This window comes from Phenylobacterium sp. (genome assembly GCF_013911965.1).
GTDB lineage: Bacteria > Pseudomonadota > Alphaproteobacteria > Caulobacterales > Caulobacteraceae > Phenylobacterium.
In genome coordinates this window covers 166426-279277 of the sequence record NZ_JACESE010000003.1, presented here as the reverse complement: position 1 = coordinate 279277, position 112852 = coordinate 166426, and the positions used below count along the sequence as shown (strand labels likewise).

Annotated in this window: 104 protein-coding genes and 2 tRNA genes (2 of these 106 running past the window's edge); 69 read left to right on the top strand and 37 right to left on the bottom strand. The window is 70.2% G+C overall.

Annotated elements, in window-relative coordinates; translation table 11 throughout:
- The 4 genes from H2041_RS04870 to H2041_RS04855 form a co-directional block, all read left to right on the top strand.
- On the top strand, positions 1 to 430 hold the 3' end of the coding sequence (locus H2041_RS04870; RefSeq protein WP_293410047.1) for an amidohydrolase family protein. It extends 1367 nt beyond the left edge of the window; 430 of the gene's 1797 nt are visible here — the last part of the coding sequence; its start codon lies off the left edge, out of view; its stop codon occupies positions 428 to 430.
- Positions 431 to 683: 253 nt separating this feature from the next.
- The gene (locus tag H2041_RS04865; RefSeq protein ID WP_293410045.1) at positions 684 to 3719 is read left to right on the top strand and encodes a TonB-dependent siderophore receptor; all 3036 of its coding nucleotides are present in this window, start codon (positions 684 to 686) and stop codon (positions 3717 to 3719) included.
- A 119-nt stretch (positions 3720 to 3838) separates the two neighbouring features.
- A complete protein-coding gene (locus H2041_RS04860; protein WP_293410043.1) occupies positions 3839 to 5308 on the top strand; it encodes an amidohydrolase in 1470 nt (489 codons plus the stop codon).
- A 115-nt stretch (positions 5309 to 5423) separates the two neighbouring features.
- Entirely contained in the window at positions 5424 to 5897 is a 474-nt protein-coding gene (locus H2041_RS04855) for a DUF421 domain-containing protein (RefSeq protein WP_293410041.1), read from the top strand.
- On the opposite strand, the gene H2041_RS04850 is transcribed toward H2041_RS04855, so the two are convergent.
- Positions 5894 to 6841 (bottom strand): iron-containing redox enzyme family protein, encoded by a 948-nt coding sequence (locus H2041_RS04850; RefSeq protein WP_293410039.1) that lies wholly within the window; start codon positions 6839 to 6841, stop codon positions 5894 to 5896. The two genes, H2041_RS04855 and H2041_RS04850, sit on opposite strands and share 4 nt — an antisense overlap.
- A 174-nt stretch (positions 6842 to 7015) precedes the next feature.
- On the opposite strand from H2041_RS04850, the gene H2041_RS04845 reads away from it, so the two are divergent.
- The gene (locus H2041_RS04845; protein WP_293410036.1) at positions 7016 to 8074 is read left to right on the top strand and encodes a hypothetical protein; all 1059 of its coding nucleotides are present in this window, start codon (positions 7016 to 7018) and stop codon (positions 8072 to 8074) included.
- Here H2041_RS04845 and H2041_RS04840 read toward each other — a convergent pair.
- The 4 genes from H2041_RS04840 to H2041_RS04825 are packed head-to-tail and all read right to left on the bottom strand — an operon-like array spanning position 8071 to position 12238.
- A complete protein-coding gene (locus tag H2041_RS04840) occupies positions 8071 to 8379 on the bottom strand; it encodes a hypothetical protein (RefSeq protein ID WP_293410034.1) in 309 nt (102 codons plus the stop codon). The two genes, H2041_RS04845 and H2041_RS04840, sit on opposite strands and share 4 nt — an antisense overlap.
- Positions 8380 to 8383: 4 nt before the next feature.
- Positions 8384 to 10927, bottom strand: coding sequence for a cbb3-type cytochrome c oxidase subunit I (locus H2041_RS04835; protein WP_293410032.1), 2544 nt, complete (start codon positions 10925 to 10927; stop codon positions 8384 to 8386).
- The gene (gene coxB, locus H2041_RS04830) at positions 10924 to 11904 is read right to left on the bottom strand and encodes a cytochrome c oxidase subunit II (RefSeq protein WP_293410030.1); all 981 of its coding nucleotides are present in this window, start codon (positions 11902 to 11904) and stop codon (positions 10924 to 10926) included. Before coxB ends, H2041_RS04835 begins: the two co-directional genes overlap by 4 nt.
- Positions 11867 to 12238 (bottom strand): c-type cytochrome, encoded by a 372-nt coding sequence (locus H2041_RS04825; RefSeq protein WP_293410028.1) that lies wholly within the window; start codon positions 12236 to 12238, stop codon positions 11867 to 11869. Before H2041_RS04825 ends, coxB begins: the two co-directional genes overlap by 38 nt.
- Positions 12239 to 12346: 108 nt before the next feature.
- Between H2041_RS04825 and H2041_RS04820 the strand changes: the two genes are divergently transcribed.
- The gene (locus tag H2041_RS04820) at positions 12347 to 13015 is read left to right on the top strand and encodes a c-type cytochrome (RefSeq protein WP_293410026.1); all 669 of its coding nucleotides are present in this window, start codon (positions 12347 to 12349) and stop codon (positions 13013 to 13015) included.
- Between the two features lie 48 nt (positions 13016 to 13063).
- Here the strand turns inward: H2041_RS04820 and H2041_RS04815 are convergent, their stop codons facing one another.
- A complete protein-coding gene (locus H2041_RS04815) occupies positions 13064 to 13732 on the bottom strand; it encodes a cytochrome b (RefSeq protein WP_293410024.1) in 669 nt (222 codons plus the stop codon).
- Positions 13729 to 14469 carry a cytochrome c oxidase assembly protein gene (locus tag H2041_RS04810; protein WP_293410022.1) on the bottom strand — a complete coding sequence of 247 codons (741 nt, stop codon included), beginning with the start codon at positions 14467 to 14469 and terminating at the stop codon, positions 13729 to 13731. Before H2041_RS04810 ends, H2041_RS04815 begins: the two co-directional genes overlap by 4 nt.
- A 113-nt stretch (positions 14470 to 14582) precedes the next feature.
- Between H2041_RS04810 and H2041_RS04805 the strand changes: the two genes are divergently transcribed.
- The 10 genes from H2041_RS04805 (at position 14583) to greA (ending at position 25563) form a co-directional block, all read left to right on the top strand.
- Positions 14583 to 15074, top strand: coding sequence for a flavodoxin family protein (locus H2041_RS04805; RefSeq protein WP_293410019.1), 492 nt, complete (start codon positions 14583 to 14585; stop codon positions 15072 to 15074).
- Between the two features lie 34 nt (positions 15075 to 15108).
- A complete protein-coding gene (locus H2041_RS04800) occupies positions 15109 to 15657 on the top strand; it encodes an NTP transferase domain-containing protein (RefSeq protein ID WP_293410017.1) in 549 nt (182 codons plus the stop codon).
- A gap of 107 nt (positions 15658 to 15764) precedes the next feature.
- Complete coding sequence (locus tag H2041_RS04795) at positions 15765 to 16346, top strand: ANTAR domain-containing response regulator (protein WP_293410015.1); 582 nt, start codon at positions 15765 to 15767, stop codon at positions 16344 to 16346.
- A gap of 2 nt (positions 16347 to 16348) precedes the next feature.
- Positions 16349 to 17317 (top strand): CmpA/NrtA family ABC transporter substrate-binding protein, encoded by a 969-nt coding sequence (locus tag H2041_RS04790; RefSeq protein ID WP_293410014.1) that lies wholly within the window; start codon positions 16349 to 16351, stop codon positions 17315 to 17317.
- A gap of 224 nt (positions 17318 to 17541) precedes the next feature.
- Positions 17542 to 18765, top strand: coding sequence for a NarK/NasA family nitrate transporter (locus H2041_RS04785; RefSeq protein ID WP_293410013.1), 1224 nt, complete (start codon positions 17542 to 17544; stop codon positions 18763 to 18765).
- Between the two features lie 26 nt (positions 18766 to 18791).
- Positions 18792 to 21251, top strand: coding sequence for a nitrite reductase large subunit NirB (nirB, locus tag H2041_RS04780; protein ID WP_293410012.1), 2460 nt, complete (start codon positions 18792 to 18794; stop codon positions 21249 to 21251).
- Positions 21248 to 21616, top strand: coding sequence for a nitrite reductase small subunit NirD (gene nirD / locus H2041_RS04775; protein ID WP_293410011.1), 369 nt, complete (start codon positions 21248 to 21250; stop codon positions 21614 to 21616). Before nirB ends, nirD begins: the two co-directional genes overlap by 4 nt.
- Complete coding sequence (locus H2041_RS04770) at positions 21616 to 24267, top strand: nitrate reductase (RefSeq protein WP_293410010.1); 2652 nt, start codon at positions 21616 to 21618, stop codon at positions 24265 to 24267. The genes nirD and H2041_RS04770 overlap by 1 nt, the downstream gene beginning before the upstream one ends.
- Complete coding sequence (gene cobA / locus H2041_RS04765; protein ID WP_293410008.1) at positions 24257 to 25018, top strand: uroporphyrinogen-III C-methyltransferase; 762 nt, start codon at positions 24257 to 24259, stop codon at positions 25016 to 25018. The genes H2041_RS04770 and cobA overlap by 11 nt, the downstream gene beginning before the upstream one ends.
- Positions 25019 to 25068: 50 nt before the next feature.
- Positions 25069 to 25563: a transcription elongation factor GreA gene (gene greA, locus H2041_RS04760; protein WP_293410006.1), complete on the top strand. Its 495-nt coding sequence runs from the start codon at positions 25069 to 25071 to the stop codon at positions 25561 to 25563.
- A 2-nt stretch (positions 25564 to 25565) separates the two neighbouring features.
- Here greA and H2041_RS04755 read toward each other — a convergent pair whose 3' ends face one another.
- Together H2041_RS04755 and H2041_RS04750 are read right to left on the bottom strand one after the other, a co-directional pair.
- On the bottom strand, positions 25566 to 25874 hold the full coding sequence (locus H2041_RS04755; protein WP_293410004.1) for a zinc ribbon domain-containing protein YjdM: 309 nt from the start codon (positions 25872 to 25874) through the stop codon (positions 25566 to 25568).
- A gap of 48 nt (positions 25875 to 25922) precedes the next feature.
- Positions 25923 to 25996 (bottom strand) — tRNA-Cys (locus tag H2041_RS04750).
- Positions 25997 to 26158: 162 nt separating this feature from the next.
- Here H2041_RS04750 and H2041_RS04745 point away from each other — a divergent pair.
- The 4 genes from H2041_RS04745 to H2041_RS04730 all read left to right on the top strand — a co-directional run bounded on the left by H2041_RS04745 (position 26159) and on the right by H2041_RS04730 (position 31908).
- Positions 26159 to 26728: a protein-L-isoaspartate O-methyltransferase gene (locus H2041_RS04745; RefSeq protein WP_293410002.1), complete on the top strand. Its 570-nt coding sequence runs from the start codon at positions 26159 to 26161 to the stop codon at positions 26726 to 26728.
- 178 nt (positions 26729 to 26906) lie between these two features.
- Positions 26907 to 28400, top strand: a complete 1494-nt coding sequence (locus H2041_RS04740) for a TolC family outer membrane protein (RefSeq protein WP_293410000.1) — start codon at positions 26907 to 26909, stop codon at positions 28398 to 28400.
- 123 nt (positions 28401 to 28523) lie between these two features.
- Complete coding sequence (locus tag H2041_RS04735; protein ID WP_293409998.1) at positions 28524 to 29102, top strand: PopZ family protein; 579 nt, start codon at positions 28524 to 28526, stop codon at positions 29100 to 29102.
- Between the two features lie 139 nt (positions 29103 to 29241).
- On the top strand, positions 29242 to 31908 hold the full coding sequence (locus tag H2041_RS04730) for a valine--tRNA ligase (protein ID WP_293409996.1): 2667 nt from the start codon (positions 29242 to 29244) through the stop codon (positions 31906 to 31908).
- 3 nt (positions 31909 to 31911) lie between these two features.
- Here H2041_RS04730 and H2041_RS04725 read toward each other — a convergent pair whose 3' ends face one another.
- Positions 31912 to 34365 (bottom strand): ATP-binding protein, encoded by a 2454-nt coding sequence (locus H2041_RS04725; RefSeq protein WP_293409994.1) that lies wholly within the window; start codon positions 34363 to 34365, stop codon positions 31912 to 31914.
- A gap of 176 nt (positions 34366 to 34541) precedes the next feature.
- Between H2041_RS04725 and H2041_RS04720 the strand changes: the two genes are divergently transcribed.
- Together H2041_RS04720 and H2041_RS04715 are read left to right on the top strand one after the other, a co-directional pair.
- Entirely contained in the window at positions 34542 to 36299 is a 1758-nt protein-coding gene (locus H2041_RS04720) for a class I adenylate-forming enzyme family protein (protein WP_293409992.1), read from the top strand.
- Positions 36300 to 36302: 3 nt separating this feature from the next.
- A complete protein-coding gene (locus tag H2041_RS04715; RefSeq protein ID WP_293409990.1) occupies positions 36303 to 37043 on the top strand; it encodes a TlyA family RNA methyltransferase in 741 nt (246 codons plus the stop codon).
- A gap of 36 nt (positions 37044 to 37079) precedes the next feature.
- Here H2041_RS04715 and H2041_RS04710 read toward each other — a convergent pair whose 3' ends face one another.
- Complete coding sequence (locus H2041_RS04710; protein WP_293409988.1) at positions 37080 to 37760, bottom strand: hypothetical protein; 681 nt, start codon at positions 37758 to 37760, stop codon at positions 37080 to 37082.
- A 259-nt stretch (positions 37761 to 38019) separates the two neighbouring features.
- On the opposite strand from H2041_RS04710, the gene H2041_RS04705 reads away from it, so the two are divergent.
- On the top strand, positions 38020 to 39231 hold the full coding sequence (locus tag H2041_RS04705; protein ID WP_293410086.1) for a class I SAM-dependent RNA methyltransferase: 1212 nt from the start codon (positions 38020 to 38022) through the stop codon (positions 39229 to 39231).
- Here H2041_RS04705 and H2041_RS04700 read toward each other — a convergent pair.
- The gene (locus H2041_RS04700; protein WP_293409986.1) at positions 39228 to 40304 is read right to left on the bottom strand and encodes a PA0069 family radical SAM protein; all 1077 of its coding nucleotides are present in this window, start codon (positions 40302 to 40304) and stop codon (positions 39228 to 39230) included. The genes H2041_RS04705 and H2041_RS04700 overlap by 4 nt on opposite strands.
- A gap of 111 nt (positions 40305 to 40415) precedes the next feature.
- Here H2041_RS04700 and H2041_RS04695 point away from each other — a divergent pair, with 111 nt between their 5' ends.
- From H2041_RS04695 to H2041_RS04685, 3 genes are read left to right on the top strand one after another with little or no spacing between them, the layout of a single operon-like run.
- Positions 40416 to 40862, top strand: a complete 447-nt coding sequence (locus H2041_RS04695; protein ID WP_293409984.1) for an SRPBCC family protein — start codon at positions 40416 to 40418, stop codon at positions 40860 to 40862.
- Complete coding sequence (locus H2041_RS04690) at positions 40849 to 41196, top strand: helix-turn-helix transcriptional regulator (protein WP_293409982.1); 348 nt, start codon at positions 40849 to 40851, stop codon at positions 41194 to 41196. Before H2041_RS04695 ends, H2041_RS04690 begins: the two co-directional genes overlap by 14 nt.
- Positions 41197 to 41226: 30 nt before the next feature.
- Positions 41227 to 41685 carry a cell wall biosynthesis glycosyltransferase gene (locus H2041_RS04685; protein WP_293409979.1) on the top strand — a complete coding sequence of 153 codons (459 nt, stop codon included), beginning with the start codon at positions 41227 to 41229 and terminating at the stop codon, positions 41683 to 41685.
- Here H2041_RS04685 and H2041_RS04680 read toward each other — a convergent pair.
- Both H2041_RS04680 and H2041_RS04675 read right to left on the bottom strand, forming a co-directional pair.
- Positions 41682 to 43301, bottom strand: coding sequence for a lytic transglycosylase domain-containing protein (locus tag H2041_RS04680; protein ID WP_293409976.1), 1620 nt, complete (start codon positions 43299 to 43301; stop codon positions 41682 to 41684). The genes H2041_RS04685 and H2041_RS04680 overlap by 4 nt on opposite strands.
- 66 nt (positions 43302 to 43367) lie before the next feature.
- On the bottom strand, positions 43368 to 44195 hold the full coding sequence (locus H2041_RS04675) for a uracil-DNA glycosylase (protein ID WP_293409974.1): 828 nt from the start codon (positions 44193 to 44195) through the stop codon (positions 43368 to 43370).
- 140 nt (positions 44196 to 44335) lie between these two features.
- On the opposite strand from H2041_RS04675, the gene H2041_RS04670 reads away from it, so the two are divergent.
- From H2041_RS04670 to H2041_RS04660, 3 genes are read left to right on the top strand one after another with little or no spacing between them, the layout of a single operon-like run.
- Positions 44336 to 46009: an electron transfer flavoprotein-ubiquinone oxidoreductase gene (locus tag H2041_RS04670; RefSeq protein ID WP_293409973.1), complete on the top strand. Its 1674-nt coding sequence runs from the start codon at positions 44336 to 44338 to the stop codon at positions 46007 to 46009.
- A gap of 46 nt (positions 46010 to 46055) precedes the next feature.
- The gene (locus H2041_RS04665; RefSeq protein WP_293409971.1) at positions 46056 to 47750 is read left to right on the top strand and encodes a tetratricopeptide repeat protein; all 1695 of its coding nucleotides are present in this window, start codon (positions 46056 to 46058) and stop codon (positions 47748 to 47750) included.
- Between the two features lie 13 nt (positions 47751 to 47763).
- The gene (locus tag H2041_RS04660; protein ID WP_293410084.1) at positions 47764 to 48666 is read left to right on the top strand and encodes a 4-(cytidine 5'-diphospho)-2-C-methyl-D-erythritol kinase; all 903 of its coding nucleotides are present in this window, start codon (positions 47764 to 47766) and stop codon (positions 48664 to 48666) included.
- 64 nt (positions 48667 to 48730) lie between these two features.
- Here H2041_RS04660 and H2041_RS04655 read toward each other — a convergent pair whose 3' ends face one another.
- Positions 48731 to 50194, bottom strand: a complete 1464-nt coding sequence (locus H2041_RS04655) for an ammonium transporter (protein ID WP_293409969.1) — start codon at positions 50192 to 50194, stop codon at positions 48731 to 48733.
- 30 nt (positions 50195 to 50224) lie between these two features.
- Complete coding sequence (locus H2041_RS04650) at positions 50225 to 50563, bottom strand: P-II family nitrogen regulator (protein ID WP_293409967.1); 339 nt, start codon at positions 50561 to 50563, stop codon at positions 50225 to 50227.
- Between the two features lie 412 nt (positions 50564 to 50975).
- Between H2041_RS04650 and H2041_RS04645 the strand changes: the two genes are divergently transcribed.
- The 6 genes from H2041_RS04645 (at position 50976) to H2041_RS04620 (ending at position 58373) form a co-directional block, all read left to right on the top strand.
- Positions 50976 to 51866 (top strand): fasciclin domain-containing protein, encoded by an 891-nt coding sequence (locus H2041_RS04645; protein WP_293409964.1) that lies wholly within the window; start codon positions 50976 to 50978, stop codon positions 51864 to 51866.
- A gap of 66 nt (positions 51867 to 51932) precedes the next feature.
- On the top strand, positions 51933 to 52451 hold the full coding sequence (locus H2041_RS04640) for a hypothetical protein (RefSeq protein WP_293409961.1): 519 nt from the start codon (positions 51933 to 51935) through the stop codon (positions 52449 to 52451).
- 85 nt (positions 52452 to 52536) lie between these two features.
- Positions 52537 to 53439 carry a glycine--tRNA ligase subunit alpha gene (locus H2041_RS04635; protein ID WP_293409959.1) on the top strand — a complete coding sequence of 301 codons (903 nt, stop codon included), beginning with the start codon at positions 52537 to 52539 and terminating at the stop codon, positions 53437 to 53439.
- 4 nt (positions 53440 to 53443) lie between these two features.
- Positions 53444 to 55444 carry a glycine--tRNA ligase subunit beta gene (gene glyS / locus H2041_RS04630; RefSeq protein ID WP_293409957.1) on the top strand — a complete coding sequence of 667 codons (2001 nt, stop codon included), beginning with the start codon at positions 53444 to 53446 and terminating at the stop codon, positions 55442 to 55444.
- Between the two features lie 8 nt (positions 55445 to 55452).
- Entirely contained in the window at positions 55453 to 58143 is a 2691-nt protein-coding gene (gene ppdK, locus H2041_RS04625) for a pyruvate, phosphate dikinase (protein WP_293409956.1), read from the top strand.
- Positions 58144 to 58145: 2 nt separating this feature from the next.
- Positions 58146 to 58373, top strand: coding sequence for a hypothetical protein (locus H2041_RS04620; RefSeq protein ID WP_293409955.1), 228 nt, complete (start codon positions 58146 to 58148; stop codon positions 58371 to 58373).
- A gap of 7 nt (positions 58374 to 58380) precedes the next feature.
- Here H2041_RS04620 and H2041_RS04615 read toward each other — a convergent pair whose 3' ends face one another.
- Positions 58381 to 59502 carry a beta-ketoacyl-ACP synthase III gene (locus tag H2041_RS04615; protein WP_293409954.1) on the bottom strand — a complete coding sequence of 374 codons (1122 nt, stop codon included), beginning with the start codon at positions 59500 to 59502 and terminating at the stop codon, positions 58381 to 58383.
- A 201-nt stretch (positions 59503 to 59703) separates the two neighbouring features.
- Here H2041_RS04615 and H2041_RS04610 point away from each other — a divergent pair, with 201 nt between their 5' ends.
- The 3 genes from H2041_RS04610 to H2041_RS04600 all read left to right on the top strand — a co-directional run bounded on the left by H2041_RS04610 (position 59704) and on the right by H2041_RS04600 (position 61710).
- Entirely contained in the window at positions 59704 to 60252 is a 549-nt protein-coding gene (locus H2041_RS04610) for a porin family protein (RefSeq protein WP_293409953.1), read from the top strand.
- Between the two features lie 121 nt (positions 60253 to 60373).
- Positions 60374 to 60763, top strand: a complete 390-nt coding sequence (locus H2041_RS04605; RefSeq protein ID WP_293409952.1) for a hypothetical protein — start codon at positions 60374 to 60376, stop codon at positions 60761 to 60763.
- Positions 60760 to 61710, top strand: a complete 951-nt coding sequence (locus tag H2041_RS04600; RefSeq protein WP_293409951.1) for a sterol desaturase family protein — start codon at positions 60760 to 60762, stop codon at positions 61708 to 61710. Before H2041_RS04605 ends, H2041_RS04600 begins: the two co-directional genes overlap by 4 nt.
- Here the strand turns inward: H2041_RS04600 and H2041_RS04595 are convergent.
- Genes H2041_RS04595 through H2041_RS04585 form a run of 3 tightly spaced genes read right to left on the bottom strand, consistent with a single transcriptional unit; the run spans position 61646 to position 63768 of the window.
- On the bottom strand, positions 61646 to 62641 hold the full coding sequence (locus tag H2041_RS04595) for an NAD regulator (protein WP_293409950.1): 996 nt from the start codon (positions 62639 to 62641) through the stop codon (positions 61646 to 61648). The two genes, H2041_RS04600 and H2041_RS04595, sit on opposite strands and share 65 nt — an antisense overlap.
- 18 nt (positions 62642 to 62659) lie before the next feature.
- On the bottom strand, positions 62660 to 63172 hold the full coding sequence (locus H2041_RS04590; RefSeq protein ID WP_293409949.1) for a hypothetical protein: 513 nt from the start codon (positions 63170 to 63172) through the stop codon (positions 62660 to 62662).
- A 2-nt stretch (positions 63173 to 63174) separates the two neighbouring features.
- Positions 63175 to 63768: an HD family hydrolase gene (locus H2041_RS04585; RefSeq protein ID WP_293410081.1), complete on the bottom strand. Its 594-nt coding sequence runs from the start codon at positions 63766 to 63768 to the stop codon at positions 63175 to 63177.
- A 168-nt stretch (positions 63769 to 63936) separates the two neighbouring features.
- Here H2041_RS04585 and H2041_RS04580 point away from each other — a divergent pair, with 168 nt between their 5' ends.
- Both H2041_RS04580 and H2041_RS04575 read left to right on the top strand, forming a co-directional pair.
- The gene (locus tag H2041_RS04580; RefSeq protein ID WP_293409948.1) at positions 63937 to 64749 is read left to right on the top strand and encodes a universal stress protein; all 813 of its coding nucleotides are present in this window, start codon (positions 63937 to 63939) and stop codon (positions 64747 to 64749) included.
- Positions 64750 to 64762: 13 nt separating this feature from the next.
- Positions 64763 to 65134: a hypothetical protein gene (locus H2041_RS04575; RefSeq protein WP_293409947.1), complete on the top strand. Its 372-nt coding sequence runs from the start codon at positions 64763 to 64765 to the stop codon at positions 65132 to 65134.
- Between the two features lie 14 nt (positions 65135 to 65148).
- On the opposite strand, the gene H2041_RS04570 is transcribed toward H2041_RS04575, so the two are convergent.
- The 3 genes from H2041_RS04570 to H2041_RS04560 all read right to left on the bottom strand — a co-directional run bounded on the left by H2041_RS04570 (position 65149) and on the right by H2041_RS04560 (position 68848).
- Positions 65149 to 65943 carry a hypothetical protein gene (locus H2041_RS04570; RefSeq protein WP_293409946.1) on the bottom strand — a complete coding sequence of 265 codons (795 nt, stop codon included), beginning with the start codon at positions 65941 to 65943 and terminating at the stop codon, positions 65149 to 65151.
- Between the two features lie 79 nt (positions 65944 to 66022).
- Positions 66023 to 66895: a MoxR family ATPase gene (locus tag H2041_RS04565; protein WP_293409944.1), complete on the bottom strand. Its 873-nt coding sequence runs from the start codon at positions 66893 to 66895 to the stop codon at positions 66023 to 66025.
- A gap of 144 nt (positions 66896 to 67039) precedes the next feature.
- A complete protein-coding gene (locus H2041_RS04560; protein WP_293409942.1) occupies positions 67040 to 68848 on the bottom strand; it encodes a tetratricopeptide repeat protein in 1809 nt (602 codons plus the stop codon).
- A gap of 192 nt (positions 68849 to 69040) precedes the next feature.
- Here H2041_RS04560 and flbT point away from each other — a divergent pair, with 192 nt between their 5' ends.
- The 11 genes from flbT to H2041_RS04505 all read left to right on the top strand — a co-directional run bounded on the left by flbT (position 69041) and on the right by H2041_RS04505 (position 79079).
- Complete coding sequence (gene flbT / locus H2041_RS04555) at positions 69041 to 69466, top strand: flagellar biosynthesis repressor FlbT (protein ID WP_293409939.1); 426 nt, start codon at positions 69041 to 69043, stop codon at positions 69464 to 69466.
- Positions 69426 to 69791, top strand: a complete 366-nt coding sequence (gene flaF, locus H2041_RS04550) for a flagellar biosynthesis regulator FlaF (protein WP_293409937.1) — start codon at positions 69426 to 69428, stop codon at positions 69789 to 69791. Before flbT ends, flaF begins: the two co-directional genes overlap by 41 nt.
- Before the next feature lie 308 nt (positions 69792 to 70099).
- A complete protein-coding gene (locus H2041_RS04545) occupies positions 70100 to 70930 on the top strand; it encodes a flagellin (RefSeq protein ID WP_293409935.1) in 831 nt (276 codons plus the stop codon).
- Between the two features lie 298 nt (positions 70931 to 71228).
- Positions 71229 to 72053, top strand: a complete 825-nt coding sequence (locus H2041_RS04540; protein ID WP_293409932.1) for a flagellin — start codon at positions 71229 to 71231, stop codon at positions 72051 to 72053.
- 145 nt (positions 72054 to 72198) lie between these two features.
- On the top strand, positions 72199 to 72468 hold the full coding sequence (locus H2041_RS04535) for a hypothetical protein (RefSeq protein ID WP_293409930.1): 270 nt from the start codon (positions 72199 to 72201) through the stop codon (positions 72466 to 72468).
- 189 nt (positions 72469 to 72657) lie between these two features.
- Positions 72658 to 73488, top strand: coding sequence for a flagellin (locus H2041_RS04530; RefSeq protein WP_293409928.1), 831 nt, complete (start codon positions 72658 to 72660; stop codon positions 73486 to 73488).
- Positions 73489 to 73641: 153 nt separating this feature from the next.
- Entirely contained in the window at positions 73642 to 76425 is a 2784-nt protein-coding gene (locus H2041_RS04525) for a hypothetical protein (protein ID WP_293409926.1), read from the top strand.
- 121 nt (positions 76426 to 76546) lie between these two features.
- A complete protein-coding gene (locus tag H2041_RS04520; RefSeq protein ID WP_293409924.1) occupies positions 76547 to 77251 on the top strand; it encodes a hypothetical protein in 705 nt (234 codons plus the stop codon).
- Positions 77252 to 77290: 39 nt separating this feature from the next.
- Complete coding sequence (locus H2041_RS04515; protein WP_293409922.1) at positions 77291 to 77668, top strand: hypothetical protein; 378 nt, start codon at positions 77291 to 77293, stop codon at positions 77666 to 77668.
- A gap of 107 nt (positions 77669 to 77775) precedes the next feature.
- The gene (gene ssb / locus H2041_RS04510) at positions 77776 to 78255 is read left to right on the top strand and encodes a single-stranded DNA-binding protein (RefSeq protein WP_293409920.1); all 480 of its coding nucleotides are present in this window, start codon (positions 77776 to 77778) and stop codon (positions 78253 to 78255) included.
- Positions 78256 to 78341: 86 nt separating this feature from the next.
- Positions 78342 to 79079, top strand: coding sequence for a DUF72 domain-containing protein (locus tag H2041_RS04505; RefSeq protein WP_293409918.1), 738 nt, complete (start codon positions 78342 to 78344; stop codon positions 79077 to 79079).
- Here the strand turns inward: H2041_RS04505 and H2041_RS04500 are convergent.
- From H2041_RS04500 to H2041_RS04490, 3 genes are all read right to left on the bottom strand, one after another.
- Complete coding sequence (locus H2041_RS04500) at positions 79076 to 80413, bottom strand: chloride channel protein (protein WP_293409916.1); 1338 nt, start codon at positions 80411 to 80413, stop codon at positions 79076 to 79078. The genes H2041_RS04505 and H2041_RS04500 overlap by 4 nt on opposite strands.
- A gap of 50 nt (positions 80414 to 80463) precedes the next feature.
- A complete protein-coding gene (locus H2041_RS04495; protein WP_293409914.1) occupies positions 80464 to 80907 on the bottom strand; it encodes a DUF3617 family protein in 444 nt (147 codons plus the stop codon).
- A gap of 96 nt (positions 80908 to 81003) precedes the next feature.
- Positions 81004 to 81531: a superoxide dismutase family protein gene (locus tag H2041_RS04490; RefSeq protein WP_367132822.1), complete on the bottom strand. Its 528-nt coding sequence runs from the start codon at positions 81529 to 81531 to the stop codon at positions 81004 to 81006.
- 111 nt (positions 81532 to 81642) lie between these two features.
- On the opposite strand from H2041_RS04490, the gene gyrA reads away from it, so the two are divergent.
- From gyrA to H2041_RS04465, 5 genes are all read left to right on the top strand, one after another.
- Positions 81643 to 84417, top strand: a complete 2775-nt coding sequence (gene gyrA / locus H2041_RS04485) for a DNA gyrase subunit A (protein ID WP_293409912.1) — start codon at positions 81643 to 81645, stop codon at positions 84415 to 84417.
- A 77-nt stretch (positions 84418 to 84494) separates the two neighbouring features.
- The gene (gene coaD / locus H2041_RS04480) at positions 84495 to 84989 is read left to right on the top strand and encodes a pantetheine-phosphate adenylyltransferase (protein ID WP_293409910.1); all 495 of its coding nucleotides are present in this window, start codon (positions 84495 to 84497) and stop codon (positions 84987 to 84989) included.
- Positions 84986 to 85339, top strand: a complete 354-nt coding sequence (locus tag H2041_RS04475) for a nuclear transport factor 2 family protein (RefSeq protein WP_293409908.1) — start codon at positions 84986 to 84988, stop codon at positions 85337 to 85339. The genes coaD and H2041_RS04475 overlap by 4 nt, the downstream gene beginning before the upstream one ends.
- 4 nt (positions 85340 to 85343) lie before the next feature.
- Positions 85344 to 86210: a peptidylprolyl isomerase gene (locus H2041_RS04470; RefSeq protein ID WP_293409905.1), complete on the top strand. Its 867-nt coding sequence runs from the start codon at positions 85344 to 85346 to the stop codon at positions 86208 to 86210.
- Positions 86210 to 86671, top strand: a complete 462-nt coding sequence (locus H2041_RS04465) for a peptidylprolyl isomerase (protein ID WP_293409903.1) — start codon at positions 86210 to 86212, stop codon at positions 86669 to 86671. The genes H2041_RS04470 and H2041_RS04465 overlap by 1 nt, the downstream gene beginning before the upstream one ends.
- Before the next feature lie 21 nt (positions 86672 to 86692).
- On the opposite strand, the gene H2041_RS04460 is transcribed toward H2041_RS04465, so the two are convergent.
- Positions 86693 to 87682: an endonuclease/exonuclease/phosphatase family protein gene (locus tag H2041_RS04460; RefSeq protein ID WP_293409900.1), complete on the bottom strand. Its 990-nt coding sequence runs from the start codon at positions 87680 to 87682 to the stop codon at positions 86693 to 86695.
- Positions 87683 to 87747: 65 nt separating this feature from the next.
- Here H2041_RS04460 and queA point away from each other — a divergent pair, with 65 nt between their 5' ends.
- Entirely contained in the window at positions 87748 to 88824 is a 1077-nt protein-coding gene (gene queA / locus H2041_RS04455; protein ID WP_293409898.1) for a tRNA preQ1(34) S-adenosylmethionine ribosyltransferase-isomerase QueA, read from the top strand.
- A complete protein-coding gene (tgt, locus tag H2041_RS04450) occupies positions 88824 to 89939 on the top strand; it encodes a tRNA guanosine(34) transglycosylase Tgt (RefSeq protein ID WP_293409896.1) in 1116 nt (371 codons plus the stop codon). Before queA ends, tgt begins: the two co-directional genes overlap by 1 nt.
- Here tgt and H2041_RS04445 read toward each other — a convergent pair.
- Positions 89924 to 90517 (bottom strand): hypothetical protein, encoded by a 594-nt coding sequence (locus tag H2041_RS04445; RefSeq protein ID WP_293409894.1) that lies wholly within the window; start codon positions 90515 to 90517, stop codon positions 89924 to 89926. The genes tgt and H2041_RS04445 overlap by 16 nt on opposite strands.
- A gap of 118 nt (positions 90518 to 90635) precedes the next feature.
- On the opposite strand from H2041_RS04445, the gene H2041_RS04440 reads away from it, so the two are divergent.
- Both H2041_RS04440 and H2041_RS04435 read left to right on the top strand, forming a co-directional pair.
- A tRNA-Lys gene (locus H2041_RS04440) sits at positions 90636 to 90710 on the top strand.
- Between the two features lie 58 nt (positions 90711 to 90768).
- Positions 90769 to 91734 (top strand): magnesium and cobalt transport protein CorA, encoded by a 966-nt coding sequence (locus H2041_RS04435; protein WP_293409892.1) that lies wholly within the window; start codon positions 90769 to 90771, stop codon positions 91732 to 91734.
- A gap of 7 nt (positions 91735 to 91741) precedes the next feature.
- On the opposite strand, the gene H2041_RS04430 is transcribed toward H2041_RS04435, so the two are convergent.
- From H2041_RS04430 to H2041_RS04415, 4 genes are all read right to left on the bottom strand, one after another.
- Complete coding sequence (locus tag H2041_RS04430; RefSeq protein ID WP_293409890.1) at positions 91742 to 92185, bottom strand: copper chaperone PCu(A)C; 444 nt, start codon at positions 92183 to 92185, stop codon at positions 91742 to 91744.
- Positions 92182 to 93546, bottom strand: a complete 1365-nt coding sequence (locus H2041_RS04425) for a PepSY domain-containing protein (protein WP_293409889.1) — start codon at positions 93544 to 93546, stop codon at positions 92182 to 92184. The genes H2041_RS04430 and H2041_RS04425 overlap by 4 nt, the downstream gene beginning before the upstream one ends.
- Positions 93547 to 93592: 46 nt before the next feature.
- Complete coding sequence (locus H2041_RS04420; RefSeq protein ID WP_293409886.1) at positions 93593 to 95626, bottom strand: TonB-dependent receptor; 2034 nt, start codon at positions 95624 to 95626, stop codon at positions 93593 to 93595.
- A 128-nt stretch (positions 95627 to 95754) separates the two neighbouring features.
- Positions 95755 to 96183: a DUF2946 family protein gene (locus H2041_RS04415; protein WP_293409883.1), complete on the bottom strand. Its 429-nt coding sequence runs from the start codon at positions 96181 to 96183 to the stop codon at positions 95755 to 95757.
- A gap of 127 nt (positions 96184 to 96310) precedes the next feature.
- Here H2041_RS04415 and H2041_RS04410 point away from each other — a divergent pair, with 127 nt between their 5' ends.
- Positions 96311 to 96730, top strand: a complete 420-nt coding sequence (locus H2041_RS04410; RefSeq protein WP_293409881.1) for a hypothetical protein — start codon at positions 96311 to 96313, stop codon at positions 96728 to 96730.
- A gap of 6 nt (positions 96731 to 96736) precedes the next feature.
- Here H2041_RS04410 and H2041_RS04405 read toward each other — a convergent pair whose 3' ends face one another.
- From H2041_RS04405 to H2041_RS04395, 3 genes are read right to left on the bottom strand one after another with little or no spacing between them, the layout of a single operon-like run.
- Positions 96737 to 97723: a transglutaminase family protein gene (locus H2041_RS04405; RefSeq protein WP_293409879.1), complete on the bottom strand. Its 987-nt coding sequence runs from the start codon at positions 97721 to 97723 to the stop codon at positions 96737 to 96739.
- Between the two features lie 14 nt (positions 97724 to 97737).
- Positions 97738 to 98673, bottom strand: a complete 936-nt coding sequence (locus tag H2041_RS04400) for an alpha-E domain-containing protein (protein ID WP_293409877.1) — start codon at positions 98671 to 98673, stop codon at positions 97738 to 97740.
- The gene (locus H2041_RS04395) at positions 98670 to 100076 is read right to left on the bottom strand and encodes a circularly permuted type 2 ATP-grasp protein (RefSeq protein ID WP_293410079.1); all 1407 of its coding nucleotides are present in this window, start codon (positions 100074 to 100076) and stop codon (positions 98670 to 98672) included. The genes H2041_RS04400 and H2041_RS04395 overlap by 4 nt, the downstream gene beginning before the upstream one ends.
- A gap of 297 nt (positions 100077 to 100373) precedes the next feature.
- Between H2041_RS04395 and H2041_RS04390 the strand changes: the two genes are divergently transcribed.
- Both H2041_RS04390 and H2041_RS04385 read left to right on the top strand, forming a co-directional pair.
- A complete protein-coding gene (locus tag H2041_RS04390; protein ID WP_293409875.1) occupies positions 100374 to 102152 on the top strand; it encodes an autotransporter assembly complex family protein in 1779 nt (592 codons plus the stop codon).
- A gap of 65 nt (positions 102153 to 102217) precedes the next feature.
- Positions 102218 to 106327 carry a translocation/assembly module TamB domain-containing protein gene (locus H2041_RS04385; RefSeq protein WP_293409872.1) on the top strand — a complete coding sequence of 1370 codons (4110 nt, stop codon included), beginning with the start codon at positions 102218 to 102220 and terminating at the stop codon, positions 106325 to 106327.
- A 64-nt stretch (positions 106328 to 106391) separates the two neighbouring features.
- Here the strand turns inward: H2041_RS04385 and hspQ are convergent, their stop codons facing one another.
- A complete protein-coding gene (gene hspQ / locus H2041_RS04380) occupies positions 106392 to 106721 on the bottom strand; it encodes a heat shock protein HspQ (RefSeq protein WP_293410077.1) in 330 nt (109 codons plus the stop codon).
- 163 nt (positions 106722 to 106884) lie between these two features.
- Here hspQ and H2041_RS04375 point away from each other — a divergent pair, with 163 nt between their 5' ends.
- Both H2041_RS04375 and H2041_RS04370 read left to right on the top strand, forming a co-directional pair.
- Positions 106885 to 107985 (top strand): Ppx/GppA phosphatase family protein, encoded by a 1101-nt coding sequence (locus H2041_RS04375; RefSeq protein ID WP_293409870.1) that lies wholly within the window; start codon positions 106885 to 106887, stop codon positions 107983 to 107985.
- Positions 107982 to 108710: an RlmE family RNA methyltransferase gene (locus tag H2041_RS04370; protein ID WP_293409868.1), complete on the top strand. Its 729-nt coding sequence runs from the start codon at positions 107982 to 107984 to the stop codon at positions 108708 to 108710. Before H2041_RS04375 ends, H2041_RS04370 begins: the two co-directional genes overlap by 4 nt.
- Here the strand turns inward: H2041_RS04370 and H2041_RS04365 are convergent.
- On the bottom strand, positions 108676 to 109218 hold the full coding sequence (locus H2041_RS04365; RefSeq protein WP_293409866.1) for a DUF1697 domain-containing protein: 543 nt from the start codon (positions 109216 to 109218) through the stop codon (positions 108676 to 108678). The two genes, H2041_RS04370 and H2041_RS04365, sit on opposite strands and share 35 nt — an antisense overlap.
- A gap of 123 nt (positions 109219 to 109341) precedes the next feature.
- Here H2041_RS04365 and guaB point away from each other — a divergent pair, with 123 nt between their 5' ends.
- The 4 genes in view from guaB to guaA are tightly spaced (at most 31 nt apart) and all read left to right on the top strand, a layout consistent with a single transcriptional unit that may run on beyond the window.
- A complete protein-coding gene (gene guaB / locus H2041_RS04360) occupies positions 109342 to 110805 on the top strand; it encodes an IMP dehydrogenase (protein ID WP_293409864.1) in 1464 nt (487 codons plus the stop codon).
- 12 nt (positions 110806 to 110817) lie between these two features.
- Positions 110818 to 111207 carry an MAPEG family protein gene (locus tag H2041_RS04355; protein ID WP_363244989.1) on the top strand — a complete coding sequence of 130 codons (390 nt, stop codon included), beginning with the start codon at positions 110818 to 110820 and terminating at the stop codon, positions 111205 to 111207.
- A 9-nt stretch (positions 111208 to 111216) separates the two neighbouring features.
- A complete protein-coding gene (locus tag H2041_RS04350) occupies positions 111217 to 112497 on the top strand; it encodes an RsmB/NOP family class I SAM-dependent RNA methyltransferase (RefSeq protein WP_293409860.1) in 1281 nt (426 codons plus the stop codon).
- Between the two features lie 31 nt (positions 112498 to 112528).
- Positions 112529 to 112852, top strand: the start of a protein-coding gene (gene guaA / locus H2041_RS04345; protein WP_293409857.1) for a glutamine-hydrolyzing GMP synthase. 1245 nt of this gene lie beyond the right edge of the window; only the first 324 of its 1569 coding nucleotides appear in the window; it begins with the start codon at positions 112529 to 112531; its stop codon lies beyond the right edge, outside the window.

Sequence of the window (112852 nt, the reverse complement as noted above, 5' to 3'; positions counted from 1 at the left end):
CGGAATGGATCGCAGCGTGCTGGTGGGACAGGTCCGTACCCAGCCGGACGGAGACAAGGTCCTGAGCCTGGCCGCGAAGATGTCGGTCAAGGATGACCCCCAGGTCGGCGTGATCCTGCCGCTCAGCCGCGGTTCGGTGACGCCCGCCGACGCGAGCCGCTATCAGGGTCTCAAGTTCGACCTTCGTGGCGACGGCGGCGCGTACGAGCTGAGGGTGCGGACCGTCTCCGGATGGTGGCGGGCCCCGGTGACCGCCAGCCCGCAGTGGGCTCAGGTCGCCGTCCCCTTCACGTCCCTCAAGCCTGTCGAGGGGCGCGGGGGCGCCGAGGGGCCCTGGACGGGGACCGATCTCCTGGAGGTGGAGCTGGCCGGCAGCCGCCCGGCGGGCGAGACCCTGTGGCTCGAGGCGGACGACGTCGTCTTCTATTGAGGCGGAGGCGGAGGCGGAGGCGGCGTGCGGCGGCCTCGCCGCCGCACGTTGGTTGATGAACGGCGTTCGGATCAGCCGGGTCGAATATTGTGTTCTCTATTCGACCGAATTGCGCCGAATATTGCGGCGCCGTGCTGATTCCGGGTGTCGGTCGGATGTATACCCAGGGTATCCGGCCGGTTTCCCGTAATCGGCGTTGGCGCGCCGGCGGGAGCCAGAAAACTCGCCCCTCGGCGCCAATGCCGGATTGGGGATGACTATGAACACCAAGATGCTGAGCCGGGCCGGGCTGCTGGCCACCACCATGCTGTGCGCCTTCGGCGCCGGCGCCGCCTCCGCCCAGGAGACCGTGCTCGAAGAGCTGGTCGTCGTGGGATCGCAGATTCAGGGCGCCGACATCACCGAAGCGGTCCCCGTGACCGTCGTGGGCCAGGAGGAGATCCAGGCGGTGGCCGCCGCCTCGGGCGACGAACTCTTCCGCGCCATCCCGCAGATGGGCGATGTCAGCTTCAATTCCGCCTACCTGCCGAACTCCAGCAACAGCGCCCGCGGCGACGTGGGGTCGGTCAACCTGCGCAATCTCGGCGTCGGCAACACGCTCGTCCTGCTCAACGGCCGTCGCGTGGTGACCCACCCGACCAGCCGGGCCGACGAGAACCTGGTGCCGGTGCTCACCTACAACACCAACGCCATCCCCGTGAACGGCCTGCAGCGGCTGGAGGTGCTGCGCGACGGCGCGGCGGCGCTCTACGGCTCCGACGCCGTGGCCGGCGTGGTCAATACGGTCCTGCGCACCGACTATGAAGGCGTCACCCTGGAGGCCCAGTACGGCGGCGCCGAGGGGACCGGTCTGCGTCAGACGGACCTGTCGGGCCTGTTCGGCCGCAATTTCGACCGCGGCAACCTGACCCTCTTCGCCAGCTACGCCGACCGGAGCGCCCTCGACGCCTCCGACCAGAGCTATACGGCCTCGGCCGACAAGCGGCCGCTGTTCGTCGGCACGCGCTTCCAAGACGCCACCTCGCTCGACGGCCGCAGCACCGTGACGCCCTGGGGCTATTTCCAGGCTTCGGGTCCGGTGCGCCGCAACGGGACCCTGGTCACCTCTTCGGCCGGCTACTTCCACTTCCAGCCGTCGACCAACAGCGGGTGTGCGAGCAATATCGGCGGCGGCTACTGCATCGACGACGGCTCCATCGCCACCAGCGGCGACGACCGCAACCTCCGCTTCGACGCCCCGGCCGCCTACGACACCACGGTGATCCCCGAGGTCGAGCGGCTCAACCTGTTCCTGACCGGGAACTATGACGTGACCGACGGGCTCACCGCCTTCGGCGAGCTCGGCTACTACACGGCCACCACCCACGCCTCGCAGTCGTCGACCGGCACCCTGTCGTCGATGCCGATCACCATCCCCGCGGCGAGCTACTACAACCCCTTCGGTCCGATCACCTTCGCCGACGGATCGGCCAACCCGAACCGGCTTTCGGGCATCGACGCCCCGGCGGGCGGGCGCAACGTCACCCTGCGCACCTACAACTTCTCCGACACCGGCCCGAACCTCGTGGATGTGGAGAACAGCCAGTGGCGCGCCCTTATGGGGCTGCGCGGCGAACGCTTCGGCTTCGACTGGGAGGGCGCGCTGCTCTACTCCAAGGCGGAGGTGGAGGATGTCTCCGACGGCATCAGCGCCACCCTGCTGCAGCGGCAGCTCTCGCTCTCGACGCCGGACGCCTACAACCCCTTCAACGGGGCCAATCTCGCCAATACGAGCCTCGCCGACACCAACCCCAGCTCGCAGGCGGCCATCGACGCCATCAAGATCAAGACGGTCCGCCGCAACACCAGTTCGCTGGCCCTGGCCGACTTCAAGGTCTCGCGTCCCGACCTGTTCGCCCTGCCGGGCGGCGATGTCGGCATGGCCGCAGGCGTGGAGTTCCGCCGCGAGACGCAGAAGGACGATCGCGACGCGCGGGTCGACGGCACGATCAACTTCACCGACGCCGTGACCGGCGCGACCTATACCGGGGACCTGATCGGCACCAGCCCGTCGCCGGACACCAAGGGCTCGCGCACCGTGACCTCGGCCTTCGTCGAGTTCGCCGTGCCGATCGTCTCGCCGGAGATGAACATCCCCTTCGTCCGCAGCCTGGAGACGCAGATCGCCGGCCGCTACGAAGACTTCAGCGACGCCGGCTCCGTGGCCAAGCCGAAGTTCGCCTTCGCCTGGGACGTGGTCGACGGCCTCCGCTTCCGCGGCTCCTGGGCCCAGGGCTTCAAGGCGCCGAACCTGGAGCAGGTGAACGCCACCCTGGTCACGCGGTCCAACACCCGCACCGACTACATCCGCTGCGAGGCCGATCTCCGGGCGGGCCGCATCGCCTCCTTCGACAACTGCTCGCGCTCGGGCAGCACGACGGCGCAGCGGGCCGGCAATCCCGACCTGCAGCCGGAAGAGTCGGAGACCTGGGGCGCCGGCGTGGTCTTCGAACCCCAGTTCCTGCCGCCCGAAATCGGCGACTTCGTCTTCACCGTGGACTATTGGCGCGTGAAGCAGGAGGGCATCGTCGGCCTCTTCGGCGAAGGCAACGCCCTGATCCAGGACTACCTGCTGCGCACTCAGGGCTCGAGCAATCCGGACGTCATCCGCGCCGCCCCGACCGCCGACGATATCGCCGCCTTCGCCGGCACCGGCCTCACGCCGGTCGGCACGGTGCTCTACGTCAACGACCAGTACCGCAACCTGCTGCCGCAGGAGGCGCGCGGGATCGACTTCGGCGTCACCTGGCGGCTCAACGGCACGCGTTTCGGGGACTTCTCGGCCAGCGTCAACGCCGCCCACCTTATCAAGTTCTACCGGCAGCCTTCGCCGCAGATCCAGGCGCTGCTGGACGCCCAGGCGGCGGGTGAGATCAATGCGGGGGTGAACATCACCGGCGGCGGCGATCTCGTCCGCGACGGGGGACGGCCGGAGTGGAAGTGGTCGGCCTCGGCCACCTGGCGCTACGACCAGTTCACGCTCGGCGCCTTCACCCAGTACGTGGGCGACGTGCAGGACTTCGACCTGGTCGACGCGGCCGGAGATCCCTGGATCGTCGACAGCCAGCTGACCGCCAACCTCTACGCCCAGTACGACTTCGAAGAGGGACTGGCCGCCGACACGCGCGTGCGCGTGGGCGTGCGCAACCTCACCGACGAGAAGCCGCCCCTGGCCTCCGACGGCTATCTGGCCGAGCTCTACACGCCCTACAGCCGCTACTGGTATGTGAGCGTCCGCAAGAGCTTCTGACCTCTATCGGGCGGCCGCTCCGGCGGCCGCCCGCCTTGCGTCTGCGCCTCTTCCCGTGAGTGATGGGCGCAGGCGTCGCGGCGACCGCCGCACGAATGATCTGTAACCGAGGAGTTCCCATGCGCCTTGCCCTCCGTTCCCTGGCGCTGGCGAGCGTCGCCAGCCTCTCCCTGGCCGGCGCCGTCCAGGCCCAAGTCACCGACGCCGACAAGCAGCAGCTGCTCGCCGCCGTGGAAAAGGGCTCGCCGCACATGGCGCAGGTGGCCCACCAGATCTGGGAATGGGCCGAGGTCGGCTATCAGGAGACGAAGAGCTCGGCCCTGCTGCAGTCGGAACTCAAGGCCTCGGGCTTTACGGTGCAGCCGGGCGTCGCCGGCATGCCGACCGCCTTCGTCGCCAGTTTCAAGAACGGCGACGGGCCGGTGCTGGCCATCCTGGCCGAGTTCGACGCCCTGCCGGGCCTGGCGCAGAAGGCGGTGGCCGAACGCGCGCCGATCGCCGGCCAGGTCGCCGGCCACGCCTGCGGCCACCACCTGTTCGGCGCCGCCTCCGTCGAGGCCGCCCAGGCGCTGGCCGCCTGGATGAAGGCGAACAATGTCCCCGGCGAGGTGCGCGTGTACGGCACGCCGGCCGAGGAGGGCGGCTCGGGCAAGGTTTACATGGTCCGCGAGGGCCTGTTCTCCGACGTCGACGCCACGCTTCACTGGCACCCGGGGGATTCCAACAGCGCCGCCCAGAGCGTCTCCCTCGCCAACATCTCCGGCAAGTTCCGCTTCTCGGGCGCCTCGTCCCACGCCTCGGCCGCCCCCTGGCGCGGGCGCTCGGCCCTGGACGGGGTCGAGGTGATGAATGTCGCGGTCAACTACATGCGCGAGCACATCCCCGACGGCACGCGCATCCACTACGTGGTCACGCAGGGCGGCGACGCGCCGAACGTCGTGCCCAACGAGGCGGAGGCCTACTACTACGTCCGCCACACCGACCCGCAGATCGTCCGCGACGTCTTCGCCCGCATGCAGAAGGCGGCCGAGGGCGCGGCTATGGCGACCGAGACTAAGGTGAGCTTCGAGCAGACCGGCGGCGTCTACAACATGCTGGTCAACGACACTCTGGGCAAAGTCGTCGACGAGGCCCTGCGCGAGGTGGGGGGACCGGAATGGACCGCGCAGGAGCGCGCCTTCGGCGAGGCGATGGTCAAGCAGTTGCCCTCCGGCGGAAAGCCGCTGGAGAGCGTCTCCCAGGTGCAACCCTACGCCATCGGCGGCGGGGGCGGGGGCTCGACGGACGTGGCCGATGTGAGCTGGGTCACGCCGACGGCCGGCATGAACGCCGCCACCTGGGTGCCTGGCACCCCGGCCCATAGCTGGCAGGCGGTCGCGGCCGGCGGCATGAGCATCGGCGCCAAGGGGGCGGAGGTGGCGGCCAAGACCCTCGCCCTTGCCGGGGCGCGCCTGCTGAAGGAGCCGCAACTGATCGAGACGGCCAAGGCCGAGCTCAACGAGCGCCGCGGCGCCGACTTCCAGTATCGGGCCATGGTGGGCGACCGCGCGCCGCCGCTCGACTACCGCAAGGCGCCCAAGGGCGACTGAGGTTCGAAACGAGCTGGGACGTGGAGCGTTTCAGGAGCCTCGCTGAGGAGGCCTGCCCCTGGAAACGTTTCACGCCCTGATCGGAGAGGGCTCCGGCGAGATCGGCGCCCTGCAGATGTCTCTTCGGGCCGTCCTGGTCTTCGCCGTCGGACTTCTGGCGGTCCGGCTGGCGGCGACCCGCGCCTTCGGAAAGTGGGGCGCCCTCGACATCATCTTTGCGGTGATCATCGGGTCGAACCTCTCCCGCACCCTGACCGGCGGCGCGCCGTTCATGCCGACGCTGTGCGCAACCCTGGTGCTGGTCGCCCTGCACGCCCTGCTGGCGCGCGCGGCGACGCGGTGGGAGGCCTTCGGCCGGATCGCCAAAGGCGTGAACGTCTGCCTCATCCGTGAGGGCGAGGTGGACGAGAAGGCCCTGCGCCGCCACGGCCTGGGCATGGGCGACCTTTCGGCGGCCATCCGTTCGGCCGGCTATGCCGGGCCCGAAGCCGTGCAGTCGGCCTATCTGGAGCGGAACGGGGACATCAGCATCATCCCCCACGGCCGCGGGTCTCCCGATCGGAAGCCCACGCGCAAGAGCGCCGCCTAGGCGGGCTCGCGCAGCACCTGCGGGACGCTGGTCGTCTGCGCTCCGGTCCAGAGCACGGCGCGATAGGCTTCGAAGCACTGCTCGCCGCACAGCAGTCGCATGACCGCGCCCTCGGCGATCGCCTTCAGCGTGTGGGGATGGTCTTCGGCGAGCGGCGTCAGAGCCTCGGCGTTCCAGGCCTTGGAGTGCTCCACGTCCAGCACCGCGTGAAGGTCGAAGTACTTGCGCATCTTCGGCTCCACGCCGAGGCGCTTCAGGCCCGCCGCGACGCTGGCCACCCGCGTCGGCGCCGTCAGCTCCACGACGCCGAGCGCGCCAACGGAGTGATAGGCGTAGCGGCGCGTGGTCGCGAACGCCGTCATGGTGTTGGCGAGCGCCAGCGACTGCCAGAGCGTGCCTTCGATCGTGGGCTCCAGCCGCAGGCCCTCGACGGTCATGTCCAGCATGGGCCCGTGCATCCCGCGCATGTTCCCGCGGCCCATCTCGTCCCAGTAGTTGCGGGCGAGTTCCAGCTTCGGACGCGCCGGAAGCTTCACCTGGGTCATGGCCACCAGATCGTCGAAGCCGGCTTCGCCCGCGGCCTCCTGGGTCAGGAACCAGCGGATCTGTTCAAGGTCGGCCTCGGTGGCCAGCCAGTCGAACAGCGGGTCCCACTGGCCAGGTCCGGTGTTCTTCAGCTCTTCGAACCAGGCGATGAAGCCTTCGGGATCGGTCGGGACATCTTCGACCATCGGCGTGACCCGCGCGCGGAACGCTTCCACGAACTCGCTCTCGCGGAGCTGCATGCGGTGGTCGCGGCTCATCTCCAGCCGCCAGTCCTGCCGCGGCACCCCGGGGGACAGCCGCTGGCGGTTCCAGCGGGCCAGTCCTCGGTGGAGGCTGTCGGGGTCGGCGAACCCCGCCGCGGGCGCGCTGTCCAGCGCGAGACCTTCGATCATGGCCATGTGTACTCACTCCTGTGGGCGGAGAAAGGCGCAGGAGGGCGTCGGGTTCCGTCGTTCCGCGCGTGCGGGCCGCCGGTTTGTGCAGCCGGCGGTGGAGCGGAGCGGCGGAGTCGCTCGTTGGGCCGGGTGGAGCCCGTGCAGGCGCGCCGCCTCGACACCTCTTGCGGAGTCCCGATGCCCAGTCTGACCGATCTTCCCATCGCCCTTGCGCTTGGCCTCTTCGCCCTGGCTGCGGTCGCCGTGTGGATGGGAGGCAGTCGCCTGGCGGTCTACATCTCCGACCTGGCCGAGCGGTTCGGGTTCAGCCAGGGCTTCGCCGGCATGCTCTTCCTGGGCGGCATCACCTCGCTGCCGGAGATCGCCACCGCCGGCAGCGCTGCGGTCACGGGCTCCGCGGACCTCGCGGTCAGCAATCTGATCGGCGCGGCCTCGGCCAACATCGTCCTGCTGGTGGTGGCCGACGCCATGATCGCGCGGACGGGCATCGACTCGGTGGTGAAGTCCGCCAGCACCCTGCTTCAGGGGGTGCTGGGCATGGTGCTGATGACCGGCGTCGCCGTCATCGCCCTGCTGGGCGATCGCGAGATCGGCGGGTCGGCGATCGGCTTCGGCACGGCCGGCCTGTTCGCCGCCTGTGCGCTCGCCATGTGGCGGGCCGGCCGGTACGAGGACCATCCCGGCTGGACGGTGGCGCCGACGGACCGCCGCAGGGCCGGCGAGCCGCAGGAGGAAGCGCCAAACCCCACGAGGACGCCGGTCCTGATCGGGAAGACGGTGGCCGCCGCGGCCGTCATCCTGGTCGCCGGCTTCGTGTTGTCGCAGACGGCGGACTCCATCGCTCAGGCCACGGGGGTCAGCGCCGGCCTCGTCGGCCTGGTCCTGGTGGGTTTCGCCACCTCGCTTCCGGAACTGAGCTCGATCGTCTCGGCGGTGCGGATCAAGCGGTTCGACCTGGCCGTGGGGGACATCTTCGGCACCAACATCTTCAACATCGCCATCCTCTTCATCGTCGACATCGCCTATCGCGACGGCCTCGCGCTCGCCGGCGAGGGGATGTTCGAAGGGATCGCCGCCCTGCTGGGCGTGGGCGTGATCGGCGTCTTCATGCTGGGTCTGCTGGAGCGCCGCAGCCGCACCGTCCTGCGCCTGGGCTACGCCTCCTGGTCGACGCTCGCAGCCTATGGCGCAGGCCTGACGGTCCTGTGGTTCATCCAGCCGAGCAGCGGCGGCTAGCCCAGGAGGAGGGCGGGCAGGCCCTGCCAGAAGACGCCGAAGAAGGAGAGCACGGCGCCCATGGCCGCGATCCAGTGGCGCCACCGCGTGACCTCGTCGGGCGTCCGCCGGGCGAGCCGGAGCGCCAGCAGCAGCAGGGCGACGTCGGCCGCGAGGCAGAGCAGGGTGAAGCCGCCCTGGGTGATCCGGCTGGCCAGGGACTCCGAGGCGCCGAAGAGCGCGAAGATGCTGGCGATCCCGTAGACGCCGGCGAAGTGTGCGCCCCAGACGATCAGCCCGCTGAGCATGAGAGGCCAGGCGAGCATCGCCTCAGCCTCCGCCGGGGAAGAGCCGCGCGACGGTGCTGGTCCCCAGGCCCTGGAGGGCGCCGTAGGCGAGGAACAGGCACACCAGGTCGACCGTACTCGTGCGCGCCGCCGACAGGTTCTGCGTCACCGCCCGGGCGATGACGAAGCCCGCCATGAGCACGCCGGTGAAGGCGAAGACGCCCTCCCAGGCCATCATGGCATGGACGGTGGCGCCCTGGGCGCTCACCGTGGGCGTGAGGCCGGCGGCGCCCCAGCTGAACCAGTCATGAGCCAGGGTCACGCACAGCGCGCCGGCGGAAAGGGTGACGAGCGCTGCGGCGGCCGCCGGGCCGGCGCCGGTCAGCCGCCGAAGGGCGAACGGCGCGACGGCGGCGGCGGCGAGCGTCAGGCCGTAGCCGGCCCACATGCCGAACGTGGACGCCCAACCCGGAGGCGGCCGCCACAGCTCGCCGCTCTGGCTCCACAGGAAGACGTAGCTGAACACCGACAGGAGGGCGATCATGCTGGCCACGGTCAGCAGCACCACCATGGCCCACCAGCCGTGGCTGGAGGGGCCGCGGACATAGGTGGGCACCACCACGCCCGCGCCCAGGTCGGCGGTCTCCTGTTCGATCGTCCAGTCGGTCTCCCAGAGCCAGCGCAGCACGCAGGCGATGGCGAGCACCCCGCTGACGACGCCGGTCCAGTAGGCCTGAACGGTCAGCAGCAGGAAGAATCCGGCGGTGAACACGGCGGCCAGCACGTGCCAGGCCGACGGCCCCGGCATGGTCTGCAGGTACATGGGTTCGGCGCGCAGCGGGCTCGTCACGATGGTCTCGCGGCGGCCGGTGGCGGCGCCAGGCAGGAAGAAGCGCCCTTCCTCCACGTCCTTTCCGATGTTCGCCTGCTCCCACAGGGGATAGCGGCTGGTGACCAGGGGCACGCTGCGGGTGGAATAGAGGCCCGTGGGCAGCCACTCCAGCGTGCCGCCGCCATAGACGTTGCCGGCGTCCTCGTCGGCGGTGAAGCGGAAGTTGCGGATCAGGTCGATGATGAACAGCAGCACCGCAGCGCCGATCATGAAGGCTCCGACCGTGGAGATCATGTTCGGCAGCTCCCATCCGCGGCCGGGCAGGTAGGTGTAGACGCGCCGCGGCATGCCCATCAGGCCGGTCAGATGCATGGGCAGGAAGGCCACATGCATGCCGGCGAACATCAGGCCGAAAACCCACTTGCCCAGCCGCTCGGAGAGCGCCCGGCGGCTCATCATCGGGATCCAGTAGTAGAAGGCCGCGAACAGCGGGAAGACCATGCCGCCGATCAGCACATAGTGAAGATGGGCGACGATGAAGTAGGTGTCGTGGGCCTGCCAGTCGAACGGCGCCAGCCCCACCATCACGCCGGTCAGTCCGCCCATGGTGAAGATGATTAGGGAGCCGAGGGTGAAGAGGCCCGGGGTGTTGAACTGGAACTTCCCCTTCGCCACCGTGGCGATCCAGGCGAAGACCTGTATGCCCGCCGGCACGCTGACCGCCATGCTGGCCGCGGAGAAGAAGCTCACCGATATGGGCGGCATGCCCGTGGCGAACATGTGGTGGGCCCAGACGCCGAAGCTGATGAAGCCGGTGGCCAGCAGGGCGAGCACCACCAGTCGATAGCCGGCGAGCGGAGTCTGGGCGATGGTCGGCACGATCATCGACATCAGCCCGGCCGCGGGCAGGAAGATGATGTAGACCTCGGGGTGGCCGAAGAACCAGAAGAGGTGCTGCCAGAGCAGCGGATCGCCGCCCAGGGCCGCATCGAAGAAGGGCCAGCCTAGGGCGCGTTCCAGCTCCAGGAGCAGGGTGCCCAGGATGATGGCCGGGAAGCCGATGATGATCATTGCGGCGAAGACCAGCATGGCCCAGGCGAAGATGGGCATCTTGTCCAGGCTCATGCCCGGCGGCCGGTTCCGCAGCACGCCCACCACGATCTCGATGGCGCCCGCGATGGCGGAGATCTCGATGAAGCCGATGCCCAGCAGCCAGAAGTCGGCGTTGATGCCCGGCGAATAGGTCTTGCTGGTGAGCGGCGGGTACATGAACCAGCCGCCGCTGGGGGCCAGGCTGAAGAAGATCGAGCCGAAGAAGACGAGCCCGCCCACCAGATAGGCCCAGAAGGCGTAGGCCGAGAGCCTGGGGAAGGGCAGGTCCCGGGCCGCCAGCATCTGTGGCAGGAGCATGACGCCCAGCGCCTCCACCGCCGGCACGGCGAAGAGGAACATCATGATCGTGCCGTGCATGGTGAAGAGCTGGTTGTAGGCCTCCTGCGGGAGGAAATCGTTGGTGGGCACCGCCAGCTGGGTGCGCATCAGCAGGGCGAGGATCCCCGCCAGCACGAAGAACAGGAAGGCCGCGCCGACGTAGTAGACGCCGATGTAGTTGTTGTTGACGACCGTGAACCAGCCCACCCAGCCCTTGGGCTTCTCCCAGACGCGTTCGAGTTCCTCGAGCTCGCCCTCGGGGCGCGGCTCGGTGGTGGGGAAGCGGTCGTAGAGCCTGGGGTCGAAGCCGGTCTCGGAGGTCACTTCAGCCCCTCGAGATAGGCGGTGAGCGCGAGAAGCTGCGGTCCGGAGAGCACGTCGTAGGGCGGCATGCGGTTGCCGGGCTTGATCTCCTGGCTGTCGGCGATCCAGCCGCCGAGCGCGCCGCGGTTGTTCGGCAGGATGCCGGCGCCCAGGGATCGGCGGGAGCCCACATGGGTCAGGTCCGGTCCGGCCAGACCGTTGGCCTCGGTGCCGCGAACCGCGTGACAGGCGCCGCAGCCGGCGGCGTCGAACACCTGCGCCCCGCGCTGGGCCTCCGCCGTGGCGGGCGGGGCGGCGGGCGCGGCGAGCTCGGCCAGCCGGCGCTCGAACGCTTCGGGTTCGTGCGCCACGACGACGAAGCCCATGAGGGCGTGGGGCCCCCCGCAGTACTCGGCGCACTGACCGCCATAGACGCCCGGCTCGTCGGCGGTCAGGCGCAAAAGGTTCACCCGCCCGGGGATCATGTCGAGCTTGCCGGCCAGCCGTGGAACCCAGAAGCTGTGGATCACGTCGGCGGAGGTGAGCTCCAGCACCACGGGCCGTCCGGCCGGGATGTGCAGTTCGTTGGCGTCCCAGGCCACTTCGCGGCCGGACTGGTCGAGATAGGTGACGCGCCACCACCACATTTCGCCGCTCACCCGCACCCGCAGCTCGTCGCCGGTGATCGGCCGGCTGGCGTAGGCGGTGATGGACAGGCCCCAGATGAGCAGGGCGGTCAGGACCACCACGGGAAAGGCGATTCCGCCGATCCAGATGGCGCGCTCCCCGCTGAGGCGGCCCCGCCACCGCTCGCCGCCGAAGAGGGCCAGGCCCAGCGCGACCAGGACGATCGCCAGGACCACGGCCGACATGGCGAACAGCACCCAGGAGAGGACGACGATGCGCTCGGAAAAGGGGCCTGCCGGGTCGAGCGCCGGCGGCGGCCACCCCGCCAGGGCCTCAGCGAGGCTCGAGCGTATAGAGGTAGGCGGCGACATCGCGGGCCTCCTGCTCGGTGATCGGCATGGGGGGCATGCCGCCCTGCGGCGTGAAGGCCGGCGCGTTTCTCACATAGTCGGACAGAATGTCGGGCTGGTTGGGGTAACGGCCGCCGATCAGGCTGCGGGCCGCGAACCCTTCAAGGCTCGGCCCCACCTTGCCCTTCGGCCAGGCGACGCCCGGGATCTCATGGCAACTGGCGCAGCCGACGCGGGCGATCACCGCGCGCCCGCGCTCGGGGGCGGCGCCCGGCAACGGGTGGCGCTCCACGACGTCTCCGCCACAGGCCGAGACAAGCAGCGCGGCCGTAAGGGTCGCCTGCCATCGGATCATTCATCCTCCCCCAGGTCCGTCACTCCGGCGCCTGACCGCAGAACCTTGCGCCCAATGGAACCTTCACAGGCCGATGCGGTTCCGCAGCGGATGAGGATCGCGGGGCGAATGCTGGGGATTGCGGGCGGCTCGACCATAGCCGCGTGCCTGCTGCTCGTCGGTTGCGGCGCCTCCGGCGAAGCCCCGGGCCGGGACCCGTTCACCGCCACCGGCGAACTGATCGCCCTCAGCGGGGGCGAGGCCGGCGCCCGGAACGCCTGCTTCACCTGTCACGGGCTTGCGGGGCAGGGCGACGGCGAAGGCGCGCCCCGGCTTGCGGGTCTGCCCTACGGCTATCTGGCCAAACAGCTGCAGGACTATGCCGACGGACGGCGGCCCGATCCGACCATGCACGCCATCGCCGGCAAGCTGTCCCAGAGCGAGAGGCTTTCGGTCGCCGCCTGGTATGCCGCCATGCCTGCGCGGGACGTCGCCTATGGCGAGGACGCAGCGTCGCCGGCCATCGCAGCCCTCTACCAGAACGGCGATCCCGCCCGCGGCCTGCTCGCCTGCGCCCGCTGCCACGGCGCGGCGGGCGAGGGACGGGGCCCCGCCAACCCGCCCCTCGCCGGCCAGCCTGCGCCCTATCTCGCCGAACAGCTTCGGCTCTGGCAGGACGCCAAGCGCCGCAACAGCCCCCAGCAGGTCATGCTGACCATCAGCCAGAGGCTCACCGAGGCCGAAATCGCGGCGCTCTCCGACTATGCCGCGGGTCTCCCGGGCCAAGGCGCGCCATAGCGTCCCGGGCCTGACGACGCCGCCCCGCCCGGCGGGCGCAGGGCCGCCTCATCCGAAGGTCGAGGAGCGGCGCGTGGGAACCGGATCTTCGGCGGCCTCGGCCCGGGGCGGCAGCGGCTTCAGGAACGGGACCATGGCGGCCAGCACATCGTCGCGGTCGATGAAGTGATGCTTGAGCGCCGCCCCCACATGACCGGCGAGGGTGGTCAGAAGGGCCCAGACCAGGACGAGGTGGACGAGTTCGGCCCCTTCCATGATGCGCCAGCGTGTGCGGCTGGGCAGATCGCCCAGGGGAAGCTGAGGCCATGGCAGGGCGCCGGCGACGGAGAGCGGCTGTTCGGTCGCCATGGCCGACCACATGGCCCAGCCGCTGATCGGCAGGGCGATCATCAGGAAGTAGAGCACGTAGTGGGTGATGTGGGCCGCCGTGCTCTGCCAGCCGGGCTTGTCGGCGTCGTTCACCGGGCCGGGAATCATCAGGCGCCAGAGGGCGCGCAGCAGGATCAGGACGAGCAGCAGCACGCCGCTCTGGGAGTGGAGCTGGTAGCCCTCCAGCTTCTCCGGCCCTACGGGCAGGCGACCGATGCGCCAGCCCCACCAGATCTGGAAGAAGACCAGGAAGGCCATCAGCCAGTGGAAGACCTGCCCCACCGGCGAATAGACGTCCCTGCGCGTGTGGCCATGCGCCCACTGGCGCAGGCGCTCGACGACGATCATGCGGCCTGCGCCTCCCGGTCGGGGCCCAGCCAGCGGCAGAGCAGGGCCAGGGCGGCGGCGAGGTAGATCGCGCTGGCCGGGGCCCACATGATCAGGCCGCCGAGCTGCTGGTCGCGAAGCGGGGTGAAGCCCCAGGCCTGGGTGGTCGCGAAGTGCGGCGCATAGACCGCCTCGCCCGCAAAGGTGAGGAGGGCGCCGAGCAGGCCCATCTGCATCATGGCGAGCAGCAGGGCGCCGACGCCCGCCGGCGCCGACGCGCGGCGCACGGCCCGCCAGAAGCCCAGGGCGCTGAGCAAGAGGCTCGCCTGCATGAGCCAGTAGGCGGCGTCGCTGGAGAGGGCCGCCGCATAGGCGCTGGGCGCGTGCCAGGCCCACAGGATGAGCCCGTGGATGAAGGTCCAGGCGAGCGGTCCGCCCAGCCGGCCGCCAGCCTCACGCGGCGCCGCCCAGGCCAAGAGCGGCGCGGCCGCCGCGATCAGCAGCATGTGATGGACGACGCGGGCCGAGAACAGGGCCGAGCTGAGCGCGCAGAGCGGGGAGACGAACGAGACGGCCAGCGCGCCCACGCCGGCGAGCCAGAGGCCGCGGCGCTCCACCCCCGCCGCGCGGATCCAGGGGAGGGCGGCGATCAGGGCCAGCATCGCCAGCAGCCAGGGATCGAGATTCCAGCGGCTCGCCAGGTCGCCGGGGACCGGCCCGGCGCCGCAGTAGGGCGTCCAGAAGGCTTGCTGGGGCATGGGCTCGCACGGTCAGAAGGGGCTCAAGGGGCCAAACCCTCCGGCGCGGCCGTGGTTCCCGCGCCTGTCGAGCCGCCGCTTCGGCGGCGGCGGAGGCCTGCTATGTTCGGTCCATGAAGACCCTTCTGATCGTCTATCACACCCGCACCGGAGGATCGCGTCAGATGGCCGAGGCCGCGCTCGAGGCGGCTCGGGGCGAGGCCGGCGTGGAAACCCGGCTGCTGCCGGCGCGGGAGGCCCAGCCCGCCGATCTGACCGGCGCCGACGGCTATCTGTTTGTCTTCCCGGAGAATCTCGCCGCCATTTCCGGCGAGATGAAGGAGTTCTTCGATCGCAGCTACTATCCCGTGCTCGGGCGGCTGAACGGCCGGCCCTATGGACTGATGGTCTGCGCCGGAAGCGACGGCGAGAACGCCGTCCGCCAGGCCGCGCGCATCGCCACGGGCTGGCGGCTGAAGCCCGTGGCCGAGCCGATCATCGTCTGCACCCACGCCCAGACGCCGGAGGCGATCGCCGCACCGAAGCACCTGCCGGCCGCCGACCGCGACCGCTGCGCCGAGCTCGGCGCCGCCCTGGCCGCGGGCCTGGCCATGGGCGTGTTCTGATACGTTAGCGGTCTGCGGAAAGGCCCTGTCCGTCATGACGCTTGCGGCGTTCATCCTGGTGGGAGGCGGCTCCCGGCGCATGGGGCAGGACAAGGCCCTGCTCGAATGGGGCGGTCGCCGCGCGGTCGACCGGCTGGCGAGCCTTGCCCGGAGCCTTGGGGCGGACGCAGTGGCGACCGTCGGCGGCGACTATGGCCTGCCTTGGCTGGCCGATCCGACGCCGGGCGCCGGGCCGGCCGGAGGGGTCAGGGCCGCCTGCGGCTGGGCCGCCGACAACGGCTATGGACGTTGCCTCGTCATGGCGGTCGATGCGGCGCTTCTCGGTCCGGAAGACCTGGCGCCGCTGCTCGCGGCGAAGGGGCCCGGGGCCTGCTATGCGGGATTGCCGCTCCCCATGGTCATCGGCGCCCACGCGCTCCCGCCGGACCTGCAGGACGGCTGGCCGTTGCGGCGCCTGGCGGAGCGTGCGGGGCTGACATGGCTGCCCCTGGGCCCAGAGGCGGCCCGCCGTGTCCGCGGCGCCAATACGCCGGAGGAGCGCGCCGGTCTGCTCGGCGCCTGGGGCGGCGGTTCGGACGCCTAGATGTTGGGCGTCGGGCGCCTGATGAACTGGCATCGCGATTGTGGTGACGGAGATGGGGCGCGCGGGAGACTCTGCTTTCCTGTCGCGCCGGCCTTAGTCACCACCTCATGCGAGTCCTGATCATCGATCCTGACCCGGCGCGGGCCGCGCTCGTCGCCGAGGGGCTCGCCGGCGTTGATCCGCTGGAGGTCCGACAGGCCGCGGTCTTCGTGGAGGCCGAGGCCGCCGCCTTCCGGCCTGACGTCATCGTCGTCGCTTCCGAAAGCCCCGACCGGGACACGCTCGAGAGCCTGCGCGAGGCCTCGGCGGCCAACCCGCGTCCGGTGGTGATGTTCGTCGACCGCTCCGAGCCGGGGCTCGCCGAGGAGGCGGTGCGGGCGGGGGTGGCGGCCTATGTGGTCGACGGGCTCTCCACCGGCCGGGTGCGGCCGATCCTGGAGGTGGCGATGAGCCGCTTCCAGCTGATGCACCAGCTGCGCGCCGACCTCGCCAAGGCCAAGGCCGACCTCGCTTCGCGCAAGAGCGTCGAGCGCGCCAAGGCGCTGCTGATGAAGGAGCGCGGCCTGGACGAGGAGGCCGCCTATCGGATGCTTCGGAAGCTCTCGATGGACACCGGCCGGCCGCTCGGCGCCGTGGCCGCCGATCTCCTGGCCTTCGCCGGCGTGCTCAAAGGCGGGGAGGGGAGTTGACCGTGACGGGCGAACTGCAGCTGGGCTTCATCCCCCTGGTCGACGCCGCGCCGCTCATCGTGGCCCAGGCGAAGGGGTTCTTTGCGGGGCAGGGGCTGACGGTGGCGCTGAGCCGCGAGGGGTCCTGGGCCACGGTCCGCGACAAGGTCGCCGCCGGCGCGCTGGACGGCGCCCACATGCTCTCGCCCATGGTCTTCGCCGCCAGCCTCGGGATCGGCAGCGAGACCAAGGCGATGATCGCCCCGCTCGCCCTGAACCGGGGCGGGGCGGCGGTGACCCTGTCCACGCGCCTCGCCGGCGAGCAGCCCCCTGGGGGCCAGCTCGCGCGGCTGGCCCGGCGGCGCCAGGAGGAGGGGGCGAGCCCGCTGACCCTGGCCGTCGTCTACCCCTTCTCGATCCACAACTATCTGCTGCGCACCTGGCTCGTGCGGCTGGGTCTCGATCCGGATCGGGACGTGCGGCTCACCGTGGCGCCGCCCGCGCGCACGGCCGATCTCCTCGCCGAAGGGGTGATCGAAGGCTTCTGCGCGGGCGCGCCCTGGAATGCCGTGGCCGAAGCCGCGGGCGTGGGCCGCACGGTGGTCCACGTCGAGGAAGTGCTGCCCGACGCGCCGGACAAGGTCTTCGGCGTGACGGAGTATTGGGCTGCGGCCAACCCCCAGGTTCTGGCCGGTCTGATCCGGGCCCTGGACGCCGCCGGCCGGTGGTGCGGGGCGATGGAGAATCGGGCGGCTCTGGCGGACCTGCTGGCCCGGCCCGAGCATGTGGGCGCGCCCGTGCCGGCGATCGTCCAGAGCCTCGATGAAATGGCGTTCGGCGGCGCAGGCCTGGGACGCCCGAGACCCGAACACGCGCTGTGGATCCTCGACCAGATGGCCAGGTGGGGGCAGGCCGAGGCCGCCGATCCGGCCAGGGCGGCGGCGCGGATCTACCGCCCGGACCTGTACGATCAGGCGGTCGGGAACCGTTGATCGCCCAATTCTGCGACAGGGTCCGCCCGCAGGCGCCGCAATTTCCAGCGACCTGTCCGTCGTCCGGCCGCCGCTCCCCGGGCGAGGGTGACAGGCGCGCCGGTCCTCGCGTCTGCTGAGGTCAGGCCCAGGACAACGGCGTTCGCGGCTCAACGGAACCGCTCGATGAAGAGCACCTCCGCACGGCGACGCCGCCGCCCACGTCTCACGCACGGGCCTTCGTCATGATCGACAGATCCTTCTTCAAGGCCGGGCACGTCCCGACCCTGTTCTCCGCCTTCCTCTATTTCGACCTCTCCTTCATGGTCTGGGTGCTGCTCGGACCGCTGGGCGTGGCCATCGCCGACACCTTCGGCCTGGATCCGGCGCAGAAGGGCCTGATGGTCGCCGTGCCGGTGCTCGCCGGCGCCCTGCTGCGGGTGGTCGCGGGCCTGCTCGTCGACCACATCGGTCCGAAGAAGACGGGGATCATCGGCCAGCTCATCGTGCTCGCCGGACTTGGCCTCGCCTGGTTCCTCGGCGTTCATTCCTACAGCCAGGTGCTGCTTCTGGGCGTCGTGCTCGGCGTGGCCGGCGCCTCCTTCGCCGTCGCCCTGCCGCTGGCCTCGCGCTGGTATCCGCCGGAGCACCAGGGGCTGGCGCTGGGCATCGCCGGGGCCGGCAACTCCGGCACGGCCCTGGCCGCGCTCTTCGCTCCGTTCCTGGCCAAGGAGTTCGGCTGGACGAACGTCCTGGGCCTGGCGACCCTGCCGCTGGCCGTCGCCTTCGTCGTCTATGTTCTCTTCGCCAAGGACGCGCCCGACCGGCCGGCGCCGAAGTCGCTGGGGGAGTATCTGGCGGTCCTCAAGACGCCGGACGCCTGGTGGCTGATGCTGCTCTACAGCGTCACCTTCGGCGGCTTCGTGGGCCTGTCCTCCTCGCTCACCATCTACTTCAACGCCGAGTACGGCCTTGATCCGGTGATCGCCGGCTTCTTCACGGCCGCCTGCGTCTTCGCCGGCTCCTTCGTCAGGCCGGTGGGCGGCGGCCTGGCCGATCGCTACGGCGGCGTGCGGACGCTCAGCGTCGTCTATGTGCTGGCCGCCATCGGCCTGGCGGCCGCCAGCTTCCACATGCCGAGTCCCTGGATCGCGCTCGCCGTCATCATGTTCGCCATGCTGGCGCTCGGCGCCGGCAATGGGGCGGTGTTCCAGCTCGCCCCGCAGCGCTTCCGCAAGGAGATCGGGGTCGTCACGGGCCTGGTCGGCGCCACGGGCGGAATCGGCGGCTTCTATCTGGCCGCCAGCCTCGGCTGGGCCAAGCAGGCGACAGGCAGCTATCAGGCCGGACTGATCGGCTTCGCCGCCATGGCGCTGATGGCCTTCCTGGCGCTCAGCAGCGTCAAGCACCAGTGGCGGCGCACCTGGGCCGAACTGGCCGGCGCCTCGCCCGCCACCCTGCGCCTCTAAGTCCCTTTCAGCACCGGAGTATCGCCATGACCAAGGAACGCCTGGTCGTCATCGGCAACGGCATGGCCGGCTGCCGGGCGGTGGAGGAGCTGCTCAAGCGCGCCCCCGACCGCTACCAGATCGCCATCTTCGGGGCCGAGCCCCGGGTGAACTACAACCGCATCATGCTCTCGCCCGTCCTGGCCGGAGAGAAGGCCTTCGACGACATCGTCATCAATGACGAGGCCTGGTACCGCGACCACGGGATCACCCTCCATTCGGGGCGAGCCGTCACGGCCGTCGACCGGGAGGCGAAGGTGGTGCGGGCCGAGGGCGGGCTGGAGGTCGGCTATGACCGGCTGATCCTGGCCACGGGCTCGGATCCCGTGCGTCTGCCCCTGCCGGGCGCCGACCTCGCTGGCGTCGTCACCTTCCGCGACCTGGACGACGTGGAGGCCATGGTGGCCGCCGCACGCCCCGGCGCGCGGGCGGTGGTGATCGGCGGCGGCCTCCTGGGGCTGGAAGCGGCCTACGGCCTGGCGCGACGCGGCATGGCGGCGACCGTGGTCCATCTGGTCGACGTGCTGATGGAGCGCCAGCTCGACGCCTCGGCCGGCTTCCTGCTCGCCCAGGCCCTGTCCGAGCGTGGCGTCGAGACGGTGCTGGGGGGCCAGTCGGAGGAGATTGTGGGCGAGGACGGCCAGGTCCGCGCCCTGCGGCTGAAGGACGGCCGCGAGCTGCCCTGCGACCTGCTCGTCATGGCGGTCGGCATCCGCCCCAACACGGCGCTCGGCAAGTCCGCCGGTCTGGAGACCAATCGCGGCGTCGTGGTCGACGACGCCATGCGCACCTCCGACCCGGACATCCTGGCGGTGGGCGAATGCGTCGAGCACCGGGGGCAGTGCTATGGTCTGGTCGCCCCCATCTGGGACATGTGCAGGGCCGCCGCCCAGACCCTCACCGAGGGGCCGGCGAGCTATCAGGGTTCGGCCATCTCCACGCGGCTGAAGGTTTCGGGCGTGGACGTCTTCTCCGCGGGCGAGTTCGCCGGCGGGGAAGGCTGCGAGGACATCGTCTTCCGCGACGCCGGGCGCGGCGTCTACAAGCGCGTCGTCCTGCGCGACGGGAAACTCGCCGGCGCAGTCCTGTTCGGCGATGCGACCGACGGCGGCTGGTACTTCGACCTGATGCGCCAGGGGGCCGATGTCGGCGATATCCGCGACACCCTCGTCTTCGGCCAGGCGGTGACGGAGGGCCTTCGGGGGCTCGACCCTAGCGCCGCCGTTGCGGCCTTGGCCGACGAGGCCGAGATCTGCGGCTGCAACGGCGTCTGCAAGGGCGAGATCGTCGGCGCCATTGCGGGCCAGGGACTGACCACCCTCGACGATGTGCGCAGCGTCACCAAGGCCTCGGGCTCCTGCGGGACCTGCACGCCGCTGGTCGAACAGGTCCTGAAGCTGACCCTCGGCGACGGCTTCCAGGCCCAGACGGGGCCGAAGCCCGTCTGCAGGTGCACCCATCATCCCCACGCCGCCGTCCGCAAGGCGATCGTGGCCGAAGGGCTGAAGTCCATGCCGGCGGTCATGCAGGCCCTGGAATGGTCCACGCCCGATGGGTGCGCCGCCTGCCGGCCGGCGCTGAACTACTACCTGCTCTGCGCCTGGCCGGGCGAGTATGCGGACGACGCCCAGTCGCGGTTCGTCAACGAACGCGTCCACGCCAACATCCAGAAGGACGGCACCTATTCGGTGGTGCCGCGCATGTGGGGCGGCCTGACCTCTGCGGCGGAGCTTCGGGCCATCGCCGACGTGGCCGACAAGTTCGCCATTCCCACGGTGAAGGTGACGGGCGGCCAGCGCATCGACCTCCTGGGCGTGCGCAAGGAGGATCTGCCCGCCGTCTGGGCCGACCTGAACGCCGCCGGCATGGTCTCCGGCCACGCCTACGGCAAGGCGCTGCGCACGGTGAAGACCTGTGTCGGCTCCGACTGGTGCCGCTTCGGAACCCAGGACTCGACGGGGCTCGGGGTGAAGCTCGAGAAGTTCCTCTGGGGCTCCTGGACGCCGGCCAAGGTGAAGCTGGCCGTCTCCGGCTGTCCGCGCAACTGCGCCGAGGCCACCTGCAAGGACATCGGCGTGATCTGCGTCGACAGCGGCTACGAGATCCATGTCGGCGGCGCGGCCGGCCTGCACATCCAGGGCACTCAGGTGCTGACCAAGGTCGCCACGGAGGACGAGGCGATCGAGCTCATCGCCGCCATCCTGCAGTTCTACCGCGAGGACGGCTGGTACCTGGAGCGGATCTACAAATGGATCGACCGCATCGGGCTTGAGGCTCTGAAGGCCGCGGTGGTGGAGGACGGGGCGGGGCGCCGGGCCTTCTTCGATCGCTTCGTCGCCAGCCAGGCGCACAGCCAGTCCGATCCCTGGGCCGAGGAAGCCGCCGCCGCCGGGCGCCGCGACTATGCGCCTGTGTCCATCCTCCCGATGAAGGCCGCCGCCGAATGAACGCCGCAGTCCTGACTCTCGAACCCGACGCCGTCGTCTGGCGCGATGTCGCCGCCCTCGCCGACGTGCCCCTGCGCGGCGCGCGGCGCGTGCGCACCGCCGCGGGCGACGTGGCCATCTTCCGCACCGGGACGGGCGAGGTCTTCGCCCTGCTGGACCGCTGCCCGCACAAGCACGGACCGCTCAGCCAGGGCATCGTGCACGGCTCGGCCGTGACCTGTCCGCTGCATGCCTGGGTGATCGACCTCGCCTCGGGCCAGCCCCAGGGCGCCGACGCCGGCAAGGGGTGCGTGCCCGTGGTCGCCGTTAAGGCGGAAGGCGGGCGCATCCTGCTGGCCGATCCGGGCGAGGGCGGGCCCGTCTGATGGCTGAGGTTCGCACCACCTGCCCCTATTGCGGGGTCGGCTGCGGGGTCGCCGCGACGGCGGCGGGACGAAGCCTGCAGGTTCGGGGCGACGCCGGCCATCCGGCCAATCTCGGGCGGCTGTGCTCCAAGGGAACCGCGCTCGGCGACACCGTCGGCCTGGAAGGCCGCCTGCTGCATCCGGAGATCGGCGGCCGGCGGGCGAGCTGGGAAGAGGCGACCCAGCTCGTGGCCCGGCGGTTCTCCGAGACCATCGCCCGCCACGGACCGGACTCGGTGGCCTTCTACGTCTCAGGCCAACTGCTGACGGAGGACTATTACGTCGCCAACAAGCTCATGAAGGGCTTCATCGGTTCGGCCAATATCGACACCAATTCAAGGCTCTGCATGGCCTCGGCTGTGGCGGCGCACAAGCAGGCCTTCGGCGCCGACCTCGTGCCCGGCTGCTACCAGGACCTGGAACTGGCCGACCTCGTCGTCTTCTCCGGTCACAACGCCGCCTGGACCCATCCGGTGCTCTTCCGCCGCATGGAGGCGGCCCGCGGTCGAGGCCAGCGTCACGTGGTCATCGACCCCCGGCGGACGGACACGGCGCAGGAGGCCCACCTCCACCTTCCGCTGGCGCCCCAGACCGACGTGCGTTTGTGGAACGGTCTTCTGGCCTGGCTGATCGAGGCGGGCGCGGTCGACCTCGGCTATGTGGACGCGCATGTGATCGGCTTCGACGCCGTGCGCCGTCAGCTCTCGCGCGACGACCAGAGCGTCGCGGCGGTGGCCGCCGACTGCGGACTGGCGCCTGAAGATCTTCAGGCGTTCTACCAACTGTTCGCTGCAACACCTCGGACTGTCAGTCTTTTCTCCATGGGCGCCAACCAGTCCAGCCAGGGCGTGGCCAAGGGGCTGGCCATCATCAACGCCCACCTGGCCACGGGGCGGATCGGCAAGCCCGGCGCCTGTCCGTTCTCAATCACCGGCCAGCCCAACGCCATGGGCGGGCGCGAGACGGGCGGTCTCGCCAATACCCTGGCCGCCCACATGGATTTCACGCCGGAGGCCTGCGACCGGGTCGGCCGCTTCTGGGGCGCGCCGAACATCGCCCGCCGGCCGGGCCTGAAGGCGGTCGAGATGTTCGAGGCCGTGGCCGATGGACGGATCAAGGCGATCTGGATCATGGCGACCAATCCGGCGGTCAGCCTGCCCGACGCCGGCGCCGTGCGCGAGGCGCTGGCCCGCTGTCCCTTCGTGGTGGTCTCCGACTGCATGGCGCAGACCGACACCATGGGGTTCGCGCAGGTGAAGCTGCCGGCGCTGGCCTGGGGCGAGAAGGATGGGACGGTCACCAATTCCGAGCGGCGCATTTCGCGCCAACGCGCGGTGTTCGCCCCCCCGGGCGAGGCGCGGCCAGACTGGAAGATCATGGCCGAGGTGGCCGCCGCCATGGGGCACGGCGAGGCCTTCGCCTGGCGCTCCAACGCTCAGATCTTCCGCGAATGGGCGCGGCTGACCGCCTATGAGAACGACGGCCGCCTGCTCGATCTCGGGCCGCTGGTCGGGGTGACGCCGGAAGCCTACGACCGCCTGGAGCCGGTCCAGTGGCCGGTCCGCGCCGATGGCGGGACGGACCGCCTCTTCGTCGACGGGCAGTTCCAGACCCCCGACGGCCGGGCGCGCATGGTCCCCACCGCGCCCAAGGGCCCGGCGCGGCCGGTGGACGGCGCCTTCCCCTTGTCGCTGAACACCGGCCGCGTGCGCGATCACTGGCACACCCTGACGCGGACCGGCCTGTCGCCGGCGCTCTGCCGGCATGCGCCCGAGCCCTATGTGGAGATCCATCCTCGCGACGCCGCGCCGCTGGGGATCGGCGAGGGGGCCCTGGTCCGGGTGCGTACGGCCTTCGGGGAGGCGGTCGCCGTGGCCAAGCTCTCGGAGGCCCAGCGGCCGGGCGGGCTCTTCATGCCCATGCACTGGACCGAGGCGTTCGCGCCCCTCGGCCGCTCGAACCCGCTGGTGGCGCCCGACGTCGACCCGGTCTCCGGCCAGCCGGAATTCAAGCACACGCCGGCGCGCGTCCATCCGTACCGTGAGACCTGGCGTGGCTTCTTTCTCGCACGGGAAGCCTGGAGACCGCCGAAGGGGCTCGACCTCGTCTGGCGGCGCATTCCGCAGACCGCCTGCCAGCTTCACGAGTTCGCCGGGCGTGGCGACGAGTCGGAGCGGGCGGGCCTGCGCAAGGCCCTGACCCGCGGGGCCGCCGGGGAGACGCTGGTGCTGGAGGATGTCCGCGGCGGTCGGCTGCGGGAGGCCTTCATCTCGGACGGCCGCATCGACCGCGTGCTCTTCACAACGACCGCCGAGGGGCGCCTGCCGCCCCGCGACTGGCTGGCCGATCTGTTCACGCAAGACAAACTCGGCGACGCCGACCGCGCCGCCCTGCTGGTCGGCTTCGCGCCGGGCGCCCCGGCGACGACCGGTCCTGTCGTCTGCGCCTGCCTCAAGGTGCACGCCGGCCGGATCCATCAGGCCATCGCCGCCGGCGCCGACAGCGTCGACGCCGTCGCCGAGGCCACCGGCGCGGGGACCAACTGCGGCTCCTGCCGCCCCGAGATCGCCCGCCTGCTGCCCGCCAAGCTGGAGACCCGCCATGCGGCCTGAAGCCATTCCTCCCGTCCGGCTGGTCGGCGCCGGTCCCGGCCCCGCCGATCTGCTCACCCTGCGCGCCGTCCGGGCCATCGAAGGGGCGGAGGCTCTGCTCTACGACGCCCTGGTCGGGGAGGAGGTGCTGGCGCTCGCGCCCCAGGCCTGCCTGAAGATCCAGACCGGCAAGCGGGCGGGCCGGGCCTCCATGAAGCAGGAGACGATCAACCGGCTCATGGCGCGGCTCGCCCGCCGGGGTCTGCGCGTCGTCCGGCTGAAGGGCGGCGATCCCTCCGTCTTCGGCCGGGTGGGGGAGGAGCAGGCGGCCCTCCGGGCGCAGGGGATCGACTGCGAGATCGTGCCCGGCGTCACGGCCGCCTGCGCGGCGGCCGCCCAGTTCGGCGCGCCCCTGACCCACCGGGGCCTGGCGCGCCGCGTGGTCTTCACCACCGCCACTCTTCAGGACGGGCGGATCGCCATGGACTGGGCCGCCGCCTCCGACCCGGAAGCGACCCTGGCGATCTATATGGGCTCACGGGCCGCGCCGGAGATCGCACGGCGGCTGATCGCCTCGGGCCGCGCGCCTGCGACCCCGCTCGCCATCGTCAGCAACGCCGGCCGGACGGACGCGCGCCTGGCGCGGAGCACCCTGGCCGAAACGGCGGCCGGGGCCGCGCCGGACACGGGCGGCGGGCCGGCGCTGATCCTGGTGGGAGACGTGCTGGCGCTGGCCGCCGCGGCCGCGGCGCCGCTGGTCGGGGCGGCCTGAAGGCTCTCAGGCGCTTCCGCATCGGCGCCATCATCCTTAGTTATCCTGGGATGAGCGTCGCATTCACCCGTGAAGAAGACTACGAGGCCCGGGCCGCCGATCTGCCCGACCGCCCGATCTCGCCCCACGCCAATCTGGTGACCGCCTCGGGCCTCGCGGCCATCGAGCGCGAGCTGGAGGCCGCCAAGGCGGCTTACGCCGCCGCCCAGGCCGCGGGCGAGGTGAGCACCGACCGCACGGCCATGGCGCGGGCCACGCGCGACCTGCGCTATTGGTCCTCCCGCCGGGCGAGCGCGCAACTGACCGAGCCGGCGCCGGAGCCGGGCAAGGTGCAGTTCGGCGGCGCTGTGGAGATCGAACGCGAGGACGGCCGCAGCCAGACCTTCCGGATCGTCGGCGAGGACGAGGCCGACCCCGCGGCCGGCAGCATTTCCTACGTCTCGCCCATGGCGCGCGCCCTCCTGGGGAAGAGCGTGGGCGATTCGGCCGTGGTGAACGGGGCTGAGGTGGAGGTGATCGCCGTCCGGCCGTCGCCTGGCGACTGATTCTAGCTCTTGCGGACGAACTCGGCCCGCAGAACCAGCCCCTTGATCCCCTCGTAGCGGCAGTCGATCTCCTGATCGTCGCCGGTCAGCCGGATCGACTTGATCACCGTGCCGCGCTTCAGGGTCTGACCGGCGCCCTTGACCTTCAGGTCCTTGATCAGGGTCACGCTGTCGCCGTCGGCCAGCAGATTGCCCACCGAGTCGCGGACCTCGACCTGACCGGCCGCCGCCGCATTGGCCGCCGCCGTCTCGGCGCTGACCCACTCGCCGGTGGTCTCGTCATAGACGAAGTCGTTGTCGGCCGGGCTCATCGGTTGCGGGTCCACGAGGTTGAGGCGCGCCGGTCCGGCGTTCGGGGATGGAGGCCTGGCCCGGAATCGAACCGGGGTGCACGGATTTGCAGTCCGCTGCGTAACCACTCCGCCACCAGGCCATCCGGCAGCCGGCGCGCTCGTTTCAGGGCGCGCCGTTGCGTGCGGAGGCGGATCGCTAACAGAAGCGCCCGCCCGCGGCAATCTCTCTCGCAGGCGGTGATTGCGCTCTTGTTAAGGCCGGACCTATAAGCGCCCCACATTCGCACGCTTGCCGAGGTCCCATGGTCGACTTCTCCGCCGCCCGCCTGAACATGGTCGAGAGCCAGGTCCGGACCAACGACGTGACCGACGTGCGCGTCCAGGACGCCATGCGCGCGGTGCCGCGCGAAACCCTGGTGCTGCCCGGCAAGGCTTATCTCGCCTATGCCGACTCCGATCCCGAATATGCCCCCGGCCGCCGCCTGCTGTCGCCGCGCGACGTGGCCAAGCTGCTGCAGGCGCTGGCGCCCCAGCCGGGTCAGAAGGCGCTGGCCATCGCCGCCCCCTATGCGGCCGCCGTGCTCGAACACATCGGCCTCACGGTCGAGCGCCTGGAGGAGGGGGATCTGAAGACCCTGCCGGGCAAGGACTATGACCTGATCATCTGCGAAGGCGCCGTGGCGCGTGCGCCCGACGCCTGGACGGCGGGCCTGGCCCACGAAGGCCGGCTGGGCGTGATCGAGCGGGACGGGCCCGTCGGCAAGGCCGTGGTCTATATCCGGACCGAGACGGGCCTGGCGCGCCGGCAAGTCTTCGACGCCACGCCGCACTTCCTGACCGGATTTGAGCCTGAGCAAGGTTTCGCCTTCTGAGACGTGGTGAAACGCCTCGGCGAACAGGACGTGAGAAGATCGTAGAGTTGCGCGCCGCGCCCGGGAGGGAACGGCTCGGTCACCGCGTGAAAAAAGCTTAAGGTTGCGCCCTCTGGCCGAGACGGAAACGTGCGGTCATATAGGGCGCAGTCTCTCTCGCCTTAGTCGGGGATTACGAATGTTCAAAAGCCGTCGTGGGGGCTTGCTGGCCGCCGTTTGCAGCGCGGGCCTGGTGTTCGGCCTCGCCGTTCCGGCCGCCGCCGAAACCCTGGCCGACGCCATCGCGCTCGCCTACCAGACCAACCCGACCCTGCAGGCCCAGCGCGCCAGCCAGCGCGCGCTCGACGAGAGCATCGTCCAGGCCCGGTCGGGCTGGCGGCCCTCGCTGAGCGCCTCGGCCTCGGGTCAGTACACGGAGACGCGGACGCCCGGGCGGCTCATCGACACCGACGGCGACGATGTCGGCGACACGCTCTCGGGCATCGACGAGGGCAATTCCGGGGCCGCCAGCCTGTCCCTGACCCAGCCGATCTGGACCGGCGGCCGCGTGGCCTCCGCCGTCTCCGCCGCCGAGGCCGACGTGCTGGCCGGCCTGGAGAACCTGCGCCGCATCGAGCAGGAGATCCTGGGCAGCGTCATCTCCGCCTATGTGGATGTCCGCGCCAACCAGGAGGCCGTGCGCGTCCGCCAGGACAACGTGGCCGTCCTGCGCCGCCAGCTCGACGAATCCAACGCCCGCTTCGAGGTCGGCGAGATCACCCGCACCGACGTCGCCCAGTCCCAGGCGCGCCTGGCCGCCGCCGAGGCCCTGCTGCGCTCGGCCGAGGCGCAGCTCGCCATCAGCCGCGCGACCTATGCCGCCGTGGTGGGGCAGAATCCCGGCACGCTCGAGGCCGAGCCGCCGCTCGCCGAAATCCTGCCGGCGACGGTGGACGCCGCCTACGAGGCCGCCGAGATCGAGAACCCGCAGGTGCGCCAGGCCCTCTACAACGCCCAGGCCGCCGAGGCTCGGGTCTCGGCCGCCCGGGCCGAACGCATGCCCAATCTGTCGCTGAACGGCAGCCTGGGGTGGAGCGGCCTGGCCGATCCGTTCGAGCCCTCGGACTATTCGCGCAACATCACCGGCCGCGCGACCCTGACCGTGCCGCTGTTCACCGGCGGCCTGACCAATTCGCGCATCCGCGCCGCCCGCGAGCGTGAGAACGCCGCTGAGCTCGGCGTCGAGCAGGCCCGCCGCAGCGCCCTGCAGAACGTCACCCAGGCCTGGAGCCAGCTTCTGGCCGCCCGGGCCAATATCGGCTCCACCGACGAACAGGTCCGCGCCGCCCGCATCGCCGCCGAGGGCGTGCGCCAGGAGCAGCAGGTCGGCCTGCGGACCACCATCGACGTGCTGAACGCCGAGCAGGAGCTGCGCTCGGCCGAACTGGCCCAGATTTCGGCCCGTCGCGACGAATATGTGGCCGCCGCCTCGGTGCTCGCCGCCATCGGCCGGCTGCAGGCGGAGAACCTGGTTCCGGGCATCGACGTCTACGACGCCCAGGCCAATTCCGAAGGCAAGCGGATCACCTGGGGCTGGGTGCCCTGGGAGGAGCCGATCGCCATCGTCGACTCCGCCTTCGTGCCGCAGACCGAGGAACTGCCGCACGACGCCCCGATCTCGACGGCGAACTAGGACGTTGCAGTCTTCGCCCGACGCGATTGCAGCCTTGCGGCGTCGGGCGGAAATTGCAGGATCGCCGCAACGCGCCTAGGCTGGCGCGGAAGGATTCTCCAAGCACTCAGCACGGCGCGCCACATGTCCGATCAGACGTCCCAAGAACCGACGATGGAGGAGATTCTCGCCTCCATTCGCCGCATCATCTCTGAGGACGACGCTCCGGCCGAAGAGCCCAAGGCGGAGGCGGCCGAGCCGGAGCCCGCGCCGGCCGCCGAGGCCCCGGCGCCCGAACCGGAGCCGGAACCCGAACCGGAGCCCGCGCCGGAGCCCACCTTCTCGGCCGAGCCCGAGGATGAGGAGGTGCTGGAGCTGACCGACCGGGTCGACCAGGTCGGCGACCTGGACGTCTACAGCCCGACCACGGCGCCCGCTTCGGCCGAACCGGAATCGGCGGCCTACGCGCCCGAGCCGGCGTCGTCCTATGACGACACCGACGAAGGCCTGCTGAGCCAGACCGCCGCCACCGCTGCGGCCTCGGCCTTCGGCCAGCTTTCGGCGGCGATCGGCATGCCGCACAGCGACCGCACGCTGGAGGACGTCGTGCGCGAACTGCTGCGTCCGCTGCTCAAGCAGTGGCTGGACGACAACCTGCCGCGCATCGTCGAGGCCTCGGTCCGCGAGGAAGTCGAACGCATCGCCCGCGGGCGCGTACGCTAAAATCACCTGTTCGCCGATGCGCGCCGCCGGCGCGCTGGCCTTGCGAACCCGCCCTGACCACGGGCGGGTTCGTTCGTTTTAGGCGCCGCACCCGGCTTCCGCCGCGCGGCGCGGGGCTGTAATGGACGCCGGATCCGCCATGCTTGATAAGACCTTCGATCCCAAGACCGCCGAACCGCGCCTCTACGAGGCGTGGGAGCAGTCGGGCGCCTTCGCCCCCACCGACGATCCGGCCGCCGAGCCCTTTTCCATCGTCATCCCGCCGCCCAACGTCACCGGCTCGCTGCACATCGGCCATGCGCTGAACAACACGCTGCAGGACGTGATCATCCGCTTCGAGCGGATGCGGGGGAAGGCGGCCCTGTGGCTGCCCGGCACCGATCATGCGGGCATCGCCACCCAGATGGTCGTGGAGCGCCAGCTCGCCGAGGCCGGCAATATGAGCCGCCGCGACCTGGGCCGCGAAGCCTTCATCGAGAAGGTCTGGGAGTGGAAGGCGAAGTCCGGCGGGACCATCGTCAACCAGCTCCGCCGCCTCGGCGCCTCCTGCGACTGGAGCCGCGAGCGCTTCACCCTGGACGAAGGCCTGTCGGCCGCCGTTCGCAAGGTCTTCGTCCAACTCCACAAGGAAGGGCTGATCTATCGCGACAAGCGGCTGGTGAACTGGGACCCGCACTTCCAGACCGCCATCTCCGATCTGGAGGTCGAGCAGCGCGAGGTCGACGGGAACTACTGGCACTTCGCCTATCCGCTGGAGGACGGCTCCGGCGAAATCGTCGTGGCCACCACGCGGCCCGAGACCATGCTCGGCGACACTGCCGTCGCCGTTCATCCTGACGACGAGCGCTACAAGCATCTGATCGGCAAGTGCGTCCGACTGCCCATCGTCGGCCGGCCCATCCCGATCATCGCCGACGACTATGCCGATCCGGAAAAGGGCTCCGGGGCGGTGAAGATCACGCCCGCCCACGACTTCAACGACTTCATGGTCGGCAAGCGCAACAACCTGCCGGCCATCAATGTCATGGACGAGTTCGCGCGCATCAATGACGAAGCCCCGGCGGCCTATCGCGGCCTGGACCGCTTCGCGGCGCGCAAAAAGATCGTCGAGGAATTCGAGTCCCTGGGCCTGCTGCGCGGCATCGAGCCGACCCGCCACGTCGTTCCGCACGGCGACCGCTCCGGCGTTCCCGTGGAGCCCTTCCTGACCGACCAGTGGTACGTCAACGCCGAGGTCCTGGCGAAGCCGGCCATCCAGGCGGTGGAGGACGGCCGCACCGTCTTCGAGCCCCGCAACTGGGAGAAGACCTATTTCGAGTGGATGCGGAACATCCAGCCCTGGTGCATCTCGCGCCAGCTCTGGTGGGGCCACCGCATCCCGGCCTGGTACGGCCCGGACGGCCGTCCCTTCGTCGCCGAGACGGAGGAGGAGGCGCGCGCCGCCGCCCGCGAGCACTATGGCCGCGACGAGCCTCTGAAGCAGGACGAGGACGTCCTCGACACCTGGTTCTCCTCGGGCCTGTGGCCGTTCTCGACCATGGGCTGGCCGGAGAAGACGAAGGACCTGGAGCGGTTCTATCCGACCCACACCCTGATCACCGGCTTCGACATCATCTTCTTCTGGGTCGCCCGGATGATGATGCAGGGCCTGCATTTCACGGGCGAGGTTCCGTTCCGCCGCGTCTTCATCAACGCCCTGGTCCGTGACGCCGAGGGCAAGAAGATGTCCAAGTCCAAGGGGAACGTCATGGACCCCCTGGAACTGGTGGACGAGTTCGGGGCTGACGCCCTGCGCTTCACGCTCACCGCCATGTCGGGCCAGGCGCGCGACATCAAGCTGTCGCGCCAGCGGATCGAGGGCTATCGCAACTTCGGCACCAAGCTGTGGAACGCCACCCGCTTCTGCCAGATGAACGGCTGCGCCCGGGCGGAGGGGTTCGACCCCGCGAACCTGAAGGTGACGCTCAACCGCTGGATCGTCGGCGAGGCGGCCAAGGCGGCCCAGGGCGTGACCCAGGCGCTCGACGGCTGCGGCTTCGACGAGGCGGCCAACGCCCTCTACCGCTTCATCTGGAACGTCTACTGCGACTGGTACGTCGAACTCGCCAAGCCGATCCTCAACGGCGACGACGCCGCGGCCAAGGCCGAGACGCAGGCCACGGCGGCCTGGATGCTGGACGTGATCCTGCGCCTGCTGCACCCGATCATGCCCTTCGTCACCGAAGAGCTGTGGTCCCAGACGGCCGGCGAGGGCGCCCCGCGCGATCACAGCGGCTTCCTGATGACCGCGCCCTGGCCGGACCTCTCCGAGGGCCTGGCGGACGCCGCCGCTGAGGCCGAGATCGGCCTCGTCATCGCCGCCGTCAGCGAGGGCCGCTCGGTCCGGGCCGAGCTGAACGTGCCGCCCTCGGCCCGTCCGGAACTGCTGGTCATCGAGGCCAGCGCCGATCAGCGCCGGGTGCTGGAAGAGGCCGCCGCCGTCATCGGCCAGACCCTGCGGGTGGCCGGCGTCCGTTCGGCCGATCGCGCGCCCGAGGGGGCCATTCCCTTCGTCGTCGAGGGGGCGACGCTCGCCCTGCCGGTGGCGGAGTTCATCGACCTGGCCGCCGAACGGGCCCGTCTGACCAGGGAGATCGCCGCCCACGCCGCGGACATGGAGCGGACGGCCAAGAAGCTGAACAATCCCGACTTCGTGGCCCGCGCGCCCGAAGAGGTGGTCGAGGAGAACCGCGAACGGCTCGCCGAGGCCGAGGCCGCCAAGGCGAAACTCGAGGCCGCCCTGGAGCGCCTGTCCGGCGTGTCCTGAGGCTCAGGCGGCGCCGGCGACATCGGCCGGCGCCATGGCGTGACTCGCCAGGGCGATGAGGTCGTGCGGCTGGATCGGCTTGGCGAGGACGGCGTCCATCCCGGCGTCGAAGCACTTCTGTTCGATCTCGGGGCCCGTCTGGGCTGTGAGCGCCACGATGGGAGCGCCGACATTCAGCGGGCAGGTGGCGCGGATGGCGCTGGTCGCGGCGAGGCCGTCGAGCACCGGCATGTTCACGTCCATCAGGACCAGGTCGTAGCGCTGGGCGGTGGCGAAGGCGAGCGCCTGCTGCCCGTCCTCCGCCTCGTCGATTTCGAGGCCGGGCGACGCCAGGAACAGCCGCACCAGTTCGCGGTTCATCGGATGATCGTCGACGATCAGGATGCGGCCGCGGAGGGCGGCGCTCGCCGACGCCGGAGCGGCGACGGCGCTGTCCTTGGCGTTCGTCTCATTGACCACCGGCGCGGGCGCTTCCAGCCAGAAGACCGCGCCCTGGCCCTCCTGGCTCTCGACGCCGATCCGGCCGCCCATCAGTTCGACGAGCTCCCGGCTGATGGAAAGGCCGAGCCCCGATCCGCCGTGCCGCCGGGTGACGGATCCGTCGACCTGGGAGAACCGCTTGAAGAGACGTTCCTGGCGGTCCTGGGGAATGCCCGGTCCGGTGTCGATCACCTCGACCCGCAGCGCCGGCGCCTCGACGCCGCCCGTCTCGCGGACCCGGAGGGTGACCGAGCCGTGGTCGGTGAACTTGATGGCGTTGCCGGTCAGGTTGACGAGGATCTGGCGGAGCCGCAGATCGTCGAGCAGCCGCCTCGGCTCCGCCATCTGTGCGTCCAGCGTCAGGTCGATCCCCTTGACCGCGGCCTGCACGGACAGGATGTCGCGAACCTCTTCCAGTAGACGCGGCACGTCGGCGGGGGCGGGCTCCAGCTGGATCTGGCCGGCCTCCAGCTTCGAGAAGTCCAGCACATCGTTGATGAGCGCCAGGAGCGCCTGGCCGGCGGCGGTGATGCGGCCGACATGCTGCGCCGCCGGCGTCGGGAGTTCCGGGATCGTCGCCAGCAGGGACGAGAAGCCCAGGATGCTGGTCAGCGGCGTGCGCAGCTCGTGGCTCATATTGGCCAGGAAGACGGTCTTGGCTTCCGCGGCGGCCTGCAGGCGGGCCTCGAGCTCGCGTCGCGCCGTGACGTCGCGGAAGACGCTGACCATCTCCACGGCCTCGCCGTTGATGTCGCGGACGATGGTGGAGGCGCCTTCCAGCCAGACGATCGATCCGTCCGCGGCCACGACCGGATAGTCGCGCGTCTTGGCGCTCCCGGTGTGGGTGGCGTTGAACAGGTCGAGCAGCGCGTTCGCGGCGTCCTTGCGGTGCTGGCCCGGCAGGAATTCGGTCAGGTGACGGCCGGCGACGTCTTCGGGCGCATAGCCGAGCTGACGGCACGAGGGCGAGGCGTATCGGACCACGCCGTCGCGGTCGATGCGCAGAAGGATGTCGTGGCAATTGTCCGCCAACAGACGGTATCGCGCCTCGCTCGCGCGCAGCTCCGTCAGGGCGCGGCGCTCTTCCGTGATGTCCTGTATGACGCCCAGCAGCGCGCTCGGGCGGCCCTTGGCGTCCGAATCCGCCTGGGCGCGCGTGCGGACCCACCGCTCCGCCCCATCGCTGGCGCGCCGCAGGCGCAGCGGGGTGTCGAAGCCGATCCCCGTCCGCCACGCGCGGGCGACCATTTCCTGGATCAGTCGCTGGTCGTCGGGATGATAGAGCGCCAGCGCGTCTTCAAAGCTTGGCGGCGCGGCCGCTCGCGGCAGGCCGTGAATATCGAAGACGCCATCGGACCAGTGGCTGACGCCCGAATCCCGGTCGAGACGCCAGTGGCCGAGGCCGGCCGCCTGTTCGGCGATTTCCAGGGTGCGCGCCTGCTCGGCGATCCGGGCGTCGGCCTCCCGCCGGACGCGCAGCTCATGGCCGAGCTGTATTGCGCTTTCGACAGCGCTCGCCAGAGTGCGCAGCTGCGCGCGGGCGGTGCCGTCCATCGGCGGGCGCGGACTGGTGTCGGCGACGCAGAGCGTGCCGAGCGGCTCCCCCTCGGGCGAGCGGAGAAGGGCGCCGGCGTAGTAACGCACATGGGGGGCGCCCACGACATAGGCATAGGTGGCGAAGCGCGGATCGCGCAGCGTGTCGCAGACCTCGAAGACGCCCGCGCCTTCCAGGGCGGCGTGGTGGCAGAACGATCCCTCACGCGGGATGGAGGTTTCGTCGAGGCCGATGTGGCTGCGGAACCACTGCCGGTCGCCGTCCAGGAGGCTCACCATGCCCATGGGGGCGCGGAAGATCTGCGTCGCCAGGCGCGTGAGCGAGTCGAACGTCTCCGCCGGCCCCGAATCGGCGGCGGCCAGGGCGGGCGCAGACGAGGCCAGCATGTCGCGACGCGAGAGCACGGAGTTCTTCCCAACCATGGGTCGATCCTCCGCGGGACGTCGTTAAGGAGGCCTTGCGCAGGGGCTGCGGCGCGGGGCCGCAGCCCTGGGCTGTATCGCTCGAACACACGTTTGCCTCAGGCCGCAGGTTATGCTTGTTCACCTGAGACGACGCCGGGACTGTCCGATCCCCGCGCAGCATTAGGAGAACGCTCATGACCGAGGCCGCTCTGCCTCCCGGCTGGCCCGCCATGTCCATCGCCGACGCCCACGCCCTGCTGACGGCTCCGGGCACGCCCTTCGAGACGGAGGAGGTCGAGGTCCGCGGCGTCAAGCTGAAGACCTGGAAGAACTCGCCGGCCTCCCTGCGCGACGTGGTCGAGGCGGCCCGCGCCCACGGCGAAAAGATCTTCCTCGTCTACGAGGACGAGCGCGTCAGCTTCGAGGCCTTCTATCGCGCCGTCTCCGCTCTGGCCCGCGAGTTCGCGTCCAAGGGCGTGAAGAAGGGCGACCGCGTCGCCATCGTCATGCGCAACCTGCCCGAGTGGGTCGTGTCCTTCTACGCCGGGGCGGCGCTGGGCGCGATCGTCACGCCGCTGAACGCCTGGTGGACCGGGCCCGAACTGGAATATGGCCTGACCGACTCCGGCACCAAGGTGCTGGTCGTCGACGCCGAGCGCTATGAGCGCCTGACCGAGCACCTGCCGAACTGTCCGGACCTCGTCCACGTCTATGTCTCGCGCGAGAGCGACGAGATCGCCCACCCCGAGGTGAGCTGCCTGGAGAACATCATCGGCGGCCCCAACGACTGGGCCAAGCTGCCGGACCAGCCGCTGCCGTCGGTGGAGATCGCCCCCGACGACGACGCGACCATCTTCTACACCTCGGGGACGACGGGGAAGCCGAAGGGCGCGCTGGCCACGAACCGCGGCGTGAACTCGAACATCCTGACGGCGGCCTGCGCCGGCGCCCGCCGCTTCCTGCGCCGCGGCGAGATGCCGCCGGCGCCCGATCCGGACGGGCCGCAGCGGTCGTCCCTGATTTCGATTCCGTTCTTCCACGTGACCGGCTGCATGGCCGTGCTGAACACCAGCCTCTTCGCCGGCGCCAAGCTGGTGATGATGTACAAGTGGGACGTGATCCGCGCCTTCGAGCTGATCGAGCGCGAGAAGATCCAGTCCGCCGGCGGCGTGCCCACCATCGCCTGGCAGCTCATCGAGCACCCGGCGCGAAAGAACTACGATCTGTCGTCGCTGGAGTCGGTGGCCTATGGCGGCGCGCCCTCCGCCCCGGAGCTGGTGCGCCGGATCAGCGAGGCCTTCCCGAAGTCGCAGCCCGGCCAGGGCTGGGGCATGACCGAGACCTGCGCCACCGTCACCAGCAACGGCGCCGAGGACTATGTGAACCGTCCCGACAGCTGCGGCCCCGCCGCGCCCGTGGCCGAGCTGAAGATCATGGATCCGGCCGACGGCAAGACCGAGATGCCGGTGGGCCAGGTCGGCGAGCTGTGGGCCAAGGGGCCGATGGTGGTGAAGGGCTACTGGAACAAGCCCGAGGCCACGGCCCAGACCTTCATCGACGGTTGGGTTCGCACCGGCGACCTGGCGCGCCTCGACGAAGAGGGCTTCTGCTACATCATCGACCGGGCCAAGGACATGCTGATCCGCGGCGGTGAGAACATCTACTGCGTCGAGGTGGAGAACGTTCTCTACGACCATCCGGCGGTGATGGACGCCGCCATCGTCGGCGTGCCGCACAAGACCCTCGGCGAGGAGCCGGCCGCCGTGGTGACGCTGAAGCCGGGCGCGGAGGCCACCGAACAGGAGCTGCGCGCCCACGTCGCCGAGCATCTGGCCGCCTTCAAGGTGCCGGTCGCGGTGAAGTTCTGGCACGAGACCCTGCCGCGCAATCCGAACGGCAAGATCCTGAAGAACGAGCTGAAGAAGCTGTTCGAGGATAAGGCCGACGCCTGATCCATGGGTCGGAAGCGCGCCGACCTGGTGCTGGTCGAGCGCGGCCTCTTCGAAAGCCGCGCCAAGGCCCGGGCCGCCATCGAGGCGGGCCGGGTCAAGGCCGGCGGCGAGACGGTGCGCAGGCCCTCCGACCTGATCGAGACGGATGGCGAGATCGCTGCGGAACCCGCCTTTCCATGGGTCGGGCGTGCGGCGCTGAAGCTCGTCCACGCGCTGGATCTTTGGCCGGTCGCCGTCGCCGGACGACGCGTGCTCGATGTCGGCGCCTCGACCGGCGGATTCACCGAGGTCTGCCTCGACCGTGGCGCGGCCCATGTGGTCGCTGTCGACGTGGGGCGGGGCCAGCTGCATCCGCGCCTTCTCGGCGACCCGCGCGTGACCAGTCTGGAGGCTCAGGACGCGCGCGAACTGACGCCCGAACACATCGGGGCTGCGCCTGACGTGGTTGTCTGCGACGCCAGCTTCATCTCGCTCGCCAAGGTCCTGCCGCGGCCGCTGGAACTGGCTCGCCCCGGCGCAGACCTCGTGGCCCTGGTGAAGCCCCAGTTCGAGGTCGGGCGCGAAGGCGTCGCGAAGGGCGGCGTCGTCAAGGATGCGGCCCTGCGCGAGCGGGCCCTGCGCGAGGTCTGCGCCTTTCTCAAGGGGACGGGCTGGAACGTCCGTGCGAGCGCCGAAAGCCCCATCGCCGGCGGCGACGGCAATCTGGAATATCTCGTCTGGGCCACGAAAAAGCCGCCCGCCTGAGGCGGACGGCTCTTCGTCGAGCTCAGGGCGCTCAGGTCAGTCGACGACCTGATAGCGGCCCGAGGAGTCGCGGCAGACGCGGACGAAGCGCTTCTGCACCGAGCCGTCGGGCATGTAGATCGGGCTTTCGGCCACGCTGCAGCCGTCGGCGCCCGGGCGCTGGGCGATGGGGTAGGAGCGGCCATAGCGGTCGTAGGCGCTGCCGTAGTAGCCGCTGGGGTCGTAGCTGTTCGAATAGCCATAGCGGCCCTGGTCGTAGGACGAACCGTAGTAGCCGTTCGAGCCATAACCGGACCCGTAGCCAGAGCCATAACCGTAGGCGTTGGAGCTGTACTGGCCGTCGCCGTAATAGCCGTTGTAGGCGTCGTTGTCGTAGCTGTTGGAGCGGTAGCCCGGCGCGCAGGCGGCGCTGGAATTGCCGACGCCCGCGCCGATGGCCGCACCCAGCGCGCCGCCCAGCAGCGCGCCTTCGGTGCGCACGCCGCCGGCTGCGGCGTTGGAGCCGATGGCCGCGCCGATGGCGCCGCCGATCAGGGCGCCCGCCGTGCCGCGGTTGGTCTGGGCGCGGCGGCAGGGATCATAATAGGCGCCCGAGGAGCCGTAGTAGCCGCCCGACTGCGCCGAGGCGAAGGTGGGGACGGCGGCGCCGGCGGCCAGGGTGGCCAGGCCCGCGACCGCAGCGAGCGAGCCCTTCGCAATGGTGGAACGGTTGGACATCTCTGGCTCTCCCTTGAGCAACACGGCGAGGCGAACCTCGCGCCTTTCGCCGTGGACTATGGTCGGGCTTAGCTGAACGGCCGTTGAGCGCGCCGTTCATGTTCGTTCATCTTCGCTCAGGCCGGCCCGGCGCAGGCGGGAGTGGCCCGCGCGCGCGAAATGTGAAATGGCGAGGCCCATGCGAAGTTCCAAGCCGCCCCGCCGCGGCCCCCAGCGCCCCGCCGGCCCCGAACCCGAGACCGAAGTCGCGATCCTCGACATGGGTGGGGAGGGGGATGGCCTGGCCGAAGGCCCGGTCTATGTCCCCTTCACCCTGCCGGGCGAACGGGCGCGCGTCCGCGGTCGCGGCGAACGACGCCAGCTGGCGGAGCTGCTGAGCGCCAGCCCCGAGCGGGTCGAGCCGCCCTGTCCGCACTTCGGGACCTGCGGCGGCTGCGCCCTGCAGCACTGGGAGATGGCCTCCTATCTGGCCTGGAAGCGGGAGCGCCTCATCGGCACCCTGGCGCGCCAGCACATCGAGACGGAAGTCCTGCCGATCTTCGCCTCGCCGCCGGCCAGCCGCCGGCGCGTCGCCCTGCACGCCCGCCAGGGAAGTCGCGACGCCGCCCGGCTGGGCTACAAGATGCGCGCCTCCTGGGATCTGGTGACCATCGAGGCCTGCCCAATCGCCGATCCCAGGATCGTCACTGCGCTTCCGGCCCTGCGCCGGCTCGCCGCGCCCCTCTTCGAGCATCCGAAGTCGGCGCCGACCCTGCATGTGACCCTGACCGACCAGGGCCTGGACGTCGACATCTCCGGCGTGGAGCGCAAGAGCGGCGGCCTGTCGGCGGACGGCCGCATGCGCCTGGCGCAGGCTGCGGCGGAGGGCGGTCTGGCGCGGGTCAGCCTGGACGGCGAGATCGCCTATATGGATCAGCAGGCCCCCAGCGTCCGGCTCGGCCCGGCCCGCGTCTTCCTGCCGCCCGGCGCTTTCCTTCAGGCCACGCCCCAGGCCGAGGCCGCGATGCGCGCCTTCGTCATCGAGGCCGCGCAAGGGGCGGCGCAGATCGCCGACCTCTATTGCGGGGTGGGCACCTTCACCTTCGCTCTCGCCGAGATCGCCCCGGTCTACGCCGCCGACGGCGCGGCCGAAGCCGTGCGCGCCCTGACGACCGCCCTGGCCGGGGCGCCGGGGCTCAAGGGCGTGCGGGCCGAGGCGCGCGATCTCGTCCGCCGCCCCGTCCTGGCCGAGGAGCTCCGCAAGACCGACGTCGTCGTCTTCGACCCGCCGCGGGCCGGGGCCGCCGAACAGTCGGCGGAGATCGCCCGCTCCGCCGTCGGGCGCGCCATCGGCGTCTCCTGCAATCCGGCCACCTTCGGGCGCGACGCCCGCACCCTGATCGAGGCCGGGTTCCGGCTGGTGCGCGTGCTGCCGGTGGACCAGTTCCTCTGGTCCCCGCACGTGGAGCTGGTCGGCGTCTTCGAACGCTAGCCGAACAGGTCGATCTGGTCGCCGGCCCGGGGCGGCGGCGCGAAGCGGTCGAGGGCGAGGTCGGGCAGGTGGCGGTCGAGCCCATAGCGCCGACGGGCGGCGCGAAACCTCTGGGCCATCATCTGGGCCACCGGGCCCTGGCCCTTCATCCGCACGCCGAAGCGCGCATCATAGTCGCGCCCGCCGCGGATCTGCCGCACCAGGGAGGCGACCCGGCCAGCCCGGTCCGGGTGATCGGTCGCCAGCCACTCGTGGAACAGATCCTTGATCTCCAGGGGCAGGCGCAGGGCGACATAGCCGGCCCCGACGGCCCCCGCCTCGGCCGACCGTTCCAGGACCGCCTCCATCTCGTGGTCGTTCAGGCCCGGAATGCAGGGGGCGAACATGACGACGACGGGAACGCCGGCTTGGCTGAGGGTGCGCACCGCGGCCAATCGCCGTTCGGGCGTGGCGGCGCGGGGCTCCATGCTGCGGGCGAGCCGGCGGTTGAGTGTTGTGATGGAGATCGCCACGCGCACCAGATTGCGGCCAGCCATGTCCGCCAGTATGTCCGCGTCCCTCTGGATCAGGGCCGACTTGGTGATGATCGAGAAGGGATGGCCGAAGCGCTGCAGCACCTCCATCACCTGGCGGGTCACGCGAAGGTCCCGTTCCAGCGGCTGATAGGGATCGGTGTCGCCGCCGATGTGGATCACGCGCGGCTGATAACCCCTGGTCGAGAGCTCGGCTTCCAGCAGGGCGGCGGCGTCCGGCTTGAAGAAGAGGCGGCTTTCGAAGTCGAGGCCGGGCGACAGGCCCAGAAAGGCGTGCGCCGGTCGGGCATAGCAGTAGATGCAGCCGTGCTCGCAGCCGCGATAAGGGTTGATCGAGCGGTCGAAACCGACGTCGGGACTGGTGTTGCGCGCGATGATCGTCCTTGCCCGATCGGGCAGGACGCTCGTGCGCAGCTGCGCCGGCGCCTCGTCCTCCAGCGTCCAGCCGTCGTCGAAGGCCTCCCGCTTCAGCGAGTCGAAACGGCTGGTGGCGTTGGAGCGCGCGCCTCGCCCGCGCACCTGCTGTGTGAAGGTGGACATGGCGCCACCATAGGCGGTCGGATAGAACGGAACAAGAACATCAAAAGCGCATCTAATTGGTTGCGCGGAACGCCCCAATGTGCGACAAAACGAGCAACCAGGAGGTTGCTAATGTCTCAATCCATCGAGAGGTCCATCGACATCGAAGCGCCGGTCGAACGGGTCTGGACCGCGCTCACCGAGCCGGCTCAGTTCGGCGCATGGTTCCGCGTCCGCATCGACACCGGCTTCGCCGTCGGGGAGGAGGCGAGGGGGCAGATCCTCGTGCCGGGCTTCGAACACGTGCCGTGGGAGGTGCGCATCGTCGCCATGGAGGCGCCGCGTCTGTTCGCCTTCACCTGGCATCCCTATGCGGTCGAAGAGGGGGCCGACTATTCGGCCGAGACGCCGACGCGGGTCGAGTTCACCCTGACGCCGACCTCGACGGGGACGCGCCTGACAGTGGTAGAGTCGGGGTTCGAGAACATCCCCGAGCACCGCCGCGCCGAAGCCTTCCGCATGAACGAAGGCGGCTGGGCGGCTCAGGTGAAGAACATCAAGGCCTATGTCGAGACCTGAACCCGTCATGCCGGCCGCCGAGGCGGCGCCGATCTTTGCGGCCCTGGGCGATCCCACGAGGCTCGCCCTTCTCGCCCGCCTCAGCGACGGGGAGCATCGTTCGATCTCGGCGCTCGCCGCGGAAACGGACCTGACCCGTCAGGCCGTGACCAAGCATCTGCACGTTCTGGAGAAGGCCGGCCTGGTCCGGTGCGCACGCACGGGGCGGGAGACGCGCTACGCCTATCGGCCGGGCCCGCTGGGCGAGGCGCAGACCTACCTGCAGCAGGTCGCCGACCACTGGGAGGCCGCGCTCGGGCGGCTGAAAGCCCTTGTCGAGACGCCCGCCGATTGACGCGGGGACAGCCGCGCGGCTTGTAGCGGCATGATCTCCGTCATCGTTCCCGTCCCAGAGTCCGACGAAGCGCTGGCAGGCCTGTTCGCCGTCCTCGTGCCGGCGGCGGTCGAAGGCCTGGTGCGGGACGTCGTCGTGGTCGGCGGCGACGCCTCCGGGGCCACCGCTCTGTTGTGCGAAGACGCCGGGGCGCGACTGGTCGGCGGCGCGATCAGCGATGCGGCGCAGGCTGTGAGGGGCGACTGGCTTCTGCTCGTCGCGCCGGAGATGCGGTTCGTCAGCCGCTGGCGCGAGGCGCTGGCCGATCATGTCGCCGGTTCGACGCGGCCCGCCCTGGTCCTGCCGCCGGTGGAATCCGGCTGGCTTGCGGCCTTCGGCCGGTCGCAGCGCGCGGGGCTGCTGATCCGAAAGCGCGATTTCGGCCAGCCGGAAGGCGATCTGAACCGTCTGCGCCGTCGGTTCGGCCGCGGCGCGGTCCGGCTGGGCTAGAATTTCATCCGGGCGTCGAAGTCGAGGCGGGCGTCGATGATGCGGGCGCCGGCGGCCGCCGCGTCCAGGGTCTTGCACGTCTCGCCGAAGTGCTCGCGATAGGCCCAGTAGGCGGCGATCACCTTCTCGACATAGTTGCGCGTCTCCACCGAGGGCAGGCACTCGATGACCAGCAGGCTGTCGGCGGTCTCGCCGACCATCTGGCGCGTCTTCTGCAGCGTGCCGGGACCGCCGTTATAGGCCGCCACCACCTGCAGCAGATCGTAGCCCACGCCGCGCTCCATCAGCCAGGTGAGGTAGTCCTGGCCGACGCGGAGGTTGAAGGCGGGATCGAAGAGCGGGGTCATGTCGCTCTTCAGCTTGTCGTCGCCCGCCGCGCGCGCCGCCGCGTCCGGCATCAGCTGCATCAGGCCGACCGCGCCGGCGGGCGAGACGGCGGCGGGATTGAACCGGCTCTCCTGGTTGACGATCGCGTAGACGAGCGCCTTGTCGATGGTGAAGCCCCATTTGGGCTCCAGCGCCGGCGTCGGATAGGCGAAGGCGGCGCGCACGCCCCGGGCCGAGCGGGTGTCGGCCTGAGAGGTGAGGGGGGCGTTCAGCGCCAGGGCCAGCGTCGTCCAGCGCGCGCGCTCGATCTCGTTGCGGGCGAGCATCAGGCCGGCGCGCAGCTCGAGCCCCGCCTCCATCGCAAGTCCGACCTGACTGAGCGCCACCGCACGGTGGGCGCGCGGGTCGCTCTTGGCGAAGCGCAAGGTGTCGACGCCCCCGCCCGTGCTGGCGGCCGGCTGATAGAAGGGGGAGCGGCGGCCCGCCTGGGACAGGCGCAAGGGCGCTTCGTCGGCGGTCAGCGCCAGACGGCGTTCGGCGATCTTGCCGTAGAAGGTTTCGGGGTGCTGCGAGGCGACGCGCAGATGCGCCACCGCGCGATCGGCTTCTTCGGTCTTGGCGGCGGCTCTCGCGGCCCAGAAGCCGCCGGCGGCCCGCAGCCACGGCCCTTCCTCCTCGTCGCGGGCGACGGCGCTGAAGAAGCCCTCGGCCTCTTCGTAGCGGCCCAGGCGATAGGCGGACATGCCGGCGATCCACCGTTCGCCGGCGTCGGCCGCCAGGGTGAAAGCCCGCTCCACATCGCCGCCATAGAAGGCCTCGCGGGCCGAGCGGCCCTTGTCGGAGTTCAGCCGTCCGCCGACGGTCTGGGCGGCCTTTTCCACGCGGCCCCAGTCGAGGCCGGTGACGACGGGCGCGCGCGGGGCGGGCGCGCCGGCGGGCTTGCGCCGCAGCGCCAGGGCGTGGACCCGCTCGGCGCCCGGAAGATCGGCATAGGCCGCCAGCCAGTCCCGCAACTCCTCATAGGCCGAGGTGTGGGCGGTCGGGTGCATCAGCTGGCGGAAGGCGATATGGCCGGCGAGGGAACGATCCTTCAGCTCGGTCATTTGCATCTGGGCTTCGATGAAGTCGCCGCGGTCGACGGCGGCGAACGCGGCCTTGTACCGGGCGACGTCCCAGGGCGAGAGAACCTGCACCGCCGCCCAGGCCTGGCCGCCGGCGCCCATCAGGCCTGCGGCCGTGGCCGCGCCCATGCCGAGCCGGAAAAGCTGCCGTCGCGTCGAAGTCGTCATCCGACCTTCCACAAGCCTCGGCTCGCGCCGCCGCTCATGGCCCCCTTTTCGATGCTGCGACAAGGTCTAGTGGGGGCGCTCCGGCCGATCAAGCCTTTGCACCAGAGAGAGGATGTCGCTCCACGCCTTCTTCTTCGCCGCCGGCTGGCGGAGCAGGAAGGCCGGATGAAGCGTCGGCATGGCGGGCAGTTCGAGGCGCTCATCGGCCGAGCGCCATTCGAACCAGCGGCCGCGCATCGAGAGGATGCCTTCTTCCCGGCGCAGCATGGCCTTGGCCGACGCGCCGCCGAGGAGCAGGAGCATCTTGGGCCGCACGAGTTCGATGGCGCGCTCCACGAAGGGGGCGCAGGCGGCCTGTTCGGCGGGCGTCGGGGTGCGGTTGCCCGGCGGCCGCCAGAAGACGGTGTTGGTGATGAAGACGCGGTCGGTCAGTCCGGCGGCGGCGAGCATGCGGTCGAGCAGCTGGCCGGCGCGCCCCACGAACGGCTCGCCGCGCGCGTCCTCCTCCGCTCCGGGACCCTCGCCGACGATCATGACGGGCGCGTCGGGGGCGCCGCGGCTGAACACCGCCTGGCGGGCGGCGCCCTCGAAGCGGATCGGACAGCCCTCATAGGCCTCGATGGCCGCCTTGAGCGCGGCCAGGTCGCCGGCGGCGGCGGCCAGGCTCCGCGCCTCGGCGGCCGCGGCTGCGACGTCAGGCCGCGCGCCGGGGGCGGGCGGCGCGCGCAGGGCGGTGGGCGGCGGCGGCTCGGCCCGGCGCGGCGGCGGTGCGAGACCGGCGGCGATCCGGTCCACGGGCGCGTCCAGAAAGAGCGAATCGACCCCGGCGTCCGCCCAGAAGGCCAGCAGGCTTTCGGCCAGGGCGCGATCGGCGGGCGGGGCGGTCTGGGGCATGCGGGGGGTCGAAAGTCCTGCGTTTCGCGGGGTTTGTCCTTGACCGCGCGGGTCTCACCTTCCGATAAGACGCGCGACGGATCAACAACGTCGGCGAGGGTGAGGGGCCCCGACCGGCGGCAAGAGGAGTGACAGGGGACATGAGCGAAGACGTCGAACGGGAGTCCATGGAGTACGACGTCGTCATCGTGGGCGCGGGGCCGGCCGGCCTGGCGGCCTCGATCCGCCTGAAACAGCTCGCCGCCGAAGCCGGGACCGAGGTCAGCGTCGCCGTGCTGGAAAAGGGCTCCGAGGTCGGCGCCCACATCCTGTCGGGCGCGGTCATCGACCCGATCGCCATCAATGAGCTGATCCCCGACTGGAAGGAGCAGGGCGCGCCGCTCGAGACGCCGGTCAAGAAGGACAAGTTCATCTTCCTGGGACCGCAGGGCGAACTCGACATCACCTGGCTGCCCATGCCGAAGTTCATGATGAACCACGGCAACTACATCGCCTCGCTGGGCAATGTGTGCCGCTGGCTCGGCCAGCAGGCCGAGGCGCTGGGCGTCGAGATCTATCCCGGCATGGCCGCCTCCGACCTCGTCTACAACGAGGACGGCTCGGTGAAGGGCGTCGTCGCCGGCGTCTTCGGCATCGACAAGGACGGCGAGAAGACGGCGGACTACCAGCCGGGCGTCGAGCTGCACGCCAAGTACACCTTCATCGGCGAAGGCGTCCGCGGTTCGCTCGCCAAGCAGCTGATCGGCAAGTTCGACCTCGCCAAGGGCAAGGAGCCGCAGAAGTTCGGCATCGGCCTGAAGGAGCTGTGGCAGGTCCCCGACGACAAGTTCCAGCCGGGCCTGGTGCAGCACACCCTGGGCTGGCCGCTCGACGACAAGACCGGCGGCGGCAGCTTCATGTATCACTTCGGGGACAACTACGTGGCCATCGGCTTCGTGGTGCACCTGAACTACCAGAACCCGTGGCTGTCGCCGTTCGACGAGTTCCAGCGCTTCAAGCAGCATCCGGCGGTCCGTCCGCATCTGGAGGGCGGCAAGCGCATCGCCTATGGGGCGCGCGCCATCACCGAGGGCGGCTACCAGTCGGTGCCGAAGCTGTTCTTCCCCGGCGGCGCCCTCATCGGCTGCTCGGCGGGCTTCGTGAACGTGCCGCGGATCAAGGGCAGCCACAACGCCATGAAGACCGGCATGCTGGCCGCCGAGGCCGCCTTCGCCGCCATCCAGGGCGGCCGCCAGGGCGACGAACTGGTCGAGTATGAACAGGCCTACAAGAGCTCCTGGGTCGCCAAGGAGCTCAAGCTGGTCCGCAACGCCAAGCCGCTGCTGGCGCGCTTCGGCACGGCGCTCGGCATGATGCTCGGCGGCGTCGACATGACGATCACCAGCCTGACCGGCGGCTTCTCCTTCTTCGGAACGATGAAGCACAAGAAGACCGACGCGGCCTCCACCGGCCTGGCCAAGGACCACAAGCCGATCGTCTATCCGAAGCCGGACAACGAGATCAGCTTCGACAAGCTGTCCTCGGTCTTCCTGTCGGCCACAAACCACGACGAGAACCAGCCGGCGCACCTGAAGCTGAAGGACCCGTCGGTCCCGATCGAGGTGAACCTGCCGAAGTTCGGCGAGCCGGCGCGCCTCTACTGCCCGGCGGGCGTCTACGAGGTGCTCTACGACGACAACGGGCAGAACCCGAAGTTCCAGATCAACTTCCAGAACTGCGTCCACTGCAAGACCTGCGACATCAAGGATCCGTCCCAGAACATCAACTGGACGACCCCGCAGGGCGGCGACGGACCGAACTATCCCAACATGTGACCGGACGCCGCTTGCGGCGCACGGCCGGAAAGGAAACCCTGCGGGGATGCGTCTTCGATCTCTGACCCTGGCGGTCTCCGCTCTCGTCCTTTCGGCCTGCGCTGCGACGGCGCCCGCCAGCCCGCCGGTCTCGCAGGACTGGGCGGGCCGCTCGCCCTACGGCCTCTTCCTGGCGGGGCAGGCCGCGCTCAGCGACGGCGAGAGCGTGCAGGCCGCCGACTATTTCGGCCGCGCAGCCGAGGAGAGCGGCGTCGGCGTGCTGGACGAGCGCGCCTTCACCGCCGCCGTGCTCAGCGGCGACATCGACATGGCCGTGCGCATGGCGCCGACCGAGGCCGACGCTTCCGAAGCGGCCAAGCGCCTGGCGCGCCTCGTGCGCGCCGTCGACGCCATGGCCCATGGCGACGGCCGCGAGGCCTACACCCTGCTCACCGCCCAGGAGATCGGTTTCCCGCACCGCACGGCTGCGGCCCTGCTCACGCCCTGGGCCGCGGCTCAGGCCGGCGACCGTCAGGGCGCCATCGTCCGGCCCGACGTGCCCAACGACAAGCTGGTGGAGTTCTTCGGCCTGCTGGGCCAGGCCTACCAGTACGAGCGGCTGCGGCGCTTCGACGAGGCCGAGACCGACTTCAAGGCCCTGACCGCCGAGCCCGAGGCCGCGCCCATGATGGTCCTGGCGCATGGCGAGTTCCTGGAGCGGCGGGGCCGGCGGGACGAGGCCGTGGCCCTCTACGACCGCGGCCTCCTGGCCTATCCCCGCGACGCCCTGCTGACGGCCGCGCGGGCGCGCGCCGCCGATCGCCGCGCCGCTCCGCCGCCGCCGACGCCGAAGGAGGGCGCCGCCCAGGCCCTGCTGACGCCTGCCGCGGCCATGCTGGCGGCGCGCCAGAGCCAGTTCGCCCTGGTCTATCTGCGCCTGGCCCTCCACCTCGACCCAGAGCGGACGGACGCCTGGCTCATGGTGGGCGACCTGATGGCCGCGGCGGGCGACCTGCAGGCGGCGCGCGAAGCCTATGCCCGCGCCGAGCCCGGAACGCCGGAATATCCCGCGGCCCAGAGCAAGCTCGCCTGGAGCTACCAGAATGCGGACGAGCCGGAGAGGGCGCTGGAGATCGCACGCCAGGCCGCCGCCGATGGCGACCCCACGGCGCTCCTCACCCTGTCGGACCTGCTGCGGACCAATGAACGGTATGCGGAGGCCATTCCGCCGCTGACCCGGCTAATCGAGGAAAGCCCGGCGCCGGACTGGCGTCTGCTGTTCGGCCGCGGCGCGGCCTATGAGCGGATGGGCGCCTGGCCGCAGGCCGAGGCGGACCTGCAGGCGGCGCTGGAGCTCAACCCGGACGAACCCGACATCCTGAACTACCTCGCCTATGGCTGGATCGACCGCGGCGAGCGGCTCGAGGAGGCCATGGAGATGGTCGAGCGCGCCGTGGCGTCGAACCCCCGGTCCGGCGCCATGATCGACACGCTCGGCTGGGGCTATTATCGCCTCGGCGAATACGACAAGGCGGTGGAGAAGCTCGAGGAAGCCGTCGAACTCGAGGCGGGCGATCCTGAGATCAACAACCACCTCGGCGACGCCTACTGGCAGGTCGGCCGCCGGGACGAGGCCGTCTTCCAGTGGCGCCGCGTCCTGACGCTGGATCCGGACAAGCGCATCCGGGCCGACGCCGAAGCCAAGCTCGCCTCCCGCGCCGGTCCGGGCGTTCGCCAGACGGCGGCCGCGCCGACGAAGTAGAGCCATGCCGGCCATGTTCGGAACCGCCTTCGCGCCCGCCAAGGTGAACCTGTTCCTGCACGTCGGTCCGCCCGACGGCGACGGCTATCATCCCATCGCCTCGCTGCTCGCCTTCGCCGACATCGGCGACCGGGTCTCCGTGGCCCCGGCCGAGGCGATGAGCTTCCGGCTCAGCGGCCCGTTCGGCGCCGGCCTGGAGGGGGAGGGACGCAATCTCGTCCTCCGCGCGGCTGAGGCCCTGATCCAGGCCGGCAGGCGGCCCGTGGCGCCGGTCGCCCTGATCCTGGAAAAGAACCTGCCGATCGCGGCGGGACTTGGCGGGGGCTCCAGCGACGCCGGCGCGACGCTCAGGCTGCTGCGCGGCGCATGGGGACTGGACCTGAGCGACGACGCCCTGCAGGGGCTCGCCGCAGCCTTGGGCGCCGATGGAGCCGCCTGTCTCTGGGGCGCGCCGGTCATGGCGGAGGGGCGCGGCGAGCGCCTGTCGCCCGCGCCGGGCCTGCCGGATCTTCCGGCCGTGCTCGTCAATCCGGGCGTCCCGGCGCCGACCGGCGCGGTCTATGGCGCCTTCGACGACCTGGGCCGCTTCGGCGTCGTCGAGGCTCCGCCCTTGCCCGAAGCGTTCGAAAGCGCCGAGGAGCTGGCGGCCTGGCTGTCGGCGCAGCGCAACGATCTCGAGGCCGCCGCGATCCGCGTTGCGCCGCCGATCGGCGATGTCCTGGAGGCCCTGTCCGGCGAGGCTGAAACCCTGCTCGCCCGCATGTCGGGTTCCGGGGCCACCTGTTTCGCCCTCTGCACGGGCGATTTCGAGGCCGAGCAGCTGGCCGAGCGGCTTCAGGCCCTGCGCCCCGACTGGTGGGTCCGCCGCTGCCGGCTGGGCGGGCCCTGGCGCAGCCGCGACGAATCCCCGTCCTGAAGCCGAAAACGAAGCGGGGGCCCCGAAGGACCCCCGCCGTTACGCGTCGTTTCCGGGACGCCGACTATTCGTGCAGGGATTCGCCGTGCAGCGACATGTCGAGCCCTTCCACTTCCTCTTCCTCGGAGACCCGCAGCCCGGTGGTGAACTTGCAGATCATCAGGATGATGAAGCTGGCGACCGCCGACCAGACGATGGTCGCGACGACGCCATAGGCCTGGGTGACCACGCTGGCGCCTTCGCCGGCGCTGTTGATGGCCGGATCGGCCAGGGCCCCGGTGAGCAGGGCGCCGACGAGGCCGGCGATGCCGTGCACGCCGAAGGCGTCGAGGCTGTCGTCGTACTTCAGCATCTTCTTCAGCCAGACCGCGCCCACATAGGCCGCCGCACCGCCGACGATGCCGATGATCAGCGCGCCTTGCGGGTTCACGAAGCCGGCGGCCGGGGTGACGGCCACGAGGCCGGCGACGGCGCCCGAGGCGAGACCCAGCATGCCGGGCTTCTTGCGCTCGACCCACTCGATGATCATCCACGACAGGGCGGCGCCGGCGGCGGCGACCTGGGTGTTCAGCATGGCCGCGGCGGCGAGGCCGTCAGCCGCCCATTCCGAGCCGGCGTTGAAGCCGAACCAGCCCACCCACAGCAGGCTCGCGCCGATCATGGTGTAGACGAGGTTGTGCGGCGCCATGTTGTCGGCGCCGTAGCCCTTGCGGCGGCCGAGCACGAGGGCGCAGACCAGGCCGGCCACGCCGGCGTTGATGTGCACGACCGTGCCGCCGGCGAAGTCGAGGACGCCTTCCGAACCGAGGAAGCCGCCGCCCCACACCCAGTGGCAGATCGGCGCGTAGACGAAGATCGACCACAGGCCCATGAACAGCAGCATGGCCGAGAACTTCATCCGCTCGGCGAAGGCGCCGGCGATGAGGGCGGGGGTGATGATGGCGAAGGTCAGCTGGAACATGATCCAGAGGAACTCCGGCAGGCCCGCCGTGGCCGCGTGCGCGGTCTCGATGGTCACGCCGTTCAGGAAGATCACGTCGAAGCTGCCGATCCAGGCGTTGAGGCTCTCGCTCGGATTGGTGCCGAAGGCCAGGCCGTAGCCGATCGCCATCCAGGTCACGGTGACCAGGGCGGTGATGGCGAAGGACTGGGCGACGGTGGCGATGACGTTCTTCCGGCGGACCATGCCGCCATAGAACAGGGCCAGGCCCGGAATGGTCATCAGCAGGACCAGGCAGCTGGAGACCAGGATCCAGCCGGTCGCGGCGGGATCGAGCTCCAGCGGCTGCTGGTGGGGCATCAGATTGGCGGGGGCGGCGGCCTCTTCGGCCGGCGCTTCCTCGGCCGGCGCGGCCTCGACGGGCGGCGCCTCGGCCGCCGGAGCGGCTTCGGCCGGCGCTTCGGCCGCCGGCGCCTCCGCGGGGGGCGGCGCGGCCTCTTCCTGCGCCCAGGCCGAGGCGGCGGGCGCCCCGACGATGGCGGCGGCGAGCATCAGCCCCGCCAGCCGGTTGAACCTCAATGACAGCATGTTCTTTATCCCCTTGTCCCGTTCAGTTGCTTAGAGGGCGGCCGATCCGGTCTCGCCGGTGCGGATGCGCACCGCCTCCTCGACATTGACGACGAAGATCTTGCCGTCGCCGATCTTGCCCGTGGCGGCCGCAGCCTTGATCGCCTCCACGGCCTTGGCGGCCGCAGCGTCGTCGACGACCGCCTCGAGCTTGACCTTGGGCACGAAGTTCACCTGGTACTCCGCGCCGCGATAGATCTCGGTCTGCCCCTTCTGGCGTCCGTAGCCCTTCACTTCCGAAACCGTCAGCCCTTCGACGCCGGCGGCGACGAGCGCTTCGCGCACATCGTCCAGCTTGAAGGGTTTGACGATCGCCATGATCAGTTTCATCCGCTCGCTACCGCACAGGCGTTTCGCGCCGCGCGTCCCCTTGTTTTGGCTCGCCGTCACCAAGCCCCCATGGCCTCGAACCCGACGGTGTCGGCTGACGGCAATGGCGACGCTAGCCAGGGGGAGCCGCTGGAGGGCGCGTGCGGCGGCTTGCGATTAGGGAAAGCTGAACGCTGTTCTAAAAACGGGCAGTCGTTCGGGGGGTATGATCAAAATGGCGGCGCCAATTGCCTCCTGAGTTGGCGATTTGAAGCCGCAGGGCGCCGCAAGCGCCGCTGTGTTCACGAGCCCGTGAGGTGAGCAACTCGACCGCGCCGGTTCGCGTAAAGGTGCGGACCGTCCGTCGGCGGCCGCGTCCGAGCGCCGCGCCCGTTCCGACGGCGACTGGAAACGGAACCTAAGAGGAAGATCGATGCATCTGACCCGCCTTATGACCGCCACGGCCGCCGCCGCCCTGATGGCCGCCTCGGCTCACGCCCAGGTCGCGCCCGCCGATCCCACGGCCTCCACGCCGTCGGAAGGCATCCCGGCGGCCCAGGCCGGCGCCGCCGAGCGCACCGGCGTGGCGGGCTCGGCCATGAACGAGGTCAAGCCGAACGGCGACATGGTGGAGACCCTGAAGGGGGCGGGCCAGTTCAACACCCTGGTGAAGGCGCTCGACGCCACCAACCTGACCGGCGTGCTGAAGAACAACAGCAACCTCACCGTCTTCGCGCCGACCGACCAGGCTTTCGCCGCCCTGCCGGCGGGTGAGCTGGATCGGCTGATGCAGCCCGAGAACCGGGCCGATCTGCAGAAGCTGCTCACCTATCACCTGATCAATGCGCGTCTCGACTCGACCCGGATCGACGGCGCCAAGGGCCCGGTTCCCACGGTGGCCGGCGAGAATGTCCAGCTGGACGGCAGCGGCGAGGCTCTGATGGTCGGCCAGGCCGAAATCGTTCAGGCCGACGTCATGGCCTCGAACGGCGTCATCCATGTGGTCGACAAGGTGCTCATGCCGGGCGCCATGCCTGAGGCCTCCGCCTCGGCCGGCGGGCAGGGTGCGGCGGCGGCCGACGGCGCCGCCGACATGGAGGCCGACGCGGCCGCTTCGGCCGAGACCAGCGGCTCGGACACGTCGGCCATGGTCGGCGCGGCCTCCAGCCCGCCGGCGGCCGCCGGCGCAGCGCGCGATGCGGCTGCGCAGATCGATGTTAGCGCCGCCACCATGCAACCCATTCCGGACACACCGGAAAACCGCGCCGAACACGGCGCCCCGCTCTCGAGCGCCGGTAAGCGCACCGCGCCCCAGGGCAACTAAGCCGAAGGCCCGCCAGGACGGCGGGGGGGACCTGCGGGCTTCATCCAAACGCCAAGGAGTGCAGGAATGAAACTCAAGCTTATCCTCCCCGCCGCGTCCGCCGTGGCGCTCGCCGCCGCGGCCATGCCGGCCGCCGCCCAGATGGGTCAGTCCACCCAGCCGGACGCCACCCCGAACATGTCGGGCCCGGCCTCGGCCAAGGACTCGAAGACGGGTCTGCCGTCGGTGGACTCGACCCGGGCGACCGGCGCCGATCAGGGCCATACCCACATGCCGGAGGGACAGATTTCCGGTGATGCGGAGGCTTCGGTGAATCCGCCGAACATGTCCGCGCGCACGGGCATGTCGTCGGACGCCTCGATGTCCCCCGACTCCCAGTCCGCCGACGCGCGGATGAAGGGCGAGACGGGCGGCTATGAGGCTCAGTCGGCCGCTCAGGCCGGCACGATGGCCTCCAGCACCGGAGCTGGAATGGATGTCGAGCTGGTGACCAACGGCCCGATTCCCGACACGGCTGAGAACCGCGCCCAGTTCGGCGGGCCGAACTCCCGCGCGGGCAAGGCCACGGCGCCGAGTGGCAACTGATTAGGCGCCATGCGCGCGCTTGATGCACAGGTCGGCGGGCCCTATGGTCCGCCGACTTTTTTTGCGCCTGCAAAATCGCCGTCGGATGTCCTCAGAAAAGCCTCTCTCGTTTCAGGGCCTGATCCTGAAACTCCACGACTATTGGAGCCGCCAAGGCTGCGTGATTCTGCAGCCGCATGACGTGGAGGTGGGGGCAGGGACCCTGCATCCCGCGACGGTGCTTCGTGCGCTCGGTCCCAAGCCCTGGCGTGCGGCCTATGTCCAGCCCTCGCGCCGGCCGGCCGACGGCCGCTATGGTGAAAACCCGAACCGGCTGCAGCACTATTACCAGTACCAGGTCATCCTGAAGCCGAACCCGGACGACCTGCAGGATCTCTATCTGGGCAGCCTGGAGGCCATCGGCCTCGACACGCGCCTGCACGACATCCGCTTCGTCGAGGACGACTGGGAAAATCCCACCGTCGGCGCCTGGGGCCTGGGCTGGGAGGTCTGGTGCGACGGCATGGAGGTGACGCAGTACACCTACTTCCAGCAGGTGGGCGGCCTCGACGTCTGGCCGGTGGCCGGCGAGCTGACCTATGGCCTGGAGCGGCTGGCCATGTACCTGCAGGGCGTCGACCACTTCACCGATCTGGCCTTCAACGATCCCGACGGTCCCGAACCCAAGACCTATGGCGAAGTGTTCCTGGAGAACGAGCGCCAGCAGTCGACGGCCAATTTCGAGGGCTATGACGTGGCCCGTCTGAAACGCCACTTCGAGGACATGGAGACCGAGGTGCCGCGCCTGCTCGCCCTGAAGGGCCCGCAAGGCCAGGCCAGCGTGCTGCCGGCCTACGACCAGGTGCTGAAGGCCAGCCACCTGTTCAACCTGATGGACGCCCGGGGCGCGATCGCCGTGGCCGAACGCCAGAGCTATATCGGCCGCATCCGCGACCTGACCAAGATGTGCGCCGAGGCCTGGGTGGCCAATGAAGGGGGCAACGCTTAAGGCCATGCCTCAGCTTCTTCTTGAGCTCTTCTCCGAAGAGATTCCCGCGCGCATGCAGGCTCAGGCCGGCCGCGATCTGGAGCGGATGGCGCGCGAGCGCCTGGCCGAGCAGGGCTTCCTGCCCGAGGCCATGACCGCCTTCGCCGGCCCGCGCCGCCTGACCCTGGTGGTCGAAGGCCTGCCCGAAGCCCAGGCCGACCGCGTGGAGGAACGCAAAGGCCCCCGCGTCGGCGCGCCGGAAAAGGCCATGGAAGGCTTCCTGCGCTCCACGGGTCTGACCCAGGACCAGCTTGTCGAGCAGGACGGCGTCTGGTTCGCCAGGATCGAGCGCAAGGGCCGGCCGACGCCGGAGATCATCGCCGAGATGGTCGAGGCCATCGTCCGCGGCTTCCCCTGGCCCAAGTCGATGACCTGGGGGCGGGGGACGCTGCGCTGGGTCCGGCCGCTGAAGCGGATCGTCTGCCTGTTCGACGGCGCCGTCGTGCCGTTCAGCATCGACGGCATCCAAAGCGGCGACGTCACCGAAGGTCACCGCTTCATGGGCGAGGCCCAACCCTTCCGGGTGAAGGACTTCGACAGCTATCAGGCGGGGCTCGCCGCCCACTTCGTCGTGCTCGACGTGGAGGAGCGCAAGGCGCGGATCATGGACGGGGCGCGCACCCTCTGCTTTGCGCGCAATCTGGAGCTCGTCGAGGACGAGGGCCTGCTGGCCGAGGTCGCCGGCCTGGCCGAATGGCCGACGCCGGTGCTGGGCGACATGGACCCGGCCTTCCTCGACCTGCCGCCGGAGGTGATCCGCACCTCCATGCGCACGCACCAGAAGTACTTCGCCGTCCGCGACCCGGCGCGGGAGGGGCTGGCGCCGCACTTCGTGACGGTCGCCAATGTCGATGCGCCCGACGGCGGCAAGGTCATCGCCGCGGGCAACGCCAAGGTGCTGTCGGCGCGCCTGTCCGACGCGCGCTTCTTCTGGGACGAGGATCGCAAGGTCCGCCTGGAGGACCGGCTGGAGAAGCTGAAGGGCGTCACCTTCCACGCCAAACTCGGCTCCATGTTCGAGCGGGTCGAGCGCATCGCGACCCTGGCTGAGCGTCTGGCGCCGCTGGTCGCCGCCGACCCGCAGGTCGCGGCCCAGGCTGCGCGCCTGGCCAAGGCGGACCTCGTCACCGGCATGGTGGGCGAGTTCCCGGAACTGCAGGGCCTGATGGGCGGCTATTACGCCCGCGCCGAAGGCCTGGACCCGGCGGTCGCCGACGCTGTCCGCGATCACTACAGGCCGCAGGGCCCGGCCGATGCGGTCCCGGCGACCCCGGCCGGCAAGGCCGTGGCGCTCGCCGACAAGCTCGACACCCTCATCGGCTTCTTCTCCATCGACGAGAAGCCCACCGGCTCCAAGGATCCCTACGCCCTGCGGCGCGCGGCGCTGGGCGTCATCCGGATCGTGCTCGAGGGCGGCGTGCGCCTGCCGCTGCGCGAGATCGCCGGCGACGACCTGGTCGCCTTCTTCGCAGATCGCCTCAAGGTGCTGCTGAGGGAGCAGGGCAAGCGCCACGACCTCGTCGATGCGGTTTTCGCCTTGGGCGACGACGACCTCGTCCGTATCGTCGCGCGGGTGGAAGCGCTGGACGGGTTCCTCACCACCGACGACGGAGCCAACCTGTTGGCCGGTTACAAGCGCGCGACCAACATCCTCAAGGCCGAGGAGAAGAAGGGCCCGCTGCCCGTGGGCGCGGCGGTCGCCATGTCTGATGCGCCGGCCGCCGAGACGGCCCTGGTCGGGGCGCTGCAGACGGTCGAACCGCGGGTGGCGGAGACGCTCGCCCGCGAAGACTTCGTGGCCGCGATGCAGGCATTGGCGGCCCTGCGCGGCCCCGTGGACGCCTTTTTCGAAGAAGTGCTGGTGAACTCCGAGGTCGCCGCGGAACGGGACAACCGACTGCGGCTTCTGACCCAGGTCCGCGACGCCATGGGGCGCGTGGCGGACTTCAGCCAAGTGACGGGATGATTGGGACGATGACGAGCCTGACCAAGACGCGTTGGGTCTACGCCTTCGGCGGCGGGTCCGCCGACGGCGACGCTTCCATGCGGAATCTGCTGGGCGGCAAGGGCGCCAACCTGGCGGAGATGTCCTCCCTGGGCCTGCCGGTGCCGCCCGGCTTCACCATCACCACCGAGTGCTGCACGCACTACTACGCCAACGAGCGCAACTATCCCGGCGACCTGACCGATCAGGTCGAGGCGGGGCTCGCCCGCGTGGAGGAGCTGACCGGCAAGCGCTTCGGCGACGCGACCAATCCGCTGCTGGTCTCCGTCCGCTCCGGCGCCCGCGCCTCCATGCCCGGCATGATGGACACCGTCCTGAACCTGGGCCTGAACGACGAGACGGTGGAGGGGCTCGCCAAGCTGTCGGGCGACCGCCGCTTCGCCTTCGATTCCTATCGCCGCTTCATCCAGATGTATTCGAACGTGGTGCTCGACCTCGACCACCACATGTTCGAGGAGATCCTGGACGAGCATAAGGAGCGCCTGGACGTCACCGTCGACACCGCCCTGTCCGCCCAGGACTGGGAGAAGGTCGTCGCCGACTACAAGAAGGCGGTCGCCGCCGAACTCGGCTCGGACTTCCCGCAGGACCCCAAGGCGCAGCTCTGGGGCGCCATCGGCGCGGTCTTCGCCAGCTGGATGAACGACCGGGCCAAGTTCTATCGCCGCATGCATGACATCCCCGAGAGCTGGGGCACCGCGGTGAACGTCCAGTCGATGGTCTTCGGCAATATGGGCGAGACCTCGGCCACGGGCGTGGCCTTCACGCGCAATCCGTCCACGGGCGAGGCCCGCCTCTACGGCGAGTTCCTGATCAACGCCCAGGGCGAGGACGTGGTCGCCGGCATCCGCACGCCCCAGGCCCTGACCAAGATCGCCCGCGAGGAGATGGGCGACAAGCAGCCCTCGATGGAAGAGGCGCTGCCGGAGGTGTTCCAGCAGTTCAAGGACGTGGTGGAGCGGCTGGAAAGCCACTACCGCGACATGCAGGACATCGAGTTCACGGTCGAGCAGGGCCGTCTGTACATGCTGCAGACGCGCAACGGGAAGCGCACGGCCAAGGCTGCGCTCAAGATCGCCGTCGACCTGGCCGAACAGGGCGTGATCACCAGGGAAGAGGCGGTGATGCGGGTCGAGCCGGCGTCCCTCGACCAGCTCCTTCACCCGACGATCGATCCCGGCAGCGAGCGCGACGTCATCGCCGTCGGCCTGCCGGCTTCGCCCGGCGCCGCCACGGGCAAGGTCGTGTTCGACGCCGACGAGGCCGAGCGCCTGGCCGCCATCCACGAGGCGGTCATCCTGGTCCGCGACGAGACGAGCCCGGAAGACATCCACGGCATGCACGCGGCCAAGGCGATCCTGACCGCCCGCGGCGGCATGACCAGCCACGCCGCCGTGGTCGCGCGCGGCATGGGCCGCCCCTGCGTCTCCGGCGCCGGGGAAATCCAGATCCACGCCAAGGCGGGCGAGTTCCGCGCCCGCGGCCGCACCTTCAAGGCCGGCGACGTGGTCACCGTCGATGGATCGACCGGCGAGGTCCTGGCCGGCGCGGTCAAGATGATCGAGCCGGAACTGACCGGCGACTTCGCGACCCTGATGACCTGGGCCGACGGCTCGCGCCGGCTGAAGGTCCGCGCCAACGCCGAGACGCCGCTGGACGCGCGCACCGCGCGTCAGTTCGGCGCCGAGGGCATCGGCCTCTGCCGCACCGAGCACATGTTCTTCGAAGAGGATCGGATCTCCGCCGTGCGCGAGATGATCCTGGCCGACGACGAAAAGGGCCGCCGGACCGCGCTCGCCAAGATCCTGCCCATGCAGCGGGCCGACTTCGTCGAACTCTTCACCATCATGGAGGGCCTGCCGGTCACCATCCGGCTGCTCGACCCGCCGCTGCACGAGTTCCTTCCGCACACTGAGGAAGACCTCAAGGCGCTGGCCGAGGCCTCCGGCATCGAGATCGGCAAGCTCGAGCGCCGGGTGAAGGAGCTGCACGAGACCAATCCCATGCTCGGCCACCGCGGCTGCCGCCTGGGCGTCTCCTATCCTGAGATCTACGAGATGCAGGTGCGGGCCATCTTCGAGGCGGCCTGCGAGATCGCCGAGAGCGGCAAGACCCCGCCGTGCCCGGAGATCATGCACCCGCTGGTGGCCAAGGGCGAGGAGATGAAGTTCCTCCGCCAGCTCACCGACCGGGTCGCCAAGGAGGTGCTCGCCGAGCGCAAGCAGGACTTCCCCTATCTCGTCGGCACCATGGTCGAGCTGCCGCGCGCCGCCATCCGGGCGGGCGACCTGGCGGAGAACGCCGAGTTCTTCTCCTTCGGCACCAACGACCTGACCCAGACGACCTTCGGCATCAGCCGCGACGACTCCGGCCGCTTCCTCGCCGCCTATATGGAGAAGGGCATCTTCGAGAAGGATCCCTTCGTCAGCCTCGACCAGGAGGGCGTCGGCGACCTGATCCGCATCGCCACCGAGCGCGGCCGGGCCCAACGTCCCGGGATGAAGCTCGGCATCTGCGGCGAGCACGGCGGCGACCCGGCCTCCATCGACTTCTGCGAGAAGGTCGGCCTCGACTATGTGAGCTGCTCGCCCTACCGTGTGCCGATCGCCCGCCTGGCGGCTGCGCAGTCGGCCGTCGGCGAGCGCGAGAAGGACCGCTAGGCATGAAGACCCCCGCCAAGTCTCCCATCCAGATCCGCACCGCGGTGGCGAAGGGGGCCGAGGCGGGCGGCGCGGCTGCGCTCGGCGCGGCCGCGATCGGAGCTCTTGCGCTGGGCGCGGTGGCGCTCGGTGCGCTCGCCATCGGCCGGCTCAGCATCGGCCGGGCGCGGGTTCGCCGGCTCGAAGTCGACGAACTGGTGATTCGGCGTCTGTCGACGCCGGACCGCTGAAGCCGCCTCAGCGCTTCCTGACGAACACCGTACCGGCCGAATAGCCGGCGCCGAAGGAGCAGATCAGCCCCGTCTCGCCGGCGGCGAAGCCGTCATTGGCCTTGTGGAAGGCGATGATCGAGCCGGCCGAGGAGGTGTTGGCGAATTCGTCGAGGATGATGACGTTCTCGCCCGGCGCCGGTTCGCGGCCCAGCACCCGCTTTCCGATCAGCTCGTTCATGTTGATATTGGCCTGGTGGAGCCACAGCCGCTTGAGCGCCGTGGGGTCGAGGCCCAGCTCGGCGGCGTGGTCGACGATCATCTCCGACACCATCGGGACCACTTCGCGGAAGACCTTGCGGCCCTCCTGGACGAAGAGCTTGTCCTTGGCGCCGATCCCTTCCGGCGCGGCCCGGTTCAGGAAGCCGAAGTTGTTGCGGATGTTGTTGGAGAACACCGTCTTCAGCCGCGTGCCGATCACGTCCCAGCCCTGGCCGGGCGCGGCCTCGTCGGCCGCCTCGACGATGACGGCGGTCGCCACGTCGCCGAAGATGAAGTGGCTGTCGCGGTCGCGGAAGTTCAGATGGCCCGAGGTGATCTCCGGGTTCACCATCAGCACCGCGCGCGCCGAGCCCGTGGCGATGTAGTCGGCCGCGGTCTTGATGCCGAAGGTGGCCGACGAGCAGGCCACGTTCATATCGTAGGCGAAGCCGTCGACGCCGAGCGCCTGCTGCACCTCGATGGCCATGGCCGGATAGGCCCGCTGCATGTTGGAGGCGGCGCAGATCACGGCGTCGATCCGGCTGGCCGGCTTGCCCCAGGCCGCGATCGCCTGTTCGGCGGCGGCCACGGCGATCTCGGCGAGGATCGAGATCTCCTCGTTGGGCCGTTCCGGTATGATCGGGCGCATGACCTCGGGGTCGACCAGCCCGGACTTGTCCATCACATAGCGCGACTTGATGCCCGAGGCCTTCTCGATGAAGGCCTCGGAGGAGGGGGTCAGGGCCTCGACCTCCCCGGCGGCGATGGCCTCGGCGTTGGCCGCGTTGAAGCGCTCCACATAGGCGTTGAAGGTGGCCACAAGCTCGGCGTTCGAAAGGCTGTGCGGCGGGGTGTAGAGGCCGGTCGCGGCGATGACGGCGTTACGCAAGTCGCTTCTCCGATGGCGGCCTCTTTCGGGCCGATGCGCCGTTGATAGCACGTCGCGGGGAGGGCGCCGCAAGCCGGTGTTGCCCTCGGGCCACAGATGGCGGCGGCCCTTGGAAAGTCGGCGAACCGACAGGAATCCGCCGCGTTTGGCCGCCACCTAGGACGGGCTCGGGGGAGCGCGAAGAACACGGAGTAAAAGCGTATGAAGTCTCTCATCACCGCCGCCTCGACCCTCGCCGTCCTCGCCGCCGTTCCGGCCCTGGCCCAGGCCCAGACCCTGTCGAGCCCGGAAATCTACGGCTCCGTCGGCTACGCCCAGAGCCGCACCGAAGGCGTCGATCTCGGCGCGATCCAGGGGCGCGTCGGCGCCAAGCTCAATCCCTACTTCGGCGTCGAAGGCGAACTGGCCGCAGGCGTGAAGGACGACGACTACCAGCCGCCGGTGAGCATCGGCGGGTCGCCGATCAATGTCGAACTGAACCACAGCGCCGCCATCTACGGCGTGGGCTTCCTGCCGGTGCGGCCGAACGCCGACCTCTATGCTCGGGTCGGTTACGGCACGACGGAGATCGAGACCTCCGCCGCCGGCATCTCGCAGACCGGCGACGGCGACAGCTGGAACTATGGCGTCGGCGGCCGCTACTTCATCGACGGCCAGAACGGCGTCCAACTCGACTACACCCGCCACGACTTCCAGGACGACGGCGGCGAAGCCGACGTCTGGTCGATCGGCTACGTCCGCAAGTTCTGATCGGCTCCGGCCGAGCCATAGCGGCCACAATGCGGCGCGCCCGGTGTCCGGGCGCGCCGTTTTGCTGCCTTGACCACGGTCGCCGGACGGGAGAGCGTCGCGCCAGGGAGGAAAAAAGACCTTGGACAAGGCGTTCTTTCTGCAGTTCGCGGGCTCCATGGGCGCGGTCGCCGCCTTGGTCGGCCTCGCCGCCTGGGCTCGCCACGGCCGCCCCGCGCCGGCCCTCGACGAAGCCCGGGCCCGCGCCCTGTTCGCCGAGGAGTTTCCGGCCGCACGTATCGATCGCCTGTGGATCGCCCGCGACGGCAAGGGCGCCCTGGCGCGATCGGGAGCCAAGGCGCTGGTGCTGATGCAGGTCGGCGACGGCCATGCCGCGCGCTGCACCTGCTGGGCGCAGGTCTCCGCGGCGATGTTCCGCAACGGGCGGCTGCGCATCGAACTCGGGGAAGTCGCCGCGCCGCGGGCCGAACTCGCCTTCGACCAGTGGCCGCCGGCGGACCTCGCCGCATGAAGGACCTCGACCCGGTCACCCTGGCCACGCCTTTCTTCATTCTGGCCATCATCCTGGAGATCGTTCTGGCGCGCCTTGGCCGGGCCAAGGCGAATTACGAGCCCAAGGACACCCTGGTCTCGCTCGCCATGGGCCTGGGCAGCACCGTGGCCGGCCTCGCCACGGCGGGCGTCGTCTTCGCCGCCAGCCTGTGGGTCTACCAGCATCGACTGTTCGACATTCCGATGTCGGCCGCCTGGGCGTGGCTCGCCGTCTTCCTTCTGGAGGACCTGACCTACTACTGGTTCCACCGGCTGGCGCACGAGCGGCGGTTCTGGTGGGCCAGCCACGTCAACCACCACACGTCCCAGCACTACAATCTCTCCACCGCCCTGCGGCAGACCTGGACGGGCGGGGTGGCCGGGACATGGCTGCTCTGGCTTCCGCTCTCCTTCATCGGCTTCCCGCCGGCCATGGTGGCGATCCAGAAGGGGATCAGCCTCGTCTACCAGTTCTGGATCCACACCGAGGCGATCGGAAGGATGCCGCGCTGGTTCGAGGCGGTCTTCAACACGCCGTCGCATCACCGGGTCCACCACGCCCGCAACCCGCGCTATCTGGACCGGAACTATGCCGGCATCCTCATCGTCTGGGACCGCCTGTTCGGCACCTTCCAGCCGGAGCTGGACGAGGAGCCCTGCCGCTACGGCGTGGTGAAGAACCTGGCGACGTTCAACCTGTTGCGGGTGGCCTTCCACGAGTGGGCGGCCATCGGCCGGGATATCGTCCGCCAGCCCCGGCACGCCGTCGGCTGGCTCTTCGGCCCCCCCGGCTGGAGCCCGGACGGCAGCCGCGAGACCTCCGACCAGATCCGCGCCCGTTGGGCCGCCGCCCGGCCGCAGATCACTCCCGCAGCAGCGGAAGCGACAGGCCCGACACCGGACGCGCGCTCAGGATCTCCCGCCTGAAGCGGAAGAGCTCGGCGGGGCGGCCGCCGGTGTCGGCGTCCATCCGGCCGATCCCTTCCACCAGCCCGCTCCGCTCCAGGGCCCGGCGGAAGTTCTGCTTGTGCAGGGGCACGCCCGTCAGCGCCTCGACCGCCCGCTGCAGGGCTGAGAGCGTGAAGGTCTCGGGCATCAGTTCGAAGACCACCGGCCGGTACTTGATCTTGCCCCGCAGGCGGCTGAGCGCCGTCGCCAGAATACGGCGGTGGTCCGAGATCATCGGTTCGCCGAGCGCCGCCTTGAGCGCGTCGGAGCGCTCGCCGCTCGATTCGCCGCGGTCGCGGCCGGCTTCCGGCGCCAGCCCCGCGCCGTAGAGCAGTTCATACCGCTCGAGCACGCGCTCCTCGTTCCAGGGCGAGCCGTCCAGGGCGAAGGCGAGCCTCGCCCGCGCCAGACGCCCTTCGCGATGCGGGGGCGGCGCGGCGGCCGACCACTGCCGCAGCGCGTCCTCGATCGGCTCCATGGCCGCCGGCCGGCCGTTGCGCCAGTCCTCCCAGGGAAAGAAGCGAGTCCAGGGCGACCAGGCGGTGTCGGGCGCGTGGGTCTCCACTGCGGCGGGCGTCAGGGCGAGGTAGCCGATGGAGATCACCCGGCCGGCGCCTTCCTCGCCTTCGCCCATGTCGGCCAGCGGCGCGTCGCGGCCGCGATCGCCGAAAGTGTAGAGCTGCTCCACATAGCCCAGCTCGAACCGCGTCTGGGCCGTCACGAAGGCGCGCAGGGCGAGCTCGAACGTTCGGTGGCCGGCCGGGTCGAACGGGCCGAACGGCAGGCCCGACAGGGGCGAGGCCTCGCCGCTCGCGCTATCCCGCGGCCGAACCGTCAGCACCATGGCTTCGCCGTCGCGTACGGCGACCACCACGGCCGAAAGGCCGATGACGACGGGAGGTTGGCTCATCGCCGCACTCTTGCGCGATCAGTGCCGCGGGGGAAAGTCGAAGGGAACGCCCATGCTGACGAAACTGCTCGCGCCCATGGCCTCGACCGCATCCACCATGCGGCCGCCGCGGCCGAGCATATCGTCCGCCAGGGCGATGATCCGCCGGTTCGGATAGGCGTGCGGCGCGAGCCGCCGCATGGTGCGGGCGATCGCCGTCTCGTCGATCTGCGGGTTGCGCGCGCAGGCCAGGGTGAAGGCGCTGGCGGTGGATCGGCTGATGCCCGCCCAGCAGTGGACGATCATCGGCGAAGCCTCGTCCCAGGTCTCCCCGAAGGCGATCAGCCGCTCCACCACGGATTCGTCCGGGCACACCATGCCGTCCATCGGCTCGGCGATGTCGTTGATGCCGATGCGCAGGTGGCGCTCGGCGTGGATTCCCTCGGGCGTCTCGATCATCGATTCGGGGCTGAGCAGCGTCACCACGTGCGAAGGGCGGCGCGCGGCCACCAGTCCCGGCAGGTCGGCAAGTCCGCAGACGATCAGGGTCATGGCTACTCCGTATCGAAGGCGGCGTCGGCGGGTGCAAAGCCGGCGGCTTCGGAGAGGACGTGATAGCGCTGCACATAGCGCTCCTGCGCCTGCGACGGGGGCAGGGGCTCGATCCGCAGATCGTAGCCCTCCGGCGGGGCGCCGAAGAAGTCCAGGGCCTCGGCCTTGCTGAACCCTGCAAGCTGGGTGGCTTCGAAGTGGGCGCAGGCGTGGTCGGCCTGCTTGATCAGCGTCTTCACCCAGGCGGGCGGCTTGGCCGGCAGGCCGAAGCGGACGTGGATCGCCGTCTCCAGCCGTTCCTCGAACACCTTGTAGTCGAAGCCGAGGGCGGCCTTGAACGGCGAGATCATGTCGCCGATGACGTACTCGGCCGCATCGTGGAGCAGGGCCGCCAGCCGCCATTTCGGCGCGATGTCCGGCTGGATGTGGGCCACGATCTCCTCCACCACCAGCGAATGCTGGGCCACGGAGAAGGCGTGGTCGCCCAGGGTCTGGCCGTTCCAGCGCGCGACGCGGGCGAGGCCGTGGGCGATATCCTCGATCTCGATGTCCATGGGCGAGGGGTCGAGCAGGTCTAGCCGTCGCCCCGACAGCATGCGCTGCCAGGCCCGGGGTTCCGTCGTTCGGCGACGCAGCCCTTTTCTCACCGAAGCGTTCCTCTCAAGGTTTCATGGTCAAGGCGGTCGACCACCGGTTGGATTGGCAAAGATCAATGCGAAGATCGACCCCGGCCCCATCATCGGGACGATAGGAAAGGGAAGCAAATGACCTGGGCGAGAATCATGGCGCCGCTGTCTGGCGGCGAGAGCGACCGCGCCGTGCTGGAGGCCGGCGCCCTGATCGCCGGCGCATTCGATGCGCGTCTGGCGGGCGTCTATACCCCGGCCGACGTGGCCGACGTCATGCCCTGGATGGGCGAGGGCTTCATGGGCGGGGTGCAGGCCACGGCGCTGGAGTCGCTCAAGGAAGCCGCCGCCGTGGGCGAGCGGAAAGCCCGCGAGGCCATGGACGGCGTCGCCTATGGGAACAAGGCCTTCATCGCCCTGGAGACACCGGTCTGGGCGAACCTCTCGGCCGAAAGCCGGCTGTCCGACGTGGTGATCTTCTCCGATGAGCCGGCCCGGGGACGCGGCGCCCTGGCGGAGGCCTTCCAGGAGTTGCTCGCCGACGAGCAGCGACCGGTCATTATCGCCCGCCCGGGCCTGAAGGTCGGGGGCGTCGTGGCCGTCGCCTGGGATGGCGGCAAGGAGGCCTCCCGCGCCGCCCGCCAGTCGACCCCCCTGCTGCAGAAGGCCGAGAAGGTGGTCATTCTCACGGCCCCGCGTGCGACCACCCGCGCCCACGACCCGGCGCGCCTGCAGGACTACTACGCCGCCCGGGGCGTGAAGGCCGAGGTCGAGGTTCTGCCCGATTCCGGCGAGGCCGCGCCCATGCTGCTCTACGCGGCCAAGAAGGCCGGGGCAGACATCCTGGTGGCCGGCGCCTTCGGTCACCCGCGGCTTCAGGAGTTCATCTTCGGCGGCACGACGCGGTCGCTTCTCGCCGCCGATTCCCCGTCTCTGTTCCTGTCCCACTAGTACGAGGTCGATCATGGCCCTTTCGCGCATCGTCATGCGGCTGGCCCGCAACCCCGGCACCGAGTTCTCCGGAGGAGATGATCATCGGGGCTACGCGCTCACGGCGCCGCTGACCTCCGACGGTCATCTGGACGAGGCGGCTTACGCCAAGTCGAAGGACGCCTGCGTGGTGCGCCGGTTCGCACCGGACGAAGATCCCGCCGACGGCCGCCTGGCCCGCCGCGGCAAGCTGTGGTTCTTCGACTACGACGAGGGCGACAGCGAGGACGACGAGCCGTTCTACCGTCTCGGGGAGCACCGGTTCGCCGTCGGCGAATACGTCACGGTCACCGACGACGACGGCCGGCCGCTGACCTACAAGGTCATGGAGGTCGTGCCGGCCTGAGGCTGCGGCGGGGCTCAGACCCCGCCGTTCCGCCGCACCAGGTCGCTGACGTCGTCGTTCATCCCGCCTTCCTCGATGCTCCGGGTGGCGGTGACGACGGCGACGGTCAGGGGGCCGGTCTTCGGTCCGCCCGCCTCATAGCCGACGAAGGCGTAGCCGCCCGGCGCGCGTTCCCCCGCCAGGATGTAGGTGGCGCGAACGCCGCGCTTCTCCCGCGACAGGGCCTCGCCCTTCAGCCGCACGTCACGCGCCACCTTGACGGTGGCGCCGCCCTCGCCGGCGTCGATCCGAACCGGACCGATCTTGATCTGGGCTTCGTCGTCCTCGGCGTCGATGGTGAGGCCGGGGAGATCGATCTTGGCGCCGCCGCCGTCCGCCTCCGCCGTCTCGCGCGCCTCGGCGGCCGCGTCCACGCGGGAGGCCGCCGCATCGGCCCTGGCCTGCGCCTCCACCTGTCGCGCCTGGGCGGCGGTCTCCTCGGAGGCCTGGGCGGAGCCCTGATCGGCCGCGCTGTCGGTGTCCTCCGGCGAGGGCTCGCGGGGGCTGAGGCCCGCCAGTTGCCGCTCCAGTTCGGCGAGGGTGGCGTAGGCGTCGCCCTCGACCGCGACCAGCCGCAGCTCCACGTCCGAACCATCCGCACCGCGATAGCGGCAGGTGCGGCCATCCTCCGCCATGCTCACGCGCGTCAGCCCGCCCTGTTCGGCGGGGCAGTCGAGCCGTCCGGTGGTCGCGGCGCTCTCAACCGTGCGCGCGCAGCCGGCGCTGGCGAGGGCGACGCCCATGGCGCTGAGGATGAGGATGCTTTTCATGGAATTCTCCGGTCACCGTTCGTCCAACGGTGACCGGAGCGGGGCCGTCCGGTCGAGTGAATTCGCCGTAAGCTGGAGCCTACTGTCCGGGGCGCGAGCCGCCCGCGCCCTCGCGTCGGGCGAGGAAGGCGAGCCGTTCGAAGAGGTGGACGTCCTGCTCGTTCTTCAGCAGGGCGCCGTGCAGGGGCGGGATCAGCTTGGTCGGATCGCGCTCCTTCAGGGAGTCGGCGTCGATGTCCTCGACCATCAGCAGCTTCAGCCAGTCGAGCAGCTCCGAGGTCGAGGGCTTCTTCTTCAGGCCCGGCACCTTGCGCATGTCGTAGAAGATGCGCAGCGCCTCGGAGACGAGCTTCTGCTTGATCCCCGGATAGTGGACCTCGACGATCTGGTTCATCGTGTCGGCGTCGGGGAAGCGGATGTAGTGGAAGAAGCAGCGGCGCAGGAAGGCGTCCGGCAGCTCCTTCTCGTTGTTCGAGGTGATGATCACGATCGGGCGGATCGCCGCCTTGATCGTCTCATTGGTCTCGTAGACGTAGAACTCCATGCGATCGAGCTCCTGAAGGAGGTCGTTCGGGAATTCGATGTCGGCCTTGTCGATCTCGTCGATCAGCAGGACGGGGCGCTTGGGGGCGTCGAAGGCTTCCCAGAGCTTGCCCTTCTTGATGTAGTTCTTGACGTCCTTGACCCGCTCGTCGCCCAGCTGGCTGTCGCGCAGGCGGGTGACGGCGTCGTATTCGTAGAGGCCCTGGTGGGCCTTGGTCGTCGACTTGATGTGCCAGGTGATCAGTTCGGCGTCGAGCGCCTTGGCGATCTCATAGGCCAGCACGGTCTTGCCGGTGCCGGGCTCGCCCTTGATCAGCAGCGGGCGCTCGAGCGCGACGGCCGCATTGACGGCGACCTTCAGATCCTCGGTGGCGACGTAATTGTCGGTGCCTTCGAAACGCTCGGTCATATGAGCTCCCATGGTCCGCGGGTTCAGACGCCCGCGCTCGAACAAATGTTTCAACCTGACGCCAACCTAAAGGGCGGCGCGGGACATTCAAGCGACTTGAGCGCCGCGGAGCGGCCGGCGGCGGCCGGCGGGGCGGGGGTGCGCTCAGAACGCCCGGCGCACGCCCTTTTCCGAGGCTTCGGCCAGGGCCTGCGCGATCTCGGCCATCATCGGCGCCCAGGCGCCGAGGGCCGGAGCGGTGAAGACGCGCATCTGCGGATACCAGGGGTAGTGGTCGGTGCCCACCCGGGTCCAGCCGCCGGGGATGGAGGTCACCCAGGCCGCCGCGCCGCAGGCCCCCGCCAGGTTGACGGTCGCATTGGGGAAGCCGAGCGTCAGGTCCAGGGCGCAGGTGAGGGCGGCGACGTCGTCCAGGTCCTGCTTGAGGTCGATGCCCGGCGGCGTCCAGATCTCGACCCCGAACCGCTCGCGGGCATAGGCGATCTCGTCGGCCGTCTCGCCGTACTGGAGATTGATGAAGCTGACCCCTGGCGTCCGGAGCACGGGCTCCCAGCCGTCGAACCCGGAGAAGAAGCGGCGGCGGGCGTTGTTCATCAGGGCGCTCTTCCAGAGGAAGCCGACCTTCAGGCCGTCGGGCGCGTCCTTCAGCACCTCACGCCAGTGGGCGATGCGGGCGGGATCGGCCTTCAGATAGCCCGCCTTGGCCGGGAAGGCGTCGGCGCTCGCGCGGAACTGGCGGAGCAGGGAGGCCATCGGCGCCCACAGGTCGAAGGTGGTGTCCTGTGCGAAGGGCGCGAACCGGACCGTGCGGCCGCCGACCTCCTGGGTGGCGTGGGGCCCCACCGTGACCCCCGGATAGGAGCGTTCGAACAGCGTCACCAGGCGTCGGGTCAGAGCCAGGGTGACGTGGCCCTCGGGCCCGACGGCGGCGATCACGTCGTCGAGCAGGTTTGCGAACATCACCTCGTCGCCCAGGCCCTGCTCTCCGAAGATGAGCAGCGACTTCCCGCGCAGCTCGGCGCCGGGCGTCCAGGACTCGCCCTGGGCGTGGTAGAGCGTGCAGTCGCTGAACTGCGGATGCAGCCGGGCCTCGTACTCGTCCCAGCCTTCGGCGACGCGGCCGAGCTCGATGAGCATGGTCGAGCGCGACAGGCGCATCATCTGGCGATCGTCCTCGGAGGTCGCGCCGGCCAGGGCGGCGTCGCAGTCCTCGAGCGCGCCGGCGGCGTCGCCGAGCGACAGCCTTATGTTGGCGCGGTTGTAGCGCGCCTTGGCGAAGTCCGGCTGCAGCCGCAGGGCTTCGTCGAAGAAGACCTGCGCCGTCGCCAGGTCCCCCTGTTCGGTGACGATAGTGCCCATGGTGTTCCACGGCATGGCGTGGGTGGGGTTGGCCTCGATGGCCGGGCGCAACACCTCGATCGCCTCGTCGGCCCGGTCCTGATCGCGAATCGCGCAGGCGAGGTTGTTGGCGCCTTCGGGATGGTTGGGATGGGCGGAGAGGAAGTGGCGGAAGAGTTTTTCGGCCTGCGGCTTCATGCCCATGCGGAAGGCCAGGCGGCCCAGGTCGTTCGCCACCTCCGCATGAGAGGGCAGGAGGGCCAGCGCCGATTCGTAGCAGGTGATCGAGGTGGCGAAGTCGCCGGCGCGCTCGCGGGCGATGGCCAGCAGGTACCAGCCATATCCGCTGCGTTCGTCCTGTTCGAGCGCCTGAATGGCGAGCTTGGAGCCCAGTTCGAAGTCGCCCGCCTGCAGCGCCGCCACCGAGCGGCGCAGGAGGGGTTCGATGGCCAGAGACTTGAGCTCGCTGAGGGCGGCGTTCAGTTTCTTGAGCGCCGGCTGCGATCCCGCCGCCCCCATGGCGTCGGCCAGGCCCGGTTGAGCGGGGCGCGGGGCGGCGCCCGCGGCGCTGAGCGCGATGGCCGAGGCTTCGCTCGTCCGGTTCGGGCGCGACATGGCCGCCTCCATTTCCTGCGTGTATGGGGCCATGCTTCGCGGCATTATGCTTAATCCTTGCTTAAGCGCGGCCTTGCGCCACAGGCTTGGCAAGGGCTCATTAACGGTCCGCCCCTTAGCTTGGGACTGTGCGGCGCGTCCTGGAGGGCTCGCCCGCCCTCGCGTCGGGGGGCGTCATTCGGGGGTCGAGCATTGCCGCTCAAACTGTCGCTGAAACCGGGCGAGAAGTTCGTTCTCAACGGCGCCGTCGTGCAGAACGGCGACCGCCGCGGCACCCTGGTGCTCCAGAACAAGGCCTCGGTGCTGCGTGAGAAGGACATCATGCAGCAGGACGAGGCCAACACGCCGGCCCGCCGGGTCTATTTCCCGGTCATGATGATGTACCTCGATGAGCCGGGGGCCGAGCGCTACTACGACGAATTCGTGCGCCGCCTGACGGAGTTCATGGGCGCCGTCCGCAACCCCGCGATCCTGGCCGAGTGCGTGGCGATCTCCAAGCACACCATGACGCGCGAGTACTACAAGGCGCTCATGCAGTGCCGGAAGCTCATCGATTACGAAGACGAGGTGCTGGGTAATGTCCCTTCGAGCCTATCAGCAGGCGGCTCAGAGAGCTGAATCCCCGCGCGAGGCCGAGTACCGGCTGTTCGCCCAGGTGACCCGCGCCCTGATGGAGGCGTCGAAGGCCGATGTCTTCGACTTCGCCACCCGCATGGACGCGCTCGACTGGAACCGGCGCCTCTGGATGGCCCTGGGCGAGGATTGCGCGAGCCCGGGCAACCAGCTGCCCGAGGCGCTCCGCGCGCAGATCATCTCGCTCTCCATCTGGGTCCAGAAGCACACCAGCCTGGTGATCCGCCGCGAGGAGGATTTCGAGGCGCTGATCGAGATCAATCGCATCATCATGCAGGGCCTGGCGCCCTCGGCGGCCGAAGCGGCCTGAGCCGCATCCCGACACATCCTCGGCAACATCGAAGGGCCCGGCGACCGCCGGGCCCTTTCTGCATTCCGCGTCACGTCGCGCGGGCGGCAGAATTGACTCGGCTGTTTGTGCCGGGCGGCAGCGGCGAGGGGCGGGTTGTGCGGGCGGCATGGTTTTCCGGGTCTGAAAAATCGTCCTGAATCAGCGGTTTACCCTCTGGTCCGCGCCGGTCTCCGGTGGCCCGTCGATTGCGATGGATAGACCGGGTCAAGAACGACCCGCCGGCGAAAAATCGCCGAGATCCCGACCAGAATGGAAGGACCACGACCATGCCGATGAATTCGGTCAACACCAATGTCGGCGCCATGGTGGCGCTGCAGAACCTCAACAAGACGAACTCGGAGCTCAACACCACCCAGACCCGCATCAACACCGGCCTGAAGGTCGCCAGCGCCAAGGACAACGGGGCCATCTGGGCCATCGCCCAGAACCAGCGTTCGGACTCCGGCGCGCTGAACGCCGTCAAGGAATCCCTGTCCCGTTCGATCTCGACCGTGGACGTGGCCCTTTCGGCCGGTGAGAGCATCTCCGATCTGCTTCTGCAGATGAAGGAGAAGGCCCTGGCGGCGGCGGACACGACCCTGGACTCGGCGAGCCGCGTGGCCCTGAACGACGACTTCAAGGCCCTGCGCGACCAGATCAGCAAGGTTGTGACCAACGCGACGTTCAACGGCGCCAACATGATCAAGGCGAGCGGTACGACGGTGGCGGCTCTCGCCAGCGCCGACGGCCAGAACAAGATCACTGTGGCGGCGCAGGACCTCTCGCTCGGCGCCAGCGTCGTGACGATCTCCAGCTCGTCGGAGATCGCGACCCAGTCGACGGCTTCGGCGATGATCGCCACGATCAACTCGTCGATCGCCAACGTCTCGGCCGCGCTGTCGAAGCTCGGTACGGGCTCGCGGGCCCTGTCTTCCCACCTCGACTTCGTGGGCAAGCTTCAGGACTCGATCGACGCCGGTGTGGGTAACCTGGTCGACGCCGACCTGGCCAAGGAAAGTGCGAAGCTTCAGTCGCTGCAGACCAAGCAGCAGCTGGGCATCCAGGCGCTCTCCATCGCCAACCAGTCGTCGAGCACGGTGCTGTCCCTGTTCCGTTAACGTCTTGAGGCCGGACGGCGCCTTGCGCGCCGTCCGGCAGACTTTTCACCGGGCAAGGAGCGCCCGGCGCCTTTTGCCGACCTCCGCTAGGCAGAAACTGCAGGGCGCTTGGCCGCCCGGAAAAAGTTGCCGGGCCAAAACGTGCCTAACGGACCTATAACGTAGATTTTTCAATCGCTTGCCGCGATGCGTGCGCCCTGGCCGCCTTGGCCCGGGCGTTGCTGCCATGTCTTCCGGGCAAAACGCCCCCGGCCGTCAAAACGACGCCGGTTTCCTTGAGAATAAGGACGGAAGACGCATGAACAGCGTTAATACCAATGTCGGGGCCATGGTCGCCCTGCAAAACCTCAACAAGACCAGCAGCGATCTCTCCACCGTTCAGTCCCGCATCAACACGGGCTTGAAGATCGCCAGCGCGAAGGACAACGGCGCCATCTGGGCGATCGCCCAGAACCAGCGCTCCGAGTCCGGCGCTCTGAATGCGGTGAAGGACAGCCTTCAGCGTTCGATCTCCACCGTCGACGTCGCCCTTTCCGGCGGCGAAAGCGTTTCGGACCTGCTCCTGCAGATGAAGGAAAAGGCCCTGGCGGCCGCTGACACCACTCTCGATTCGGCCAGCCGCACCGCCCTGAGCGACGACTTCAAGGCGCTGCGCGACCAGATCACCAAGGTGGTCAGCAACGCGACGTTCAACGGCGCCAACATGATCAAGTCGAGCGGTACGACGGTGGCGGCTCTCGCCAGCGCCGACGGCACGAACAAGATCACGGTGGCGGCGCAGGACCTGTCGCTGGGCGGCAGCGTCGTGACCGTGTCCTCCTCGTCGGACATCGCGACCCAGTCGACCGCTGCGGCCATGATCGCCACCATCAACACGTCGATCGCCAACGTTTCGTCGGCCCTGTCGAAGCTGGGTACGGGCTCCAAGGCCCTGGCCTCGCACTACGACTTCGTCGGCAAGCTGCAGGACACGATCGACGCCGGTGTGGGCAACCTGGTCGACGCCGACCTGGCCAAGGAAAGCGCCCGACTCCAGTCGCTGCAGACGAAGCAGCAGCTGGGCATCCAGGCGCTGTCGATCGCCAACTCCTCGAGCTCCACGCTCCTGGGCCTCTTCCGCTAACGGAAGCCCGGCCGCGGGCCTTCACCTACCGCGGCCGGACCTTGGCGGCGGGGAGGGCGACCTCCCCGCCGTTCCGGGTTTCACTTGAAGGGAGGCCGGCGACAGAAACGTCCCGGCATGGACGATGGAAAACAGAGTGGCGGCTGTGGCGGCCACGTTCCCCCTCAGCCTCGAGCGCTCGCCGGCGAAGCCCGTCGAACGCCCGCAAGCGCCCCGTGAACGGAGCGCCCCGAACAACGAACAGGCCGATCTCCGCCTGATCATCGAGGAAGACCCAAACCACGGGCTCTATGTCTACAAGACCGTGGACCGCCGGACCGGCGAGGTCGTCTCGCAGATCCCGCGCGAGGAGCTCCTGAAGCTTCGGGACGATCCGGAATACGAGGCCGGCGACGTCGTCAAGACGACCGCCTGACCGCAGGCCCGGCTGAGGGCCGCCGAAACCTGAGTCCTTTCAACCGTCTCGGTGCGCCGGGGCGGGCGCCGCCGTTTGGGCGTTAACCATCTAGACACCATGTTTCCATAGCGTCCTGCTCGAACAGCACCCCGCGACTCGCTCTATGGATGGCGACACGGGGCGGCGGCCGACGAAGGAGGTCCGAGCATGGCGATCAGCGTACACACCAACAAATCTGCGTTGGTCGCATTGCAGAATCTGAACAAGACCAACGACGAGTTGGCGGGCGTTCAGAACCGGATCAACACCGGGCTCAAGATCGGCAACGCCAAGGACAACGCCTCGGTCTGGTCGATCGCCCAGGGGCAGAGGGCCGATATCGGCGCGCTCGGCGCGGTGAAGATGAGCCTCAACCGGGCGCAATCCATCTCCGAAGTCTCCATGGCGGCCGGCGAATCGGTCTCCGACCTGCTGGTCCAGCTGAAGGAGAAGGTCGTCGGGGCGATGGACACCTCGCTCGACACCCAGGCCCGCAAGGCTCTGGACGACGACTTCAAGTCCATCCTGCGCCAGATCACCCAGGTGATCGAGAACGCCGAGTTCGACGGCGCCAACATCCTCGACGGCACCAGCGGCGCCTCGATCCGCTTCCTGGCCAACGCCGACGCCAACGCCTACATCACGCTTTCGGGCCAGAACCTGTCGCTGGGCGGTTCGATCCTGACGATCGCCTCCACGGCCTCGATCTCGACCAGCACCCTGGCCACCAACATCCTGACCCAGCTCGACGCGTCGATCGCCAATGTGAACGCGTCCCTGGGCAGCCTTGGCGCCCAGGCCAAGCAGATCGAAGCCCACAACAAGTTCGTCGACAAGCTGACCGACGTGCTGACCGCCGGGGTCGGCAACCTGGTCGACGCCGATCTCGCCAAGGAGAGCGCGCGGCTGCAGGCGCTCCAGGTCCAGCAGCAGCTGGGCGCCCAGGCGCTGTCCATCGCCAACGAGGCGCCGCAGGTCGTCCTTTCGCTCTTCCAGTAGGGGGAGCCTCCCAGTCACAGACGGGGCGTCTGGAGAGGGCCCGGATCGCAGGCGGCGATCCGGGCCCTTTCTTATGGTCGCGCTTAACCCGTCGTAAGGGCTTGGGGCGCAGCATGGCCGCGCGAGCGTGCGCCCGCCGGAAGGATCTGATTCGTGATCAGCTTCGATACGAGCCTGCTGGTGAACTACTACCAGTCCAAGCTGACCGGCTTGGGCGGGGCAGGGACGTCCGGCGGCGGGACGGCCAGCGGCAGCACCAAGTATGCGCCGACGGCCCCCTGGTCCGCCGCCGCCGAGCCGATCGATTCGAGCCAGCTCCTGCGCGAGGCGCTGCAGGGCAAGAAGTTCATCGACGAGGGCGCGGCCACGCTCGATCTCTCCGGCGCCAGCTCGGACTACAAGAAGCTCTTCGCGCTCTATCAGGGCCTCGGCACGCTGACGGCCCTGGCCGAGAAGATGCAGGCCAAGAACCTCACGAGCTTCGACAAGGCCCGGCTGACGAGCGCTTTCGAGCGCGGGATGGCCGAGGTGGCCACCTATGCCGACACCTCGAAGTTCGAGCAGATCCGCCTGGGCTTCGCCGAGGTTTCGGACAAGGCGAAGACGAAGGTGGGCATTCCCCGCGCGAAGTACGAATACGTCACCGAACCCCTCGTCACCGGTTCGGCCTCGACCGAGGTTCCGAGCTTCCAGGGCGACGTCCGCTTCAACATCTCGATCAAGCAGGTCAGCGCCACGATCGACGTGGCGATCGACCTCGCCGAGATGGGCGGCCAGCCGCGAACGCTGGCGAACGTCATCAACCACATCAATGGGAAGCTGGAAGCCGCCGGCGTGACGACGCGCCTCGGCCAGGAGCGCATCCCCGGTGAGGAACGCTCCATCCAGGTGGGGGGCAAGTCGGTCAAGCTGCCGGCGGGCGAGGACAGCTGGGCGCTGAAGATCAAGAGCGACATGACCGAGACGGTCAGCTTCTCGCCCGTCCAGACCGCTCCGGCTATCTATATCGCCCAGAAGGCCGGGGATCCCGACCCCGATGGCAAGGCCGACACCGACGACAGCGCCGAGTTCAACCAGCTTCTGAAGTTCCAGGCCGACACCTCGACGGTTCCCGGGCCCCTGCAGCAGACGGGGGAAGCGAACTGGGTCGAGGGTCGCGTCTTCGCCAAGACCCTGGACGGCAACATCGACACGGTGCGTGCGACCGAGGTCGGACCCGACGGTTCGGTCTACATGCTCGCCGACGTCACCGGCGCGGTGGACGGGCAGGGGATCAAGGGCGAGCGCGACGTCGCTCTTCTGAAGTATGATTCGGCGGGCAAGCTCGTCTATTCGCGGGTGCTCGGCGCCTCCGACGAGGCCGAGGGGCTGGCGCTGGCCGTGTCGGCCGATGGCAAGGTGGCGATCGCAGGCCGGGTGTCCGGGGAACTCAGCGGCGCCGAGGACGGTCCGCTGAACTCCGGCTCGACCGCCGCGCTGGCCGACAAGTCCGACAGCTTCGTGACCGTCTTCAACGACGACGGAGAAGAGCTCTGGACCGCCCGTCGCGGCTCGCGGCAGGACGACGAGGCCAGCGAGATCGCCTTCGGGGCGGACGGGACCGTCTATGTGTCGGGCCGCTCCAAGACCTCCATGCCGGGAACCACGGCGCTGGGCGGCTGGGACTCCTATGTCGAAGCCTTCGGCGTGAACGCCAAGGGCGAGCCGGAGGCCAAGTTCACCCAGTCCTTCGGGACCTCCGCAGACGACAGGCCCGCTGGTCTGGTGGTCGACGGGACTCACCTGGTGACCGCCAGCGTCGAGGACGGTCGTGCGGTCCTCCGGCGCTTCGACATCTCCGGCGGTTCGCCCGTCCAGGTCGCTCAGCGGGATCTCGGCGACCTGCAGGGCGGGGCGATTGAAGGACTGGCCCTCGACGGCGGACAGGTCGTGGTCGTCGGCTCCACCCGCAACGCCGCCCTGTCGGCGGGCAGCGTGACCCGCGCCCATGCCGGCGGTCTCGACGCCTTCGCCGCCCAGGTCTCGGCCGACCTGTCCAGCGGACCGAGCGACGCCGTGGCCTATTACGGGGGCGCGGGCGACGACAAGGCTGCGGGGCTCGCCGTCTCGGGTGGGCAGGTCTGGATCACCGGCTCGGCCGGCGGGGCGCTGCCGGGCATGACCGAGCGAGGCGAGGCCGACGGTTTCGTCGCCCAACTGGACATCGGCGCCGGCTCCGTCGTCTGGCAGCAGCAGTTCACCGGAAAGGGCGGCTTCGCCACGCCCGGCGCGATCGCCGTGGCCGACCAGGGAGCGAGCGTGCTCGACCGGCTGGGGCTCCCCTCCGGCCAGATCGACTTCAAGGATTCCTCCAAGCTGACCGCCGTGAGCGCCCTGCGCGAAGGCGACCACTTCTACATCGCCGCCAATGGCGGGCGGGCGAAGATGGTCGAGATCGGCCGCGACGAGACGCTGGAGAGTCTCAGCCTGAAGGTCCGGCGGGCGACGGGCTTCCAGGTCAAGGTCGACATCGCCGTCAGCAACGGCGTCCGCACCCTGCAGATCAAACCGCTCAACGACCGCAGCCTGATCGAACTGACGCCCGGCGAGGAGGGGCGGGACGCGCTGTCGGTCCTGGGGCTCAGCGAAGGCCTGTTGCGCGCCACGAAGTTCGAGGACGGCAAGACCGTCTCGGCCGACGGCAAGAACACCTTCTACGGCCTCAACATGCACACCGGCATCAAGCTGGAGACGCCGGAGGACATCCGCCACGCCCTCGCCGAACTGACGGCGGCGCAAGGCGTTATCCGGACGATCTACAAGGATCTGGAGAAGGCCGCGACGCCGGAGAGCGTCCTGCGCCAGCGGGAGGCGGCGAGCGGCCAGGCGCCGGCCTATCTGACCAACCAGATCGCCAACTATCAGGCGGCTCTCGACCGTCTGACCGGCGGCGGCTAAGTCTCATTCTTGAAACCGTCGCGGGCGCGGTCTAGAGCGCCCCCGACGATGTCCGGACGCCTCGGCGGCCGGGCTTGCCCGTTTCGACGCCCCGCCGGGCGCGAACCGTTTGTGAGGCGCCATGGACTTCCTGAACGATCGCCGCACCGTGCTCGCCCTCATCGGCGGGGCCCTGGCCCTGCTGGCCGGCATGGGCATAGCGGTGGTCGTCATGGGCGGCGACGACGATGCGGCGCCCGAGCCGCCGCCGGCCTCCAAGGGCGGCCTCGTCGTCGAGACGGTGGACATGGACGATGGCCGTCTCGATCCGGCGCGTCCGCTCCGTTGCTTCGTGGGCGGGCAGTTCGTGGGCGACATCACCCTGGCGGAGTGCGCGCGGCGCAACGGCGTGGCCACCGGCGCGCTCGACGTCGGGGTGGACGAGACCGGCGCCCTGGCCGCCGCCGACCAGGCCGGCACCGTGCTGACCCCGCTGCCGCCGCCGGTGGAGCCGGTCGTTACGCCCGCGGCGCCCGCGCCTTCGGGGCCGGCGCCGACGCCGTCGACCCTGCCCAATGTGGATTCCCAGCCACAGGCGCCGGCCGGCGCCTGCTGGCGCTACGCCGGCGGCGAATGGCGGCGGATGCCCGGCGACCTGACGCTCAACGCCTGCGTCCAGTCCCTCTTCGCCGGACGCTGCGAGCCGGCGGGCTCGGCGACCTACGGGCGCTGGATGCAGCAGACCCTGCGCCTGGTGCCTGGCCGCGTGGAGGTCTCGGCCGACAACCGCCGGTTCCGGACGCTGGCGGAGCAGGGGCCGGGCTGCGCCATTCCGGCGATCGGCTGACGCCTCGCCGCCGCCACGAAGCCGGTGTAGCATCGCCTCATGTTCCGAACCGCCATCCTCCTGGGCGCCTGCGCCCTTGCGCTCGCCGGGTGCCAGAAGCGCACCGTTCCGCCCGGCGACCGCGGCGTCTGCTACCACGTGACGCGCACCCCCGAGGGGGAGCTCAAGTACAACCGCGTCCCCGGCGCGCAGCCCGATCTCGAGCATTGCGCCGCCGCCCTCGAGGCGATCCGCGTGCGCTTCCTGTCCATGGGCGGTTCGCAACGCACCCTGGTCGGCGCCTATCAGGGGAACTTCCTGTTCCTGCAGCCTGAAGGCATCTTCACCGCTCCCTCGCTGGAGCAGAATCGTTATCTGGTGCTGGTCCGCACGGGCGATGGGCGGCTGGCCATCCCCGGCGCGATGCCGATGCAATAGCGGCGACCCGGAACGTAGGTAGAACATCGGCGTTGATCGCGCCGGGCTCAGGGGCTAGCGTTCCGGCTGGCTCCTGTTCATCCACAGGCAATTTCAAGGACATCCACATGGCGGGCAGCGTCAACAAGGTCATTCTCGTGGGCAATCTCGGCGCCGACCCGGAAATCCGCTCGCTCGGCAGCGGCGACCGGGTGGCGAACCTGCGCGTCGCCACCTCGGAGACCTGGCGCGACCGGTCCTCGGGCGAGCGCAAGGAACGCACCGAGTGGCACCGGGTGGTGATCTTCAACGAGAACCTGGTGAAGGTGGCCGAGAACTACCTGCGCAAGGGGTCCAAGGTCTATATCGAGGGCGCCATCCAGACCCGCAAATGGACCGACCAGTCGGGGCAGGAGCGCTACTCCACCGAGATCGTGCTGCAGAAGTTCCGTGGCGAACTGACCATGCTCGACGGCCGCGGCGGCGGTGAGGACGAGGGCGGCGGCGGTTACGGCGGCGGCTTCTCCTCCTCCTCGGGCCCCCGCAACACGTCTTCGGGTCCGCGCGAGGACTTCTCCGCCGATCTGGACGACGAGATCCCGTTCTAGGCGCAAGGGCCGGATCGGGGCCGCGCCAGGGCCGTTGTGTCGACCGAAGGCGGCGCCTGCGCGCCGCCGACGGGAGGCCGCGGCGGATGAAACAGGTTCGGATCGGTACGTCGGGCTGGGTCTACAAGCCCTGGCGCGGCCCGTTCTATCCCGAGGACCTGCCGCAGACGCGCTGGCTCGACTTCTACGCCGGGCGGTTCACGACCGCCGAGATCAACGGAACCTTTTACCGGCTGCCCACCCAGGCGGCCGTCGCGCGCTGGCGGGAAACCACGCCGGAGGGATTCCTCTTCGCCTGGAAGGCCTCGCGGTTCCTGACGCACATGAAGCGGCTGAAGGAGCCGGAGGAGTCCCTGCGGCGGATCTATGCGCCCATGTCGGCGCTCGGCGACAAGCTGGGGCCCTGCCTCTTCCAGCTGCCGCCCCAGATGTCGCCGGACCTGCCGCGGCTGACCGACTTTCTCGCGCTGCTGCCGGGCGACCGCCGGCACGTGGTCGAGTTCCGCGATCCCGCCTGGTACGACGATCAGGTGTTCGCCGCGCTCGAGGCGCGCCGCGTGGCGCTGTGCATCTCCGACCATCACCATGCGCCGGCGCCCTGGGTCGCCACGGCGCCGTTCGTCTATGTGCGGGGGCATGGTCCCGGCGGACGCTACAGCGGGTCCTATGATGAGGCCGAGCTCGATCGCTGGGCCGGGCGGATCGCCGGGTGGCGTGACGAGGGGCGCGAGGTCTTCGCCTATTTCGACAACGATATCGGGTGCGCGGCGCCCGGCGACGCGCGGCGCCTCGTCGAGCGTCTCGAACCGGGGGGCCGGGCTTAAGGCGTCTTGTGCGTCGGCGTCAGCCGCCAGCTGTCGGCCAGCACATGGTAGATCGGCTGGGGCATGATCAGGCCCGAGACCCAGCGCGCCAGCAGGGAGGTCAGCATCAGCGGCGCGACGAGCCCGGGATCGCGGGTCATCTCCATCAGGATCACGGCGCTGGTCAGCGGCGCCTGGACGACGCCCGACAGGTAGCCGGCCATGCCGAGCACGACCGCATCGCGCCCCGCGAAGGCGAGGAAGCTCTCCGACAGGGCCGAGCCGATGCCGGCGCCGGTGGCGAGGGAGGGGGCGAAGATGCCGCCCGGGGCCCCGGAGACGGCGGCCGCGAGGCTGGCCACGAACTTCCACACCGCCAGGTTCAGCCCGCCGCCCTCGTCCCCGTGCAGGAGGGCGCGGGCCTCGTGGTAGCCGGCGCCGAAGGTGACGCCGCCGGAGATCAGCGCGGCGCCGACCGCCACCAGCCCGCAGAGGAAGGCGAAGAACACCGGCCGCCCCTGACGCCAGCGGGCGACCGGGTTCGATCCGGGCCCGATCACATAGGCCAGCAGGCGGGAGAAGACGCCGCCGGCCACGCCGCTGATGAGGCCGATGACGGGCGCGGCCAGCCAGGCGGCGCGCAGGTCGGTCTGGCCGCTCAGCGTGCCGAAATAGGCGTAGTCGCCCTGCAGGGCGTAGGCGGTGAAGCCGGCGACCACCACGACCAGGATGACCGTGGTGTGGGTGCGCCGCTCGAAGCTGCGCGCCAGCTCCTCGAAGGCGAAGACGACGCCGGCGATGGGGGTGTTGAAGGCTGCGGCCACGCCCGCCGCCCCGCCGGCGATGATCATGGCCCGGCGGCCCGGCCCGCCCTTCAGGCCGCGGGTCAGGGTGCGCATCACGCCCGCCACGACCTGGACCGTCGGACCCTCGCGGCCGATGGAGGCGCCGCAGAGCAGCAGCCAGGCGGCCATCACCACCTTCCAGGCGCCGGTGCGAAGGGTGACGCGACGTCCGCCCCAGCGCCCGCGCCAGCGCTGTTCGGCGGCGGCGATGACCTGGGGGATTCCGCTGCCGGCCGCCTCCGGCGCGAACCGCCGCGTCAGCCAGACGGCAGTGGCGAAGCCGATCGGCAGGAGCGACAGGGTGAAGGCCGGCGACCATTCGTAGAGGCGGCCATGCAGCTCCATCGCCGCGTCGCAAAGGCGGGCGAAAAAGGCGGCGACTAGACCGGCGAGGACGGCGACCAGGACGATGAGCGCCGTGCGCCAGGCGCGCCGCGCCTGCAGGTAAGCGGCGACCTCTTCACGCCGCGAGGGCGCGGCGGACGGGCGGAAGAATGGCGGCGGAGGCACGCCGCCTTATGCCCCGGCGCGGCGGCCCGGACAATGACTGCGGGGGAGGCCTATTCGCCGGAGTCTTCGGTCGGCTTGGCCGGACACACGTCGCTGATCCGGTGGGCTTCGGTGCTGGCGCGGCCGGAGATGGGAATGCCGGCGAAGGTGGTGGCGATGTTGGCGGTCAGGGTGAAGCTGGTGGGCGTGAAGGCCCCCTGGCCGGAGACCTCGACCTCGCGGCCCTTCTTGCTGACGCAGGTGCCCTTGAGCAGGATCTTGCCGCCCTCGAAGGAGCGGACCGGATAGGTGCACTTATAGTGCCGGTTGCTCGGCCCCATCATGAACTTCTGCACCTCCTCGGGCGTGATGCAGCGCCGCTCCACATCCTTGGTGCGGATCGGCGAGAGCACGCGATTGGTGCTTTCCCAGTAGCCCGGCAGGATCCCTTCGGCCGCGCCGGCGGGACCGGCCGCGGCGGCCGCAGCGAGAACGAGGGGCAGAATACGCTTCATCGATACCTTCCTAAGGGGCGACAGGACGCCCTTCTATGCCGTTGAACCTGAACGGATGCTGTCCGTCGGCCAGGCGCAGGGCGTCCCGCCTCCGTCTCAGCCGGCGATCGCGCCGCACGCCACCCGGGCGCCGGCGCCGCCGATGGGCTGGGTCTTGTGGTCGTCGGGGCTGGCGTGGATCACCACCGCCGCGCCGTCGTCGTCCATCAAGGCCGCCCGCCCGCTCTGGCCATCGAACGACACATAGGTGCTGAAGAGCTCGACGACACCCTTTCCATCGGCGCCCACATAGAGGTTGGGCAGATCCCCAGCCTCGTTCGCGTCGGGGTTCAGCAGGCCGTGGACCATGCTCGCCTCGGTGTGCACATGGCCGCCCGCGGAGGTGAAGTCGGACTTCGAACAGTCGCCCTTCTCGTGGAAGTGCAGTCCATGCCAGCCGGGCGTCAGGCCCGAGACCTCGAGCCGCATCAGCACGCCCTTGGGGGCTTCGGTGAGGGTCGCGGTCCCGATCGCCTGGCCGGCGTTGTTCTTGAGCTCGACGGTCTTCTGAGCGCCGATATCGGCGGCCACGGCGCCGCCTGCGGCGAGCAGGGCGGCGGCGAGAGCGGGGGCGAGAAGCTTCATGAGATCACCTTCCTGATACGCGACGGTCGGGGCCGAAGTTGGCTCAGCCTCTGCGGGATGCTAACACCTGAATTCGTGTTTCGTGTCCGATTCTGACGGCATTTCCCCACTTTGACCGACGACTCTCATATCCCACCGGATGACGGCCGGCGCGGGGGCGTCGCCCCCGTCGCCATCGAGGACGAGCTCAAGCGCTCCTATCTCGATTACGCCATGAGCGTGATTGTCAGCCGCGCCCTTCCGGACGCGCGCGACGGTCTGAAGCCGGTGCATCGCCGCATCCTGTTCTCGATGAACGAGCAGGGGCACACGCCCGACCGCGGCTACGTCAAGTCGGCCCGCGTGGTCGGTGACGTCATGGGTAAGTATCACCCGCACGGCGACGCGGCGATCTACATGACCCTGGTGCGCATGGCGCAGCCCTTCTCGATGGGCCTGCTGCTGATCGACGGGCAGGGCAACTTCGGCTCGGTGGACAACGATCCGCCGGCGGCCATGCGTTACACCGAATGCCGGCTGACGCGCGCCTCCATGTCGCTCCTCGCCGACCTCGACAAGGACACGGTCGACTTCAAGCCGAACTATGACGGCTCCGAGCACGAACCGGCGGTCCTGCCGGCGCGGATCCCGAACCTGCTGGTCAACGGCGCCGGCGGCATCGCCGTCGGCATGGCCACCAACATCCCGCCCCACAATCTGGGCGAGGTGATCGACGCCTGCACGACCTTCATCGACAATCCCGAGGTCAGCCTCGAGGAACTGGCCGACATCGTGCCGGGCCCGGACTTCCCTACCGGGGGCGAGATCATGGGCCGCACCGGCGCGCGCCAGGCGCTGCTGACCGGCCGCGGCTCGGTGGTCACGCGCGGCAAGGCGACGATCCAGGAGATCCGCAAGGATCGCGAGGCCATCGTCATCACCGCCTTGCCCTTCCAGGTGAACAAGGCCGCGCTCGTCGAGCGGATCGCCGAACTGGTCCGCGAGAAGCGCATCGAAGGCATCGCCGACCTGCGCGACGAGAGCGACCGCGACGGCATGAGCGTGGTGGTGGAGCTCAAGCGCGACGCCTCGGCCGAGGTCGTGCTGAACCAGCTCTACCGCTACACGGCCCTGCAGTCCTCCTTCGCCGTCAACATGCTGGCTCTCGACCGCGGCCGTCCGCGGGAGATGAATCTGCGCGACCTGATCGTCGCCTTCGTGGACTTCCGCGAAGAGGTGGTCGTCCGCCGGACCAAGTACGAGCTCTCGAAGGCCCGCGACCGCGGCCACGTGCTGGTCGGCCTGGCCATCGCCGTGGCCAATATCGACGAAGTCATCCACATCATCCGCTCGTCCAAGGACCCGGCCGAGGCGCGCGAGCGCCTGACGGCCAAGGCCTGGCCCGCGGGCGACATGATGCCGCTCGTCGACCTGATCGCCGACCCGCGCACGGTGCTGGTCGACGGCGATCAGATCCGGCTCACCGAGGAACAGGCTCGCGCCATCCTGGCGCTGACCCTCTCGCGCCTGACGGGCCTGGGCCGCGACGAGATCTTCGGCGAGGCCGGCGAACTTGCCGGCTCCATCCGCGGCTATCTCGAGATCCTGGCCTCCCGTGAGAAGATCATGGGCATCGTCCGCGAGGAGCTGATCGCGGTGAAGGACGCCTTCGCCGTGCCCCGCCGCACCGAGATCCTCGAGGGCGGCGGCGACATGGAGGACGAGGACCTCATCGCCCGCGAGGAGATGGTCATCGCGGTGACCCATTCGGGCTATGTGAAGCGCACGCCGCTGGCCACCTACCGCACCCAGCATCGGGGCGGGAAGGGGCGTTCGGGCATGTCGATGAAGGACGAGGACGTGGTCACCCGCGTCTTCTCGGCCAACACCCACACGCCGGTCCTGTTCTTCTCCTCGGGCGGCAAGGTCTACAAGCTGAAGGTCTGGCGCCTGCCCGTGGGCGCGCCGAACTCGCGCGGCAAGGCCTTCGTCAATCTCCTGCCCATCGAGCCGGGCGAGAGCATCACCTCGATCCTTCCCCTGCCGGAGGACGAGGCGAGCTGGGATCAGTACGACGTCATGTTCGCCACGCGCTCGGGCAATGTCCGGCGCAACAAGCTGTCGGACTTCGTGCAGATCAACCGCAACGGCAAGATCGCCATGAAGCTGGACGAGGGCGACGCCATCGTCGGCGTGGCCGTCTGTCGGGCCGATCAGGACGTGCTGCTGACCACGGCGGCCGGCCGCTGCATCCGCTTCTCCGTGGGCGACGTCCGCGTCTTCGCCAGCCGCGATTCCACCGGCGTGCGCGGCGTGCGCCTGGGCGAGGGCGACAGCGTCATCTCAATGGCCATCCTGCGCTCGGTGGAGGCCACGCCGGCCGAACGCAGCGCCTATCTCAAGCACGCCAACGCCATCCGCGCGGCCGCCTCCGGCGAAGCCGAGGAGCCGACGACGCCGGAAGCCGGCGACGAGGAAGAGGCCGAGGGCGGCGAGATGACCCTGTCGGTCGAACGCATCGCGGCGCTGGGCGCGGCCGAGGAGTTCATCCTGACCGTCTCGTCCGAAGGCTTCGGCAAGCGCAGCTCGGCCTACGACTTCCGCCGCACCGGCCGGGGTGGCCAGGGCCTGATGGCCCAGGACCTGACCAAGCGCGGCGGCCGTCTGACGGCCTCGTTCCCGGTGGAGGACGGCGACGAGATCCTGCTCGTGACCGACCAGGGGCAACTGATCCGCACGCCCGTCTCGCAGATCCGGATCGCCGGCCGCAACACCCAGGGGGTGACGATCTTCCGCACGGCGGCCGACGAGCACGTGGTCTCCGTCGAGCGGCTGGCCGAAGCCGCCGGCGAAGACGGCGACATCGACGACGCGCCTGAGGGCGGCGAAGACGCCGGAGAGGCCTGACCTGCGGCATTAGGGCTTGCTTTCGCCGCTTCGCGCGGCGAAAGCCGAAGGACCAAGGGATAACGGGGAAACGCCACATGACCCGCATCGGGCTCTACCCGGGCACGTTCGATCCGATCACCAACGGCCACACCGACATCATCGGGCGGGCGGTCAAGCTGGTGGACAAGCTGGTCATCGGCGTGGCGATCAACGCCGGCAAGGGCCCGCTGTTCTCGCTCGAGGAGCGGGTGGCCATCATCGAGGCCGAGACCGAGCATCTGGCCGCCGACGGGGCGGAGATCGAGGTGCAGCCCTACGAGGGCCTGACCCTGCAGTTCGCCCGCCAGGTGGGCGCAGGCGTCATCGTCCGCGGCCTGCGCGCCGTGGCCGATTTCGAGTACGAATTCCAGATGACGGCCATGAACCAGCAGCTGGATCGTGAGATCGAGACCGTCTTCCTGATGGCCGATCCGCGCCATCAGGCGATCGCTTCGCGCCTGGTGAAGGAGATCGCCATCCTGGGCGGCGACGTCACCAAGTTCGTCAGCCCCCGGGTGAAGGATGCTCTGCTCGCCAAGGTGGCGCGTTGAGGCCCGAGGCCGAGGGGTTCGCCCGCGACTGGATCGCGGCCTGGAACGCCCAGGACCTGGCGGCGATCCTCTCCCACTACGCCGAGGATATCGTTTTCGTCAGTCCCGCCGCGGCGCGGATCACCGGCGATCCTTCCGGCCGCGTCGTCGGCAAGGCGGCGCTGGCGGCCTATTGGGAGGAGGCGCTGAAGCGCGCGCCGGATCTCCGGTTCACGCTTAAGAGCGTGCTCAAAGGGCCGGACGCCCTGGCCCTGCGCTATCACAGCTCCCGGACGGGCGGCGAGGTGGTCGAGGTGCTGCGCTTCGGCCCTGACGGGCTGGCCGTCGAGGCGGCCGCCTATTACGAGTGATCCCATGATCCGCACCGTGCTTCTCGCCGCCGTCGCGGCGACCCTGGCGTCCGCCCCGGCCCAGGCCCAGCGCCAGAACATTCCGCCGGCGCCGCCCCCGGCGCCGGCGCCCGGGCCGCAGGACTGGCGCACGCCCGACCCGGAGAACGTGCTCGTCATCGACACGAACAAGGGCCGCATCCTGGTGGAGCTGGAGCCGCGCGTGGCGCCGGCCCATGTGGATCGCATCCGCACGCTGACGCGCCAGGGGCTCTATGACGGGCGCACCTTCTTCCGCGTCATCGACCTCTTCATGGCCCAGACGGGCGACCCGCTCGACACGGGCGAAGGCGGCTCGGACCTGCCCGACATCGCCGCCGAGTTCACCTTCCGCCGCGGCGCATCCGATCCCTTCGTGAAGGTGGCGGACTCCGGGTCCAGCCAGACGGGCTTTGTCGGCGCCGTGCCGGTGATGACGCAGAGCCCGATGCTCATGGCGATGACCGTGGACGGCAAGATCACCGCCTGGCCGCTCTTCTGTCCCGGCGTCGCCGGAATGGCGCGGGGCTCCGAGGACGACTCGGCCAACAGCCAGTTCTTCCTGATGCGCCAGGCCTATCCGTCGCTCGAGAAGCGCTACACGGCGTTCGGACGCGTGGTCGACGGCCTGGAGGTCGTGCGCGCGATCAAGACGGGCGAGCCCGTGGCCGATCCTCAGGATCGCATGGAGCGCGTGCGCATTCTCGCTGACATGCCGGCGGCCGAACGGCCCAGCGTCCGCGTCGTCGATACGGCCGGGCCCTGGTTCGCCGCCCAGGTGGCGCAGCAGCGGGCCGAAGATGGGGCCGACTTCTCGGCCTGCAACCTGAAGATTCCCTCCGAGGTGAAGTGATGGACTCCGAAAACACCCTGATCATGACGCTGGACACCGGCCCGGTGACCATCCGCCTGCGCCCGGACCTGGCGCCCGGCCACGTCGAGCGCATCAAGGAACTGGCCCGTGAAGGCTTCTATGACGGCGTCGTCTTCCACCGCGTGATCGACGGCTTCATGGCCCAGGGCGGCGATCCGACCGGCACCGGCTCGGGCGGTTCGGACAAGCCGAACCTGAAGGCGGAGTTCAGCCCGGAGCCGCACGTGCGCGGCGTCTGCTCCATGGCCCGCACGCCGAATCCGAACTCGGCCAACAGCCAGTTCTTCATCTGCTTCGACGACGCCCGCTTCCTCGACGGCCAGTACACGGTCTGGGGCGAGGTGACGGAGGGCATGGAGAATGTCGACGCGCTGCCCAAGGGCGAGCCGCCGCGCAATCCCGGCAAGATCGTCTCGATGCGGGTGGCCGCCGACGCGTGAGGCCCGAGCGCCGCGCGCTGGTCAGCCGGCTGGCGCCAGCGCCAGAGTGACGACGACGGGGAAGTGGTCCGATCCCAGCGAAGGGCCACGTTCCACGCTCACGGTCTTCCAGTCCTTGCCGGCATAGACGTGGTCGATCGCCAGGAAGGGCAGGGGCATGTGGATGTTCCAGCGCGAAAAGGCCATGGCCGGCCAGCTCAGCATGGCCTTGTTGCGCCGTGACAGGCCCAGCGCCTCGTCCTGGCGGCGCAGGGTGAAGGACCAGGGCGTCGAGTTGAAGTCGCCGGCGATGATCAGCCGGTCGCGGTCATAGCGCTGCGCCATGGTCGTCAGGCGCAGGCTCTGCTGCTGCTGCGGACCGGCCGGGATCGGCCAGGTGTAGTGAGCGCCGATCACCGTGAAGTCGCCGCCCGGAGCGGCGAAGGTCGCCCGCGTCGAGGGGAAGTAGGCGCCCGCGTCGACAGGCTCCAGACCTCCCGAAAGCGGCGCGACCTTGCTGTAGATGATGACCTCGCAGCGGTCCTCCGGATTGCAGGTCCGGTGGTAGTCCGCGCGGGACTCGAAGGCCCGCTGGAATCGCCGCGTCGCCTCTTCGAGAACGACGATGTCGGGATCCTGCGCCAGGATCCATTCGGCCGTCTCGTCCATCGTCTGGTTGCGCGCGCTCCAGCTGTTCAGCTGGACGATCTTCAGCGTCGGGCCCTGGGCCTCCTCGGCCGCCGGCCCTGCGTCCCGGAACACTTCGGGCAGGATGAGAAGCGAGGACAGGACGATCGCACCGCCCGCCATGCCGAGCGTGACCCGCCGCAGCCGTCCGGCGGGCGTCAGCGCCGCAAGCAGGGCCGACAGCATCGCCAGCACGATGAAGACCGGCGCAAAGTGGGTTGCGATGTCCAGCCGGTCGCTGAAGCGGCCGCCCTGCGCGGCCAGCATGGCCAGCAGCGACAGGGCCGCGAGCGCGGCGGCCACGTCCTCCAGGATGCGGTTGACGATGATTCTCAGGAGCCCCATGGGCTGGCTCTAGCATGCGCTTGCGCTTGACGCGCGAGGTCTCGCATGGCCTTGACCGCAGCTTCATGAAACTCGCCGATTTCGACTTCGATCTGCCCGAGAGCGCCATCGCCCTGCGCCCGGTTTCGCCGCGCGACGCCGCGCGCATGCTGTGCGTGCGGCCCGGCGCGCCGCTGGCCGACCGGCATGTGCGCGACCTGCCCGGCGAGCTGCGGGCCGGCGACGTGCTGGTGCTGAACGACACCCGCGTCATCCCCGCGCGACTGAAGGGCCGCCGCCGGCGCGGCGACAGCTCCGTGGCGGTCGAGGCGACCCTTCACAAGCGGCTGGGACCGGCGCGCTGGAGCGCCTTCATGCGGCCGGGCAAGCGCCTGGCGCCGGGCGATCGCGTGGTGTTCGGCGAGGCCGAGGATCGCGCCTGCCAGCTCGCCGAACTCGCCGCGACCGTGACGGAGAAGGGCGAGGGCGGGGAGGTCGTGCTCGACTTCGACCTGGCCGGCCCGGTGCTGGACGAGGCGATCAAGGCCAGAGGCGCCATGCCGCTGCCCCCCTATATCGCGGCCAAGCGGCCGGAGGACGAGCAGGACAGGTCCGACTACCAGACCATCTACGCCCAGGCCGACGGCTCGGTGGCCGCGCCCACGGCGGGACTGCATTTCACGCCCGGCCTGATGGAGCGGCTGGCCGCGGCGGGCGTGGACACCTGCTTCGTCACCCTGCACGTGGGCGCCGGAACCTTCCTGCCGGTGAAGGTGGAGGACGTCTCCGAGCACCACATGCACGCCGAGTTCGGCGAGGTGAGTCCCGAGGTCGCCGCGCGCCTGAACCGCGCAAAGGCGGAGGGCGGCCGGATCGTCTGCGTCGGCACCACCTCGCTGAGGCTTGTGGAGAGCGCCGCGGCGGAGGACGGGACGGTGCGCCCCTTCGCCGACGAGACCGCCATCTTCATCACGCCCGGCTATCGCTTCCGCGCCGCCGACGGGCTGATGACCAATTTCCACCTGCCGAAGTCGACGCTCTTCATGCTGGTCAGCGCCTTCGCCGGACTGGAAACCATGCGCGCGGCCTACGCCCACGCCATCGCCAGCGGCTATCGCTTCTATTCCTATGGCGACGCCAGCCTGCTCTGGAGGGCCGACTGATGGCCGCCTTTCCCTTCGAGATCGCCGCCACGGACGGCCGGGCGCGCACGGGCGTTCTGAAGACCGCTCGCGGCGACATCCGCACGCCCGCCTTCATGCCCGTCGGCACGGCTGCGACGGTGAAGGCGCTGACCGTCGATCAGGTGAAGGCCACCGGCGCGGACATCATCCTCGGCAACACCTACCACCTGATGCTGCGCCCCGGTCCCGAGCGGATGGCGCGCCTGGGCGGTCTGCACCGCTTCATGCGCTGGGACGGGCCGATCCTGACCGACTCCGGCGGCTTCCAGGTCATGTCGCTGTCTCAGATCGCCAAGGTGACGGAAGAGGCGGTCACCTTCGCCAGCCACATCGACGGCTCGCGCCATGTGCTTTCGCCCGAACGTTCGATCGAAATCCAGGCCAACCGGCTCGGCGCCGACATCGTCATGCAGCTCGACGAATGCGTCGCCTGGCCGGCGGAGGAGACGCGCGCGGCCGAGGCCCTGCGGCTCTCGGCCCGCTGGGGCGCGCGGTGCAAGGCGGCGTTCGGCGACCGCGAACGCCAGGCCCTGTTCGGCATCCAGCAGGGTTCGACCTTCGAGCACCTGCGCAAGGAGTCCGCCGAGCGGCTGATCGAGATCGGTTTCGACGGCTACGCCATCGGCGGCCTAGCTGTCGGGGAGGGGCACGAGGCGATGTGCGAAACCCTCGACTACGCGCCGGCCATGCTGCCGGCCGAGCGGCCGCGCTACCTGATGGGCGTCGGAAAGCCCATCGACCTCGTGGAAGCCGTCTGGCGCGGCGTGGACATGTTCGACTGCGTCCTGCCCACCCGCTCGGGCCGGCACGGACAGGCCTGGACGTGGAACGGCCCCATCAACCTGAAGAACGCACGCTTCGCAGAGGATGACGAGCCGTTGGACGCCGCCTCGTCCTGCCCGGCCAGCCGCGACTACTCGAAGGCCTATCTGCACCACCTGGTGAAGGCCGAGGAGATCCTCGGCCAGGTGCTGCTGTCGTGGCACAATATCGGCTTCTTCCAGGCGCTCACCGCCGCGATGCGGCTCGCCATCGCCGAGGGGCGGATGGACGCCTTCCGCCGGGACTTCCGCGCGGCTCAGCGGACGGGATAGCGGGGCTTCAGCTCCTGCTGGATGACGTCCTTGGCCTGATAGGCGTGGTTGGGGGTGGCCGGCGGGTTGCAGCCGCGCGCCTCGCCCAGTCCCTTCAGATAGGCCCGGCGCACGCCGCCGGCGACGATGGCGCTCTGCACCAGCTTGTCGTGCTGTTCGGCGCCCGTCAGCTTTCGCACCCAACCCCGGAAGGGGATGACATCCTGGGTGAAGCCCGCCACGGCGCCGAGCGCCGTCATACGGCCCTGGTCCATCAGGTCGTCCTCGTCCTTGGCCTCCTCGTCGAGGTCGGCGCCCAGGGCATGGTTCAGCGGGACGATCTGGGCGGCGATATTGGCGCAGGTGGCCGGCTGGGGCCGCTTGTAGGGATCGGCCTGCGCCTCCAGCAGCACCGGCGGGATCTTGGTGCGCAGCAGGTTCACGTCCCGCAGGGGGGCGGACATGGCGCCTTCCAGGCTCTCGCGATTGGCCTCCGAACTCGTTTGGATCTGGGGCGAGCCGTCGGCGCGCGTGGTGGTGCAGCCGGACAGCAGGGCGGCGAGCAGGCCGAAAGCGGCGAAGGGAGCAAGGCGCGACATGCCACTATCCATATGCCGAGGGCCGCGCATGGGAAAGGCCGCTCGCGACTTGCCCGAGTCGGACCTGCGCCCTATGGTCCGCCCGCTTCGGCCGGCGCGACATCCTGCGCCGCGCCACGGGCCGGTAGCTCAGTGGTAGAGCATTCGACTTTTAATCGAATGGTCCTGGGTTCGAATCCCAGCCGGCCTACCATTTCCCGATCCTGCGCCGCAGAGCTCGGACGGTCGCGTTGGAGGCGGAGCCGGGCGGCGTGAGCATTGTCGCAGCCTATGTCTACCGGGACGGCCGCCGGGTCCGGGAAGCCTCGCTGACCGAGGAGGGTCTCGCCCTCGGGGCGGGCGACTTCGCCTGGATCGGACTGCTCCAGCCCGACCAGCGCGAACTGCGGACCCTGCAGGGGCGGTTCGGCCTCCATCCCCTGGCTGTCGAAGACGCCCTGTCCGCCCATCAGCTGGCGAAGGTGGAGGTCTACGGGGCCGAACTCTTCGTCGTCGCGCGCACGGCCGAGCTGGTCGATGACCACATCGCGTATGGCGAGACCCACATGTTCGTGGGGCCGAGCCACATCCTGACCGTCCGCCACGGCTCGGCGCGGGGCCACACGGAGCTGCGCGCCCAGCTCGAGGCCGCCCCAGGCATGCTGGCCAAGGGGCCCGACTATGTGCTCCACGCCATCCTGGATTTCGTCGTCGACGGCTATGCGCCGATCGTGGATGCGATCGAGGAGAGCGTGCTGGCCCTCGAGCATCGGGCGCAGGACACCTTCCTCTCCCGCGAAGATATCCGCCGCATCTTCACCCTGCGTCGCGAACTGCTGCGGTTCCGCCGGATGCTCGGCCCGATGGAGGAGTTGGCCAACCGCCTCGAACTGCTCGACCTGCCGTGCATCGACACCGACGCCAAGCCCTACTTCCGCGACGTCGCCGACCACGTCCGACGCGTGGTGAGCCGTGTTGACGGCCTGCGCGAAGGCCTGGCCTCGGTCTTCGAGGTGGCGAGCCTCCTGGAGCAGCAGCGTCAGGGCGCCATCACCCGCAAGCTGGCCGCTTGGGCCGCGATCCTGGCGGTCCCGACCGCGGTGGCCGGCATCTACGGCATGAACTTCGACGTCATGCCGGAACTGCGGTGGCGCTATGGCTACTACGTCGTGCTGGGCCTGATCGCGGTCATATGCGGCCTGCTCTTCCTGCAGTTCCGGCGTTCGCGGTGGCTCTGAGGCCGCCTCAGGATCCGTGCGGGGCGCTGCGGATCTGGGCGGTCACCGTCACCGGCGCGGCGTGCTCGAAGGTGAGGGTCAGCTGTGTCTGGCTCCCCTCGTTCAGAGCGCCGACGGGTTCGAGCAGCATCAAATGCTCGGCGCCCGGCTTCAGCGCCACGGCTTCGCCGGCCGGCAGGGCCAGGCCGTCCTCCAACCTGCTCATCCGCATGATGCCGTCGGTCATTGACATGGTGTGGATCTCGGCCCGCGCGGCGGCCGGACTCTCCACCGCCACCAGGCGGTCGTCTGTCGTCGAGGTGAGCGTCACATAGCAGCCGGCGGCGCGTGCGCCTTCCGCCGTCGGGCGGCACCAGGCGTCGGCGGCGACGACCTTCGGATCGGCCGGCGGCGAGGGGCTGCAGGCCGCCAGCAGGGCGAGGGGGGCGAGAAGGACGGCGGTGCGGATCATGCTTGGGCTCCTTGGGCTCGGTGCGTGTTGCGCGGCAGGCGCTGGACGAGGGCGTCGATCATCAGGGCTCCGGCGAGCGTGGCTCCGACGAGAGGGTAGAGAAGGGCGATCGGCAGGACGACGAGGCCCGCCGTCGCATAGGCGCGGAGGCTCGGCGGACGGGGCGGCGCGCCCAGCCGCCGCGCGGGACGGCGTTTCCACCACATGATCAGCCCGGATATGGCCAGCCCCCAGATGCTCAGACAGCCGGCGAGCATGACGAGCTTGTTGAGCCAGCCGTACTGCGCCCCCTGATGGACCGCGACGCCCCATTCGATCGCCTGGGCGGCGGGGCCGAAGGCGCCATAGCCGATGTCGGCGAGCACGCCGCCGTCGGCGGACAGGTAGAGGGTGCGCATGTCTTCGACCCGTCCGCCGCCGGCGCGGCTGGCCGTCCAGGCCAGTTCCGGGTCGCGCGACAGGGTCAGGTCGAACGGCGGCGCCATCCGCTGCGACGTGGCGGCGGCGACGGCGTCGACGGCGTCCGCGAATTCGGTCGTCGCCGACGTCCGGGCGGCGAGGGCTTCGCCCTGGAGGGCCCAGGGCATGGCCCCGTGCGCGTGGGTCTCGGCCTCGGCCGCCGGCGCCGGTCGCCAACCCCCGGCCGCGGGCGGGGCCTCCGGGCGGCCCCAGCCGGCCTGGTTCGTGATCGCCCGGACCTGCTGGCCCCAGACGGCCGACCACGGCATTCCGGTCACCGCCAGGAACAGGATCACCGCGCCTGCGAAGACGCCGATCAGGGCGTGGAGATCGCGCCAGAAGGGGCGGCGGGCGGGGCTTCCGCGCAGGGCGATCGCCGGCTGGCCCGGCCGCGGCCACCAGAGAACCGCGCCGGTGACGACCAGCAGGATCGCCCAGCCTGCGGCGATCTCGGCCAGCAGGTTGGCCCAGGGGCCGAAGGTTTCGAGACTGTGCAGGCGTTTGATCCAGCCCAGCGCGCCGCCGGGCGGGCTCTCCCCGATCAGTCGGGCGTCGGCGGGGGCGAGGTGAAGCAGGCGTTCGCCCCCGTCCGGCAGGCGCACGAGAACGGCGGCGGCCTGGCCTTCGGCCGGGAGGGTCAGCCGGCGCGCCTCGCCGCCGGTCGCGGCCTCGGCGGCGGCCACCCAGGCCGAGGGCGGCAGGCGAACCTCCGGCGCCGGAGCCCGGGTGAGGCGGCCATAGAGGAGGCCGTCGATCTCGGCCTTGAACAGGTAGAGACCGCCGGTGGCGGCCATCAACAGAAGAACCGGCGCCACGATCAGGCCGGCGAAGAAGTGCAGCCGCCAAAGGGCCGCATAGAGGCCGCCCTGCCGGCTCAGAGGTTTGTCGCGAGGGTCGATCATCCGGCGTCTCCTGAAGGGGCGGCCCCGGCGGGGCCGCCCATGGACCTCAGAACTCGACCGTCAGGCCGGCGAAGATCGACCGGCCGTCGCCCGGCCAGTAGACGGCCGAGGCGGGCGAGGCGGTGGTCACCGGCTGGACGTTGGAGACATAGGCCTCGTCGGTCAGGTTGCGGATGTCGAGGAAGACGGTGACGCCGCGGGGCGCCGTCCAGCCCAGGTTGAGGTTGGCTATGGCGTAGTCCGGCGCCCGCACCGTGTTGGCGAAGTCGACCCATGGCCCCTCCGGGACCCACTCCGCCGAGGGCGCCGCGAACCAGCCGGCCGGATGATCGTAGCGCAGCTCGGCCCGATAGAGGTGCTCCGGCACGATCGGCAGTCGGTTGTCGCCGTACTGGGCGTCGCCGTCGAAACGGAAGTCGGACCAGGCATAGGTCTGGCGCAGGCGCCAGCCCGTGGCCAGACGCCAGTCGAGCGCCGCCTCCAGTCCCTGGTGGACCGTCTCGTCGGCGTTGAAGGTTGAGGCGGGATGGTCGTTGTCGACGGAGAACATCAGCAGTTCCTTGTCGAGTTCGGCCCGGTAGAGGGTGACGTCCCAGGTGAGGGCGCCGCGCCGGCCGCGGGCGCCCGCCTCGGCCGTCCAGGCCTCCTGCGCCTCCACCGGCGAGAAGCCCGCACCGCTGGGCGACAGGGCGCCGAAGTTCGGCGGCTCGACCGATCTGGTCAGGTTGGCGAAGAGCTGAGCTCCGTCCGGCGCCTCCCAGAGCAGGCCCACCCGCGGGGCGAGCCAGTCGAAGTCCTTGCCCGTGGAGAGGTTGAAGGTCATCGGCTGGCCGGGCACGGCGAAGCTTCGGTAGTCTCGCTCGGCCGCCCCCCAGGTCGCGCCGCCGACCAGGGCCAGGCGGTCGGTGACGAAGAGGCGGCCCTCGGCGAAGATGTCGCGCGCCGCAGCGTTCTGGAAGGAGACGCTGGTCAGTGCGCCGCGGGCGCCCTGCTGGTTCACGTAGAGGTGGGAGTCGAGGTCGCCTTCACGCAGCCAGGCGCCGGCATAGCCATCGGCGCGCAGGCCGGCGACTTCGCCCTGCCAGTCGAGCCGGGCGAAGAGGCCGTAGTTGCGGCTCTCCTGGTCGATGACCTGGAAGATCGGGTGGTCGAGCTCCTTCCAGATGACGTAGGCGCCGGCTTCGACCACGGCGGACTCGTTCAGCCGCCAGCGGGTGCGAAGGGAGCCGCGCAGGCTGCGCAGGTCGCGGGCGTAGTCGCGCGCCACATTGCCTGCGGAGGCCTGTTTCGGATCGGTCTCGAACTGGACCCGGGTCAGGGCGCCGGGGATCTCCTGCTTGATGTTCCCGCCGTTGAGGATCAGGCGCACCTCGCGATCCTCGCCGAAGCTGCGGCCGAGGTTCAGGGAGCCGAACTGGATGTTCTGCTGGCTCTGAGACCGCTCGCCCTGGCCGGTCTGGTTCGTGGCGGCGGCGAAGACGTCCCAGGCGCCGGTCTGCCGCGCCATGGCGGCGTGCTCGCGTAGAAGGCCGAAGGCGCCGCCGTCGATCCGGATGCGGTTGTCGAAAGGCGCGGTTTCGCCGGTGGGCGTCACCATGTTGATCGCCCCGCCCAGCAGGGCGCCGCCGAAGCGCAGGGCGTTGCCGCCGCGATAGACCTCGGCATAGCGGGTGATCAGCGGATCGGCGATCTGGCTGTCGCCATAGCCGTCGGCCTCGTTGAGCGGCAGGCCGTCCTGAGCCAGCAGCAGGCCGCGATTGTGGTTGGCGTTGCCAAGGCCCGAGCCGCGGATGGAGATGCGGATGTCGCCGCCCCACTTCTTCTGGGCGAAGACGCCGGGCGCGTCGCGCAGCATGTCGTCCAGGGCCAGGGCGAGGCGGTCCTCATAGGCCTCGGCGGCGATGACGGAGACGGCGCCGGGCGTCTCGGAGAGGTCGCGCCGGGCCCCCGCGACCACGGCCGGGTCTTCGGGATCGGGTCTGGCGGTGACGATGACGGAGTCGACGGTGGTCTGGGCGCCGGCGACAGCCGGAACCGCCAGGGCGCAGAGCCCGGCGGAGGCGCAGAGAAGCAGTTTCATCGAAGAAGGTCCCAAGGGCGGCAAGCGCCGCCGGCTACAACTGTCCGTGGATCGCCGCAGGCCTTCTCGGCGCCGCGCGAGGGCGCGGCGCGCTCAAGGTTGGCGCGGCGAGGCGCCCGCGAGGGGCGTCAGGCGGTCAGATGTGGAGGACCCCGGGCCGGGAGCGGCGGCGCGGCCAGGCCGCGGCCGGGCGCGACGGCCGGCACGACGGCGAGCGCTGGCGCGACATAGTCTGCGAAAACGGCCGGGCCGACCGAGAGAAGCTCGGGGCCCTCGGCGCCGCTGGCGTGGCCGGCGAAGACGCAGGGGTTGTGGCGGGCGCCGTCGGCATCGGCGGGCTCGTGCGGTGTTTCGTCCTGGGCGGCCGAGGGCAGGGCGGCCGCGGGAACGGGGCCCTGGGCGGTGCAGAGAACCAGCGCGAACGGCGGGCCCTCGGCGCGCGCCGGCGCGGCCATGTAGCCGGGCGGCACGATCACCTTCATGGCGAGCGCCAGGAAGGCCAGGACCGCGAGCGCGCCCCGACCCATCGGCGTTCGAAGGAGACGGCCGGGGCTCATGCCGGCGCCATTAGTCAATGTCGGCGTTGCTGTGAAGCCGAAATCCGCTCCTGAGGGGAGGCTTCCAGCAGGGGTTGCGATGCAACCTTAACGGGATTTTCACGGCTTATGCGACATCAAGCCGCACATGGAGCGTCTCGTTCTCGCCTTCGGCGGACTCTTGGCCCATCCGCGGCGATCGGGCGCCATGGTGGCGCTCCTTCTCTCGCCGGCCCTGCTGATGGGCGTGATCTGGGGCGCGGGTTGGGGCGGGCACGCCCTCCTGGAAGCGCACCTGCGCGCCGCGGCCGAAATCGCCCTGGAGGCGGCCGCGCTGGGACGGGACCCCGTGGAGCAGGAGCAACTCGCCCTGGCGGCTCTGCAGCGCGCCGTCTGGGGGCCGCTGCGGGGGCATGTGAACGCCCGCGCCCGGGCCCGGGACGGAAGCCTGACTCTGACGGTCGGGTGCGACGTCAGCGACCGGGCGCCGACGCCGCTGACCGCCGTGCTGGCCCTGCCGCCGGTTCGCATCCTCCGCCGCAGCGCGGCCGAGGAGCCGCCCGGCTGAGGCGGCTTACTGCTGCTGCTGTTGCTGTTGCTGCTGCTGGTCGTGCAGCGGCCCGCCAAGAGGCGGCCTGCGGCGGGCGTTGCGGCTGAAGTTCAGCTGCGAGACCTTCAGGAACTCGGGTTCGGTCAGGGCCGTGCGGGCGCGCCGCACCGACACGCCCACCGCCAGCTGGCTCTCGGCGTCGCCCTTGTAGACCCCGCGGGAGGGCGGCACGTCGCTGTAGTCGCGGCCGATCGCGGCGGCGATGTGCCGTTCGCCCGCCAGGACGTTGTTGGTGGGATCGAAGCCGACCCATCGCAGGCTCGGCAGGAAGACCTCGACCCAGGCGTGGGTGGCGTCGGGATCCGACCGGTCGCCGCCCTCGCGATCGGTGAACAGGTAGCCGGAGACATAGCGGGCGGGAATGCCCCAGCTGCGGCAGATGGCGAGCATGATGTGGCTGAAGTCCTGACAGACGCCCCGGCGCTCGCGCAGGGCCTCGTCGATGGGGCTGTCGGCCTCCGTGACGCCGGTCTCGTAGGCGAAGGACTCGTAGATGATCCCCGCCAGGGCGCGGACGGCGCTCAGCGGGTCTCTGGCCCGGAGGCGCTCGATCTCATGCTCGGCGGCGAACGCGCGCAGGAGGTCGGTCTGGATGGCGAAACCGTGCTCGCGCAGGAAGTCGAACTGGTCGCCCTGAACGAAGTCGCTGCGCAGCCGGTCCCATTCGCCCATGTCGAGCGCCTCCGGGAGGGGGATGTCCGGCTGCGTCTCCACCGCGGAGCGCGCGACGATGGTCAGGCGCTCGTGCGGCTGGGGGACGTCGAAGTGGTAGACGGCGTTGCCGAACGTGTCGGCGTAGGAGAAGAGCTGGGTCGCCGGATCGATCTCCAGGTCGAAGCTCACCAGCCGCTGACGCGCGCCCTTCTGGGGCTGCATCCACACCTCCATGAGGCTTTCGCGGACGGGCGCGGCATAGTGGTACTGGGTGACGTGGCGGACTTCGAGCAGCACGGGGTTCTGATCCTCTAGGCGGGCAGGCGCATTTCGAGGGGATAGGCCACGAAGGCCTCGTAGACGCCCCGATGGATGGCGCCGCACTCGGCCAGCACCGCCTCCAGGAAGGTGTGCGAACCCTCCCGCTCGATCTCGGACATGTCGGCGTACTGCAGGCGCGCCTTCAGCCGCCCGGCGAGGCGTTCGGGTCCGACGTGCTCGGCGTCCGTCTGGCGGCTGAGGCGGGAGAGATGGGCCTCGATCTGGTCGGTGGAGAAACGGATGGATCTCGGGAATTCCGCATTGAGGAGCAGGAACTCCAGGATGGAGGCGGCGCGCACATCGGCGGTGTAGACGCGCAGATAGGGCTCCAGCGCGCAGGACATCCGCAGCACAGCCGTCAGGGCGGCGTGGTCCAGCCGCTCCCCCGTGCGGCCGAAGCAGACTTCGAGCAGGCGGCCGATCAGCTGGGCGCGCTCCAGGTGGACGCCCAGGAGCAGGAAGCGCCAGCCTTCGCCGTGGCTCATGGTGGCGTCGGCCGCGCCCTTGAACAGGTGCAGGTCGGCGATGATCTCGTGCAGGAAGGCCGAGGAGCCGTCGCCGAAGGCCTTGGTCGCCTGGGCGCCGGTCAGGCGCAGGTGGACGAGATTCAGCCGCTCCCAGGTCTCGCTGGTGATCTGGTCGCGCACCTGCCGGGCGTTCTCGCGGGCGCGGCTCAGGGAGGTGATCACCGAACCGTCGTTGAGCCGGTCCAGGGTCAGCCCGCGGGCCGCGTCGAAGGGCGAGGCGACCTGGTCCTCGTTGGTTTCGCCGACCGCCGAGAGGGCGATCCGCGCCACCTGGTTGGCCGTCTCCGTCCGGTCGAGGGTGGCGGTGAGCATGACGTCGGCCAGGCGAGCCACGTGCTCGGCGCGTTCGACGTAGCGGCCGATCCAGAACAGACTGTCGGCCACGCGGGCGAGCATCATGGCTGGGTCTCTCCCCCGTCGGCCAGCACCCAGGTGTCCTTCGACCCGCCGCCCTGGCTGGAATTCACCACAAGGGATCCCTTGCGCAGCGCCACCCGCGTGAGGGCGCCCGGGGTGACCGTGATCTTCTCGCCGGAGAGGATGAAGGGCCGAAGGTCCACGTGCCGGGCTTCGACCTGGCCGTCGATCAGGCAGGGCGCGGTCGAGAGCTGGATCGTGGGCTGGGCGATGTAGTTGTCCGGATTGGCCTTGAGGGCCTGGGCGAAGACCTCCCGCTCGGCCGCGGTGGAGTGCGGCCCCACGAGCATTCCGTAACCGCCTGACGCGCCCACCGCCTTGACCACCAGCTTGTCGAGATTGGCGAGCACATGGGAGAGCTCGACGGGCTCCCGGCAGAGAAAGGTCTCGATGTTCGGCAGGATGGGCTCCTCGCCGAGGTAGTAGCGGATGATCTCCGGCACGTAGGCGTAGACCGCCTTGTCGTCGGCGACGCCGGTGCCCGGGGCGTTGCAGATCACCACCGTTCCGGCGCGGTAGGCGTTGAAGAGTCCCGCCACGCCAAGGGAGGAATCGCGCCGGAAGGTGAGCGGATCGATGAAGTCGTCGTCCACCCGCCGATAGATCACGTCGATCCGGCGCAGCCCCGTCGTGGTGCGCATGTAGACCATATTGTCGTGGACCACGAGGTCGCGGCCCTCGACCAGCGGCACGCCCATCAGCCGGGCGAGGTAGGCGTGCTCGTAATAGGCGGAGTTGTAGACCCCGGGCGTCAGCACCACGACCTGCGGATTGGGCCGCCACTCGGCCATGCTGCGCAGGGTGGAGAGCAGAAGGTCCGGGTAGCGGTCGATCTGGCGCACGCCCGCCAGCCGAAAGGTGCCCGGGAAGGTGCGCTTGGACGCCTCGCGGTTGGCGAGCATGTAGGATACGCCGGAGGGGACGCGCAGATTATCCTCCAGCACGGCGAACTCGCCGGATTCCTGGCGGATCAGATCGCTGCCGCAGACGTTCGCATAGGCCTGGTGGGGCACGTAGAGCCCCTGCATCTCCCGGCGGTACGACGGCGCGCCCAGCACCAGCTCGCGCGGGACGACGCCGTCCTTCAGGATGCTGCGGTCGCCGTAGATGTCGGCCAGGAACAGGTTGAGCGCCTGGAGCCGCTGGACGAGGCCGGACTCCACCCTGGCCCACTCGTGCGCGGGGATGATCCGCGGCAGGAGGTCGGTGGGGATGATCCTTTCGGTCGAGCTCTCCGCGCCATAGACGGTGAAGGTGATGCCCTGGAGCAGGAAGAAGCGCTCCAGCGTCCTCTGGCGCTCGTCCAGCTCGCCGGGGCCGAGGGCCTGCAGCCGGCGCGCCAGGGCCGCGAAGTGGGGCCGCACCGACCCGTCGGCGGCGTACATCTCGTCATAAGGCGCCGTCGGCGCCTCGGGGACTCTGTCGATCTCTTCCGATCTCTGCGCTGTCGCCACGCCCGACTCCAAAACTCACCCCTCCTCGAAACCGCAAGAGGGGCCGGCAGCCTAGCAGCGCCGTCTCGCCGCCGCGCGGGCGATTGTGTCAGCGCAAGGAACGGGCGCCGCCTGCCTCATTTCGAGGCGTCGTCCGCGGGGCGTCTTCGAGGCCGCCGCGCGCCTCGGGGTGACAGCGGACGGACTCGTCGCTACACGGGGATTCCGGGGGGCCGGAAGGGTGATTGCGTGAGACGATCCGTCTTCGCAGCCGTCGCCACGGCTGCCCTGTGTGTCTATGGCGCCGGCGCCGCGCGCGCCGAGCCGCGCGCCGTGCTGCAGGGCGAGGTCGGCGACGACCTGCGGGACCGAATCGAGCGCGCCATGGGCGACACGGACCGCCCGCCGCAGAACCGCTTTCAGTTGCGCCGCCAGGCCCGCGAAGCCGCCGAGGACGCCATCGCGGTGCTCCGCTCCGAGGGCTACTACGCCTATGGCGTGGACGCCGGCCTCACCGAAGGCGAGACCCCGCAGGCCTATGTGGAGGTCGAACCCGGACCGCGGTTCCTGTTCGCCGATCCCGACATCGCCTGGACCGGCGAGGCGCCGAACCCCGAGACGCAGACCGCCGCCCGCCAGGCCATGCAGATCGAGCCGGGGGCCCCGGGGCGCGCCGCCGAGGTGGTCGCCGCCGAGGGGCGCATCCTGGCCGCGGTCCAGCGCGCGGGCTATGCGGACGTCTCGGCCGACACCCGCGAGGTGGTCGTCGACCACGAGGACGACACCGTCCGTCCGACCTTCCGCATCGCCGCGGGCGATCTGGTGCGGCTGGACGGCATCGATCTCGACACCGAGGGGCGCACCAACCCCGCCTGGCTCGAGCGGCTCAAGCCCTGGGAGCCGGGCGCCGTCTACGCCCCCGATTCCATCGCCGAACTGGAACGGCGCCTGCTCGACACCGGGGTCTATGATTCGGTGACGGTGGCGCTCGCCCCGGCGGACGCGCTGACGGAGGAGGGCTATCGCCCCGTGATCGTGGGCCTGGCCGACCGCGAGCCGCGGACGATCGAGCTGGGCGCGAGCTACTCCACCAGCGAGGGCTTCGGCCTGGACGCCCGATGGACCCGCTACAACGTGCTCGGCCGGGCCGACACGCTCGCCGTCGTGGGGCGCCTATCGGAGATGGACAGCCGGCTGGGCGCCGACCTGACCCTGCCGCACTGGCGCCGGCCGGCGCAGACCTTCCATGCGGACGCCGACATCTACCGGACAAAGACCGACGCCTATGAGGAGACCGGCGTCGGCGTCGCTGCTGATGTCCGCCGCAGGTACGGCGCGAATTCCTTCGTTACGGTCGGCACTTCGCTCGATTTCTCCAAGACAGATGAGAAGGACGCCCGCAGCCTTTCCGCCCTGGGCCGCGAGCTGGTGACGGCGGCGGTGTTCGGCGCGGTCTCGCTGGACCGATCCAATGATCCGCTGGATCCGACCCAGGGCTGGCGTGTGGATGGTCGCTTCGAGCCGACCTACATCGTCGGCGACGAGTCGCTGCCCTATCTCGAGGTCTCCACCCAGGGCACGGCTTATCTCCCCCTGGACGAGCAGGCGCGAACCGTCATCGCCGGACGTCTGCGGGTCGGCAGTCTCGTCGGCGGAAAGCTCGACGAGGTGCCGGCCTCGCGGCGCTTCTACGCCGGCGGCGGCGGGTCGGTGCGGGGCTATGCCTACCAGGCGGTGGGGCCGCGCCTGGCCGACGACACGCCGCAGGGCGGCCTGTCCCTTCTGGAGGTCAGCCTTGAGGCGCGGCGGCAGATCACCGACCGCTGGGGCGTCGTCGCCTTCGTGGACGCCGGCTCGGTGGGCGAGGATCAGATCCCTTCCGGCGACAATCTCAGCGTCGGGATCGGCGTCGGCGTCCGCTACGACCTCGGCTTCGGCCCCATCCGCGCCGACGTCGCCTTTCCGCTCGACACCGACAAGCGCGACGCCGGCGTGCAGATCTACCTCAGCATCGGGCAGGCGTTTTGAGCGACGAGGACCATACCGAGGCCGCCAAGCCCGCCGTCCGCAGGCCGCGCCTCAGGCGCCGCGTGATGGCGGTCTTCGCCGGGCTGCTGATCCTGGTGGGCGCCCTGGCGCTGACCGTGCGCTTCGGCGTCATGGCGCCGCCGACGCTCGGCATGATCGAGGCGCGGACGGACGGCCTGGCCATCGGCCGGCTGGGCAATCTCAAGATCGAGGGGCTGCGCGGCGATCTCTTCCGCAGCTTCAGCATCGAGCGCCTGACGATATCGGACGAGGAAGGCGTCTGGCTGGAAGCCAGAAACATAGAGATGACATGGCGTTATCTCGAACTCCTCCGTCGTCGCTTCCACGCCGAGTCCCTGACGGCCGAGCAGGTGAGCATCCTGCGCCGGCCGACCCTGACCGAGAAGAAGGAAGAGGCGGGCGGGCTGCCCGTGACGATCCTCGTCGATCGCGCCGCTCTGCGCCTCGCCCTGTCGGAGGCGTTCAGTTACGAGCGCGGCCTCTACGACGTCACCGCCCAGCTCCGCATCCGCCGCCAGGGCGGCGGACAGCAGGGGGAGATTCACGCTCGAAGCCTCCTGCATGAAGGCGACCGACTCGACGTCGTCTTCGACATCGGCGAACGCCGGCCCCTGCTGATCGACGTCGAGGCCGTGGAGGCGCAGGGCGGCGCCATCGCCGGGGCCCTCGGCCTGCCGGCGGACGAACCTTTCCGACTGGCTGTCGAGGCCGACGGACGCAGCGGCGAAGGCCGCTTCGAGGCCCTGGCGCGAACCGGCGAACGGACGCCCCTGCAGGCCAGCGGGCGCTGGAACGCGGACGGCGCGGCCGCCCGCGGGCAGGTGTCCCTGACCGCCTCAGACCTGACCCGTCCGATCGCCGCCCGCGTGGGGCCCGAGGTGACGTTCGACCTCTCGGGGCAGCAGGTGGCGCAGAACCTCTACGAGGTGACGGCAGGCCTGGCGGCGGAGAACCTCAGGCTGGCGGCCCGCGGACGGGTCAACCCCTCCGACCGCTCGACCGGCCGCACCGGCCTGCTCGTGGTGCTGTCGACGGATGAGCTGTCCCAGCTCACCGGCGCTGGGGACCTGGGCGCAGCTCGCCTCTCCGGCGCCCTCAAGGGCGAACTCAGCGACCTGACCTTCGCCGGCGAGCTCCGCCTGCAGAGCGTGGGCCTGGGCGAGTATGGCCTGCGTCAGGTTTCGGGGCCCGTTCAGGTCGCGCGCGATCGTCAGGGCCTCCGTCTGGAGGCGGAGCTGCGCGGCGCCGGCGGCGCCGGAGAGGGCTATGTGGCCGCGCTCCTCGGCCAGAGCCCCACCGTCTCGGTCAGCGCCGAGCGGCGGCCGAACGGGCGGCTGCTCCTACGGAACCTGGAGGCCGACGGCGCCGGGCTGGACCTCGACGCCCGCGGCAGCCGCGGCCTGCTGGGCGGCATGCGCTTTCAGGGCGAGGCGCGCCTGTCGAACCTGTCGCAGGCGCGGGCCGGGGCCCAGGGCGCGCTCGGTCTCGATTTCACCGCCACCCACGGGTCGGACGCCGGCGATCCCTGGACTCTCACGGTCGAGGCGCAGGGCCGCGAGCTGCAGACCGGCTACGCCCAGCTCGATCACCTGCTCGGCCCGCGGCCGGACCTGCGCGCACAGGGCGACTGGGGAGGGGGCCGTTTCGTCCTCGAGAGCGCGCGCCTTCGGGGCGCCAACCTGCAGGCGCAGACGGCGGGGGTCTACGGCCCGGACGGCGATCTCGCCTTCAAGATCGACTGGAGCGCCGAGGGCCCGCTCGGCGCCGGACCTGTGGAGATCTCAGGCGAGGCCACGGGCACGGGGGCCATCACCGGATCGCTTGGGGCGCCGATGGTCGACCTCATGGCCGAGATCGACGAGATCGACGTGCCCCGGCTGCCGCTGCGAGACGCCGACCTCACGCTCAGCTTCGGGCGCGGCGGAGCGGGCGCTGCGGGCCGGGTCACGCTCACGGCCGCCAGCCAGTATGGCCCGGCGCGGGCGCGTGCGGATTTCGCCCTGCCCGAGAGCGGCGTGAACCTGAGCGGCATCGCGGTGAGCGCCGGCGGCGTCAGCCTCCAGGGGGATCTGGCCCTGCGCCGTGCGACGCCCTCCCGCGCCGACCTGGAGCTGGTCATCGGTCCCGGCGCGCTGCTTCAGCGCGGGCAGATCCGTGGCGAGGTCGACATCGTCGACGGGCGCGAGGCGCCTGTGGCGGATCTGGAGCTTGTCGCCGAGGATGCCGTCCTGGCGGGGACGGAGGTCGCCCTCGTCGCCGGGCGCCTGACCGCCCAGGGCCCAATCGACCAGCTGCCCTATCAGATCGCCGCCAGCGGCGCGGCGTCCGGCTCGCGGTTCAACCTCGAAGGAAGGGGCGCCCTGGCGGAGGCCGAGCAGGCGCGCACGCTCACCTTCATCGGGGAAGGCGGCTATGGCGGTCGGGACTTCTCCACCCGGCAGCCGGCGGTGTTCCGCTTCGGCGACGGCGAGCGCAGCGCGCGGCTCACCCTCGTCGCCTCGGACGGGGGGGAGGTCGAGGTGGACGCCCGCCTGGCCGGGAACAGCGCCGACATTCGCGCCGAGGTGGAGGGGATCGGCCTGTCCGTGCTCAATCCCGACTTCGCCGGGCGCGTGAACGCCGTCCTCGTCGCGGAGGGACGCGACGGCCGTCTCGACGGGACCCTGTCGGCCCGCATGGCCGACGCCCGCGGCGTGGGATCGCCGCGCTCGGCCGGCCTCGACGCCGCCGTGGAGATGCGGCTGAGCGACGATGTCCTGCTGATCGAGGCCGAGGCGACGAACGAGCAGGGCCTGCGGGCGGAGGCCGACCTTCGGCTGCCCACCGAGGCCTCGGCCAAACCGTTCCGACTGGCCATCGCGCGGCGGGAGGCGATGAGCGGACGCGTGTTCGCCGATGGCGACGTCAAGCCGCTTTGGGATCTGCTGGTGGACGGCGACCGCTCGCTGGCCGGGCGCGTGCGGCTGAACGGGACGATCGCCGGCTCCCTGGCGGATCCGTCGCTCTCGGGACAGGCGGCGCTGGAGGGCGGGCGGTTCGAGGACTTCCCGACCGGCCTCGTCCTCCAGGATCTCACCGTCCGCGCGGCGCTGTCGGAGCGGGTGATCGACGTCAGCGAGGCCTCGGCGGTGGACGGCGAGGGCGGACGCGTGCAGGGCTCCGGCCGCATCAGTCTCTATCGCGGCGGCGTCTCCAGCTTCCAGTTGCGGCTGAACGGCTTCCGGCTGATCGAGAACGACCTGGCTTCGGCCGACGCCAGCGGCACGGTGACCGTCAACCGCAACGCCGAGGGCAAGGTCCGGCTGGCGGGCGACCTGACGGTGGACGAGGCGGAGGTGGCCGCCGAGCCGCCGACGCCGTCCGGGGTCGTGTCCATCGACGTCGTTGAACGCAACCGCCCGCTGGCGCTGGACGTCCGGCAGAACCTGCGGCGTCCGACGCAGCGCGGCGAGGGCTGGGCGCTGGACGTGAACCTCGACGCGCCCCGCGGCGTGTTCATCCGCGGTCGCGGCCTGGACGTGGAAATGTCGCTGGACGCGCACGTGACCGGGACGACCTCCCGACCGCGCCTGGAGGGCGTGGCCCGCGTGGTGCGGGGCGACTACGAATTCGCCGGCAAGCGGTTCGAATTCGACGAGCGCGGCGTGGTCTATCTCTCCACCTCGGCCCAGAACATCCGCCTGGACCTCAGCGCCACGCGGGAGGATCCCTCGCTCACCGCCACCATCCGCGTGAGCGGCACGGCGGCGAAGCCCGAGATCGCGCTTTCGTCGTCCCCGTCGCTTCCGGACGACGAGATCCTCTCCCAGGTGCTCTTCGGACGATCGGCCGCGCAGCTCTCGACGCTGGAGGCGGCCCAGCTCGCCGCGGCCCTGTCCTCCCTGGCGGGCGGCGGAGGCTTCGACGTGGTGGGCAATCTGCGCGAACTGGCGGGTCTGGACCGGCTCAGCCTCGGGGGGACCGAGGCTTCGGGCGTCACCGTGGCGGGCGGCAAGTATCTGACCGACGATGTCTATCTCGAGATCATCGGCGGCGGCCGGGAAGGCGCGGCCGCTCAGGTCGAATGGCGGGTGCGGCGCAATCTCTCGATCGTCTCGCGTCTCACCGGCCAGGGCGACACGCGGCTCGCGGTCCGCTGGCGCAAGGACTACTAGGGCGGCGATCCGATCGCATCAGATCGCGGCGCGCTCGGGTCCGGGGACCCGCGAAGCCTGCCGCTCAGTGGCTGATGCGCGGACGCAGGGTGTAGTGGTCGCCGTGGAAGGTCTCGAAAAGCACCGCCGCCTGCGGGTGGGCCACCGGCTCGCCGCTGTCGTCGGGCAGCAGGTTCTGCTCGGAGACGTAGGCGACGTAGGAGCTTTCCTGGTTCTCGGCCAGCAGGTGGTAGAAGGGCTGATCCTTGTGCGGCCGCACGTTCGGCGGAATGGACAGCCACCATTCCTCGCTGTTGGCGAACTCCGGATCGACATCGAAGATCACGCCGCGGAAGGGAAAAACCCTGTGCCGCACGACCTGGCCGATGGCGAACTTGGCGCGTCGAGGTTCCATGAACGAAATGTGCACCACGTTTCCTGACCGGGAGGTGAACGTAATCGTCTTGTCACATGGCGCAAGGCGACGCCTTTCGACAGGCGAACCGCCTTGCTACAGTCGCCTGGCAAACGAGCCGTCCCCGAGTCTGGGCCGTCGGCGAGGGGACAGGTGGCGGTCCATGTCTGAGGCGCCGAGAGCGCCCGACGCGAGAGTGCGTGCGCGGGAGAGGAGTTCGAGGGACGGGCCCTGCTATGCGGCCCTGGACCTGGGTACCAACAATTGCCGGCTGCTGATCGCGACGCCGTCGAACAGCGGCTTTCGCGTGGTCGAAGCCTATTCCCGCATCGTGCGCCTCGGCGAGGGCCTGACCCAGACCGGCCGCCTCTCCGAAGCCGCCATGGAACGGGCGCTGGCCGCCCTTTCCGTCAGCGCCGAGAAGGTGAAGCGCCGCAAGGTCGTTAAGCTGCGCGCGGTGGCCACGCAGGCCTGCCGCTCCGCGGAGAACGGCGAGGCCTTTATCGAGCGCGTGGCGCAGGAGACCGGCCTGAACCTGCAGATCATCACCCCGCGTGAGGAGGCCCGGCTGTCCGTGGCTGGCTGCGTCGGTCTGCTCGACCGCGGCGCAGAGGCCGCGCTGGTCGTGGACGTCGGCGGCGGCTCCACCGAAATGTCCTGGGTCGATCTCAGCGGCGAAGACGTCTCCGGCCGGACGCCGCCGATCAAGGCCTGGCTCTCCATCCCCATCGGCGTGGTCACGCTCGCCGAGCGATTCCCCGAGGGCGTGACCGACACCGAGACCTGGTTCCGGGCCATGGTCGAGACGGTGAAGGCCGAAATCGCCGCCTTCCGCCGCGCCGATCCGCTGAAGGAGATCTTCCAGCAGGATCGCGCCCACCTGATCGGCACCTCGGGCGCCATCACCAGCCTGGCGGGCATGCACCTGCGGCTGGAGCGTTATGACCGCTCGCGGGTCGACGGCATCTGGATGACGCGGGACGAGTGCGACGCCGCCGCGCGGCTGCTGCTCGGCCTCACCCCTGCGGAACGGGCGCAGCAGGCCTGTATCGGTCCCGACCGGGCCGACCTCGTCCTGGCCGGGGCGGCCATTCTCCAGGCTGTGCAGGAGCTCTGGCCGTGCTCCCGTGTCCGCGTGGCCGACCGAGGTCTGCGCGAGGGGGTGCTGATGTCGCTGATGTCCGATCGCGGCGGGCGGCGCCGGCGCCGGCGTCGCGGAACCCGGCGCAGCCGCAAACCCGAGGCCGCGAGGGCCACCGCATGAGCGAGGATCCGCCCCGCAAGCGCATGGTCCGGCCGCCCAGCGCCGGCAGCGACGAGGCCCGCGGCAAGCCGGCGCGCCTGAAGACCGCCAAGCAGCGCACGGCCTCGTCCCAGGCCTGGCTGGAGCGCCAGATCAACGATCCCTTCGCCGCCCGGGCCCGCGCCCACGGCTACCGCTCGCGCGCGGCGTATAAGCTGACCGAGATCGACGACCGCTTCCGTCTCCTCAAGCCCGGCGCCAAGGTCATCGACCTGGGCGTCGCGCCCGGCGGCTGGACCCAGGTGGCCATCGAGCGGGGAGTCAAGGACATCGCCGCCGTCGATCTCCTGCCGGTCGATCCGCTGCCCCCGGCGCACATCCTGCAGATGGACTTCACCGACCCGGCCTGCGGGCCGCGCCTGATCGAACTCTTGGGCGGACCGCCGGATCTCGTCCTTTCGGACATGGCCCCCAACACGGTGGGCCACAAGCAGACCGACCATCTGCGGATCATCGGCCTGATCGAGATCGCCGTCGAGTTCGCCCGCAGCGTGCTGAAGCCCGGCGGCGCCTTCGTCGCCAAGGCCTTCCAGGGCGGGGAGGTGGGCGACCTGCTGGCCGACCTGAAGAAGGACTTCGCCCAGGTGCGCAACGTGAAGCCGAAGGCGAGCCGGCAGGACTCCTCGGAGACCTACATCGTCGCCACAGGCTTCAAGGGACGGACCCCGTCAGCGCCGCCAGCTTGAGCACGGTGTTCCAGTTGCGGCCCGTGCCGCGGACGCCCAGCTTCCGCTCGATCAGGGTGTTGGTGAGCTTCGACGTCCCCATGCCGTCAAGATAGGCCACGAAGAGGTTGTCGCCGGCCAGTTCCACCTGCTCGGGTCCGGGAATCGCCGCCCTCAGCGCCTCGACCGCGCCGTCCGCCGGCGGGGCGGTGAGCGGCATGGCGAGGAGGGCGCTCGGCCGCTCTCCGGCCAGGGCGGAGAAAGGGTTGGCCACGATCATCTCGGCCCACGCCCTTGGGCTGCGCATGATGACGTCGCTCTTCAGCCCGAGGCGCGAGTCCAGAGCCGCCTGCAGGACGGGCCCGGGATCGGGGTCCGCCGGCGCTTCGAAGACGAGGTTCCCGCTCGCCAGCAGGGTGCGCGGCTCCCCGAAGCCCAGCGCCGACGCCAGGGCGCGCAGATCCGCCATCGGCAGCTTGCCGGTTCCGCCGACATTGACCGCGCGCAGGAGGGCGATGTGGAGCGGCATCGGCTATGGCCTTTCAGCAGTCCTGCGGCGGCGTCACGAAAACATATCGGCGGTTCAGGGCGGCCGCCCCTTGCCCCCACCCTCGCCGACAGCTTATACGCGGCCCGCAAAACGGAGAGTCTCATGGAGATTCGCGAAGGGCTCACCTTCGACGATGTTTTGCTCGAACCCGGCCCGTCCGAGGTCATGCCCACCCAGGTGGATACGGCCACGCGGCTGACGCGCGACATCAGGATCAATATCCCCATCGTGTCCTCGGCGATGGACACGGTCACCGAAAGCCGGCTGGCCATCGCCATGGCCCAGGCCGGCGGGCTTGGCGTGCTGCACCGGAACTTCACGGTGGAAGAGCAGGCCGACCAGGTCCGCGAGGTGAAGCGTTACGAAAGCGGAATGGTCATCAATCCGCTGACCATCCATCCCGACACGACGCTGGGCGAGGTCCGCGAGATCAAGGCCCGCAAGCGCATTTCGGGCTTCCCGGTCGTCGAGCCGGAGACCGGCCGGCTGGTGGGCATCCTGACCAATCGCGACATGCGTTTCGAGGCGGGCGACAGCGTGCCGGCCAAGGCCGTGATGACCAAGGACAACCTGATCACCGTCAAGGAAGGCGTCGATCAGGCCGAGGCCCACGACCTGCTCCGCCGCAACAAGATCGAGCGCATCATCGTCGTCGACGACGACTACCGCGCCGTCGGCCTGATCACGGTGAAGGACATCGAGAAGGCCCAGGCCCACCCCCTGGCCGCCAAGGACGCCCAAGGCCGCCTGCTGGTCGGCGCGGCGTCCACGGTCGGCGATGCGGGCTTCGAGCGCTCCATGGCCCTGGTGGACGCCGGCGTGGACGTGGTGGTGATCGACACCGCCCACGGGCACAACGCCGATGTGGCGCGCGCCGTGGGCCGGGTGAAGGCGCAATCCAACCGCGTCCAGGTGATCGCCGGCAATGTCGCCACCTACGACGGGGCGCGCGCGCTGATCGACGCCGGCGCCGATGCGGTGAAGGTCGGCATCGGTCCCGGCTCCATCTGCACCACCCGCGTCGTCGCCGGCGTGGGCGTGCCCCAGCTGACGGCCATCATGGACGCCGTCCGGGCGGCCGAGGGAACCGGCGTGCCGGTCATCGCCGACGGCGGGATCAAGTACTCCGGCGACCTCGCCAAGGCCCTCGCGGCAGGCGCCCAGGTCGCCATGATGGGCTCGGTCTTCGCCGGCTGCGACGAGGCCCCGGGCGAGGTGTTCCTCTACCAGGGCCGGTCGTACAAGGCCTATCGCGGCATGGGCTCGCTGGCCGCCATGTCCCGCGGCTCGGCCGACCGCTACTTCCAGAAGGAGGTTTCGGACTCGCTGAAACTGGTGCCCGAGGGGATCGAGGGCCAGGTGCCCTACAAGGGCCCCATCGCGCCCATCGTCCACCAGATGGTCGGCGGCCTTCGGGCGGCCATGGGCTATGTGGGCGCCGCCAACCTGCCGGAGTTCAGCGAGCGGGCGCGCTTCATCCGCATCACCAACGCCGGTCTGCGTGAAAGCCACGTCCACGACGTGATGATCACCCGCGAGGCGCCCAACTATCCGAGCGGGATCTGAGCGCCCGTGCAGATGGCCATCGAACTTCAGCTCCTGGCCTGGGCGGTTGTCATCGGCCTCGTCCAGCTCGGCTGGGCCGCGGCGGCGGCGCGCGCCCAGCAGGGGCTGAAGTGGGCCGGCGGCTCTCGCGACGAGCCGCGGCCCGTCACCGGCGTGGCCGCGCGGCTGGAACGGGCGTTGAGGAACTTCCTGGAGACCTTCCCCTTCTTCGCCGCCGCGGTGATCGTCGCCTATCTCGGCGGGAAGCTCGGGGACCTGACCTTCTGGGGCGCGTCGCTCTACGTCGCCGCCCGGGCCCTCTACGCGCCGCTCTACGCCTCGGGCGTGGCCATCGTGCGCAGTCTCGTCTGGTTCGTCTCCATGATCGGCCTCTTCATGGTCGTGGCGGCCATCTTCGTATGAGGCGGCGTCGTGCGTGACGGCGGACGCCTGGCGGCGGCCATCGAGGTTCTGGACGAGATTGAGACGCGACACCGGCCCGTGCGCCTGGCCCTGAAGGCCTGGGGCGACCGCTCGCGCTTCGCCGGCGCCAAGGACCGCGCCTGGGTGTCGGGCCTGGTGCTGGACGTGCTGCGCAAGCGCCGCTCGCTCGCCTGGCGGATGGGCGTCGACAGCCCGCGAGCCGCCGCGCTGGCCGCGCTGACCTTCGAATGGGGCTGGCCGGTCGAGACGGTGGCCGAAGCGGCGGGGGAGGAGCCCCATGGGCCGGGGCCGCTGACCGACGCCGAATGGTCGGCTCTGCGCGCCCCGCAGGACCTGGACGCTGCGCCAGCGGCCGTCCGCGGCGACTATGCCGACTGGCTGGACGCCAGCTTCGCCCGCGCCTTCGGTGAGGCGCGCGCGGAGGAGGGGGCGGCGCTCGCCCGCCGCGCGCCGGTGGATCTCCGCGTCAATCGCCTGAAGAGCGATCCTGTGCGGGCGATGAAGGCGCTGGCCTCGCTGGAGCCGCAGCCCGCGGGCCGGCTTGAGGACGCCATCCGACTGCCGGCGCCGGACCCGACCCGCCGGGGCGGGGCGGTCGAGACCATTCCCGCCTTTTCCAAGGGCTGGTTCGAGGTCCAGGATCTGGGCTCGCAGATCGCCGCGGCCTGCGCCGGGGCGGTGGCGGGCAAGCAGGTCCTCGACCTCTGCGCCGGCGGCGGCGGCAAGACGCTGGCTCTGGCCGCGGCCATGGGCAATACCGGCCAGATCTACGCCTACGACGCCGACGCCCGGCGCCTGACCGACACCATCCGCCGCGGCGACCGCGCCGGGGTGCGCAACCTGCAGGTCCGTTCGCCGGTGGACCCCGACCCGCTGAAGGGCCTGGAGGGTAAGATGGACGTCGTCTTCATCGACGCGCCCTGCACCGGCTCCGGCTCCTGGCGCCGCCATCCGGACACCAAATGGCGGCTGACGCCCGAAGCGCTCGCCAAGCGGACCCAGGATCAGGACTCCGTGCTCGATACGGGCGCGACCTTCGCCAAGGTCGGCGGCCGCCTGGTCTATGTCACCTGCTCGGTCCTGCCGGAGGAGGACGAGGATCGCGTGGCCGCCTTCCTGGGGCGAACGGGCGAGGCGTTCGCCGTGCGGGCCCCCACGGCCGATCCGGAACTCACCCCATTCCTGACGCCGGAGGGCTATCTGCGCCTCACCCCGGCCTCGGCCGACACCGACGGTTTCTTCGTCGCCGTGCTGGAGCGCGTGCGATGATCCCTCTTCACCCCCGCAAGGCCCGCCTGCCATGACCGAGATTCTCGAGCCCAATCACGAACGCGTCCTGATCGTCGATTTCGGCAGCCAGGTGACCCAGCTGATTGCGCGCCGCCTGCGCGAGAGCGGCGTCTATTGCGAGATCCATCCCTTCGACAAGATCGAGGACATGCTCGACGCCTTCGATCCCAAGGCGGTGATCCTGTCGGGCGGCCCCGCCAGCGCCCACGAGGAGGAGAGCCCCAAGGTCACGCCGCGGGTCTTCGAGCTGGGCGTGCCGGTCCTGGGCATCTGCTATGGCGAGATGCACATGTGCGCCCGCCTGGGCGGGGCGGTGGAAAGCGGTCATCACCGC

Coding starts and splice junctions, on each gene's coding strand:
- H2041_RS04865 (WP_293410045.1), top strand. CDS start 684: ATGACTATGAACACCAAGATGCTGAGCCGGGCCGGGCTGCTGGCCACC.
- H2041_RS04860 (WP_293410043.1), top strand. CDS start 3,839: ATGCGCCTTGCCCTCCGTTCCCTGGCGCTGGCGAGCGTCGCCAGCCTC.
- H2041_RS04855 (WP_293410041.1), top strand. CDS start 5,424: ATGTCTCTTCGGGCCGTCCTGGTCTTCGCCGTCGGACTTCTGGCGGTC.
- H2041_RS04850 (WP_293410039.1), bottom strand. CDS start 6,841: ATGGCCATGATCGAAGGTCTCGCGCTGGACAGCGCGCCCGCGGCGGGG.
- H2041_RS04845 (WP_293410036.1), top strand. CDS start 7,016: ATGCCCAGTCTGACCGATCTTCCCATCGCCCTTGCGCTTGGCCTCTTC.
- H2041_RS04840 (WP_293410034.1), bottom strand. CDS start 8,379: ATGCTCGCCTGGCCTCTCATGCTCAGCGGGCTGATCGTCTGGGGCGCA.
- coxB (WP_293410030.1), bottom strand. CDS start 11,904: ATGTCGCCGCCTACCTCTATACGCTCGAGCCTCGCTGAGGCCCTGGCG.
- H2041_RS04825 (WP_293410028.1), bottom strand. CDS start 12,238: ATGATCCGATGGCAGGCGACCCTTACGGCCGCGCTGCTTGTCTCGGCC.
- H2041_RS04820 (WP_293410026.1), top strand. CDS start 12,347: ATGCTGGGGATTGCGGGCGGCTCGACCATAGCCGCGTGCCTGCTGCTC.
- H2041_RS04815 (WP_293410024.1), bottom strand. CDS start 13,732: ATGATCGTCGTCGAGCGCCTGCGCCAGTGGGCGCATGGCCACACGCGC.
- H2041_RS04810 (WP_293410022.1), bottom strand. CDS start 14,469: ATGCCCCAGCAAGCCTTCTGGACGCCCTACTGCGGCGCCGGGCCGGTC.
- H2041_RS04805 (WP_293410019.1), top strand. CDS start 14,583: ATGAAGACCCTTCTGATCGTCTATCACACCCGCACCGGAGGATCGCGT.
- H2041_RS04800 (WP_293410017.1), top strand. CDS start 15,109: ATGACGCTTGCGGCGTTCATCCTGGTGGGAGGCGGCTCCCGGCGCATG.
- H2041_RS04795 (WP_293410015.1), top strand. CDS start 15,765: ATGCGAGTCCTGATCATCGATCCTGACCCGGCGCGGGCCGCGCTCGTC.
- H2041_RS04785 (WP_293410013.1), top strand. CDS start 17,542: ATGATCGACAGATCCTTCTTCAAGGCCGGGCACGTCCCGACCCTGTTC.
- nirB (WP_293410012.1), top strand. CDS start 18,792: ATGACCAAGGAACGCCTGGTCGTCATCGGCAACGGCATGGCCGGCTGC.
- nirD (WP_293410011.1), top strand. CDS start 21,248: ATGAACGCCGCAGTCCTGACTCTCGAACCCGACGCCGTCGTCTGGCGC.
- H2041_RS04770 (WP_293410010.1), top strand. CDS start 21,616: ATGGCTGAGGTTCGCACCACCTGCCCCTATTGCGGGGTCGGCTGCGGG.
- cobA (WP_293410008.1), top strand. CDS start 24,257: ATGCGGCCTGAAGCCATTCCTCCCGTCCGGCTGGTCGGCGCCGGTCCC.
- greA (WP_293410006.1), top strand. CDS start 25,069: ATGAGCGTCGCATTCACCCGTGAAGAAGACTACGAGGCCCGGGCCGCC.
- H2041_RS04755 (WP_293410004.1), bottom strand. CDS start 25,874: ATGAGCCCGGCCGACAACGACTTCGTCTATGACGAGACCACCGGCGAG.
- H2041_RS04745 (WP_293410002.1), top strand. CDS start 26,159: ATGGTCGACTTCTCCGCCGCCCGCCTGAACATGGTCGAGAGCCAGGTC.
- H2041_RS04740 (WP_293410000.1), top strand. CDS start 26,907: ATGTTCAAAAGCCGTCGTGGGGGCTTGCTGGCCGCCGTTTGCAGCGCG.
- H2041_RS04735 (WP_293409998.1), top strand. CDS start 28,524: ATGTCCGATCAGACGTCCCAAGAACCGACGATGGAGGAGATTCTCGCC.
- H2041_RS04730 (WP_293409996.1), top strand. CDS start 29,242: ATGCTTGATAAGACCTTCGATCCCAAGACCGCCGAACCGCGCCTCTAC.
- H2041_RS04725 (WP_293409994.1), bottom strand. CDS start 34,365: ATGGTTGGGAAGAACTCCGTGCTCTCGCGTCGCGACATGCTGGCCTCG.
- H2041_RS04720 (WP_293409992.1), top strand. CDS start 34,542: ATGACCGAGGCCGCTCTGCCTCCCGGCTGGCCCGCCATGTCCATCGCC.
- H2041_RS04715 (WP_293409990.1), top strand. CDS start 36,303: ATGGGTCGGAAGCGCGCCGACCTGGTGCTGGTCGAGCGCGGCCTCTTC.
- H2041_RS04710 (WP_293409988.1), bottom strand. CDS start 37,760: ATGTCCAACCGTTCCACCATTGCGAAGGGCTCGCTCGCTGCGGTCGCG.
- H2041_RS04705 (WP_293410086.1), top strand. CDS start 38,020: ATGGGTGGGGAGGGGGATGGCCTGGCCGAAGGCCCGGTCTATGTCCCC.
- H2041_RS04700 (WP_293409986.1), bottom strand. CDS start 40,304: ATGTCCACCTTCACACAGCAGGTGCGCGGGCGAGGCGCGCGCTCCAAC.
- H2041_RS04695 (WP_293409984.1), top strand. CDS start 40,416: ATGTCTCAATCCATCGAGAGGTCCATCGACATCGAAGCGCCGGTCGAA.
- H2041_RS04690 (WP_293409982.1), top strand. CDS start 40,849: ATGTCGAGACCTGAACCCGTCATGCCGGCCGCCGAGGCGGCGCCGATC.
- H2041_RS04685 (WP_293409979.1), top strand. CDS start 41,227: ATGATCTCCGTCATCGTTCCCGTCCCAGAGTCCGACGAAGCGCTGGCA.
- H2041_RS04680 (WP_293409976.1), bottom strand. CDS start 43,301: ATGACGACTTCGACGCGACGGCAGCTTTTCCGGCTCGGCATGGGCGCG.
- H2041_RS04675 (WP_293409974.1), bottom strand. CDS start 44,195: ATGCCCCAGACCGCCCCGCCCGCCGATCGCGCCCTGGCCGAAAGCCTG.
- H2041_RS04670 (WP_293409973.1), top strand. CDS start 44,336: ATGAGCGAAGACGTCGAACGGGAGTCCATGGAGTACGACGTCGTCATC.
- H2041_RS04665 (WP_293409971.1), top strand. CDS start 46,056: ATGCGTCTTCGATCTCTGACCCTGGCGGTCTCCGCTCTCGTCCTTTCG.
- H2041_RS04660 (WP_293410084.1), top strand. CDS start 47,764: ATGTTCGGAACCGCCTTCGCGCCCGCCAAGGTGAACCTGTTCCTGCAC.
- H2041_RS04655 (WP_293409969.1), bottom strand. CDS start 50,194: ATGCTGTCATTGAGGTTCAACCGGCTGGCGGGGCTGATGCTCGCCGCC.
- H2041_RS04650 (WP_293409967.1), bottom strand. CDS start 50,563: ATGAAACTGATCATGGCGATCGTCAAACCCTTCAAGCTGGACGATGTG.
- H2041_RS04645 (WP_293409964.1), top strand. CDS start 50,976: ATGCATCTGACCCGCCTTATGACCGCCACGGCCGCCGCCGCCCTGATG.
- H2041_RS04640 (WP_293409961.1), top strand. CDS start 51,933: ATGAAACTCAAGCTTATCCTCCCCGCCGCGTCCGCCGTGGCGCTCGCC.
- H2041_RS04635 (WP_293409959.1), top strand. CDS start 52,537: ATGTCCTCAGAAAAGCCTCTCTCGTTTCAGGGCCTGATCCTGAAACTC.
- glyS (WP_293409957.1), top strand. CDS start 53,444: ATGCCTCAGCTTCTTCTTGAGCTCTTCTCCGAAGAGATTCCCGCGCGC.
- ppdK (WP_293409956.1), top strand. CDS start 55,453: ATGACGAGCCTGACCAAGACGCGTTGGGTCTACGCCTTCGGCGGCGGG.
- H2041_RS04620 (WP_293409955.1), top strand. CDS start 58,146: ATGAAGACCCCCGCCAAGTCTCCCATCCAGATCCGCACCGCGGTGGCG.
- H2041_RS04610 (WP_293409953.1), top strand. CDS start 59,704: ATGAAGTCTCTCATCACCGCCGCCTCGACCCTCGCCGTCCTCGCCGCC.
- H2041_RS04600 (WP_293409951.1), top strand. CDS start 60,760: ATGAAGGACCTCGACCCGGTCACCCTGGCCACGCCTTTCTTCATTCTG.
- H2041_RS04595 (WP_293409950.1), bottom strand. CDS start 62,641: ATGAGCCAACCTCCCGTCGTCATCGGCCTTTCGGCCGTGGTGGTCGCC.
- H2041_RS04590 (WP_293409949.1), bottom strand. CDS start 63,172: ATGACCCTGATCGTCTGCGGACTTGCCGACCTGCCGGGACTGGTGGCC.
- H2041_RS04585 (WP_293410081.1), bottom strand. CDS start 63,768: ATGCTGTCGGGGCGACGGCTAGACCTGCTCGACCCCTCGCCCATGGAC.
- H2041_RS04580 (WP_293409948.1), top strand. CDS start 63,937: ATGACCTGGGCGAGAATCATGGCGCCGCTGTCTGGCGGCGAGAGCGAC.
- H2041_RS04575 (WP_293409947.1), top strand. CDS start 64,763: ATGGCCCTTTCGCGCATCGTCATGCGGCTGGCCCGCAACCCCGGCACC.
- H2041_RS04570 (WP_293409946.1), bottom strand. CDS start 65,943: ATGAAAAGCATCCTCATCCTCAGCGCCATGGGCGTCGCCCTCGCCAGC.
- H2041_RS04565 (WP_293409944.1), bottom strand. CDS start 66,895: ATGACCGAGCGTTTCGAAGGCACCGACAATTACGTCGCCACCGAGGAT.
- H2041_RS04560 (WP_293409942.1), bottom strand. CDS start 68,848: ATGTCGCGCCCGAACCGGACGAGCGAAGCCTCGGCCATCGCGCTCAGC.
- flaF (WP_293409937.1), top strand. CDS start 69,426: ATGTCCCTTCGAGCCTATCAGCAGGCGGCTCAGAGAGCTGAATCCCCG.
- H2041_RS04545 (WP_293409935.1), top strand. CDS start 70,100: ATGCCGATGAATTCGGTCAACACCAATGTCGGCGCCATGGTGGCGCTG.
- H2041_RS04540 (WP_293409932.1), top strand. CDS start 71,229: ATGAACAGCGTTAATACCAATGTCGGGGCCATGGTCGCCCTGCAAAAC.
- H2041_RS04530 (WP_293409928.1), top strand. CDS start 72,658: ATGGCGATCAGCGTACACACCAACAAATCTGCGTTGGTCGCATTGCAG.
- H2041_RS04520 (WP_293409924.1), top strand. CDS start 76,547: ATGGACTTCCTGAACGATCGCCGCACCGTGCTCGCCCTCATCGGCGGG.
- H2041_RS04515 (WP_293409922.1), top strand. CDS start 77,291: ATGTTCCGAACCGCCATCCTCCTGGGCGCCTGCGCCCTTGCGCTCGCC.
- ssb (WP_293409920.1), top strand. CDS start 77,776: ATGGCGGGCAGCGTCAACAAGGTCATTCTCGTGGGCAATCTCGGCGCC.
- H2041_RS04505 (WP_293409918.1), top strand. CDS start 78,342: ATGAAACAGGTTCGGATCGGTACGTCGGGCTGGGTCTACAAGCCCTGG.
- H2041_RS04495 (WP_293409914.1), bottom strand. CDS start 80,907: ATGAAGCGTATTCTGCCCCTCGTTCTCGCTGCGGCCGCCGCGGCCGGT.
- H2041_RS04490 (WP_367132822.1), bottom strand. CDS start 81,531: ATGAAGCTTCTCGCCCCCGCTCTCGCCGCCGCCCTGCTCGCCGCAGGC.
- coaD (WP_293409910.1), top strand. CDS start 84,495: ATGACCCGCATCGGGCTCTACCCGGGCACGTTCGATCCGATCACCAAC.
- H2041_RS04470 (WP_293409905.1), top strand. CDS start 85,344: ATGATCCGCACCGTGCTTCTCGCCGCCGTCGCGGCGACCCTGGCGTCC.
- H2041_RS04465 (WP_293409903.1), top strand. CDS start 86,210: ATGGACTCCGAAAACACCCTGATCATGACGCTGGACACCGGCCCGGTG.
- H2041_RS04460 (WP_293409900.1), bottom strand. CDS start 87,682: ATGGGGCTCCTGAGAATCATCGTCAACCGCATCCTGGAGGACGTGGCC.
- queA (WP_293409898.1), top strand. CDS start 87,748: ATGAAACTCGCCGATTTCGACTTCGATCTGCCCGAGAGCGCCATCGCC.
- tgt (WP_293409896.1), top strand. CDS start 88,824: ATGGCCGCCTTTCCCTTCGAGATCGCCGCCACGGACGGCCGGGCGCGC.
- H2041_RS04445 (WP_293409894.1), bottom strand. CDS start 90,517: ATGTCGCGCCTTGCTCCCTTCGCCGCTTTCGGCCTGCTCGCCGCCCTG.
- H2041_RS04430 (WP_293409890.1), bottom strand. CDS start 92,185: ATGATCCGCACCGCCGTCCTTCTCGCCCCCCTCGCCCTGCTGGCGGCC.
- H2041_RS04425 (WP_293409889.1), bottom strand. CDS start 93,546: ATGATCGACCCTCGCGACAAACCTCTGAGCCGGCAGGGCGGCCTCTAT.
- H2041_RS04420 (WP_293409886.1), bottom strand. CDS start 95,626: ATGAAACTGCTTCTCTGCGCCTCCGCCGGGCTCTGCGCCCTGGCGGTT.
- H2041_RS04415 (WP_293409883.1), bottom strand. CDS start 96,183: ATGAGCCCCGGCCGTCTCCTTCGAACGCCGATGGGTCGGGGCGCGCTC.
- H2041_RS04410 (WP_293409881.1), top strand. CDS start 96,311: ATGGAGCGTCTCGTTCTCGCCTTCGGCGGACTCTTGGCCCATCCGCGG.
- H2041_RS04400 (WP_293409877.1), bottom strand. CDS start 98,673: ATGATGCTCGCCCGCGTGGCCGACAGTCTGTTCTGGATCGGCCGCTAC.
- H2041_RS04395 (WP_293410079.1), bottom strand. CDS start 100,076: ATGTACGCCGCCGACGGGTCGGTGCGGCCCCACTTCGCGGCCCTGGCG.
- H2041_RS04385 (WP_293409872.1), top strand. CDS start 102,218: ATGGCGGTCTTCGCCGGGCTGCTGATCCTGGTGGGCGCCCTGGCGCTG.
- hspQ (WP_293410077.1), bottom strand. CDS start 106,721: ATGGAACCTCGACGCGCCAAGTTCGCCATCGGCCAGGTCGTGCGGCAC.
- H2041_RS04375 (WP_293409870.1), top strand. CDS start 106,885: ATGTCTGAGGCGCCGAGAGCGCCCGACGCGAGAGTGCGTGCGCGGGAG.
- H2041_RS04370 (WP_293409868.1), top strand. CDS start 107,982: ATGAGCGAGGATCCGCCCCGCAAGCGCATGGTCCGGCCGCCCAGCGCC.
- H2041_RS04365 (WP_293409866.1), bottom strand. CDS start 109,218: ATGCCGCTCCACATCGCCCTCCTGCGCGCGGTCAATGTCGGCGGAACC.
- guaB (WP_293409864.1), top strand. CDS start 109,342: ATGGAGATTCGCGAAGGGCTCACCTTCGACGATGTTTTGCTCGAACCC.
- H2041_RS04355 (WP_363244989.1), top strand. CDS start 110,818: ATGGCCATCGAACTTCAGCTCCTGGCCTGGGCGGTTGTCATCGGCCTC.